The organism is Kitasatospora sp. NPDC050543 (assembly GCF_044457565.1).
Lineage (GTDB): Bacteria > Actinomycetota > Actinomycetes > Streptomycetales > Streptomycetaceae > Kitasatospora.
On the sequence record NZ_JBITGZ010000006.1, the window covers coordinates 226801 to 331024 of the forward strand.

Here is a 104224-nt window from a genome sequence, read left to right on the forward strand (position 1 = left end):
GTCCTTCGAGTTGACCAGCCGTGACATCACCGAGGGCGCCGGACTGGCCGAGGAGTTCGCGCACGGCGGTGGGAACCTCTCCCCCCAGCTGGCCTGGTCGGGCTTCCCGGCGCAGACCCGCGGCTTCGCCGTCACCTGCTTCGACCCGGACGCGCCGACCGGCAGCGGCTGGTGGCACTGGCTGGCGCTCAACCTGCCGGGCGACACCACCGAGCTGCCGCGCGGCGCCGGTTCCTCCGACCAGGCGCTGCCCGGCGCGGCGTCCTTCCACGGGCGTAACGACTTCCCCGGGCACAAGTACGACGGCGCCGCCCCGCCGCCCGGGCCGGCCCACCGGTACGCCTTCGCGGTGCACGCCCTGGACCTCGCGGAGCTGGGCGTCACCCGGGACACCCCGGCCGCGCAGATCGGCTTCCACATCACCTTCCACACCCTCGCCCGCGCGGTGATCACGGCCGAGTACAGCGCCTGAGGCCGCGTTCGGGCTCCTGACCGGCCGGCTCAGGCGGTGTCCGCGGTGTCCCCGGTGGCCCGGCCGATCCGGGCGCCGAGGGCGCGCAGGTAGGCGACTAGCTCCGGCGGGTCGTGCACCTCGAAGTCGCAGCCGAGCATGGCCAGCCGGGTCGCCAGCCACTCCAGTGAGTCGGCCCGGCTGTGCAGCCGGCAGCTGTGCTCGTCGATCGGCTCCACCCGGTTCGCCCCACCGATCCGGCGGGCGACGGCCTCGGCCGGCGCGTGCAGGGTCACCACCGCACGGTGGGTGGGCGCGAGCCGGGCCAGTTTGGCGGCGACGTACGCCGCGGCGTCGTTGCCGGGCAGGTCGCGCGGGGTGGCCCGGGCGCCGGTCGGCCAGGGCTCGGTGACCCGGTCGACGCGGAAGATCCGCCAGTCCTCCCGGTCGATGTCGTACGCGACCAGGTACCAGCGCCGGCCCGCCGCGACCAGCCGGTGCGGCTCCACCAGCCGCCGGCTCTCGGCGCCCTCGCCGCTGCGGTAGCCGAAGCGCAGCCGCTCCCGGTTGGTGATCGCCGCCGCGAGGGTGGTCAGGTCCTCGGGGTCCACCGTCGGCCCGTCCCCCATCAGCAGCGGGACGGTGGCCGCGTTCAGCGCGCCGACCCGGTGCCGCAGCCGGGCGGGCAGCACCTGCACCAGCTTGGCCAGCGCCCGGACCGAGGCCTCCTCGATGCCGCCGACGGCGTGCCCGGCCGCCGCGCGCAGGCCGACCGCGATGGCCACCGCCTCCTCGTCGTCCAGCAGCAGCGGCGGCATCGCGGTGCCCGCGATCAGGCGGTAGCCGCCCACCGCGCCCATCGTCGCCTGGACGGGATAGCCGAGCTCGCGCAGCCGTTCGATGTCCCGGCGGATCGTGCGCGCGCTGACCTGGAGGCGCTCGGCGAGTTCGCTGCCCGGCCACTCTCGCGGCGTCTGCAGCAGGGAGAGCAGGTTCAGCAGTCGTGCCGGGGTGTCGGTCATGGAATCCAGAATGCCGTGCATCTGGGACAAGAGCTGTCCTAGATGCCCTCTACCGTTCCCGTTGTGCCGAGGACGAACGAGGAGAGGACGAGCAGGATGACCGTCGAGACAACCGCCGGGACGACGGAGGCCGCCGTCGACCGCCGACGCTGGCTGGCGCTGGCGGTGGTGATGACGGCCTCCTTCATGGACCTGGTCGACGTCACCATCGTCAACATCGCCATCCCCGCCATCCAGCAGGACACCGGCGCTTCGTTCAGCGCCATCCAGTGGGTCACCGGCGGCTACGCGCTCGCCTTCGCGATCGGCCTGATCACCGGAGGCCGCCTCGGTGACATCTACGGCCGCAAGCGGCTCTTCCTGATCGGCATCGGCGGCTTCACCGTCGCCTCCGCCCTCTGCGGCCTGGCCGCCGGCTCCGAGATGCTGGTCGCCACCCGGGTGTTGCAGGGCGCCACGGCGGCGCTGATGGTGCCGCAGGTGCTGTCGATCATCCACTCCACCTTCCCGGCGCACGAGCGCGGCAAGGTGTTCGGGATGTTCGGCGCGATCGTCGGCCTCGGCGCGGTCTCCGGTCCGATGATCGGCGCGCTGCTGACCGAGTGGGACCTCTTCGGGCTGGGCTGGCGCCCGATCTTCCTGATCAACCTGCCCGTCGGTATCGCCGGTGTACTGCTCGGCCGTCGCTTCATCAGCGAGTCGCGGGCGGAGAAGGCGCTGCGCCTGGACCTGATCGGGATGGCGCTGGCCAGCGTCGCCCTGCTGATGCTGCTCTACCCGCTCACCCACGGCCGCGAGGCCGGCTGGCCGCTCTGGGGCTACCTCTCGATGGGCGCCAGCCTGCCGGTCTTCGCGCTGTTCGTCCGCTACGAGCAGATCAAGACCCGGCGGGACGGCTCGCCGCTGGTCGAGCTCTCGCTGTTCCGGATCAAGAGCTTCGCGGCCGGCATCGGCGTGCAGCTGACCTTCGGCGTCGTCACCGGGATCTTCTTCCTGGTCTGGACGCTCTACATGCAGATCGGCCTGGGCTGGAGCGCGCTGCGGGCGGGCACCACGGGCATCCCGTTCTCGATCGCGGTCTCGGCGGCGGCCGGGATGTCGGTGCAGAAGCTGGTGCCCCGCTTCGGGCGCAAGGTGCTCCAGGCGGGCGCCCTGGTGATGGCCTGCGGCGTGCTGCTCTACATCTGGGAGGCCGACCGGTACGCGGGCGGCATCGAGTCCTGGCAGATGGCGCTGCCGCTGGTGGTGATGGGCGCGGGCATGGGCCTGATCGTGGCGCCGATCACCGAGGCGATCCTCTCCGAGGTGCCGCGTGACCACGCGGGCTCGGCCTCCGGGCTGATCAACACCACCGGCCAGCTGGGGATGGCGCTCGGGCTCGGCCTGGTCTCGGTCGCCTTCTTCGGGCAGGTGGACGACGTGGTGGCGCCCGAGCAGGTCGGGCCGGCCTTCACCGCGGCGTTCATCCACGCGATGTGGTGGGTGGCCTCGGTGCTGCTGGTGGTCTTCGCGCTGATGTTCGCGCTGCCCAGGAAGTCTGCGGCGCACGGCGGGCAGGAGCACGGCGAGCAGGCGCAGGACGGCCAGGGCGCGGCCGGGCAGCAGCCGGGCGACGAGGTGCCGGGCAACGAGGTGCCGGTGCTCGTGCACTGACCACCCGTGCGCCGGCCGTACCGCCGCGCAGCAGGGCCCCGGCCACCGGCCGGGGCCCTTCGCACGCCCTGCGCCCGGCAGCCCCGCGTCGCACACTGGGACGGTCATGCAGCGCACTCAGCTGGGGTCCACCGCGATCCGGTCGACCGGGTACGACGCCGCGACGCTGCTGCTGGAGATCGAGTTCACCGGCGGCGGGGTCTACGAGTACGCGGCGGTGCCGGCGAGCGTCCACCGGGCGCTGCTGGACGCGCCCAGCCACGGGCGGTACTTCAACCGGGCGATCCGGGACCACTTCGACTACCGCCGGCTCGGTTGACCGGTTGACCCGCTCACCGGCTCACCGGTTGACCCGCCGGGACGCGTGTGCGGGCGCGGGCGTGGGCGGGATGTCAGGCCTTCTTGGCGGCGGCGGCCTGCTTGGCGGCCTGCTTCGCCGCCTGCTTGGTGGCACGGACCTTGTCCAGCGAGTCGGGCCCGGTGATGTCGGCCACCGAGCGGTAGCAGCCCTGCTCGCCGTACGGGCCGGCCGCCTCCCGCCAGCCCTCCGGCGCCACCTTGAGCTGCTTGCCCAGCAGTGCCAGGAAGATCTGGGCCTTCTGCTTGCCGAAGCCGGGCAGCTCGTTCAGCCGGCGGAGCAGCTCCTTGCCGGTCGCGGCGTCCCGCCAGATGGCCTCCGCGTCGCCGTCGTAGTGCTCGACCAGGTACTGGCACAACTGCTGCACCCGCTTGGCCATCGAGCCCGGGTAGCGGTGCACGGCGGGTTTGGCGGACAGCAGCGCGGCGAAGTCCTCCGGGTCGTGGGCGGCGATCTCGTGCGCGTCCAGGTCGTCCCGGCCCAGCCGCTGCGCGATGGTGTACGGGCCCGAGAATGCCCACTCCATGGGGACCTGCTGATCGAGCAGCATCCCGACCAGGGCGGCGAGCGGGCTGCGGCCGAGCAGCTCGTCCGCCTCCGGGCTCTGGGCCAGCCGAAGCGTGATGTCCATGGGGCTCCTCTCGGTCCTGCTGTCAGTCTCCCGGACGCGGCCGTGGCCTGCCCGCAGGGCGGCCGCGACACGGCCGCGCCGGCCGGGACGCCGGCCGGGCCGGCGCCACGGGCGCCGTGTCCCGCCGAACCCGTTCGGCCGTGTGTTGGTCCGCGGTCGAGGTTCGGCCCGCTACCTATCGTCAGCCCTAGGACAAGCAGATCAGCACACCGCGCTGACCGACGGTCACACCCCCGGGGAGAACGCATGCCATCGCCGACAGAGGGCACCGCCGCCGAAACGCCGGTGGTCGTCAAGCGGGGGCAGTTGCTCAGGCTGGGCGAGTGGTGTGCCCGGCACTGCGTCACCGTCCTGGTGATCTGGCTGCTCGGCCTGGCCGGTCTGCACGTTCTGCAGAACGAGTTCGGCGGTGTCTACGTCGACAACTTCACCCTGCCGGGCACCCAGTCCAACACCGGCCAGCAGGTGCTCCAGGAGAACGCCCCCAGCTCCTCGGGCACCGGCGCGCAGGTCGTCATGCACGACTCGCAGGCGCCGCTGACGGGGGTTCAGAGCCAGATCGATCAGGTCGTCGGCAACCTCCAGCAACTGCCGCACGTGATCTCCGTGGTGAACCCACTGCCGCCGCCCGGCTCCCCGCCCACCGGCGCGATCTCCTCGGACGGCACGATCGGCTACATCACCGTGCGCTTCCAGGCCAACCCCAGCGCCTACGGCGACTCGTACATCGATCTGGTGAACGACGCGGTCGAGCCCCTGCGCGCGGCCGGTATCGACGTCGAGTACGGCGGGCCGCTCGGCGAGGCCGCCCGGCCCGAGACCAAGGACTTCACCAGTGAGGCGATCGGCTTCGCGGTGGCGGTGGTGGTGCTGCTGGTCGGCTTCGGCAGCCTGATCGCCGCGGGTATGCCGCTGGTCACCGCGCTGATCGCGGTGATCGTCGGGTTGAGCTGTCTGAGCCTGCTGGCCGCCCTCACCACCTTCGCCAGCGTGTCGCCGACCCTGGCCACGATGATCGGCCTCGGCGTCGGCATCGACTACGCGCTGTTCCTGATCACCCGTCACCGGCAGCAGGTCATGGACGGCGCCGCCCCGCCGGTGGCGGCGGGCCGGGCGGTGGCCACCAGTGGGCGGGCCGTGCTGGTCTCCGGCTGTACGGTCGTCATCGCGCTGGCCGGCCTGTACGTGTCCAGGGTCAGCTTCATCGGCAAGCTGGGTGCGGCCGCCGCCGTCACCGTGATCACGGCGGTGCTCGGTGCGCTCACCCTGGTGCCCGCGCTGCTCGGCCTGGTCGGCCGCAACATCGACCGCTTCAAGGTCCGCACCCCCGTCGCCGAGGGCACGGTCGGCCTGGACCAGGAGGCGCACGGTGGGTGGCACCGGTACGCCAAGCGGGTGGAGCGGCGCCCGTGGTGGTTCCTGGCCGGTGGTCTCGTGGTGATCGGGATCCTGACGATCCCGTTGTTCTCGATGCGGCTCGGGCACATCGACGACGGCGCCGACCCGATCACCTTCACCGACCGGCGGGCGTTCGACCTGATCAGCGAGGGCTTCGGGCCCGGTGCCAACGGCCCGCTGACCCTCGTGATCGACCAGAGCCAGGTCCCGTCCGGCGACCGGGCCGCGCTGGCCGCCAACGTGCAGCAGGCGCTGACCGGGGTGCCCGGCGCGGCGAGCATCAGCCCGCCGCAGCCCACCGGCAACGGCCAGGCGCTGATCTCCACCGCACTGTCCACGGTGGTGCCGCAGGATGCGGGCACCACCGACCTGTTCAACCACCTCAAGGACGACGTGCTGCCGCAGGCGGTCGCCGGCACCGCCGCGGCCACGTACATCACGGGGACGACGGCCGCCCAGGTCGACTTCCTGGAGCTCATCTCCGAGCGGCTGCCGCTGATCATCGCGGTGGTGGTCGGGCTGGCCTTCCTCATCATCCTGACCGTCTTCCGCGGCCTGCTGGTGGCCGTCAAGGCCGCGGTGCTGAACCTGCTGTCGATCGGCGCCTCGTACGGGGTGGTGGTCGCGGTCTTCCAGTGGGGCTGGGGCGGGCCCGCGCTCGGGGTGAACGGCACGGTGCCGATCGAGAGCTATGTGCCGATGATGATGTTCGCCATCGTCTTCGGGCTGAGCATGGACTACGAGGTCTTCCTGCTCTCCCGGGTGCACGAGGCCTGGATGCGCACGCAGAACGCCGAGGACAGCGTCGCCCACGGGCTGGAGATCACCGCCCGGGTGATCACCTGCGCCGCGCTGATCATGGTCAGCGTCTTCGCGGCCTTCATCCTCAGTGACAACATCGTGGTCAAGATGCTGGGGCTGGGCCTGGCGGTGAGCGTGCTGGTGGACGCCACGGTGGTGCGGCTGCTGCTGGTGCCGGCGGTGATGACGCTGCTCGGCGCGCGTGCCTGGTGGCTGCCGCGCTGGCTGGACCGGATCCTGCCGCACGTGGACACCGAGGGCGAGGCGGTCTGAGCCGCCGCGTCCGGCCCGGCCACCCCCGGCCCCCGGCCCCCGGCCACCCCCGGCCCGGCCGTCTCGCGGGGCAGACCCGACTTGATCACACCGCCCGCCGGGCAGGAAGATCTCCCGCCGGTGCACGACGACCTCGGGGGAGACCATGCCAGCATCAGAGACCGCCCTGTCCACGGGCCTGAGACAGCGTCATCTGGCGATGATCGCCCTCGGCGGCGCGATCGGCGCGGGCCTGTTCGTCGGGTCCGGGCAGGGCATCGCCCAGGCGGGCCCCGGCATCGTCCTCTCGTACGCGCTGGCCGGGCTGCTCACCATGCTGGTGATGCGGATGCTGGGGGAGATGTCCGCGGCCCGGCCGGCCACCGGCTCGTTCGCCGAGCACGCGGCCCGGGCGCTAGGTCCGTGGGCCGGGCTGCTGGCCGGGTGGATGTACTGGGCCCTGCTGGTGGTGAGCGTCGCGGCGGAGGCGATCGGGGCCGCGCGGATCATGACCGGCTGGATACCCGCGATACCGGCCTGGCTCTGGGTGGCGGCGTTCGTGACCGCCTTCACCGCGAGCAACCTGGTGGGGGTGCGGTACTTCGGTGAGCTGGAGTTCTGGTTCGCGGGGGTGAAGATCGCCGCGATCTGCGCCTTCCTCGCGCTCGGTGCGGCCGCCGTGGCCGGCCTGCTCCCGGGCCACCCCGCGCCGGGCCTGGCGCACCTCACCGGGGACGGCGGCTTCCTGCCGCGCGGCTGGCACGGCGTGGCGCTGGGCACGGTGGCGGCGGTGTTCGCGTTCGGCGGGCTGGAGACCGTCACCATCGCGGCCGCCGAGTGCCCCGACCCCGTCCTCGCGGTGCGCCGGGCGGTGCGCTCGGTGGTCTGGCGGGTCAGCCTCTTCTACCTCGGGTCGATGGCCGTGATCGTCACCCTGGCGCCGTGGGACGACCCGGCGCTGGCGCTCAGCCCGTACGCGGCGACCATCGGCCGGATCGGTGTGCCCGGTGCGGCGGACGTGATGAACGCGGTGGTGCTGATCGCCCTGCTCTCGGCGATGAACGCCAACATCTACGGCTCCTCGCGGATGCTGTTCTCGCTGGTGGAGCGCGGTTTCGCGCCTCGTGTGCTGGGCCGGGCCCCCGGCGGGGTGCCGCGGGCGGCGGTGCTCGCCTCGGCGGCCTTCGGGTTCGTCTCGGTGGTGCTCAGCCTGATCTGGCCGCGCACCGTGTTCCCGTTCCTGCTGAACTCGATCGGGGCGGCGATCCTGGTGCTCTGGGCCCTGATCGCCGCCTCCCAGTTGCGGCTTCGGCGCATCCACTCACGGGAAGCCCCCGCACCGCTGGTGGTGCGGATGTGGGGCTTCCCGTATCTGATCTGGGCCGCGCTGGCGGCGATCGGGGGCGTGCTGGTCTTCATGCTCGCCGACGACGAGAGCCGGGTCCAGGTGCTCTGCACCGGCGCCTGGACGGCCGTGCTGTTGCTCTGCGGCTGGTGGCGGCGGGTGCGCGGCAGCGCCGCCACCGCTGTCGCCACCTCTGACTCCGCCGCCTCCGCCGCCGACTCCGCGGTGGCCGGCTATGCCGCGTAGCGGGCCAGGAAGAGGTCCACGCCGGAGGTGATCTGCCGGGTCAGCTCGGCGTCGTCCAGTTCGGCCTCGGGCCGGAAGGTCCGTACCAGCTGGGGGACGCCGACGGTCGTGGCGACCAGCTGCTGCACGGCCAGCGCCGGGTCGGGCGCGTCGAGCACGCCGCGCTCGCTCAGCTCGGTGAAGGCCTCGATCAGCGGCCCGTTGTTCATGTCGTAGCTGACGCGGTACCAGAGCTGTCCGAGCTGCGGGAAGCGGTCGATCTCGCCGATCACCAGGCGCCGCAGCGACATGATGTCCGGGCGCAGCAGGATCCGGGTCCAGTCCAGGGTCAGCGTGATCAGCGCGGCCCGCAGGTCGGGGGCGGTGGCGATGGTGGAGTTGAAGGGCTTCAGGTCGTTGTAGGTCGTCGGCAGTATGCCGCCGACGACGGCGAGGAAGAGCCGCTCCTTGTTGCCGAAGTGCTTGTAGATGGTGGCCTTGGAGACCCCGGAACGGCTGGTGATCGCGTCCATCGAGGCCGCCGAGTACCCCTCGCGCAGGAACTCCGCCAGGGCGGCGTCGATGATCGCCTGCCGCTTGCGCTGGGCCGCGTCGGAGGGGTCCGGGATGATCGGGATGCCGTACTCGTCCACCGGGCCGGAGGGGTCGTCTGCCATCGGTCTTCCTCTGTTCGCGGGCTGTTCGCGGCTGTCCACGGGCTGTCGACGGGCTGTCCGCGGGCGGGGCTGCTCAGTATATGAACTGAACCGTTTGGTATGCCAGTGAGGCGAGTGCCGGCCCCGCCGCGACCCCGAGCAGGAAAGCCAGATTGAACAGGCCGATCGCCGGACCGTGCCGCTCGGGCGGCAGGCCCTCGGCGGCGGCGCCGTTGAGGACGGCCTGCCCGGCGGAGGTCACCAGCGCGCTGAGCGAGGAGCCCAGCACCACCACCGCGGCCCACGGCCCGAACGCGGCCAGCGCCGTCGCCACGAGGGAGCCGGCGGCGATCAGCGTGTCGGTCCGTCGCCGGCCCAGCGCGGGTGCCGACCTGATCAGCGTCCAGGAGAGCAGTGCGCCGGCCAGCGCCGTCACCGCGGCCACCGCGCCGGTGTGCACCTGGCTCCAGCCGGTGAGCGCGGCGATCCGCCTGGGTGCCGCGTAGACCAGCGCGAAGTTGACGGTGGAGACCGCCAGCATCAGCGCGGCCGCGCGGCGGAAGGGCCGCTCGCGCAGTACGTCCCGGGGCAGCAGGCCGGAGCGCTGGGCGGGGGTGGCGGCGGGCGGGCCGGCCAGGCGCAGGACGGCCGGGATGGCGAGCAGGCCGAGCAGTGGGAGCACCAGCGTCAGCTGCCAGTGCACCGCCTGGGCGATCACCGCCCCGGCGAACAGCCCGGTGGTGCCGCCCGCCGCGCTGCCGATCGAGACCAGTCCGGCGATCCGGCCGGCGCGGCGCGGGTCCGGTCCGCCGTCACCACGGGTGGGGCGTCCGGCCAGCTGGAAGGCGGCGATGTTGAGGCCGGCGGCGCCGGCCGCCTCCACCGTCCGGCCGATCACCAGGACCGGCAGCGAGCGGGTGGCCAGCACGATCAGCACGCCCAGGACGATCAGGGCGGCCCCGGCCAGCAGCAGCCGTCGTGGGCCGCGGCGGCCGGCGGTGGCCGAGAGCAGCGGGGTGCCGGCCGCCATGCCCAGGCCGTACGCCGTCATCAGCCAGGCCGCCGAGGAGGGGGTGGCGTGCAGGGCCTCGGCAACGGCGGGCAGGGCGAGGCTCGGGCCGGAGACACCCATCGCGGTGGGGGCGGCGACGGCGGCGAGCAGGGCGCCCTCGGTGGCCCAGGAGCGCCGGGCCCGGGCGGCGCCGGGGTTGCCGGGCAGGGTGGTGGCGTGGTGCGGGGTGGTGGGGTGCTCGGCGGACGGGCTGTGCGGGAGTGGCTCCGGCCGGGCGGTGATGTGCTTCGCGGTGAGGGTGGAGGACCTGGTCACGGTGTCAGATCCCCCATCAGGCCGAGGGCGTGATCGCGCTGCGCCTGGAGGAGCTCGTCGGTGGTGTTCATCACGAAGGGCCCGCTGCGGGCGACGCTTTCGCCGATCGGCTCGCCGGTCAGCACCAGCACCTCGGCCGGCCCGCGCGGGGCCGTGACGACGATCCGCTCGCCGTCACCGGCGAGCACGGCCAGCCGGCCGTCCGGGAGGTGGGCGTCCGGCAGCGCCGCCTCGCCCGCCAGCACGTAGACGGCGGCGTTGTGCCCGGCGGGGGCGGGGAACTCGGCCCGGCCGCCGGCTGCCAGCCGGGCGTGCACCACCAGGACTGGGACATGGGTGTCGAACGGCCCGCTCACCCCGTGGGTGCGGCCGGCGATCACCTTCAGCTCGCTGCCGTCGGCCGTCCGCACCGCCGGGATCTCCTCGGCGGAGCGGGTGCGGGTGCGCGGCGGGAGGGACTTGAGGGCGGCCGGGAGGTTCACCCAGATCTGGAGGTTGTGCTGGCGGCCGCCGCGGGCGAGGAACTCCCGGGTGGGCATCGCCGAGTGGACGATTCCCGATCCTGCGGTGAGCCACTGGACGGCGCCGGGCGGGACGACGCCCCGGTGGCCCTGTGAGTCGGCGTACTCGATGTCGCCGTCCAGGACGTAGGCGATGGTCTCGAAGCCGCGGTGCGGGTGCGGGGGAGCGCCCTTGGCCTCGCCCGGGGCGAGGTCGATCGGACCGACCTGATCAACCATCAGGAATGGGTCCAGTAAGGGCTGTTCGGGGATGGGGAAGGGGCGGCGGACGGGGAATCCCGCGCCCTCCAGCGTGTGGACGGGCAGGGAGACGTGGGCGGTCGAGCGGACCTGGGGGGTCGAGGTGTCCATGTCGCGAGTGAACTATACGATTCAGTTCATAGTCAAGACTGAACTGTCTGGTTGACATGCCTGAACCGATCGGTTTAGGTTCTGCGATGTCGAGACCGACCGACCCGCCGGGGCCGGCCGGCACCACGCACACCGAAGGAGCATCACCGTGACCACATCCAAGATCATCGCCATCTCCGGCTCGCTGCGCGCCGACTCGCACAACACCCTGCTGCTGCGCGCCGCCCAGAAGTTCGACCCCGGCAGCGCCGAGATCGAGATCTACGACGGCCTGCGCGAGATCCCCCCGTACGACCAGGACCTCGACAACCCCGAGCAGCGCCCCGCCGTCGTCAACGACCTGCGCCGCCGGGTGCTGGAGGCCGACGGCCTGCTGATCGCCACGCCGGAGTTCAACTACTCCATCCCCGGCGCGCTCAAGAACGCCATCGACTGGCTGAGCACCGACTTCACCGGGACGGAGGGCCAGCCGCTGAGCCGCAAGCCCACCGCCGTCATGGGCGCCGCTCCCACCAACTTCGGCTCCGTCCGCGCCCAGCTCGCCCTGCGCCAGGTCTTCGTCTGGACCGAGAGCGACATCGTGGTGAAGCCCGAGGTGGTCGTCTTCCGCTCGCACGAGCGCTTCGACGCCGAGGGCAACCTCACCGACGAGACGACGATCGCGCTGCTCCAGGACCTGCTCACGGCCCTGCACCGGAAGATCGCCGTCGCCCGGGCCGCCCGCGTGGGCTGACCGGCGGACGCGATCCGGGAACTCTCCCGGCCCTGCCGCCCCGTACCGCGTGAGCGTCCGCGATCATTGCAAGCCGAAGAGCCCACCGCGGGAACGAGGATGCATCATGAGCACCACGCACTACGACGTCGTTGTCCTGGGCGCCGGCCCCGGCGGCTACACCGCAGCCGTGCGCTCGGCCCAGCTGGGGCTGCGCACCGCCGTCATCGAGCAGAAGTACTGGGGCGGCGTCTGCCTGAACGTCGGCTGTATCCCGTCGAAGGCGCTGCTGCGCAACGCGGAGCTGGCGCACATCTTCACCAAGGAGGCGAAGACCTTCGGCATCAAGGTCGAGGGGCAGGTCAGCTTCGACTACGCCGAGGCGTACCGCCGCAGCCGCAAGGTCGCCGACGGCCGGGTCAGCGGCGTGCACTACCTGATGAAGAAGAACGGCATCACCGAGTACGACGGCCGCGGCACCTTCGTGGACGACCGCACCCTTCAGGTCGCGCTGACGGCCGGCGGCTTCGAGACCGTCACCTTCGACCACTGCGTCATCGCCGCCGGCGCCACCACCCGGCTGCTGCCGGGCACCGCGCTGAGCGAGCGCGTGGTCACGTACGAGGAGCAGATCCTCACCGAGGCGCTGCCGGAGAGCATCATCATCGCCGGCGCCGGCGCGATCGGCGTCGAGTTCGCGTACGTGCTGCACAACTACGGCGTGAAGGTCACCATCGTCGAGTTCCTGGACCGGGTGGTGCCGCTGGAGGACGCCGACGTCTCCGCCGAGCTGGCCAAGCAGTACCGCAAGCTCGGGATCGAGATCCTCACCTCGACCCGGGTGGAGTCGATCGACGACAGCGACCCGGCCGCGAAGGTCCGGGTGACGGTCACGCGCGGCGGCGAGCAGCAGGTCCTGGAGGCGGACAAGGTCCTCCAGGCGATCGGCTTCGCACCCCGGGTGAACGGCTACGGCCTGGAGAACACCGGCGTCAAGCTCACCGAGCGCGGCGCGATCGACGTGGACGGGCGCGGGCGCACCAACGTGCCGCACATCTTCGCCATCGGCGATGTGACGGCCAAGCTGATGCTCGCGCACGCCGCGGAGGCGATGGCCGTGATCGCCGCCGAGACGATCGCCGACGCGGAGACCATGGAGGTGGACTTCCCCATGATCCCGCGCGCCACCTACTGCCAGCCGCAGATCGCCAGCTTCGGCTGGACCGAGGCGCAGGCCCGGGAGCAGGGCTACGACGTCAAGGTCGCCAAGTTCCCGTTCACGGCGAACGGCAAGGCCCACGGGCTCGGCCACCCGGTCGGCTTCGTGAAGGTGATCAGCGACGCCAAGTACGGCGAGCTGCTCGGTGCGCACCTGATCGGCCCCGAGGTGACGGAGCTGCTGCCGGAGCTCACGCTGGCGCAGCAGTGGGACCTGACGGTGCACGAGGTGGCGCGCAACGTGCACGCCCACCCGACCCTGGGTGAGGCGGTCAAGGAGGCGATCCACGGGCTGGCCGGACACATGATCAACATGTGACGTCCCGGGCGCGTCCCGCCGTTCCACCGTCCCGCCGTCGGTTCGTCCTGCCGGTCCGGGCGTGGGGCGGTCCCGACCGTCCCCGCCGCGCCGGGTGCTGCTCCCCGGCGCGGCGGGGCACTCCCTGCCCCGCTGCCCGCCGTCCGCCGCGGCCCGCGGCGTCGTCACCCGGGCGGCCCGGCGGCGCGGGCGGTGGCCGGCCGGACCGGGGTGTCTTCCCGCGCGCATCCGCAGGTGACTGGCTAGCGTGACAAATCGGACCAGTCACCGCGCAGCAGGGAGATCAGAGTCGTGAATGTGCAAGCAGAGGGCATGCCGTGCTGGGTCGACGCGATGTTCACCGACGTGGAGGGCGCGAAGAGCTTCTACGGTGACGTGCTCGGCTGGACGTTCGCCGAGGCCTCGTCCGAGTACGGCGGCTACACGCAGGCGTACCGCGGCGGCAAGGCGGTGGCCGCCGTCGTCCCGCCGATGCCCGGGCAGGAAGGCCAGTCGGCCTGGTGCCTGTATCTGGCCTCCCCGAACGCCGCAGCCGCCGCGGAGCGGATCAGCGCCAACGGCGGCGAGGTGATGATGGGGCCGATGCAGGTCGGCGACTTCGGCACGATGGTGATCGCGAAGGACCCGGGCGGTGTCGTCTTCGGGGTCTGGCAGGGCGGCGTCCACAAGGGCTTCGAGAAGATCGGCGAGACCGGCGCCTTCGCCTGGGCCGAGGTCTACACCCGCGCACCCGAGAAGTCGGACGCCTTCTTCCCCGCCGTCTTCCCGTACAAGGTGAAGCGGATGGAGGACGAGAAGATCGACTTCAAGATCCTCAACCTCGGTGACGACGCCGTGCTGGGGCGGATGAAGATGACGGACGACTTCCCGGCCGAGGTTCCGCCGTACATCAACGTGTACTTCGCGGTCGACGACTGCGACGCGGCCATCGCCAAGGCGACCGCGCGCGGCGCGACCGTGCACTTCGGGCCGATGGACAGCCCGTTCGGCCGGTTCGCGGCACTGAGTGATCCGCAGGGCGCCGCCTTCTCCGTGATCGACATGGGGACGGCCAAGGGCGACATGCCCAAGCTGACCGACGAGAGCTGACCGACACGTCCTGAGCGAGGCCCGCCGATCCTGCCGCGGTGGACGGGCGAGCGGCCGCTCGCCCGTCCGGCCGCGCCGCCGGCGGCTCAGTTGCCGCAGAAGATCAGGAAGCAGGTGGGCTTGGGCGTCGCCGTCCCGGTCGGCTTCGGGGTGCCGGTCGGGGGCGCGGAGGTGGGGCGGCCCGGCTGCGAGGTGGGCGCCGTGGTCACCGGCCCGCCGGTGGGCGCCGGCTCGGGCGCCCGGTCCGACGGGCCGCCCGGGGCGGCGCTCTCGGCCGAGGGCCGCGCGGAGGGCGAGGCGGACGAGGGCCGCGGGCTGGGGCGGGCGCTGCCCGACTGCTGCGGCGCGGGCGCCGCCGAGCCGCCGGTCGCGGCGGTCGCGGACGAGGTCGCCGCAGTGCTCCCGGCCGTCGCCACGGGCTGTCCGGTGCCGGCCGGAGCCGCCGGAGCCGTCGTGCCGTCCGCGCTGTTGGAGGACAGCAGCGCCGCACCCACGCCCGCCGCCAGCAGCAGCGCCGCCGAGGCGGCCAGCACCCGCCGCCCGGACGCCGGCCCGCGCCGGCTCCGGCCCCGGCGGGGCGCGAGCGGCACGGCCGTACCCGGAGGCGGGGCGAACTGCCCGCGGGCCTCCGGCCGGGCGGGCAACGGCTCGGCGGGGGATCCCGGTGCCGAACCCGAGGGGACACCACACCCGGGACAGGACAGGGCACCGTTGAGATGACGGCGGCAGGACGCGCAGTAGTCCATGTGATCTTTCCGTACCTTGCCCGCCGCCGGGTCCCGCCGGCGGTAGCGCGCGGGTCGCACACGACGTTGTGTGCAACGCGACGATGTGTGCCGCGAGCGTAGGCAGCCCGGCGGCCCGGGAACCAGACGTTCCCTGTGAGGCTTCCGAGGAGATCGGGAGCCCGCGGTGGATGAACCGTGCGCTCACCGAAGCAGGCTCCGGCGCCTGCCCGGGACCCGGGCGCCGAACCGCCGGAAGCGGGCGTTGACCTGCCGGAATCTGCGCGCCGATCCGGCGGGAGGCGGGCGCCGATCCGCGCGAGTGGCGCGCGGGCGGGCCCGCGCCCGGGGGGTTTCCGGTGCCCGCGCGGTGTGTCCGCCCCCGGCCGGGCGCGAGGCGGTGTCTGCTGTTCCCTGTCACCCCGGTTCGTGCAGAGAGAGACGCGATGACCAGCTGGGAGCCGGCGCCCCCTGCCACCGCCGGGTACCCCGGCCGCCTCCCGTGGCCGGCGGCGCTGCGCCATCCGGTGCTGGCCGCGGCCCTGCTCGCCCTTGTCCTGCACGGGGTGTGGGCGCTGTTCCTCGCGTCCGACGCGGGGGATCTGGCGGCCCAGTACGCGTGGACGGAATTCACCAGGCGCAACCCCGACTCCGCCTACAACCTGTCCTGGTACGGCGGGATGCACACCGCCTCCTACAGCCTGCTCTCGCCGTACCTGATGAGCTGGCTCGGCGTCCGCACCACCGCCGTACTCGCCGGCACGCTCGCCGCCGCGCTGGCCGCCGGGCTGCTGATACGGGCACCGGTCGCCCGTCCGCTGCCCCCGGCGCTGTGGACCGCGCTCGCCCTGTGGTGCAACATCGGCTCCGGCCGGGTGACCTTCGCCGTCGGGGTGACCTTCGCGCTGGCGGCGGTCGCGCTGCTCTACCCGCGGCCCGGGCCCCGGCCGGTCGCGCGCCTGGCGGCCGTCCTGCTGCTCGCGGTGCTCGCCACCACGGCCAGCCCGGTCGCCGGGGTGTTCCTGGAGGTGGCCGCCGCCGCGCTGTGCCTCACCCGACGCCGCCGGGACGCCCTGGTGCTGGCGACCGGCCCGGCGCTCGTCATGGCCGGCACCGCGGTGGTCTTCCCCTTCCACGGCGTCCAGCCCTTCGAGTGGTACCTCGCCGTGCCACTGGTCGCCACAGCCTGCTACCTCGCCCTGCTGGTGCCGGCGCCCTGGCGCACCCTGCGGATCGGCGCCGCCGTCTACGCGGGCGGCATCGTCCTGACCTGGGCGGTGCCCTCGCCGATCGGCAGCAACGTGGAGCGCCTGTCGCTGCTGTTCGCCGCCACCGTGGTGCTCATCGTGTTGCTGGAACACACGCCGAACCCGTTCGCGCCGGGGGCCCGCCCGGCGCCGCGGCTGCGGGCGTTCGCCGCCGGCGCGGCGTTCCTGGCGCTCGCGAGCTGGCAGGTCGCCAAGCCCGTCGGCGACCTGCTGGTCACCGCGCCGCTGTCCCGGACGGCGCCCGTCACCGGGCCGCTGATCGACGAGCTGCGCCGCCTGGGCGCCGACCGGAGCAGGGTCGAGGTCGTCCCGCTGCGCTCGCACCGGGAGGCCTCCGGCATCGCGCCGTACGTCAACCTCGCGCGGGGCTGGAACCGGCAGGTCGACGTCGTCCGCAACCCGCTCTTCTACGACGGCACGCTCACCTCGGACTCGTACCACGCCTGGCTGCGGCACTGGGGCGTCGGCTACGTCGTCCTGCCGGTGGACCGGCCGGACGACGCCGCGGTGGCCGAGGCCGAGATCGTCGCGGCGGGCCACGGCTGGCTCAGCCCGGTCTGGCAGGACGAACGCTGGCGGCTCTACCAGGTCGCCGACTCAGCGCCGCTGGCCGACCCGCCCGCGACCGTGCGGGAGGCCGGCCCCGCCGCGATGACGGTCGACGTCCCCCGGGCCGGGGCGGTGCTGCTGCGGATCCCGTGGTCGCCCTGGCTGGGTGTCGAGGGCGACGGCGAGCGCACCCGCGGCTGCCTCGCCGAAGCCGGCGAGTGGACGGTGCTCCACGCCAGCGAGCCCGGCACCTACCGGATCGGCGGCCGCTACGGCCTGACCCGCGGCAGCCCCTGCCTCCATCTGCCCCCCGCCGCCGGCCCCGCCCCGCCCGCCGGCTGACCCGCCCGCCGGCTGACCCGCCCGTCGGTTTACCCGCCCGGGGCGGCGCGGCGGGCGCGGTGCGCCGAGGGATCGGGCGAACCGCGAGGCGCATGTCCTGCTGGGAGCCAGGCCGGCCGGTCGGCGCGGGCCGGGGGCCGCCGTCAGGGGGAGACGGCGGTGCCGAGGGAGTCGGCGCCGAGCGGTTTGGGGGCGCCCTTCTCGTAGAAGACCTCGACGTCCTCGACGGTGAAGCCCGCCGCCGTCAGCAGCTCGACGATCGGCCGGGTGAGGTGGCACCCGCCGAAGACCCGTTGCTCCAGCGGGTCGAGGCGCCGCTGCCAGCGTCGGACGTCCTCGTCCGGGGCCAGGCCGTGCTCGATGAAGTGCAGCTTCGCACCGGGCTTGAGGACGCGCCGCACCTCACGCAGGGCGGCGGCGGCGTCCGGGATGGTGCAGAGCGTCCAGGTGGACAGCGCGGCGTCGTAGCTGTCGTCCGCGAACGGCAGCACCTGCCCGTCCAGCGCCGCCCGGTGCACCGGGACGCCGGCCCTGGCCAGACGCTTGCCGGCCAGCCGCCACCCGAGGTCGGACGGCTCGACCGCGTCCACCCGGGAGACCTCGGGTGGGTAGAAGGGGACGTTGAGCCCCGACCCGAACCCGATCTCGATCACGTCGCCCGCCAGACCCGCGCACACCCGCCGGCGCAGCCGGTCGGCCTCGCCCATCCCGCAGGCGACGTTGATGATCCGCGGGAGGACCTGCTCGGTGTAGAGCCCCATCGCAACCTCCGTGCTCCGTCACCAGTCTGGCACCGGGCGCCGCCCGCCGCCCGGCCTCAGGAGAAGGAGTCGATCCAGTCCTCCAGGCGCCTGATCTGGCCTGCCATCAGCTCGGGGTCCCGGAAGGTGTTGGTGAGCAGCGAGATCCCTTGGTACGAGGCGATCAGGGCGACCGCGAGGTCGCGGGCGTCGCTCCGGCCCATCGTGCGGAACTGTTGCTCGGCCCAGTCGATCAGGAGCTGCATGACCGTCGCGGCGGTGCGGTCCAGTCCGTCCTCGCGCTTGCCGAGCTCGGAGGAGAGCGACCCGAACGGGCAGCCGTAGCGGGCAGCCGTCTCGCGCTGCTCCGCCCACCCTCCCAGCAGTGCCTTCAGCCGCTCCTGCGGGGTCGGGAGCTGGTCGAGCTCCTCGGTCACCGAGCGCAGGCCCTCCGCGTGCGCCTCGATCGCCGCCTCGACGAGCTGGTCCTTGGTCTTGAAGTAGTAGTAGACGTTGCCCACGGGCACGTAGGCCGCGCGCGCGATGTCGGCGAGCGTCGTCTTCTCGACTCCCTGTTCGTGCAACACCCGGGATGCGGCCAGTGCCAGCCGCTCCCGCTTGCCCGGTTGTGCTCCGGCCATGCCGCCACGCCCCCTGGGGATAGTCAGTCGTCTGACTCAGAAGTGTAGACAGCGCCGGAGTCGCTTGCTAGCCTCGCCGTCAAGCGAGTGAGTCAGTCAGCTGACTAACTCGGATCGGATGGCGCGGCCGGTCTGGCCGGCGCCGCCGGTGTACTCGGCGTGCGCAATGACGACAAGGGGAGTAGTCATGATCGTGGTAACCGGAGCAACCGGGAACGTGGGCCGGCCGCTGGTGCAGGCCCTGGCCGAGGCCGGCGAGCAGGTGACGGCCGTTTCCCGCCGGGCTGCCGGGCTGCCCGAGGGCGTGACGCACCGGCAGGTGGATCTGGCCGCTTCAGGGAGCCTCGCGCCGCTGCTCGAAGGCGCCGACGCGCTGTTCCTCCTGGTCCAGGGCGAGGACCCGCAGGGCGTCGTCGATGCCGCCGCGGCCGCCGGGGTGCGGCGGATCGTCCTGCTCTCCTCCCAGGGGGCCGGGACGCGGCCGGAGGTCTACCGGCACCCGCGGGCGTTCGAGGACGCGCTGCGGCAGTCCGGGCTGGAGTGGACCGTCCTGCGGCCCGGCGGCTTCCACTCCAACGCCTTCGGGTGGGCGCAGACGGTGCGCTCGCAGCGGACGGTCGCCGCGCCGTTCGGCGATGTCGCGCTGCCCTCCGTCGACCCGGCCGACATCGCCGAGGTCGCGTCCGTGGTGCTGCGTCAGGGCGGGCACGCCGGCCGTACGTACGAGCTGACCGGCCCGGCGGCGATCACTCCGCGCGGACGGGCCCGGGCGATCGGCGACGCCCTCGGCGAGCAGGTGCGGTTCGTCGAGCAGAGTCGCGAGCAGGCCCGGGCCGAGCTGCTCCAGGTCATGCCGGAGCCGGTGGTGGAGGGCACCCTCGCCATCCTGGGCGAGCCCGTGCCGGCCGAGCAGCAGGTCAGCCCCGACGTCGAGCACCTCCTCGGCCGCCCGGCGCGCACCTTCGCCGACTGGGTGGCGGGCAACCTCGCGGCCTTCCGGTGACCGGCCCGGGGTGGTGGTGACGCCAGGCGCCGCCCCGCGCCCCGCGCGCCGCGCGCCGCGCCCCGCGAACCGCGGGCGCGGGGCGGGGGCCCGGCCGGCGGGCTCGGGTGTGCGGCCGGTGGCCGAAGCGGTGATGCGCGCAAAGGGGGTGATCGCCGGGTCGATCGATGATGGAGTTGGCGTCCATGACCATCTCCTTAGTCCTCGCCCTGGTGGCGGGCGTGTCGATCAACACCTTCCTGCTCGCCTTCGGAGCGCGCCGGCTGCTCGACGCCCACTTCTCGCTGACCCGCACGGTCATCGCCGGAGCCTGCGGTCAGGCCGCCGCCAACCCCGTCATCACCGGTCTCGTGGGGAAGACCGACCCCGACGACAAGCCCGGCGTCATCGTTCTCTTCGTGGGTCTGGGATGGGCCTGCGCCCTGCTGATCGCGATGATCATCCTGGTTCTCTGGGAGGCGTTCGTGCCGGCCGGCACGGCGACCACCCCGCTGACCTGGCTGCGCGGGCTGCGCGCGCGAGCCAAGCGGACCCGCCGCTACTGGCAGATCACCCGCATCCTGGCCCGGAACGGCTTCGGCCCCTACCTGCGCGGCCGGGCCCGCCCCGGCCAGGCGTCCGCCCAGGACCAGGCCCACCTCGCCCGGGCGCTGAGTTCCGCACTGGAGCAGGGCGGCGTCACCTTCGTGAAGCTGGGGCAGGTGCTCTCGACCCGGCGGGACATGCTGCCACCGGCCTTCGTGACCGAGTTGGCCCGCCTCCAGGACCGCGCCGCACCCGTCCCGTGGGAGGAGCTGGAGCCGGCGCTGCGGGCGGAGCTCGGAGCGCCGGTCGAGGAGGTGTTCGCCGCCTTCGACCGGAGCCCGCTCGCCTCCGCCTCGATCGCCCAGGTGCACGTCGCCCGGCTGCGCACCGGTGAGGAGGTGGTGGTGAAGGTCCAGCGACCGGGCGTGCGCGCGACCGTCGAGCGGGATCTGGAGATCGTCGGACGACTGGCCCGGAGCATCCACCGGCGCGGCGGCTGGGGCCGTTCGATCGGGGTGCTCGAACTCGCCGAGGGCTTCGCGACGGCGCTGCGGGAGGAACTCGACTTCCTGGTCGAGACGCGCAACATGACGGCGGTCGCGGCGGCGGCCCACGCGCGCGGGGACGGCTCCCGGGTCCGGATACCCGAGCCGTACCCGGACCTCTGCACGGTCCGGGTGCTGGTGATGGAACGACTGGCCGGCACGCCGCTGGCCAAGGCCGGGCCGCTGATCGGCGAACTCGGCCTCGACCGCCGCGACCTGGCCGGCGACCTGCTGGCGACGCTGCTGCGGCAGGTCACCCTCGACGGCGTCTTCCACGCGGACCCGCACCCCGGGAACATCCTGCTGCTCACCGACGGCCGACTCGGCCTGCTCGACTTCGGGTCCGTCGGACGTCTGGACAGCGAGCTCCAGGCCGCGTTGCAGCGGCTGATGATCGCGATGAACCGGGCCGACCCGGTGGCGCTGACCGACGCGCTGCTGGAGGTCGTGTCCCGCCCGGACGGCCTGGACGAGCAGGGACTGGAACGGGCACTCGGCGCCTTCATGGCCCGCCATCTGGGACCTGGCTCCGCGCCGGACGTCCAGCTCTTCACCGCCCTGTTCCGTATCGTGGCCCGCTACGACCTGTCCGTACCACCGGAGTTGGCCGCCGTGTTCCGGGCCCTGGCGACCCTGGAGGGCGGGCTCACCCACCTCGCGCCGGGCTTCGACCTGGTCGCCGAGGCGCGCCGGTTCGGGGAGAAGCACCTCGCGGAGCGGCTGCGGCCCGCCTCGCTCAAGGAAGCCGCCGGTGACGAGCTGCTCGCCCTCCTGCCGATGCTGCGCCGGCTGCCGCGACGGCTCGACCGGATCGCGGCCGCCGTGGAGGGCGGACGGTTCGGCATGAACGTCCGGCTGCTCGCGGACGAACGTGACCGGCGTACCGTGAACGGCCTGCTCCAGCAGGTGCTGCTCACCGTGCTGGCGGCCACGGCGGGAATCATGGCGGTGCTGCTGCTCGGACTGAAGGACGGGCCGACGCTCGACGGGCGGATGACGGTCCACCAGTTCCTGGGCTACTGCCTGCTGGTGATCTGCTCGGTGCTCGCCCTGCGGGTGCTGATCCTGATCTTCCGCCCGGCGCGCCGGTAGGCGGTGGGGGAGGCCGGGGAGGTGGGCAGCCGGGCGGGTCCCGGGCGTGCCGTGCCTGCCCGGCGGATCGCGGGATCCGTCCGGCACAAGGGCTTGAAGCTCCCGCTGGGGGAGTTCCTACCGTGCTGCCGTGCGCGGACGGCCTGCGAGCCCGGTCGCGCGTACGTACCGAGATGTGCGAGGAGGCGGTCATGACGGCGTTCGTGTTGGTGTCGGAGTGCTACACCGGTGGCTGGGTCTGGCGTGAGGTGACTGACCGGCTGCGGGGGGCGGGTGCCGAGGTGTACCCCGCGACGCTCACGGGTCTGGGGGACCGCCGCCATCTCGCGGCGCCCGGCACGGACCTGGAGACGCACATCGAGGACCTGGTGCAGCTGATCGACCACGTGGACGCGCCGGAGGTGGTGATCGTGGGCCACGGCTACGGCATCCACCCCGTGCTGGGCGCCGCCGACCGGCGGCCGGAACGGATCGGCCGGATCGTCTACCTGGACGCGGGCATGCCCCAGGACGGTGACGCGGCCATCCAGCTGGTGAGCGACCAGAGCGTCCACGAGCGGATCCGGGACCTGGCCGGCCGGGCGTCCGGCCAGGCGTCCGACCAGGGAAGTCGGGCTGATCGGGGCGATCAGGGTGATCAGGGTGAGGACGGCTGGCGGATTCCCCCGCCGGAGCTCGGCGAGTGGCAGCGCATGGGCAGCACCGCGGGTCTCGGCGAGGAGGCGCTGGCGACGCTGGACCGCTTCGCCGCTCCGCAGCCGGCGGGCACGCTGACCCAGCCGCTCCGGCTGTCGGGGGCGTTCTCCGCCCTGCCCACGACCGGGGTCCTGTGCACCGCGGGAGGCATGAACATCGCCGCGATCGAGACGCTGGTGGCCTCGGGCCCACCGCAGTTCCGGGCGCTCGCCGACCCCCGGGTGACCTTCTTCGAGCTCGGGACCGGGCACTGGCCGATGCTCTCGGCCCCCGCCGAGCTGGCCGGGGTACTCCTCAAGGCCGCCGCGGGCGAGGGGCGCCGGCTGACCGCGCCGGAGGGCGAGCGGCCGAGCTGGCTCGGGCCCTTCCTCCTGGACGTACCGGAGCGGCCCCGCGAGCGGGTCGGGCGCGCCGACCTCTACCTGCCGGACGCCGACGAGCCCCGCCCCGCCGTGGTGTTCGTCCACGGCGGCCCGATCCCCGTCGACATGCAGCCCACACCGCGGGACACCCCGCTCTTCGTCGGCTACAGCCGGTACGCGGCCGATCTGGGAGTCGTCGGCGTGACGGTGGATCACGGCCTGCACGCGCTCACCGACTACGCGCGCGCGGCCGAGGACATCGCCGAGGCGGTCGAGCTCGTCCGGGCCGATCCGCGCGTGGACGGGCAGCGCGTGGCGCTGTGGTTCTTCTCCGGCGGCGGGCTGCTGACCGCCGACTGGTTCGCCGCGCCGCCGCCGTGGCTGCGCTGTGTGGCCGCGAACTACCCCATCCTCGCGCCGCTGCCGGGCTGGGGCATGGTGGCGCCGCGGTTCCGCCCGGTGGAGACGGTCCGCGCGGCCGGGCAGCTGCCGATCGTGCTGACCAGGGCCGGCCTGGAGAGCGCGGTGATCGCCGCGACGGTCGAGGAGTTCCTCACCGCAGCCGAGGACTGCGAGGCCCAGGTCGAGGTCGTCGACGTCCCGCTCGGCCACCACGGCTTCGAGATCATCGACCACACCGACCGGTCACGCACCGCCGTGGCTCACGCGATGCGCTCCGTCCTCAGCCGCCTGCGGAGCTGAGACCGTGAACGCCGAAGTCCCCGACCGGTTTCCCGGCCGGGGACTTCGGGCGGCCCTGCCGGGCAGCGGTGGAGGCCACGAGCGTCGAACGGGTGAGGGATCGACCCGGGATCCGCTCCGGCTGTCCTTCGGGTAGGGACGGGTCCACCCGAGGGGGCGAGGTCAGGCGATGGCCTCGGCGGTCGCCGCGCGGTGGCGTGTGGTCACCGGTGGCCGGCCTTCGTCTGGACGGCGGCGATGTAGCGGACCGTGAACACCATGGGGAGGGCGAACCCGGCGACCTGGACGATCGTGGCGGGCGTCGAGTGGGCGTGGCCGCCATGGGCGATCACCGCGAGCGCGGCGGCCGTGGCGGCGAAGGCCACGGTCCAGACGGTGGTGATGACGACGTTGGTCCGGATGAACGGCTTGAGCCCCCATACCTCCCGGGGCGTGCTGCGCTTGGCGATGCCCAGGGTGAACGGCTTGCCGATGAGCAGGGAGACTCCGGCGATGACCGCGAGGGTGGCCGAGGACAGGGCCGCCGAGTACTCGTGCACGCCCGAGTCCGGGTTGGCGAAGGCGATGGCCGCCAGTGCTGCGAAGAAGGCCGCCGAGCCCAGTTCGATGATCAAGGCGTCGAAGCCGGCCCCGGCCGTGCGCTGCTGGGCGATGAGCGCCACCGCCACCACCAGTGCGGCCAGCGCGGCCCACTGCCACTGCCCGGACGGAAGCACCGCGAAGACGATCCACGGAAGGAAGGTGCGCACGTAAGACATCAGGAAGTCCCCCTCAACGTTCCAGTTCTGACAGGTCAAGACTGTACATTGCATGGGTGACATGTCAACAGTGGAATGTATGGTGGTCCACATGAGCCTTCGATATGCCCTCCTCGGACTGCTGTCCGAGCGCCCGGCCAGCGGGTACGACCTGCTCAAGAGGTTCGACACGGCGCTGGCCGACGTCTGGCCCGCCACTCAGAGCCAGATCTACACAGAACTGTCCAGGCTCGCCGACGCCGGAATGATCGGCGTCACGGCAGAGGGTCCGCGCGGGCGGAAGGAGTACACCCTCACCGGCGAGGGGCTGGCCGAGTTGCAGCACTGGCTGACCGGGACCACCCCGCAGCGCAACACGCGCAGCGACATCCTGCTGAGGGTGTTCTTCCTCGGTGTGCTCACACCCGAGCAGGCGCGCGGCTATCTCGCCGGGCTGGCCGAACTGTCCGAGCAGGGGGGCGAGGACCTGCGCGTCCTGGCCGAGGGCATCGACTGGGGCGGCGACAGCCTGTCCGTCTACGGCAGGATCGCCCTGGAGTACGGCCTGCGGTTCAATGCCATGCGCCGCGAGTGGGCCGAGTGGGCGGTCGGCCAGATCCCGTAGTGCTGGTCCGGCCTCGCCCCGTCCCCGCCCGTCCTCGTAGGTGTTCGGGCGGGCGCCTCCCGGCCGACGGGCGGTCACCGGAACCGCATCCGTGGACGACGAAGGCCCGGACCGTCGAACCGGTCCGGGCCTTCCGCCGGGAGGATGCGAGCTCCGAACGCGTGCGGGGTGCTCCCGAAGCACCTTCCAGCGGTTGGTCCGACCGTCCGGGCGGGCTGTTCCCCCCGATGCGGTCCGGTGCCTGTGGTGAGGTCACGAGGTCGCGGCGGTGGGGTGGTTGCCGAGGGCGGCGCCGAGGAGGGCGCGGAGGTGATCGGCTTCCGGGATCAGCGTCGCCTCGATCTGGTCGTCGGTGCGGCCTGCCAGGGTGAGTTCCTGGATGCGCCGGAACAGCAGGCGGTCCGCCGCGGCGATCAGAGCGGCGTGGGCCCGGGGCGCGATGGCCGGGGCGGCATCCGGGGTGGCGGCGGTCAGTGCTGCGGCGAGTGCCTCCTCCCGCTGGTCGTGCAGTTCGCGTACCCGGGTGGTGAGGGTGGGGCTGTCGGCGACCATGCGGGCGAACGCGAGGCCGGTGAAGCCGACGACGGGGCTGTGCTCCAGCAGGGCTGCGCGGAAGGTCCGCCCCAGCGCGGTGAGCGGCTCCTCGCCCGGCCCGCGCTCGGCGACCGCCCGGGCCAGGCCCTCGGTGAACGCCTCGTGGTGGTCGAGGGCCAGGTCCTCCTTGCGGGGGAAGTAGTTGGTCACCGTCTTCTTGGCCACGCGAGCCGCGGCGGCGATCTCGGCGATGGTGGTCTGCTCGAAGCCCTGCTCGATGAAGAGCCTGGTCGCGCAGTCGGAGATCAGCTGCCTGGTCTCCTGCTTCTTGGACTCGCGGAGTCCCATCTCGGTAACCATGGAGCAATTTTACATCCGTCGCAAAATTATGCTTGACCGATCTCCATGGTCTTGGCTAAAGTTGCATTCGTTGCAAAGTTCGCCCGAATGAATGGACTCTACGCGAAGGCCGCTGCGACAGGGCGGCCGGTCGTTCTGCTGACGTCGGACATCGACGACACGGCCAAGCTCTGCGGTGATCGCGTGCGTCTCGTAGCTGTCCGATGAGCCCCTCGTGGTACCCGCCGGCGAATGCGCATCATGCGGCGGCGGCTCTGGATCGGGAGGCCTCGATCTCGGTGTAGGCGCCAGCCTTGTTCTCCCAGTGGGAGCCCTCGACGGATTTACCGGGTTCGAGGTCCTTGTAGACCTCGAAGAAGTGGGTGATCTCCAGCAGATCGAATGGTCGCACGTCTTCGATATCCTGCAGCCGTGCGAAGCGAGGGTCGTGAGCGGGTACGCAGAGCACTTTCTCGTCGGGCCCTTTCTCGTCGGTCATGACGAACATACCGATGGCGCGGCATGTGATGCTGCATCCCGGAAAGGTGGGGTCGCCGACCAGGATGAGAGCGTCGAGAGGGTCGCCGTCGCCGCCGAGAGTGTGTTCGATGAACCCGTAGTCGGCTGGGTAGCGGGTGGCGGTGAACAGCATCCGGTCCAGGCGGATCCGCCCGATGGCATGGTCCATCTCGTACTTGTTGCGCGAGCCTTGGGGGATCTCGACGATCACCTCGAAGTCCATGTCGGTCTCCTGGGGCTTTCTCTGGCGTCCTACGGCGCCACCGGCTCCCCGTCCTCATTCTCGGGCGGATCCGCCGCATCCGCATGGCGGGCACCCGGTTGCACTAATGCTCTGGAGACCCTCGGCGGCACGGGCTAGCCTCTCTCTGAACAGGGATTCGCCCTGGGCGCGACATGTGAATGAGCGCAAGGCGATGACCTTCGCGGCGCATGATTTCGCATTCCATCCGAAGGCCCTGGGTGGCGCACTGGGCACAGTCACTCTGCGGGAGTCGAAGCACAGAGGTTCTCAGGCGATCCAGTCGAACGAGTCGAACCAGGCCCAGTAATTCGTATGTCGCGCCGACTCGCCCGCACAGCCGAGCAGTACAGCGCGCCCGGCGCGCCGGCGCGACGTCAAGGAGGACGGAATGGCTGTGCTCGTCCACGCCAGCGCATCGGCCATACAGCAGACCGCCGCGCTTGTCCCCAGGCCGAGCCTGCTCGGTGCTCGGGCCGCGGTCGCGCCCGCGCTGACCGGGTCAGACCGGACCCTCGTGGTGGTCGTCGCGCTGGTTGCGGCCGGAGCGCTGGTGGTGGCCTGGGTGTTGGCGCGGCAGGTGCTGGCCGCGGATGAGGGCACCGAAACGATGCGGCGGATTGCTGCGGCCATCCAGGAGGGGGCCAACGCGTATCTGGCGCGTCAGTTCCGCACCTTGGCGGTCTTCGCCGGGGTGGTGCCGTTCGTGCTACTGCTCCTGCCGGCGGACAGCTGGGGGCAGCGGATCGGGCGTTCGGTCTTCTTCCTGGTCGGGGCGGTGTTCTCGGCGACGACCGGCTATGTGGGGATGCAGTTGGCGGTGCGTAGCAACGTGCGGGTGGCGGCGGCGGCGCGGGCGGCGACCGCACCGGCGGCGGCGGGGGCGCTCCCGGAGGCACCGGGGGCACCGGAGGTGCGTGCGGTCTCGCACCGGGCGATGCGGATCGCGTTCCGCACCGGTGGGGTGGTGGGCATGTTCACCGTGGGGCTGGGACTGCTCGGGGCGGCAGTGGTGGTGTTGATCTACCAGGCGAACGCGCCGAAGGTACTGGAGGGGTTCGGCTTCGGCGCGGCGTTGCTGGCGATGTTCATGCGGGTGGGTGGGGGGATCTTCACCAAGGCCGCTGACGTGGGCGCGGACCTGGTGGGCAAGGTGGAGCAGGGGATCCCGGAGGACGATCCGCGCAACGCGGCGACGATCGCCGACAACGTGGGCGACAACGTCGGGGACTGCGCGGGGATGGCGGCCGACCTGTTCGAGTCCTACGCGGTGACTCTGGTCGCCGCGCTGATCCTGGGCAGGGCCGCCTTCGGCGACGACGGCCTGTCCTTCCCGCTGGTGGTGCCCGCAATCGGGGTGCTCACCGCGGTGCTGGGCATCGCCGCAGTCTCCCCGCGGCCTGGGGACCGCAGCGGGATGACCGCCATCAACCGCGGGTTCTTCGCCTCCGCCGTGGTCTCGCTGGTTCTGGTGGCCGGCGCGGTCTTCGCGTTCTTGCCGGCCCGATTCTCCGATCTGCACGCGGTGCCGGTCGAGATCAGCCGGCACGCGGGCAGCCCGCGGCTGTTCGCCCTGGCCGCGGTGGCCATCGGGATCGTGCTGGCCGCCGTCATCCAGCAACTGACCGGCTACTTCACCGAGACCACCCGGCGACCGGTACGGGACGTGGGCAAGACCTCGTTGACCGGCCCGGCCACCGTGGTGCTCTCCGGTGTCGCGCTCGGCCTGGAAGCGGCCGTGTACTCCGCCGTGGCCATCGGCGCCGCTGTCTACGGCGCCTACCTGCTCGGCGGCGGCTCGCTGATCCTGGCCCTGTTCGCGGTCGCGCTGGCCGGCACCGGGCTGCTGACCACCGTCGGCGTGATCGTGGCGATGGACACGTTCGGCCCTGTCTCCGACAACGCTCAGGGAATCGCCGAGATGTCCGGCGAGGTCACCGGCGCGGGAGCGCAGGTGCTCACCGAGCTTGACGCGGTCGGCAACACCACCAAGGCGATCACCAAGGGCATCGCCATCGCCACCGCGGTGCTCGCCGCCACCGCGCTGTTCGGCTCGTTCACCGACGCCATCGCCACAGCCGAGGCTCAGATCGGACCGGCCGCTCACGGCGCGAGCCTGAGCCTGGCCATCGACCAGCCCAACAACCTGGTCGGCCTGCTGCTCGGCGCCGCCGTCGTCTTCCTCTTCTCGGGACTGGCCATCAACGCGGTCTCGCGTTCCGCCGGCGCGGTGGTCTTCGAGGTCCGCCGCCAATTCAGGACCCGACCCGGCATCATGGACGGCACCGAACTGCCCGAATACGGCCGGGTGGTGGACATTTGCACACGCGACGCGCTGCGCGAACTGGCAACCCCCGGCCTGCTCGCCGTGCTGGCGCCGATCGCTGTCGGTTTCCTGTTCGGTGTCGGCCCGCTGGGTTCCTACCTGGCCGGCGCCATTGGCGCCGGCGCCCTGATGGCCGTCTTCCTGGCCACCTCCGGCGGTGCCTGGGACAACGCCAAGAAGCTGGTCGAGGACGGCCACTACGGCGGCAAGGGCAGCCCCGCCCACGCTGCCACCGTCATCGGCGACACCGTAGGGGACCCCTTCAAGGACACCGCCGGACCCGCCATCAACCCCCTGTTGAAGGTGATGAACCTGGTCTCCCTCCTGGTCGCCCCGGCCATCGTCAACCTGAGCTTCGGCTCGCGCGCCCACCTCGGCCTCCGGCTGACCATCGCCCTGGTGGCCTTGGCCGTCGTCATCACCGCAGTGTGGATCTCCAAACGCCGCAGCATCACCGTCGGCACGGACGAAACGCCCACCGACGCCCAAGCACCGGAGGAGCCCACCCCCGTCCGATAGTCCCGACCTGAGCGCTCTGGCCAGCCGCCTGCGGTGCCCCCGATTAGGTGCGGCGTGCTACACCTGAAGTAATCAAAGGGGCGCTTTGCACCAACTCAATCTCGGAATCATGGCGCAGTCACGCAAGGAAAACGAGCACCGACTGCCGATCCATCCCGCGCACTTTGAGCGGATCGACCCCGACCTCCGTGAACGCATCCACCTCGAGCAGGGCTACGGAGAGAGTTTCGGTGTCTCGGACGAGCAACTGGCCCCGCTCGTCGCCGGATTGCTCCCACGGGCGGAGCTCATCGCACAGTGCGATGTCGTTCTGCTGGCCAAGCCGATGCCGGAGGACGTCGCCGAGTTGCGCGAGGGGCAGGTCCTGTGGGGCTGGCCGCACTGCGTCCAGGACGTGAGGATCACCCAGACGGCCATCGACCGTCGGCTGACGCTCATCGCCTTTGAGGCGATGAACCACTGGACCAGGGACGGCTCGTTCAACCTGCACGTCTTCCACAAGAACAACGAGCTGGCCGGGTACTCCTCGGTACTGCACGCCATGCAGTTGCGGGGTGCGACCGGTGACTACGGCCGGCGGTTGCGCGCGGTCGTGATCGGCTTCGGCGCGACAGCCCGAGGGGCCGTAACGGCACTGAACCGCCTGGGCGTGCACAACGTCGACGTTCTCACCGCTCGTGGCGTGACTGCAGTCAGCTCACCGATCCACTCCGCTCGAATCGTTCAGTTCGATCACGACGAGGCGGACGACACCTCCGATCCCCGCCGCAGCCACGCCCTCACCGAGGAAGGCCGGATCCCGCTGGCGGAGTTCCTCTCCGAACACGACATCATCGTCAACTGCGTCCTTCAGGACACCGGGGCACCGCTGACCTTCCTGATCGACGAGGACCTCGACACGCTGGCGCCGGGCACCCTCGTCATCGACGTCTCCTGCGACGAGGGCATGGGATTCAGCTGGGCACGGCCGACCACCTTCGCCGAGCCCATGTTCACCGTCGGCGACAACGTGCACTACTACGGCGTGGACCACAGCCCGTCCTACCTGTGGAACTCCGCCACATGGGAGAACAGTGAGGCGCTGATCCCGTACTTGCGCCCGGTCCTCGACGGTCCCAGCGGCTGGGAGGCCGACGAGACCATCCGCCGCGCCATCGAGATCCGCGAAGGTGCCATCCAGAACCCGGCCGTGCTGGCCTTTCAGCACCGGTCTCCGACCTACCCTCACCCCAAGGGGCCTGCCGGCCGACCTTCGAACGTGGTTGGACGGGGGTGAACGGGACCAGAACCGAGATGATGCGGTTCGCTGGGATCTGGGGCGGGGAGCGTGGGCGGACACGGGCGAGCGGGTTGCCCCGGTGCGTCGCGGCGGTCGCGTACCCCGGGCACGGATCCGATGCTCAGCCGCCGCCGTAGGTGGCCTGGGTGACCGCGAAGACGTTGCGTCCGCCCGTGGTCTCCTGCAGCGACCACAGCAGGTCGGGGTTGGTGGTGTCCTCCCAGTAGGAGAGGCTCTCGCCGCCGCCCACCCAGGCGAAGGTGGAGGGGCCTGCGGTCGGGGTCCAGTAGTAGAGCTTCTTCTGTCCCGAGGAGTTGAACCACCATCGGCCGTTGTGGGAAGCCACGCCGTTGAGGTTGTACCAGGGCAATTGGAGGGCCTGACCGGCGGTCGTCGTTGCGGCGAACGTCGTCGCCCCGGACGCGAACGGGAAGCGGACGGCCCTGGGCGGGCGATTGGGGTAGTCGGTACAACCCGACTGGCAGGTGTACTCCGTCATCACGATCGACTTACTGACCCGGTCGAGGGAGATCGACGACCACACCAGGCTGTTGTCGGAGGTCGTCTGCGACGTGATCGTGCCGATCTGAGGCAGTACGTAGGCGTAGTTGTGGGCGTAGTAGACGGTCCCGGACTGGCGGCCTATCTGGTCGGAGGTGCCGCCGGAGTCGGTATTGAGGATCTTGCGCATGTCGAAGACGCGCATGCCGTGCCCGGTGTCGGCGACGTAGAGGTAGTTGCCGTACCACGAGACGCCGCCGGCGTGGATCGGGATGTCCTTGAAGTCCGGTGACGCCGCGGTGCCGGTCGGCTCCACCAGGAGGATCTTGCGGTAGGTGTTGGGGTAGGTGGCGTCCCAGTCGACCAGGGTGATCCGACTACGCTGCTGGGCGCCGCCGCAGCCGTCCTTGGTGTACCAGCTCACCAGCACGAGCTGATGGCCGTCGTAGTTGCCGCTGTCCGCGGTCCCCACGGCGTCCCGGCTCGTCGTGATGCCCTGCGGGAAGCTCTGGCAGTCGGAGTTGTCGCCGTCGTCGAACCGGAAGCCGGTGGACAGGCCGCCGACGGAGAAGGACGCGGGGAGCGCCTGCCGGTCGTGGTTCGCGTTCTCCATCACCGTGTGCACGGCAGAGGTCCCCAGCGCCGTGACGAGGGCCGAGTTGAGCGTGTCGAACCGGTGGTAGTTCGCGGTGAGGGTGTACTCGGACGCGTTCAGGGGCGTCGGTGCCGCAGCGGCCGCCGCCGGCGACGCGCCGACGAGCGTGCCGGTGATGAGCAGGCCGGCTGCGACTATCGCCCCCGCCGCAGTTCTGATGTGACGGATCATCAAGGCGAGCCTCTCCATGTGAATGGATCAACGGTCACTCACGTTATGGCCGCGTTGAGCATGTCCGCAACACCCCGAGGAGGGCCGGAGCGGGTTCCGAAGCCGCCACCGCCGCGGGGTCGAATTCGGAGGTGTCGGACTGCGTGCAGCCGTGGCTCGCCACCGGGCAGACCTCGCAGCGGCGGGTGACGCCGGCCCCGGTGAGGGTCCGTTCCAAGCGCTCCTGTTGCTCGGGCGACATCGACTGGTCCCGGTCGGCGTGGCCGAAGTGCGCCTCCGTAGTCACCGTGGCAGCCGCCAGGTTCGGGCTGTCGAACTGATCGGTGGCGGGTCGACCCGGCGGAAGCCGCCGATGGCGGCCGCATGGACCGGATCCGCAAGGCCACCGTGTAGGGAGCCGACATCCGCGTGCGGGATCGACCCGCTCCGCCCAGTGGTGGGATGACGCCTAACGGCGGCAGGTGGACGGTTGAGACCCGAATGGCTTCGGGCCCACTGTGCCCAGGAGACGCCGAAGGTCCGGGCCGCAGTGCGGTCGGGGCCTTCGAGCTGCCCTGGCGGGCAGAGGCGGAGGACACGAGATTCGAACTCGTGAGGGGTTGCCCCCAACAACGCTTTCCAAATGTTCGTCCGGCCGTTCGGTGGCGGTCGCAGGTGTCCTGACCTGCGGCGGAGCGGTTCGCTTGCTGAGCTCCGGACGGTGCCGGACGGGCGTGAATGCAACCAGAACTGCAACCATGCTGCCGCCGGGGAGGTCCGGCTCAGACCTTGCTGACGACGATGGTGTCCGGGAGTAGCTTCTCCAGGTCGTCGACGTCGGAGGTGAAGACCGTGACCTGTCCTTTCTGGCGCAGTGCGACAACTGCGAGCATCGCGTCGATGGCGTACTTGTGACCGTGCAGGTTCGTTGCGGCCAGCAGTCGGCGGGCTTGTCGGGCCTCGTCCTTGCCAAGGTCGGCCACGCTGACGCGAGAGAGGACCCAGTCCCAGCGCTGCTCGGTGGTCCTGCCGTCGTATGCCTCGACGAGAGTCATGGGAGAGGTGACCACGTCGGCCTCGCCACGCGCCGCGAGTTCGAGGCGGGCGATCATCATCCGGTCACCGCGAACGGCGAGGGAGAGGGCTTCGCAGTCCAGTACGAAGACACGCACCGGCTTGGTCTCGCTGCCGTGCTTCCTCGTCATGCGGCCTCTCCGGTGCGCTTGCTCCGGGCAGCGCGGCGGCGGTCGTGCTCGGTATCGAGGTCGTCCAACTCGGCGTAGGCCGTTGAGCGCTCGGTCTCGGTGACGTGTCCGTGCTCCTCTTCGAGCCAGTGGACGAGCTCTCGGAGCTTGTCCCGGTCGCGCTTGGAACGCAGCGCTTCGGTGACGTAGGCGGAGATGCCCCGTTCGTCGGCTTCCGCGCGGATCTCTTCAAGGAGATCCTCCGGGATCGTCACGGTCACTTTCTTCGATGCCATATAAATGACCATACTCGCCATATATATCACCCGCAATGTCTGACTGCCTCCACAGATGAGACCAAGAATGCAGAGGGCCCGCACCGGCGAACGGTGCGGGCCCTCTGACCTGCGGAGGATACGAGATTCGGTTGTCAAGAGCGGGCCCGGCCTGCCCCTGCTCGCGAAAGCCCGCAGCTAGGCTGCCGGGCCTGGATGCTGCGCAGCGGTGAGGGTGCACACACCGTCCGCGCACTCGCGCTTCAGACGGCCACGGGAGATCGTCTGCGCCAGGCCGATCGTCCAGCAGACCGGGCAGCCGCGCAGCGCGATCAGGCCGAACGGCGCCGCCAGCAGGGAGGCCGGGCCGACGAGGGGAGTCAGCGCGATCGAGCCGATGATCAGCCCGAAGCCGATGAGGCCGCGCGTCAGGTGACGCGGAATGGACTTGCCGGCGAAACCCGAATCGGGCGCGGTTGGAACCTTCGTGGGCGTCACGATCATCGTTCTCCTGCGTCTGGTGGATCGACGACTTCATCGGTCACGGCCAAGGAGTGGCGCAGTGCCGCGCGGGCTCTGTGCAGCCGCGATTTCATCGCCGGTGTGCTCAGACCGAGCGAACGGGCCACGACCTTGCCGGGCAGGCCCTGCACGTCCCGCATGATCAGGACCTGCCGCTGGTCACGCGGCAGCGCACTGACCGCGGCCGCGATCCGCTCCGCCTCCAGCCTGCGCAGCACCGCCTCCTCGGCGGACGGTTCCGCGTCGGCCTCCGGTTCGGCGGATGCCTCGTCGGCGCGGGAGACGAGCAGCCGCACCTGCCGAAGACATTCGTTGCGGACGATCCGGAACACCCATGAGGCGAGCGCACCGGTCGCCCGCAGGGTGCCGATCTTCCGGTAAAGGATGATCAGCGCCTCCTGCGCCGCGTCCTCGGCGTCCTGGGGTGAGGCGCACAGGGACAGGGCGAACCTGCGTACGTGGGGCTGCGACTCCATGACGACGGCGGTGAGCGACATGACGTCGCCGGCCCGGGCGGCTTCGATCAGCCGCTCGTCCGGCCAGGGGAGACGTTGGTTCATGTTGTCCTCCTCGGATCCGGAATGCACTCGTCAGGTCCGGCTCCTCCTGCGCCTCATCAGGTGCCGGATGCACGCACCTACGAGCAGCGTGCCGATCACCGCGATGCCGAAGACCACCATCGTGCTTCTCCTCCTGGTATCCACCGGCCCGTGCGGCCGGTCACGTGGATGAGAGGCAAGGAGGCCCGGAAAGGATTCACCTCCACGACGGGCTGTCGTGCCGATTCTCGTCGGTTGTGTCGGGAACGGCTGAGAGGAGGCTCGGGATCACTTCCCGTGCCGGAGCCGCGGACCCACAACTGCAACCAAGTGAAGCGCGAATCGAGACCGGGGTCAGAATTCCTACTTCTTTGATCATGTGGCTCCATGACTGAGATGCCCTACAGCATCGGCGAGGGGCCGGCCACCAGGGTCAGCCTCTCCCTGCCTGAAGGTACGGCCGAGGCCATCCGCCAGCGGGTGGGCAAGCGCGAGTTCTCGGCGTTCATCACAGCGGCCGTCGAGCGGGAGCTGCGCGGTCAGATCCTGGACGAGTACCTGGCTGACTATGAGCGTAGGCAGGGACCGATCTCGCCGGCGGAGCAGGACCGGGCTCGTCAGGTCTTCGACGAGGTGTTCGCCGAGGAGGGCGGATGGCCCGTCGCAAGCTGAGTCACGAGGGCACCCTGGTGCTCGACTCCGAAGGCCTGTCCAAGCTGCTCGGTGACCACGAGCCTGCCGTCGCGCTGGTCGCGGAGGCCCGGAAGCGGGGCATGGAGGTGGTGATCAGTACTCTCACCATCATCGAGGCCGTGCACAGTCGCACTGACCAGGCTCGCCTCCGGTGGATTCTGTCCGGGCTGCGGATCGTGCAGGTGGGAGATGAGGAGGCCCGAGCGGCTTCCGCGATACTGGTCGCCGCAGGTCTCCATGGCCACAAGTACGCGATCGATGCGGCGGTGGCCGAGATGGCGCTGAGGCAGCAGCGGCCGGTCGTCCTGCTGACGTCGGACGTCGACGACATGGCCAAGCTCTGCGGTGATCGCGTGCGTCTCGTGGCTGTCTGACGGTGGCCGTTCGACGGCGGGCCGGATAGGAGACGGGGCCACCGAGAAGATCCGTTGAGACTGCAGGATGAGACGGTGAACGCCGAAGGCCCCGACCGCAGTGCGGTCGGGGCCTTCGAGCTGCCCTGGCGGGCAGAGGCGGAGGATTCGAGGTTCGAACTCGTGAGGGGTTGCCCCCAACACGCTTTCCAACTGTCCGTCCGGGCGTTCGGCGGCAGTCGTGAGCGTCCTCACCTGCGGCGGAGCGGCTCGCTAGATGGGCTCCGAACGGTGCTGGACGGGGGTGAACGCAACCAAAACTGCAACCAAGACGTAGCTGGGATCGCGTTGTAGCTGTCTCGGTCGGGTGCCGTTCGGAATGGTCAGCCGGCGAAGCCCGGGACCACCAGGCCGGACTCGTACGCGATCACCACGGCATGGGTCCGGTTCTGCGCGCTGAGCTTGGTCAGCACGTTTCCGACGTGGGTCTTGACCGTCTCCAGGCTCACCGTGAGGGACTCCGCGATCTCCGGATTGGAGAGCCCGGTGGCCATCAGGCGCAGCACCTCCTCCTCCCGGCCGGTCAGGGCGGCCTGCGGCAGGGCCTCGGCGGAGCCCAGCGGGCGGGCGGCGACCATGCGGCCCAGTGCGGCCGGAAAGAGGACCGCTTCGCCCGCCGCCACCACCCGGACCGCCTCGGCGATCTGGCGGACCGGGAGGCGCTTGAGGACGAAGCCGCTGGCGCCCGCGCTGAGGGCGGCGGTGACGTAGCCGTCATTCTCGAAGGTGGTGATCACCACGACCTTCGGCGGGTCGGCCGCTTCGGCCAGCAGTTGGCGGGTGGCCTCGATCCCGTTGCGACGCGGCATCCGGACGTCCATCAGGACCACGTCCGGCCGCAGGCTCTGCGCCCGTTCGACCGCCTCGACGCCGTCGGCGGCCTCGCCGACCACCATGATCCCCGGCTGTGCGGCGAGCAGCACGCGCAGGCCGCTGCGGGTCACCTCGTCGTCGTCCGCGATCAGGAGGGTGATGGCGGGGCTGGTGACGGCGGGGAGGGCCATGCCTTCGCCCGCGTCGGATCCACTCACGCCGAGACCCGTACCGGCAGCCGGACGGCCAGCCGCCAGTGCTGCGTCCCGTCCGGGCCGGCCTGGAACTCACCGTGCAGCAGCCGGACGCGCTCGGCCAGTCCGGGCAGACCGTGGCCGGAGGTCGGGAAGGCACCCGGGCCCGGGCCCGTCCGTGCCCCGGTCCGGTTGACCACCGCGAGATCCAGTCCGTCCGGCCCGGCCGCCACCCGGACTTCGATCGGGCCGCCCGCCCCGTGGCGCAGCGCGTTCGTCAGCCCCTCCTGGAGGATCCGGTACGCCGCCCGGGAGAGCGTCCCCTGCACCTGCGCCAGCTCGCCCGACAGGGCCGGTTCCACCACCGCCCCCGCGTGCCGCAGACGGTCCAGCAGCTCGGGGAGGTCGGCCAGGGTCCGGGTCGGCGCTGTTCCTGACTGTTCCTCGCGCAGCACTCCGAGCACGTAGTCCAGGTCCTCCAGCGCGGCCCGGGCCGACTCCTCGATGCTGCGCATGGCGGCCCGCGCCGCCGCCGGGTCGGCGGAGAGCACCTCGCCCGCCACCGCCGCCTGGATGGTGGTCGCCGTCAGCGTGTGCCCGATCGAGTCGTGCAACTCGTGAGCGATCCGGTTGCGTTCGGCCAGCAGCAGCTCCCGCTCGGCAGCCAGCGCGAGCCGTTCGGCCGCCGACGGGCCCAACAGCCGTGGCGCCGACCACCGCAAAGCCTTCGTCACCAGTACGCAGACGGCCACCGCCAGCAGGATGCACACGGCCGCCATCACCCAGCTCCACCCGCCCGACACCCGGACCGACGTGCCGAACAGACTCGCCCGCGCCTCGCCGCCGAGCCAGTTCCCGGGCAGGGAGAGGCCCATGATGAACAGCACCCCGCTCGCCAGCGCCCCCGTCCACCCGACGGCCACGTGCAGCACCAGCCAGATCGGGGTCCGCCAGCGGTCGAGGCCGAGTGAACCGGAGGTCCGGCGACCGGCCACCGGATTCGGCAGCGGCACCCGCAGCAGCCGGCGGGCGGACACGACCAGCGCCCGCCGTACGGGGCGCGCCAGTCCGACCACGCCGACCAGTACCGCCCAGACCAGCAGGACCAGGACGATCTGCACGCTTTCGGGAGCGGATCGCCACGACAGCGCCGGCAACAGGGCAAGAGGCAGCAGCGGAAGGCTTGCCAGCGCGCCGCAATAGGCGAACAGCACACCCGAATACGTGGAGCCGCGCAGCAGCGGCCGAATTCCCCTGAACATGGTCGCCAGTATCGCCGGGCAGCCCACCGGCAGCCTCCCCCGATCGGGGGAGCGATTTCTCCCGCCTTCCCGCGATGCGGTCAGAGGGCCCTGGAAACCAGGATCGTGCCCCGACCAAACGATTCCCCAGGAGTTGACTGATGCGTGCTCAGATCCGGCAGGGCCTTCGTTCCTCGACCCGGCAGCAGGGCGGCAGGCGGCGACGAGCCGTGTCGGCCGCCGCCGCGGTGGCCATCGGCGTCATGACGCTGGGCGCCCTCGCCCCGCCCGCCGCCTCCGCCTCCGATTCCGCAGCCGCCTCCGCTGCTGCAGCCGCCAGGCCGGATGCCGTCCAGCAGGCCCTGAACACGCTGGTTCGCGATGACGGGATGCCCGCCGCCCTGGCGAGCGTCCAGGACCGGAACGGCCGCACCAGCACCTACACCGCAGGAGTCGGCGACCTGACCACCGGCTCGAAGGTGCCCAGGGACGGCCAGGTACGGATCGGCAGCAACACCAAGGCGTTCACGGCGGTCGTGGTTCTGCAACTGGTCGGCGAAGGGAAGATCGGCCTCGACGCCACCGTCGACACCTACCTGCCCGGCCTCGTCCGCGGAGAGGGGATCGACGGGCGCCGCATCACCGTCCGCCAGCTCCTCCAGCACACCAGCGGACTCCCCGAGTACGGCATCCACGTCGACGACGACGAGATCAGGAACCGGTACTTCGAGCCCCGCGAGCTGCTCGACATCGCCCTCCGGTACAAGGCCGACGCGGCTCCGGGGACGACGTGGGGGTACAGCAACACCAACTACGTCCTGGCCGGCCTGATCGTCCAGAAGGTCACCGGCCGCCCCCTCGCCGAGGAGATGGACCGGCGCATCATTAAGCGCATCGGGCTGCGCCACACCTACTTCCCCGCCCCCGGCGAGATGACCATCCGAGAGCCGCACCCCCAGGGCTACCACCGCAACCCGGCGGACGGACCGCTGCGCGACTTCACGGAGATGGACCCCTCCGCAGGCTGGGCCGCAGGCCAGTTGATCTCCACCAACTCCGACCTCAACCGCTTCTTCACCGCGCTCCTCGCCGGCCACCTCCTCCCGGCGGACCAGCTCGCCGAGATGCGCACGACCGTCCCCGCCGGGACCTCAGGCCTCCGCTACGGGCTGGGGCTCACCAGCAGGCCGCTGTCGTGCGGCGGCGTCTACTGGGGCCACGGCGGCGACATCGCGGGGTACGAGACCCGGGGCGGTGTCACCGACGACGGCCGCGCCGCCAACGTCGCGGTCACCACCATCCCGACGGACGAGGCGGCCACGCAGCACGTAAAGGACGCCGTGGACAGGGCCCTGTGCGGCTGAGGCACGCCACCCGCCCGGGCCCGGCTCGCCGGGCCCGGGCGACCCGAACGAAGATCCAGCAATTCCCCGGGAGTTGACTCATGCGTGGACAGACACGGCGAGGACTACGGCGGCGACGGGCCCTGTCGGCCGCAGCCGTGCTGACCATCGGCGTTATGACGCCGGGCGTCCTGTCGGCGCCCCAGGCCTCCGCCGCCAGGCAGGATTCCGTCCAGCGGAGCCTGAACGCGCTGGTGCGCGACGACGGGATGCCCGCCGCGCTGGCGAGCGTCCAGGACCGGAACGGCCGCACCCGGACCTACGCCGCAGGAGTCGGAGACCTGGCCACCGGCGCACCGGTACCCGTCGACGGGCAGGTGCGGATCGGCAGCAACACCAAGACCTTCGTCGCGGTCGTCGTCCTCCAGCTCGTCGCGGAGCGGAGGGTGGACCTGGACGCCTCCGTCGACACCTACCTGCCCGGCCTCGTCCGCGGGGAGGGGATCGACGGGCGCCGCATCACCGTCCGCCAGCTCCTCCAGCAGACCAGCGGACTCCCCAACTACAGCGACTACCTCGGGGACGACGTCCGGTACTACGCCCCCCGCGAACTGCTCGCCACAGCCCTCCGGCACCCGGCCGACTTCGCCCCCGGGACGAGTTGGAAGTACAGCAACACCAACTACGTGCTCGCCGGCCTGCTCATCCAGAAGGTCACCGGCCGTCCCCTGGGCGAGGAGATCGACCGGCGCGTCGTCCGACCCGCCGGGCTGCGCCACACCTACTTCCCCGCTCCCGGTGACGCGAGCATCCGGGAGCCCCACCCCCACGGCTACTACCGGGAAGCGGCGGACGCGCCGCTGCGCGACATCACGGAGATCGACCCCTCCTGGGGCTGGGCGGCAGGCCAGATGGTCTCCACCGGCTCCGACCTCAACCGCTTCTTCAGTGCACTCCTGGCCGGCCGCCTCCTGCCCTCGGCCCAGCTCGCCCAGATGCGCTCCACCGTCCCCGCCGAAGCGACCTTCGGCCCCGGCGCCCGCTACGGACTTGGACTCGTCAGCCGGCCGCTGCCGTGCGGCGGCCTCTCCTGGGGCCACGGCGGAAGCTTCCCTGGGTACGAGACCCGGGGCGGCGCCACCGACGACGGCCGCGCCGTCGACGTCGCGGTCACCATGCAGCTCACCGACGAGGCGGGCCGGAGGAATCTCGAACGCGCCGTGGACACCGCCCTGTGCCGCTGAACCCCGCCGAGGGCGTTCCGTGAAGCAGAACGACCGATGGGCCCGACGTGACGTCGGGCCCATCGGCCTCATGTGTGCGCACAGCCGCGACATCGTCACCGTCCACGACGTCGGCCGGGCTGATCTGGAGGGCCGCCCGGTCGCTTACCTCGTGATGGAACTCCTTGATGGCCGGAGCCCGGATCGCCTGATCAGCGACGGCGTACCGGACCTCGGTGACTACTCGCCTGGGCCGCGCAGATCTGCGACGCCCTCGCTGTGGCCCACCTCGCCGGCCTCGTGCATCGCGACATCAAGCCCGCCATGTGATGCTCATCGCCGACGGCACGGTCAACGGTACCGGCTGGCCGCCGTCAAGCGGGCGACGCCGGCACGACGCGATCTGCCCGGCCCGCCCGAGCCGTGGGGCCGGCACGATGCTGACCGGCGCCGGCGCCGCCTCGGTCGGGGTCTTCGCCCTGGTCGGCACGCTGAGCGGACTGTCGATGCCGTGGCCGCTCGCGCTGACCGCGGCTCTCTTCGTCGTCCTGGCCCAGTCGTGCTCACTCTCTTCACGCGCCCGCGCGCGGGCCGCGACGGGTCCGAGAAGTCAGACGAATCGGTGGTCGGCCCCGTCGTGATCCTGCCCATCGGGATGCTCGCCTGCAAAACTGCAACCACACAACGACGAGGGCCCCGACCGCTGAGCGGTCGGGGCCCTCGTTTGCCCTGGCGGGCGGAGGCGGAGGATACGAGATTCGAACTCGTGAGGGGTTGCCCCCAACACGCTTTCCAAGCGTGCGCCCTAGGCCACTAGGCGAATCCTCCGTGGGAGAGCTTAGTACATGTTTAGGGGTGCTCGCGACCAGCTATCCGCAGGTGGTGGCGAACGGTCGCCTGCGGATCGTCGAGGCGGGGTGGCGGTAGGAGGCACGGCCGGGATCCGCTACTCTGGGGTCAGCCCCTCGTGTGGCGTTATCTCTCTGAACCCCCCCAGGGCCGGAAGGCAGCAAGGGTAGGAGGGCTCTGGCGGGTGCACGAGGGGTCTTCGCGTTCCCGGAGCGTTCCCGGGCCGCGCCGCGAGGTGTGCCCGGGTTTGTGGCCGAGCTTGTGCCCGGGGGCGTGCCTGCGGCGGAGGCGGGGTCTGCGGGGCGCCGCGTTTGTCCGTGCGTCCCGATATCGTCGGGGGTGTGTCCCTAGCCCTGTACCGCCGCTATCGCCCCGAGACTTTCGCAGAGGTCATCGGGCAGGAGCACGTGACCGCTCCGCTCCAGCAGGCCCTGCGCAACAACAGGGTCAACCACGCCTACCTCTTCAGCGGCCCGCGCGGCTGCGGCAAGACGACGAGTGCGCGGATCCTGGCCCGCTGTCTCAACTGTGAGCAGGGCCCGACGCCCACGCCCTGCGGGGAGTGCCAGTCCTGCCGGGACCTGGCGACCGGCGGTCCCGGTTCGATCGACGTGATCGAGATCGACGCCGCCTCGCACGGTGGTGTGGACGACGCGCGTGAGCTGCGCGAGCGGGCGTTCTTCGCGCCGGTGCACAGCCGGTACAAGATCTTCATCCTGGACGAGGCGCACATGGTGACCTCGGCCGGCTTCAACGCGCTGCTGAAGGTGGTGGAGGAGCCGCCGGAGCACCTCAAGTTCATCTTCGCGACCACGGAGCCGGAGAAGGTGATCGGGACGATCCGCTCCCGTACCCACCACTACCCGTTCCGGCTGGTGCCGCCCGGCACGCTGCGGGACTACCTCGCCGAGGTGTGCGGGCGGGAGGGGATCCGGGTCGAGGACTCGGTGTTCCCGCTGGTCGTCCGGGCCGGCGCGGGCTCGGTGCGTGACTCGATGTCCGTGATGGACCAGCTGCTCGCCGGGGCGGACGAGGCCGGCGTCACGTACGGGATGGCCACGGCGCTGCTCGGTTACACCGACTCGGCGCTGCTCGACGAGGTGGTGGACGCCTTCGCCGCACAGGACGGGGCGACGGTGTTCCAGGTCATCGACCGGGTGGTCGAGGGTGGGCACGACCCGCGCCGCTTCGTGACGGACCTGCTGGAGCGCCTGCGGGACCTGGTGATCCTGGCGACGGTGCCGGACGCCGGGGAGAAGGGTCTGATCGACGCCCCGGCCGACCGGGTCGCCATCATGCAGGCCCAGGCGGACGCCTTCGGAGCGGCCGAGCTGAGCCGGGCCGCCGACATCGTCAACACCGGGTTGACCGAGATGCGAGGGAACGCGGCACCGCGTCTGCAGCTGGAGCTGATCTGCGCACGGGTGATGCTGCCCGGCGCGTACAGCGACGAGCTGTCGCTTCAGGCGCGGCTGGACAAGCTGGAGCGCCGGGCGGCGGCCGGTGGCTTCGCGGCCCCGGCGGGCCCGCCGGCCGGGCAGGCGCCGATGGGGGTGGCACCCGGGCCGGCGCCGGTGGCCGCGCCCGCGATGCCCGTGCCCGTGCCCGCGCCGGTGCAGGCACCGGTTCAAGCACCCGTGCCGGCGCCGGTTCAGGCGGCGCCTGCCGGGCCCGCGCCCGGGGCCTGGCCGATCCCGCGCAGCTTCCCGGCGGCGCCCGCCGCCGAGCAGGCGCCCGCGTCCGTGGCCGCGCCCGCGCCGGTGCAGGCACCGGTTCAGGCGCCCGCGCCGGTCCAGGCCCCGCCGGTGGCGCAACCGCCGGCCGGCAACCAGCCGTCCGCCGCCGCGCAGCAGGGCGCGGGCCAGGTCAGGCAGATGTGGCCGCAGATTCTGGAGGCGGTGAAGAACCGCCGCCGGTTCACCTGGATCCTGCTCAGCCAGAACGGACAGGTCGCCGGCTTCGACGGCAGTGTGTTGCAGGTCTCGTTCATCAACGCGGGCGCCCGGGACAGCTTCGTCAGCAGCAACAGCGACGACGTGCTGAAGCAGGCGCTGGCCGACGCGCTGGGGGTGGACTGGCGGATCGAGTGCATCGTCGATCCGTCGGGTGGTGGTGGCGCGCCGCCGCCCCCAAGTGGCGGTGGTGGCGGCTGGGGTGGGGCTCCGCAGGCCTCCCGTCCCTCGCCGATGGCGCAGCCCCAGGTGCAGGCGGCCCCGTCGGGCGGCTTCACCCCGCAGGCGGCCTCGGCGCCCACGCAGTCCGCGCCCGTCCAGGCGGCGCCGTCGATGGCCCCGCCGCACGCCGCGCGGCCGCCGCAGCCGTCCGGGCCGTCGGCACCGTCGCCGTCGGCACCGGCGGTGGCACCGGAGGACGACGTTCCGGAGGACGACGACCCCGAGCTCAAGGAGGACGCCTTCTCGGGCCAGGAGCTGATCATCCGCGAGCTGGGCGCGACGGTGCTGGAGGAGATCCACCACACCGGCGGTTAGCGGGCACCGGTCGAGCTGCGGCCGGCGGTGCGGCCACCCGGTCTCGTGGCAAGTGCCCCTCCGGGGGTGCTGTGCAGCACGTAGGCTCAAGGTGACGTACGTCGCCGTACGGGTTCCGTGCCGGTGGCGTGTTCCAAGTCCGTACCCAGGCAGGAGTGAGCCGTGTTCCCCGGTGGTGGCCAGCCCAATATGCAGCAGCTGCTCAAGCAGGCGCAGAAGATGCAGGAGGAACTCGCCCGGGCCCAGCAGGAGCTGGCCGAGGCGAAGGTGAGTGGTTCGGCGGGCGGCGGCCTGGTCGAGGCGACGGTGACCGGCGCCGGCGAGCTGGTGGCGCTGACCATCGCGCCCGCCGCTGTGGACCCGGAGGACACCGAGACGCTGGCCGACCTGATCCTGGCGGCCGTCCGGGACGCCAACCAGGCGGCCCAGAAGATCCAGGCCGAGCGGATGGGCCCGCTGACCCAGGGCCTGGGCGGTGGCGGCATCCCCGGTCTGCCGTTCTGACCGGTTGAGCGGTCGCGGCCGGCTCGGTCAGCCGCGCGCCGCCCGTTCCGGTCGGCGGTCCGGCCGCCGGCCGGTCCGGTGGTGGTGCATTGTCCCGCGACGGCGGGGACGATGTGTGATTTGTGAGTGAGTCGGGCGTCGGACGGTGTGTCCGGCGCCCGATTCGTTGGATGATGGCACCGGAGTACCAAGCACGGCACCCACGAGGGAAGGCGCGACGTTGTACGAGGGCGTGGTTCAGGACCTGATCGACGAACTGGGCAGGCTGCCCGGCGTCGGGCCCAAGAGCGCGCAGCGGATCGCCTTCCACGTCCTGCAGGCCGACCCGACCGACGTCCGCCGCCTGGCGCACGCGTTGCTGGAGGTCAAGGACAAGGTCCGCTTCTGCGCGGTCTGCGGCAATGTCGCGGAGTCCGAGCAGTGCCGGGTCTGTCTGGACCCGCGGCGCGACCTCGCGGTGATCTGCGTGGTCGAGGAGCCCAAGGACGTCGTGGCGATCGAGCGCACCCGGGAGTTCCGCGGCCGCTACCACGTCCTGGGCGGCGCGATCAGCCCGATCGAGGGTGTCGGACCGGACGACCTGCGGATCCGCGAGCTGCTGGCGCGGCTCGCCGACGGTACGGTCACCGAGCTGATCCTGGCCACCGACCCCAACCTGGAGGGGGAGGCGACCGCCACCTACCTGGCCCGGCTCTGCAAGCCGATGGGTCTGAGGGTGACCCGGCTGGCGAGCGGACTGCCCGTCGGCGGGGACCTGGAGTACGCGGACGAGGTCACCCTCGGCCGGGCCTTCGAAGGGAGACGACTGCTCGATGTCTGACCGGACGCACCAGACGCACCCGCCACACCAGGCGCACCCGCCGCAAACCCACGCGCACGGCTCGGAGCCGGACGACTTCGCGGTGCAGATCGCGGACTCGGTGGAGAGCTTCGTCCTCGCCGTCACCGAGGTCGCCAAGGGCGACGAACCGGGCAGTGCCGTCTCGCTGCTGCTCCTGGAGGTCTCGCAGCTGCTGCTGGCCGGCGGCAGGCTCGGCGCGATCGAGGACGTCCTCCCCGACGACCGGTTCGAGCCCGACACCGGGCCGGAGCCGGACGGGGTGGAGCTGCGCGAGCGGCTCGCCGAGCTGCTGGCGCCGATCGACGTCTACCACGAGGTCTTCGACCCGTACGGGCCGCCGGAGAAGCCGAACGCCTTCCGGATCTCGGACGACCTGGCCGGCGTGGTCAGTGAACTCCAGCACGGGCTGACCCACTACCGCGAGGGCCGGATCAGCGAGGCGCTGTGGTGGTGGCAGTTCTCCTACCTGTCGAACTGGGGCTCGACCTGCTCGGCGGTGCTGCGCGCGCTGCAGTCGCTGATCGCGCACGTCCGCCTGGACAGCCCGATCGGCGCGGTGCCGGACGGCGCGGACACGGACGACGACGGGCTGACGGACGAGCAGCTGGAGAAGCAGGCGGGCGACCTGATGGCCGCCGAACTGGGCCTCTAGCCGGATCGGACGAGCCGGACGAGCAGGACGGGTCCGATGGGTACGATGGGTCCCCACGGGCCGGACGGCACGCCGGACCGGGCCCCGCGGCCGACGGGGCCGCGCGGAGTGTGACGAACGCCTCGGCGGGAGGGTCCGGCGCTGCTGCGGCAAAGAATTCCGGATTCCGCCGCCGGCTCCCCGGCGATTCTGCGAGCCCGCCCCGGATCCTCCGTAGACCTGCCGGTCCGGCCCGTCCTGCATGGCCCACCTGCTGAAACAGGTGTCTCACCATACGGAATGCGGCGGGTGGGCCGCCCCTGCTCGGTAGACTGACGCCGACCGCAGAACCCCCGTTCCCCGGGGGTCTGGGGGCCGTGAGGCGCCACCCGCGTCCTCCGAGGGCCCCCGAAACCGACACAAGTCGAGGAGCGCACGTGGGCCTTGTCGTGCAGAAGTACGGCGGCTCATCCGTTGCGGATGCCGAGGGCATCAAGCGCGTGGCCCGTCGCATCGTGGACACCAAGAAGGCCGGCCATGAGGTCGTCGTCGTGGTCTCCGCGATGGGCGACACGACGGACGAGCTCATCGAACTCGCGGAGCAGGTGTCCCCGATCCCTGCCGGCCGCGAGTTCGACATGCTGCTGACCGCTGGAGAGCGGATCTCCATGGCACTGCTGGCCATGGCGATCAAATCCCTGGGCCACGAGGCGCAGTCGTTCACCGGCAGCCAGGCCGGAGTCATCACCGACTCGGTTCACAACAAGGCCCGCATCATCGACGTGACGCCGGGCCGGATCCGCACCGCCCTCGACGAGGGCAACATCGCGATCGTGGCCGGCTTCCAGGGCGTCTCGCTGACCAGCAAGGACATCACCACGCTGGGCCGCGGCGGCTCCGACACCACGGCCGTGGCGCTCGCCGCCGCGCTGAAGGCCGAGGTCTGCGAGATCTACACCGACGTGGACGGCGTGTTCACCGCCGACCCGCGCGTGGTGAAGAAGGCCCGCAAGATCGACTGGATCGCGTACGAGGACATGCTGGAGCTGGCCTCGTCCGGTTCCAAGGTGCTGCTCGACCGGTGTGTCGAGTACGCGCGGCGTTACAACATCCCGATCCACGTACGCTCGTCCTTCTCGGGTCTCCCGGGGACACTGGTGAGCAACGACAATCCGCACATGCCCGAAGGGGGCGAGATGGAGCAGGCCATCATCTCCGGAGTCGCCCACGACACGTCCGAGGCCAAGGTGACGGTCGTCGGCGTGCCGGACAAGCCGGGCGAGGCGGCCCGCATCTTCCGCGCCATCGCGGACGCCGAGGTCAACATCGACATGGTGGTGCAGAACGTCTCCGCCGCGTCCACCGGTCTGACCGACATCTCCTTCACCCTGCCGAAGACCGAAGGCCAGAAGGCCATCGACGCGCTCGGCCGGGTCAAGGACGGCATCGGCTACGAGTCGCTGCGCTACGACGACGCGATCGGCAAGATCTCCCTGGTCGGAGCCGGTATGCGCTCCAACCCGGGGGTCACCGCGACCTTCTTCGAGGCGCTCTCCGAGGCCGGCGTCAACATCGAGCTGATCTCCACCTCGGAGATCCGCATCTCGGTGGTCACCCGCGCCGACGACGTCAACGAGGCCGTTCGCGCCGTCCACACCGCCTTCGGGCTGGACAGTGAGACGGACGAGGCGGTCGTCTACGGAGGGACCGGCAGGTGAGCCGGAGGCCGAACCTCGCCGTCGTCGGCGCCACCGGCGCCGTCGGCGGCGTGCTGCTCGGCATCCTGTCCGCCCGCGCGGACATCTGGGGCGAGATCCGCCTCATCGCCTCCCCCCGCTCGGCCGGCCGCCGGCTGACCGTGCGCGGGGAGGAGGTCGAGGTCGTCGCGCTCCGCGAGGAGGCGTTCGACGGGATCGACATCGCCCTGTTCGACGTCCCGGACGAGGTCTCCGCCCAGTGGGCGCCGATCGCGGCGGCCAAGAGCGTCGTCGTGGTCGACAACTCCGGCGCGTTCCGGATGGACGAGGACGTCCCGCTGGTCGTCCCCGAGGTGAACGCGGCGGCGGCCCGGCTGCGTCCGCGCGGCATCATCGCCGGCCCGAACTGCACCACCCTCTCGATGATCGCGGTGGTCGGCGCGCTGCACGCCGAGTACGGGCTCACCGAGCTGGTGGTGGCCTCCTACCAGGCGGCCTCCGGAGCCGGCCAGGCCGGTATCGACAGCCTGCGCGAGCAGGTCAAGCTGGTCGCGGGCGGCGAGGTCGGCGAGCAGACCGGCGACCTGCGCGCGGTGATCGCGGACAACGGGCCGTTCCCGGCGCCGCTGGCGCTGAACGCGGTGCCGTGGGCCGGCTCGCTCGGGGAGGGCGGCTGGTCCTCCGAGGAGCTGAAGGTGCGCAACGAGTCGCGCAAGATCCTCGGTCTGCCGAGCCTGAAGGTGTCCGCCACCTGCGTACGGATCCCGGTGATCCGTACGCACTCGCTGGCCGTGCACGCGGTCTTCGAGCGTGAGGTCACCCAGCTGCACGCCCAGGAGATCCTGCGTGAGGCCCCCGGCGTCGTCCTGTACGACGACCCGGCGGCGGGCGAGTTCCCGACCCCGAACGACGCGGTCGGCACCGACCCGACCTGGGTCGGGCGGATCCGGCGGTCGCTGGACGACCCGACGGCACTGGACCTCTTCCTCTGCGGGGACAACCTGCGCAAGGGCGCGGCACTCAACACCGCCCAGGTCGCCGAGGTCGTGGCGGCCGAACTGGCGTACGAGTAGGAGACGTGTAACAAGGAGAGGTTTTGGACCTCTTTTGAGACGGACTGTCAGAATCCCCCTCCAGCCCCTGGAGGGGGATTCGGCGTATGCAGGAGAATGTCCCGCGGGCTTGGGGCAACCATGACAGGGGATCGAGTGTCCAACGGGCGTGGCGAACGTGGTGGGGGCAGGGGCGGGCATCGGGGCTACGGCCGTGGTGACGCTGTCCCCGCACGCCCTGTGGCCGGCGGATAGGCCGGTAGAGAGCACGATGACGGCGGCCCCAGCGAGTGTCGCGGGTACCAGCGAGGACCTGCTCACCGAGACCTACCAGGCGCACTACCGCTCCCTGCTGCGGCTGGCCGCGCTGCTCCTGGACGACCTCTCCACCTGTGAGGACGTCGTCCAGGAGGCGTTCATCCGGGTGCACGCGGCCAGGCGCCGGGTACGGGAGCCGGAGAAGACCCTCGCCTACCTGCGCCAGACCGTCGTCAACCTCTCCCGCTCCACGCTGCGGCGGCGGATCCTGGGCCTGCGGCTGCTGCCGAAGCCGATGCCTGACATGGCCAGTGCAGAAGAGGGCGCCTACGATGCGCTGGAGCGCGACCAGTTGAAGGCCGCGCTCAAGGGGCTGCAACGCCGTCAGCGGGAGGTGTTGGTGCTGCGCTACTACGTGGACATGACGGAGGTACAGGTCGCCGAGACCCTGGGGATCTCCCTCGGCTCGGTGAAGGCCTACGGTTCACGCGGTCTCGCCGCGCTGCGGGTGCAGATGGAGGCCGGGGGATGACCGAGGATCAGGGGGCCCGGAGCCGGCCCGGGGAAGGGACGCCGGGGAGGTCCGGCGCACCGGGGGAGCCGGGGGAGCCAGGGGACGAGCTGCTCTCGTCCGAGGAGTGGGTGGTGCGGGAGCTGATGCGGCGGGCCGTCGCGGACGTCCAGCCCGATCCGGCGGCGCTCGCCCACATCCGCCGGTCGGTGCCGCGCCGGCGGGCCGTACGCCGGGGTGCCTGGACGGGCGCCGCCGCGGCGGCGCTGGCCACGGTCGGGCTGCTCCCGGCCGTGCTTCCCGTCCTGCACGACGGCGACCACCTCGGGCTCTCCGGCCGGCCGGGGTCCGTCGGCACGGCGGGCGGGGCGCCCGGCGAGCAGTCCGCCGTCTCGGCGGTGACCGGCGGCACGAGCCAGGGCCGGCCCGCCTCACCCCGGCCGAGCGGTACCGGCGCCGACGCCTCGGGCACGGCCGCGAGCCCGGGCCCGGAGACCGCCCCGACCCCGCGGACCCCGAGCGCCGCCAGCGGCAGCGCCTCCACCGCCGGCGGCGGCGTCACCGCGGGCAGCACCGCACCCGACTCCGTGACCGGTACGGCGGCCGGACCCGTACCGCGCTGCGACAGCAACGACCTGGGCCAGGGCTCGGCGTACGTGGGCGCGGCGGACGGGCAGGGCGCGGTGTACGGGTACTTCAGTGTGATCAACGTCTCCGGGCGCAGCTGCGCCCTGGGCGGGCCCGGGGCGGTGCTGGTCAGCGCGACCACCGGGACGGCGGCCCGCGACCGGGTCAGGATCGTCGACCACACGGCGGGTGACCCGGCGGTCGGGCTGCCCGACCCGGCCAGGGCCACCGCCGCGGGGACGGCCTCGGGCCTGGGGACGGCCGAGAGTGTGCTGGTACTGCCGCCGCAGGGCGGGTACCGGGTGCAGTTCGGCTGGCTGCCGGACGGCGGCTCGTGCCAGAGCCCCCCGGTGACCTCCCCGGCCTCGGCCTCGCCGTCGGCGTCGACGGGGCCGTCCGGGTCCGGGACGGCCGGGCCGGGCCCGTCGACCCGCGCCTCGGCCGCGCCGAGGGCGGGGGAGGCCGCCCCCGAGGCTCCGCCGAGCGCGGCGACGGGCAGTGGCGGCGAGGGTGCCACCGGCTCGCCGGGACCGGCCGCGTTGACCTCGCCGAGCCCCAGCGCCGGTACGCCTGGTCCGAGCAGCCAGTCGCAGCCGTCCGTCACCCTCACCCACACCGCGGCCCCCGGCGGGCCCACCGCCACGGCCGTCCTCACCGGCGCCTGCTCGGGCACCGTCTACCGCACCGCCCCGCAGCCGGACCCGACCCACCCGGCCGCCCCACCGGCCACGGGCTGACCGGCTGCGCATCGCGCGACCACCGAGAGCCCCCCGGAGCGCCCCCGCGTGGGCGGCACGGGAGCGGGCCGGAGCGGGCCCAAGTGGGAAGCCGTCCCGGCCGACTTCCGGTGCCGGCGGAGTCGGCACCGGGCGGTGGCAGGGCGGACCCCTGTGGTCGGGCCGCGCCGGGTGGGTGGTTACCGTGGGGGGTGTGTACCGGTTCCTCCTGACTCCGCGCTGGCTGAGCGGCACCGTGCTGGCCCTGGTGGCCGTCGCGGTGTGCCTCTGGCTGGGCTCCTGGCAGCTCGGACGCTTCGAGGACCGGGTCTCCTCCCATCGTGCGGTCAGCGCCTCGGCCGGTGACCCCGGCCCGGCCGCGCCGCTGGGTGAGGTGCTCACCGGCGCAGCGCCCGCGGTCGGCACCACCACCGTCGGCAAGGCGGTCTCCGTGACCGGCAGCTTCGACGCGGCCCACCAGCTGATCGTCCCCGACCGGGTGCTGGAAGGCCGGCGCGGCTTCTACGTGCTGACCCCGCTGCGGACCGCCGACGGCCGTACCGTCGCCGTCGTCCGGGGCTGGGCCCCGGGGGCGCCGGCCGAGGTGCCCGCGCCGCCGACGGGTGAGGTGGCCGTCACCGGACGGCTCCAGGCCGGCGAGAGCAGTGGCAGCGGCGGTGCGGTGGCGGGCGGGCTGCCGGCCGGTCAGCTGGGCACGATCAGCCGCGCGACGCTCGTCAACATGCTGCCGTACGACGGCTGGTACGACGGGTGGGTGGCGGCCGACGGCGTGCCGACTGGTCTGACGGCCGTGCCGACCGTGCAGCCGCAGGGCGGGGACGGGCTCAGCCTGCGGGCGTTCCAGAACCTCGGTTACACCCTGGAGTGGTTCGTCTTCGGGGGCTTCGTGGTCTTCATGTGGTTCCGCCTGGTGCGCCGGGAGGCGGAGGCGGAGCAGGACCGGGCCCTGGGACTGGACCCGGTCCTGGAGTAGCCGCTCCCGTGAGCGTCCGCCCGGTCAGCGCTTCGGCGTGGCCGGCTTGGGCGGGGCGGGCTGCGTCGCAGCCGGCGGAGTGACGGCCGGCGGTGTGACGGCCGGCGGTGTGACGGTCGGCGGGGCCGACGCGGGGGTGGTGGCCGGCCGGCCGCAGCTGCGGGTCGACGTACCGGTGCCGGGGCTGTGGTGGTGATTGTTGCTGTTGCTGCCCCCCGAGGAACTGCCCCCGGAGGAGCCGCCGTCCGAGGACCCCTTGGATCCCTTGCCGCCCTTGGCGCTCTTGGAGCTCTTGGAGCTCTTGGCCAGCAGCGCGGCGTCCACCAGCCCGGTGCCACCGCCGGTGCGCGTCATCGCCCGGGTGGCGGTCCCGGCAGTCCCGGCGGGAGCGGTAGTGGCGGTGCCGGCACCGGCGGCCCTGGTGGTGGTCGTGGCGGGTGTGGGCGGGGCGGACGTCGGGGCCGGGTCGTAGCAGTCGTCGCTGTCCTGCCCCGAGCAGCTCGCGAGCGCGAGCAGCACCGTCGCCACCGCGGCGGCCGTCAGTGTGGTGCGTCTGATCATCGGGCGCCCCGCTGACCCGGCAGGTGCCGCAGCGCGAAGTCGATCTCCAGCCGCAGCTGCTTGATCCGCTCCTCCATCACCAGCGAGCCGTGGCCCGCGTCGTACCGGTAGACCTCGTGCGGCTTGTCCAGCTGCTCCAGCCGCTCGACGTAGTTCTCGATCTGCCGGATCGGGCAGCGCGGGTCGTTGACCCCGGCACTGATGTAGACCGGTGCCTGCACCCGTTCGACGTACGTCAGCGGGGAGGAGGCGGCCCAGCGCTCCGGCACCTCCTCCGGGGTGCCGCCGAAGAACGTGCGGTCCAGCGACTTCAGCGCCTCCATCTCGTCGGCGTACGCCGTGAGGTAGTCGGCGACGGGGACGGCGGCCACGCCGAGCGTCCAGTCGTCCGGCTGCACGCCGAGGCCGAGCAGCGTCAGGTAGCCGCCCCAGGAGCCGCCGGACAGCACCAGCCGGGCCGGGTCGGCGAGGCCGCTCTCCACCGCCCAGGCCCGCACCGCGCCGATGTCCTCCAGCTCGATCAGGCCGACCCGCTCGCTCAGCGCGTCCGTCCAGGCCTGGCCGTAGCCGGTCGAGCCGCGGTAGTTGACCCGGACGACGGCGAAGCCGTGGTCCAGCCAGGCGGCCGGGCCGGCGGCGAAGGAGTCGCTGTCGTGGTGTGTCGGGCCGCCGTGGATCTCGAAGACCGTCGGGTACGGGCCGGGGCCCGCCGGGCGCTGGACCAGGGCGTGCACGCGCCCGCCGGGCCCCTCCACCCAGACGTCCTCGACCGGCACCGAGCCGGGCGGCACCGGTCCGGGCGCCCGCAGCACCACGGCGCCGGAGGTGGAGCGGACGGCGGACGGCTCGGCGGCGGAGGACCAGAGGAACTCCACCGTGCCGTCCGGACGGGCGGTGGCGCCGCCGACCGTGCCGCGCGGGGTCTCCAGGCGGACCAGCAGCCCCTTCTCCAGGTCGTACGAGAACAGCTCGCTGCGCGCCTCGAACTCGTGCTCCACCAGCAGGGCGGTCGCGCCCGGCCGCCACTGCGCGGAGACGTCGCCGGGCAGGGCGTGCCCGTCCTCGTCGCGCAGCAGCAGTTCGGTCTCGGCGCCGGTGACGACGTCCCAGAGCATCGGCTCCCAGCGGCCCCGGCGCTGATGGGCCACCAGCATCCGGGTGTCACCGTCGACGGGGGCGAAGCCGAGGCAGGCCACACCGCGCGGTTCGCTGCGGCCGGTCACCTCGTCCAGCTCGGCGACGGTCGCGCCGTCGGCGAGGCGTACGACCCGGATCGCCGCGTGCATCGCGTCACCGTGCTCGGTGTGGTCGATGCCGAGCAGCGTGCTGTCGCAGGAGAGGTCGCCGACGCCGCCGTACTCCTCGTGCCGGTAGATCTCCTGCGGACCGGCCGCGCCGGGGCGGCGCAGGTGCAGGGTGGTGCCGTCCTCGTCGGTGGAGCGGCCGACCACCACGGTGCCGTCGCGGCCGAGCGCCAGGCCGGCCGAGTAGGAGGCGGCCAGGCCGGGCACGGCCTCCTCGTCCGGCCCGCCCGCGAAGGGCTGGCGGCGCCAGATCCCGAACTCGTCGCCGTCGTTGTCGTCGAACCACCAGATCCACTCGCCGTCGGGGGACAACTCGGCGTCGGTGGTGCCGTTCGGCCGGTCCGTCACCCGGCGGTGGGCGTCGGTGGCGCGGTCCCAGGCGTACACCTCGTACGTCCCGGTGGCGTTCGACACGTACAGGGCCCGGTCGGGGGCGTCCTCGGCCCAGTCCGGCAGCGATACCCGTGCCGCCCTGAACCGCTGCTCCCACGCCGGGACGGCGCTCTTCTCGTCGCTCATCCGGACACCCTGCCCGCCCGGTCGCCGCTGAGGCAAGCGGGCCGCCCGTGGTGGGACGGGGGCGGCCGGGCGGCGGCCGGCGGTGGACGGCGGTGGGCCCGGCAGCCGCCGCCGCCGAGCCCGCCGATCGAGGGTGGGTGGGGGCGCGGGCCCGGACGGTCAGGTGACCGGGTGTCCGTCCCGGCGGGGGAGGAGCTGGACGAGGGCGACCATGACGAGCTCCAGGACGGCCAGCGCCGCCACGCTCACCTCGAACGCCTGCGGGTAGTCGGCGGCGCCGTAGAAGACGATGCCGATCAGCGCGATCCCCAGCGCCCCGCCGACCTGCTGGACCGTCGCCAGGACCCCGGCCGCCGAGCCCACCAGCTGCGGGCTGACCCCGGCCAGCACGATGGTCGTCGACGGGGCGATCACCAGACCCATCCCGAGACCGTCCACGAACAGCCCGGGCGCCAGCCACCAGACGCTGCCCGTGCCGCCCAGCCCGTACGCGGTCAGGCCGAGCAGGCCCAGGCCGGCCGCCATCAGCAGCCCGCCGACCGCGACCACCTGGCGGCCGAGCCTGGCGGCGAACCGGTGCGCGCTGGTGGAGGTGAGCAGGTAGCCGGCGCCGATGCTGACGAAGACCAGCCCGGCACCGAGCGCGTCCAGGCCGCGCCCCTGCTGGAGGTAGAGCGCGAGGACCAGGAAGAACGAGGCCTGGCCGAGCCAGAAGGCCAGCTGCGCGAGGATCCCGGCACTGAACGCGCGCTCGCGGAACAGCCGGGTGTCCACCAGCGGGTGGGCGCTGTGCCGGTGCTGGTGCACCCCGAACCCGGCGAGCAGCGCCGCGGAGCCCGCCAGGCAGAGCCAGGTCCAGAGCGGCCAGCCCTGGTCGCGGCCCTGGATCAGCGGAAGGACCAGGGCGACCAGCGCGGCGGTGACCAGCAGGACGCCGGTGAGGTCGAGGCCCGGGCGCTGCGGGGCCCTGGACTCGGGGACCGAGCGGCGCAGCACCGCCAGCGCGCCGAGGCCGACCGGAAGGTTGATCAGGAAGCAGCTGCGCCAGTCGAGTCCGAAGAGGTCCGCCCGGATCAGCAGGCCGCCGATCAGCTGGCCGAACACCGCCCCGACGCCCATCGTCAGCCCGTACAGCGAGAACGCCCTCGCCTGGGCCGCACCGGAGAAGGAGGTGCGCAGCATGGCCAGCACCTGCGGGCCCATCAGCGCCGCGGACAGGCCCTGGAGGGCCCGGGCGCCGATCAGCGCGGCGGCGGTCGGGGCGAGGCCGCAGCCGGCCGAGGCGAGCGTGAACAGAGCGAGGCCGAGGCCGAAGACCCGGCGCCGCCCGTACCGGTCGCCGAGCCGGCCGGCGGTGATCAGGCCGCCGGCGAGGGCGAGTCCGAAGCCGGCGATCACCCATTGGACGGCGGTGGGGCCCGCTCTCAGGTCCAGTTGGACGGAGGGTATGGCGACGTTGACGATGAAGAAGTCGAGCGCGGTCATGAAGGTGGCGGCCAGGACCACCAGCAGCAGGCCCAGGGCGGAGGGTTCCCCGGTGGCGGGCGCGGCGGGGGCGGTCGTGGCGGTGGTGGTGCTGGCCGGCAGGGTGGTGGCCATCGTGGTTGCTCCTCGGGTCAGTGGTGGGCGGGGGGCGGGCCGGTCGGGCCCGCCCCCGCCGATGGTGTGGTCGGGCGACGGGCTCGTTCAGGCCGCGGGGACCTTGTCCAGGAAGCCGAGCACCGAGCCGATCCGGCCGTCCGCGTCGGCGACCAGCACGTCGAACCCCACGATCAGGGCCTCGGCCCCGGCCGGTCCGAGATCCCAGGTGAACCGGGCCAGGTTGTGGTGCGAGTCCACCGCGCCGAGGGTGAAGACCAGCCCCGGGAACTGCGCCTGCGCGGCGCCGATCGCGGCGTCGATGGCGGCCGGGCCGGTGACCTCCATCAGCGGGTCGGTGTAGCTGCCGCCCTCGCTCCACAGCTCGTCGATCAGCTTGCGCCGGGCGGCCGGCTCGGTCTCGTTCCAGGTGGCGATGTAGCGCTCGGCGAGCTGCTGGAGGTCAGCCATGATGTGCTCCTTCATCCGGTTCTGCGGGCCGTTCCCGCTGGTCAAAAAGGTACGGAGGAAGCGTGCCGGGCGAATCGGTCACGCATGGGTAATGCCGGTGGGGCGTACCGGTATTGGGGTCGGTAGGGTCGGGCCATGCTGTACGGGCGGGAACACGAGCAGGACGTCATCGGCCGGTTGCTGGACGAGGTGCGCGGGGGTGGCAGCGGGGTCCTGGTGCTGCGCGGCGAGCCCGGGATCGGCAAGACCGCGCTGCTGGAGCACGCCGCCACCGCGGGGGCCGGGGCCGGCTTCCGGGTGATCCGGGCCACGGGCGTGGAGTACGAGGCCGAGCTGCCCTTCGCCGGACTCAACCTGCTGCTGGCGCCCGGTCTGGACCGGCTGTCGGCCCTTCCGGGGCCGCAACGGCGGGCCCTGGAGGGCGCGTTCGGCCTCGCGGACGGCGCGGACGGCGCGGACGGTGTGGACGGCGCGGACGGTGTGGGCGCGGCCGCGGGCGCGGCCCGGCCCGGGGATCGGCTGCTCACCGGCCTGGCCACCCTCGGGCTGCTCGCCGAACTCGCCTCCGATCAGCCCCTGTTGTGCCTGGTCGACGACGCCCAGTGGCTCGACCGTTCGTCCGCCGAGGCGCTGCTGCTGGCCGCCCGCCGGCTCCGCGTGGAGGGCATCGCGCTGCTGCTGGCCGCCCGGGACGGCGAGGGATCCCTCCCGTCGGCCGGGCTGCCGGAGCTGCGGCTGACCGGGCTGGCGGACGAGGCCGCCGCGGCCCTGCTGGCCGCGCGGCAGCATCCCGCGCTGGGCGCCGCGCCGACCACCGCCCCGGACGAGGGGGCGGCAGGCGCCGAAGCGCCCGGGCCGGTGCCGGCCCTGTCGGCCGTCGGGCGGCGCGTCCTCGCCGAGGCGGGCGGCAACCCGCTCGCCCTGACCGAACTCCCTGCCGCACTGGCCGCCGAGGCCGCCCCGCCCGCCTCGGCCACCCCCGCCGCCTCGCGAGCCGGATCAGCCGGGCCGGTGGCCATGGCGGCGGGGGCCGGCAGCCAGGGACACCAGGACGTCGCCGCCCCCGGTGGACTCCCACTCACCAGCCGGCTGCAACTCGCCTTCCACGGCCAGGTGACCCGGCTGCCCGCCGCCACCCAGACGCTGCTGCTGATCGCCGCCGCCGAGGAGACCGGCGACCTGGCGGTCGTCCTGCGCGCCGCCGCCGCCCTCGGCGCGCTGCCCGAACACCTGGCCCCGGCCGAGGAGCTCGGCCTGGTCCACATCTCCGCCGACCGGACGCTGACCTTCCGGCACCCCCTGCTGCGTGCCGCGATCCTCCAGCGCGCCCCGCTCCAGCAGCGCCTGACGGCCCATCGGACCATCGGCGAGGCGCTCGACGACGACGACCGCCGCACCTGGCACCTCGCTCTCGCCGCCACCACCCCCGACGCCGAGCTCGCCGACGCGCTGGAACGCGCCGCCGTACGGGCCGAGGCCCGCGGCGGTCACGGCGGCGCGGCGGCCGCGTACGAGCGTGCCGCCCGGCTCACCCCCGACCGGGACGGCGGCACCCGGCGCCTGGTGCTCGCCGCCGAAGCCGCCACCGAGGAAGGCAAGTTGGAGCAGGCGGAGGCGCTCGCGGACCGTGCCGCCGCCCGTACCGACGACCCCTTCGCGCGCGCCCTGCTCGACCATGTCCGGGCCACCGCGCACTTCTGGCGCGGCGCCTACCCCGCCGCGTACCGGCTGCTGCTCGACGCCGCGGCCACCCCCGGCATCGAGAGCCGGCACGCCGCCCGGATGCTCTTCCAGGCCTTCCACGCCGCCTGGTACGTCGGCGAGGAGCCGGTCGCGGCCGTCCTCGACCGGCTGGCGGCGCTGCCGCTGCCGGACGGCGACCCCACCGCGCCGCTCGCCCGCCACCTGCTGGCCGGCACCCTCCCGCTGCTGGGCCGCCCGGCCCCGCCGCTGCCCGCCGCCCGGGACACCGAGGCCGCCGCCCGCCGGGCCGGCGCCGCCGTCCCGAGCGACCTCGTCCAGGTCTGCGGCGCCACGCTGATCCTCGGCCGGGACGACGAGACGTACGAACTCGCCACCGACCTGGTCGCCGAGGCGCGTGCCAAGGGCACCGTCGGCGTGCTGCCCACCCTCCAGTTCTTCCTGGCGGAGGCCGAGCTGTTCCACGGCCGGCACCGCGACGCCGAGGTCACCGCCAGCGAGGCGCTGGCCCTCGCCGAGGACACCGGGCAGCGCCAGTGGGTGAGCCAGCTCAGGGCGCTGCTGGCCTACCTGGCGGCGCTCTCCGGCTCCGCCGAGGAGTGCACCGCCCTGGCCGGTGCCGCACTGGCGGGCGGCGGCAGCGCCGCCGCCCCGGGCGAGCCGTGGGCGCAGTGGGCGCTCGGCATGCTCGATCTCGGTCAGGGCCGGGCGGCCGGCGCCGCCGACCGCCTCCAGCAGCTCACCACCGGCCGCTACCGCCACCACGTCTCCGCCACCCGGGCCGTCCCCGACCTGGTGGAGGCCGCCGTCCGGCTGGGTGCGCCGGAGCGCGCCGCCGAGCCGTACGAACGCTTCGCCCGCTGGTCGGCCGCCACCGCGCTGCCCTGGGCGGAGGCCCTGCGCCTGCGCTGCCAAGCCCTGCTGAGCCCGGACGAACTCGCCGAGCCCACCTACCTGGCCGCCCTGAAGCTCCACCAGGCGGCCAACCGGCCCTTCGAGCAGGCCAGAACCGCCCTGCTCTACGGCGAGTGGCTGCGCCGCGAGCGCCGACGTACCGACGCCCGCCCCCGGCTGCGGGCCGCCCTGGAGGCCTTCGACCTGGTCGGCGCGCACCCGTGGTCGGACCGGGCCCGCACGGAACTCACCGCCACCGGCACCGTCGCCCCCGCCGAGCCCGTGGCCGGTCCGCTGGCCGGCCTGACCCCGCAGGAGCTGCAGATCGTCCGGCTCGCCGCCCAGGGCCTGTCCAACCGGGACATCGCCGCGCAGCTCTTCCTCAGCCCGCGCACGGTCGGCCACCACCTCTACAAGGCGTACCCGAAGCTCGGCGTCGCGGCTCGCGGCGAACTCGCCGCCCTGGTGGGCTGATCCGGCCGCCGCAGAGGCGGTGCGAGCCCGCCCGCACCACCCCGCCCGCACCATCCCACCTACCGCCCGTCAGGGCCGGTGTCCGCCGGGACACCGGCCCTGACGGCTGCTCAGTACTGCCGGTGTGTGCCACCCGAGGCCGGATCGCACCGTAGCCTGCTGATCCGGGCCCGTCGCCCGGTTCGGGGACGGTGCTGCCGCCCGACCCGGATGGGGCGCCGTCGAGGGAACGCGCCGTGCACCGGTCGGACGGGGTCGAACGCGCAGACGAGAGGCAGTCGATGGAGTTCGAGGATCGGGTTCCGTTCGTGGTCCGGTTGGAGGCCGAGGACCGGCAGGCGCTGCTCGCGTCCGGATCCCGGCTCGTCTTTCCGGTACGGCAGGTGCTGTTGCGCGAACACGAGCCGTCGGCGCACGTCCTGATCCTGCTCTCCGGCTGGACGAAGGTGACCTCGGCCGCGGCCAACGGCTACGAGGCGCTGCTCGCCCTGCGCGGGCCCGGTGACATCGTCGGGGAGGGGGCGGCGCTCAGCGGCCGGCACCGGTCGGCGACCGTCACGGCGCTGGGCCAGGTGGAGGCGCTGGCCGTCGAGGCGGAGCGGTTCGGCGCGCTTCTCGATCAACGCCCGGCGATCTCCAAGAAGTTGCTCGCGCTGATCGCGGACAGGATGCGCGACAGCGATCGCCGACGCCTCCAGTACGCCGCCCTGAACGTGCAGGAGCGGCTCGCCCTGTTGCTGCTGGAGCTGATCCGCAGTCACGGGCAGGAGACGCAGGAGGGCGTGCACCTGACGCCGGGCCTCACCCAGAGTGAGCTGGCGGGCTCGGTCGGCGCGTCCAGGGAGGCGGTCGCACGGCTGCTGAAGGGGCTGCGGGAGCGGGGGATCGTCCGCACCGAGCGCCGGGGTCTCGTGGTGATCAGGCCCGACGTGCTGCGGAGGATGGCGAGCCAAGGGGGCCGGTGATCGGCACTCCGCCGCGCTCGAAGGCTTGTTCTGTGTACACGGTCACATTCCGAGTGTGCTAGTTTCCGTCGCCTCAAACGCCCTCTCCCTGAGATCTTTTGACTGTCAGTCGGGCCATGCGTCGGCCCAACGTCTCCAGCGGAAGGCAGCCATGGGCGAGCCCGTCAACCGGACCATCCTGCTCCTCGACATCGAGCAGTTCAGCCGCCGTGACGATGTCGTGCAGGCCGTGCTTCGGCGGACCCTGAACACCGTCGTCGACCAGACCCTGGTGGCGGCCGGGGTGGAGGCCACCCAGCAGTACCGCGAGGACCGCGGGGACGGCCTGATCGTGCTGCTCGGTGGCGACGTCGCCAAGACGGCGGTCCTGCGTTCGCTCCTCACGCTCACACCCGAGCTGCTGCACGACCACAACCGGCTCGCCTCGCGCAGCGCGCAGATGAGGCTGCGCATGGTCCTGGCCGCGGGCGAGATCGCCCACGATCCTCAGGCCGGCACCACCGGCGGGCTCGTCGGGCACGATCTCAACCAGGCCTGCCGCCTGCTCGACTCCGACGCGCTGCGCGCCGCCCTGACCGAGCAGGCGGACGAGCAGTGCGCGCTGATGGTGAGCACGGTGGTCTACGAAGGTGTGGTGCGGCACGGCCACCGAGGGGTGCGGCCGGAGCTCTTCCGGCCCACCGAGGTGAAGGTCAAGGACGGCGTGCTCTCCGCATGGCTCCATCGCGCGAACGAACCCTCGGGCAGTACCGAGCCGAACGGGCCCAGGGAGCCCAGGGAACTCGGAGAGCCGGAAGGGCCCATGGGGCCGGGAGAGTCCAAGGAGCAGGCGGACGGCGCGCGGCAGGCCCCGGCTGCGCCCCGTGCCCAGGTGGACGAGCGGCCCGCCGGAGCGGTGTTCCACTTCCAGGGGGCGCCCGTGGTGCGCGGCTCCCTCGTCGGCGGCGACCAGCACGGGGTCAGCGGCGGCCAGGTCACCGGCGACGTCGTCCTGGGCGGATCCGTCGCCAAGGGCGGGCCGCAGACCGGTACCGAGAACGGCGGGAGCGCGTCGTGAACGTCCCCCACGGACAGCAGGGCCCCGCCGCCGACGAGGCGGCAGCGGGCCCGGTGCAGCAGCCCGAGGGATCGGCGGAGCCCGCGCCGGCGTCCCCCGGCGTGCCGGGCCCCGCGGGCGCCGAGACTTCCGGCCACGACGCCGAGGCCGACACCCCCGCGGAACATGCCTGGGACTCCCGGCGTGACCTGTACCGGCACAGCCCGGCCATCATGCTCGGCCGTTCCGCGCACCTGGGCGGCTCGCTCGTGGGCGGTGACCAGCACGGGGTCAGCGGCGGCCAGGTGACCGGCGACGTCATCCTCGGTGGCAGCAAGGTCGAGTACCACCTCGGTGGTGACAGTGAGGAGAGGTCCGGCGAGATCCCCGCCGCAGAGATCGAGGCCCTCGCGCTGCACTTCGTCCACCCCGTCTCCGCGCAGGGCGAGCAGTCGGGGCCGGGCTCAGCCACCGACGAGGGCGAGGCGGGTGGCGCGTGGCAGTCCGACAGCCCGTTCGGCATCGCCCTCGGCCGCCTCAGGAAGCAGCGCGTCGCCGTCATCTCAGGCCCGGCGACGACCGGCCGCCGGGCCGCCGCTCTCATGTTGCTGCGCGCCGTGGGGTCGACCGCCTACCGGGCGCTCGATCCCGGGCTCTCCCCGGGGCGCCTGGCCGGCGAACTGCGGGGACGGTGCGGGCACCTGCTCGCGGACTTCGCCACCAGCGCCGAACGGCCGCTGCGCGAACACCACCTGCGGGCCCTGAGCGAGAGGCTGCACGCCACCGACGGCCACCTCGTCATCGTGGTCGGACCGCATCCCGTCGTGCCCGGCGGCATCGGCCACGTGACGTGGCAGCCGCCCGAACCCGGTCAACTCCTGCGCGGTCACCTGCTCCACAAGGATCTGGGCGGACGCGAGATCGACGAACTGCTCGCCCTGCCGGTGATCCAGTCGGTGCTCGGGCACCGTCGCCCGGTGGCCGAGCTGGCCCGCTTCGCCGACCGGATCGCCGCGCACGCCCGCGGTGAACTTCCGCTGGACGCTCTTGCCGCGTTCGGCGACTACGCCGCCGAACGGCAGGTGCGCGCGTGGTTCGACGGTATGGAACAGTCCCTGCACGACAAGGCGTTCCTGATCGCGCTCGCCGCCCTGGACGAGGCTCCGTACCCGCTCACCACCGAGCTGGGTGACGTCCTGTTCGGGCTTCTGCAACGCATCGAGAACCCCGATGAACCCGTTCGTATCCCCGTCTTCGGCACTTCCAGCGCCCAGCGCGTCGAGCACGCCCAGGCAGACCGGTACCAGGAGGCCGAGGAGACCGAGTGGGGCCCCGTACTCCAGACCAAGATCCAGTTCCGTGACCGCCTCACCGCGATCACCCTGCTCCGCGAGGTCTGGACCGGACATCCGTCGGCGCGCCCCGCACTCGTGGCATGGCTGCGACGGATGGCGAAGGACCCTCGTCCGCTCGTCCGGACCCGGGCGGCCTCCACAGCCGCCGTCCTCGCCCGGACGGACCTCCCCTCGACGATGGCCTTCCTCATCCAGCCCTGGGCCGCAGACCGGCTGTTCCGCGCCCGGCTGGCCGCCGCCAACGCGCTCGCGCTCGCCCACCACCTGAACACGCCACACGTTCCCGGGATCCTCCGGGGGTGGTGCACCTCGGACGATCACCGTCTGCGCTGGACCGCCGTCCGCACCTACGCGCTGGTGGGGGACACCTTCCCGGGTCAGGCCGTCACCGCGCTGGTCACGGCGGTGCGTGCGCTGGAGTCACGCGGCGGCCCGGCCGGTGCGTGGCCCCAGGAGCTCGACGAACTCGCCCAGTCCGCGGCGACGTTGCTGCTCGCCACCGGCCAGAACACGGTCGGAGCCACCAGCCGCGGGCGGGGCGTCGTGCCGGGCCAGGGCGGGCCCGAAGCGGGGGAGCAGACCGTCGCGGACAGCGCGACGGACCTGTGGCCCACTCTGGTGCCGCTGGCACGCGGGGGCGTGATGCGGGAGTTCGTCCTGCGCGCGGTGATCCACGCGTGCGGCCCCACGGACGGCGCGCCCGGCACCGGACGCCCGCTCCTGCTCGATCTCTTCGCCCGTGCGCAGAGCACGGCCGGAACTCCCGGCGCCCACCTGCGGCAGTCGCTGGCCGCGCTCTGGCGCACCGTCCTCAACGACGCCACCTACTCGGCGTCCGGACTCGAAGCCATGCGCGGCTGGGTCCGGGCCGCAGACCTCGACCCGGACGCCGAGCACGCCCTCGCCGAGCTGCTCCTCATGCTGGCCGTCTCGGTCGAGGACACCAAACGGCTCGTCTACCTGCTGGAGAACCTGCGCGCGGGTGCGGGCGAGGAGTCCGCGCCCGCCGCGGCCCTCCGGCTGCGGGCGGCGCTGCTGCGCCCGGATGCACCGGTGCAGTCGTCTCCCGTCCCGGTGACGTAGTCGTCCCGGCAACCCCCTTCGCCCGCCGGAACCGAGGCAAGTCAGGGCCTCGGCCCGGCGGCACACCCCCTGTGACGCGGTGGGCCTGCCCGGCCGGCCACGTCAGGACCGTCCCAAGGAGAGCAACGCCATGATCAGCCGGCCACCGCAGTGGCAGCAGAACGTGAACCGCCACTCGCAGCTCGTCGACCCGGTCGTCACGATCCAGGAGCTGTCGCGCTTCAAGCCGCTGCGTGTCACCCGCATCGACTACGCCCTGGTCCTCACCACCGCCCAGGGCGGCCTCGACACCTACCTGCCGCCCAGCCGCCCGAGCCGCACCGAACTCGCCACCCGCGGCTGGACCAGCGTCTACGAGCTGGACATGGGCCTGCACGAGGTGGCCGCCGTCCTCAGCCTGCCGAGCAGCAACGACGCCTTCCTCTTCGAGGTCTCGCTGACCTGTGACTGGCAGGTGGTGGCCCCGGCCGCCTTCGTCGCCAGCGGTGAGCGCGACGTGGCCGCCATGGTGCAGCGGCACGTGGACGGTCTCGTACGGCCGGTGCTGCGCCGGTACGCGATGGAGGACAGCGCGGTTGCCGAGAAGGAGTCGCAGGAGGTGCTCCGGGCGGCCGCCCCGCCGGGCGCGGCGGCCGGACTGCACGTTCGGTGCGGCATCCAGATCCGCCGGGACGAGGAGGCGCTGAATCACGCGCGGGAGCTGCGCGAGATCGAGTTCACCCGGCAGAAGCTCGACCCGCAGCACTCGCTGCTCCTGAAGGAGGCCGAGCTGGCGGCGGAGCGCCAGCTCGCCCAGGGCAGGTACCAGCACTTGATGGACCTGCAGAGCCAGAACCTCGACCACGAGCGGCAGCTGGTCCGCGGTCAGCAGGAGCTGGAGCTGCAGGAGATCGAAGCGAAGAAGATCCAGTACTACGCGTACTACCTGGAGCGGGGCGGGCCGAGCGCGATGGCCTTCCAGCTCGCCCGGCGCCCGGAGGACGCGCGTCTGGTCATGGAGAACCTCCGCGAGGATCAGCTCCGCGCCATGCAGAACCAGTTGCAGGTCGCGATGCAGGCGCTCGGCGGCGGTCCCGGCGGCTTGGAGGAGCATCAGCTGGACGAGCCGCGCCGGCTGGCGGCGAACGTGATCAGGGAGGTCCTGAGCGCCAAGCTCGCGCCGATGGGGCCGACGAGCAGGCCCGCGGTGGAGGGTCCGCCGCCCACAGAGGCCGGCGACGGCCGGGCGGAGGCCGGCGAGGGTGCCGCGGGTTCCCCGGTGGAGCAGGCGAAGGCCGCCGCCCCGGACACCGCTGCCCCCGGGGCGGCCCCGACCGCCGGTCCCGATGTCCTCCTCGGCGCTCGCGGCGTGGCGGTGCAGGACGCAGGCCCCGTCTTCGGGTACCGCGTCCCGACTGCGCCGCCCGCCCCGTGACGGCTGTGGAGCCGGAGCCGGTCGCTCCGGCGCAGAGCTTCGAGTTCGCCACCGCCGAGCGGCTCCTCGCGGACCTTCGACAGGAGGTGGCGAGGGCGGACACCAAGGGCTCGGTACTGGTGGGCGCACAGGGAATGGCCGCCGCGGTGCTGGTCGGCGTACTCACCTCGGGTGGGTGGCGCCCCGATTCGCTGACCTCGCCCGGACAGGTCCTCTGGTGGACGGGCGCGGTCGGCTTCCTCGCCTCGCTCGGTGCGCTGCTGATGGCGGTGATGCCGCGGTACCGCTCGCGAGCCTGGCGGCCCGGCATGCCCCTCACGCACTTCGCCGACATCCGCAGCGCGGCCGGTCACGGGCCTTCGGCGCTGGAAGAGGCACTGCGGGAGACCGAGCGGGCCCCGCAGGCCGCGATCCTCACCTCGCTCACGGAGAACAGCCGGATCGTCGCCGGAAAGTACTGGTGGCTGCGGGTCGGGATGGCCAGCTTCACGGCCGCGCTGGTCCTGCTGCCGGGCTCCCTGCTCGCCGGCTGATCCGCACGCTACCTTGACGCCACCCAGGAGACGCACAGCCATGCCCGCCCATGAGCCCGACCTCGACCTCGACCTCGACCTCGACCTCGACCAGGACCGGGGCCGGAGCGCCCAGGCCCCGCCGCCCTACCCCTGGGACGGCCCTCCGCCCTACCCCGGCGAAGCCGTCGCTCCTGATCGGGGAAGCACCGCACCCGCGTACCCCGATGACCTGCCGCCCGCCTACCCCGGCGACCTGCCGCCGGCCCATCCCAGCGAGCCGTCGTCGCAGGTTGGGGCGATGGACCTGACGCCGCCGGTATACCCCGGCTCGGAGGCCGTGGCGTCGGCGCCACCCGAGTATCCGGGCGCGGAGGCCCTCATGCGGCCCGAGGACCCACCGGTGTACCCCGGCACACCAGCCGCCGCCCTCCTGGCGACGCCGCCTGCACCGCCTCCGCCTGAACCACCTCCGCCCGTAGCGCCGCCGCCCGTAGCGCCGCCACCCGTAGCGCCGCCACCCACGGCGGCCCCGGCAGGGCCGGGCCATCCGCCCATGGCACCCGTCGGCATGCCGACCGGCGAACCCGCCGTCGCGGCGCCGCCGCAGCCCTCCCACCGCCCTGACGTCGCCCCGGAGCATGACGACCTGGCGCTGCAATCGGGACGCACCCATCTGAGGGCTCGTCAGCGAGGTGTGGACGGCGCCGCCCTCTCGCAACTCGCGGTGACCTTGCCCACGGCGCTGATCAGCCTCTTCGTGGTGGCACTCGTGTTCTCGATGATCAATCCCGTGGTCGGGCTGGTCATGACGCTGCTGTGGCTGCTCTCCGGCTTCCTGGTCTTCCACCGACCCGCCGAGGCCGCCATCGCCCGGCATCTGCTGGGCATGCGACGCCCCGACCCGGCGGACGCACAGCGCCTGGACGTGGTGTGGGAGCAGGTGACCCGCCGGGCGGGGGTTCGGCACGGGACGTACGAGCTCTGGATCCAGGATCGTACGGAACTCAACGCGACCGCGGCGGCCGGCCACATCGTCGCCGTGACCCGGCATGCGCTGGACCGGCTGACCAACTCCCAGCTGGCCGCCGTCCTCGCCCACGAGCTGGGCCACCACGTGGGTGGTCACACCTGGGCGGGTCTGCTGGCCGACTGGTACGCGCTGCCGGCCCGGATGATCTGGCGGTGGACCCTCGTGGGACTGTCCAGGCTGCTCCGCTCGAAGAACAAGTCGAGCATGGCCTGCGGCGGCTGCCTCTCGCTGATCCTCGTGCAGTTCCTCTTCGCGCTGACGTTCATCGAGGGAATGTGGTGGCTGGTGCTGCCCGCCGCAGTCGGCCCGCTGGTCGTCGCCTGGCTCCGCCGCCGCGCCGAGGTCCGGGCGGACGACTATGCGACCGGCCTGGGCTTCGGGGACGAGTTGGTGGTGGTGCTCGAACAGGAACAGCGGAGCCGCTCCACGCCGCAGGGTGCGGGGCCGGGCCCATGGCCCTACCCGGCACAGTGGATCCCGCCACAGCCCGGTGCTCCGACATACCCGCCCTCGTACCCGTACGCATACCCGCCCCCGTCCCCTGACGGTGCCGGTCGCGCCCACGTCATGTCCAAGGCGGCGCACACGAACTTCGAGGAGCGCCTGCGGCAGCTGCGCCGCAACGACCGGGTGACGCGGCGGTAGGCCCCGACCGCGGAGGGGAGGCGCCCCCCGGGCCGGCGGGGCGGCCCCCGGGGGGGGTGTCAGCCCGTGGACGTTCGCGGTGGTCCGCAGCCTGGGGTGCTGTGCGGTACCGGCTCGGCGGTGGCTGGCGTGATGGCTCACTCGCAGCTGGGCCACGCCACGCGCGGCCCCGGAGGCGGGCAGCTGAGGCGCCGTCATCGGCGCCACGCGTCGGGCGGGGCGCGCCGACGCGTTCTCCCGCGGGGTGACCGGAGAAGCAGTCAGGGCCGGTGTCCTGTGAAGGACACCGGCCCTGAGCTGGTGTTACTGGGTCGGGGTGGCGGGATTCGAACCCACGGCCTCTTCGTCCCGAATCACGGGCGGGGTGGTTGGTGAGGTCATCTGTGCTGGTCAGAGGTGGTGTCAGATGCGCTGACGGTCGTCTGTGGGCGGCGCGGTTGCTGTACTTCGCTGCTGTACCTCGCTGCTCTGCCGGTGAATGGCTGACGGACTTGAAGCCCGGGCTCCGCCGTGTTGCAAGTGCGGAGAGTAACGGAAAGGGTAGCTTATGGTTACCCGCTGTTGTGATCGTCGGGCCGCTCCATGCTGCTTGCGGCCACGGGCGAGCCGCCAGGGCCGAAAGGGTCTGCCCATGCACGTCGTCTTCAGCCGAACTCGTCTCAGCAGGGCCGTTCTGGCGGCCTGCGGAGTGTCGCTCCTGCTTGCTCCGCACGCGATGGTCGGTTCCAGGGCCGCTGCCGCCGAATCGCTCTCACCCGACCATGGCACCCACGGCAGGGGTGCGGTCATCACCGTGACGACCGCCAAAGTCGGTGCGCCCGGTAACCCCGCGGTAGGCGTCGTCCCGTTCACGGACGCCGTCTACCGCACGTGCGCCGACGCCCCTCCCACGTCGAGCGACTGCCTGATGGTCGGCGCCGTCCGAGATCCCTACGAAATCGGGCAGTTGGAGGTCACAGTCGCCGAGTGGGTGGCTTTCCTGAACACGGTCGATCCTGAGGGCCGGGACCCCCATCGCCTCTACGACAGGACCGAGAGCTCGTCTGCGTGGCCGAAGTACGGCCCGATCGACTTCTCCGCCGGTGCCGGCGCCGGCCGCCACTACTCCGTGGCGTATCCGGAATGGGCGGACAAGCCGTACGGCTTCGCGAACTTCCTGAAGGCCGCGCGCTTCGTCAACTCGCTCTACAACGGCCGACTGATCTCCAGGCAGGACAGCAGTAGCAACGGCTTCAACTACGTCACGTACCAGGTCGAACTGTCGCGACAGACCGAGCGTGGGATGTACGACCTCGCCCGGCCGGACGCGACCCGAGCCCATGACTCCGGCTTCGTCGTACCGAGCCAGGACGAGTGGATCAAGGCGGCCTACTACGACCCGAACGGCGGCGGCACCCACTCCTACTGGAAGTACCCGACCAATCCGGGAGTCTTCGGCGACGGCGATGCGACCGCCCCCACCCCCACGGTCCTCAACCCCACCAACGGGGATGTCGTCAACGCGGCGACCCAGCCACTCGCCTCGTACCACGCCACCGGCCAGCCGGCGCCGACCTGGTGCCCCGGCGAGGTGCAGCCCGATGTCTGCGCCACCGTCAACCCGTTCGGACTGGATCCCGTCAGTTACGCCGGCCTCTACCAGGGCAGCCTCAGCACGGTCGGCCAGGCGAGGAGCACCTCACCGTGGGGCACCCTCGACCAGGGCGGCAACGCGGTCGAATGGACTGACACGATCACACCCCCACCGACCGGAGGCGACTCCGCACGGATCTGGCGTCGTGCGCACGGCGGTGTATCCAACGCGGGCGCGTTCCAGATGTGGCCTTCCGCGGTCGGACTTCAGCCTCAGGACAACGTGTTCTTCAGCCTCACCTATCCGTGGCTCGGCATCCGGGTCGGAGTGATCGGCGACCTGGAGCCCCGGGGCGGCGACAGCTGAACCACGGTTCACTTCGCCGTCGTCTGCGGGCACCGACAGCCTGCCCCGGACATTCTCACGGCTCCCCGCCCTGAAGCCCGGTCAGAAGCGCCCGCCGGTCGGCTCGTGGGGGACCCTCGCCACCATCGACCAGGAACGTGCCGGACGCTGCTGGTCCATGGGCGGGCACGACGTCGGTATCGCGGCGGGACCCTCCCGGTCGCGGCTCGTCGGGCACTCCAGCACGGCGGTCACCGAGGAGGTCTACCGGAAGCAGATCCGGCCCGTGATCCAGACTGGCGCGGTAGTCATGGATGAACCTGTTCGGGACGGACCCTGAGCCTTAGTCACGCAGTTGGTCACGCACAACGAATCAGGGCCCTACCGGATCTCTCCGATAGGGCCCTGATCTCGTACTACTGGGTCGGGGTGGCGGGATTTGAACCCACGGCCTCTTCGTCCCGAACGAAGCGCGCTACCAAGCTGCGCCACACCCCGGTCCTGCTTGCGTTGCCTCCGTCCCCGGTGCAACGAGTAGAACTCTACCGGACGCTCGCCGGGAGACGAAATCCGATACCCGGCGAGCCTTCGGGGGAGGTCAGCGGAAGGTCAGCAGCAGGTCAAGGCTGTGGTCAGGCGACCGGGAGCAGGGTAAGGAGGGTGGCCTCGGGGGGGCAGGCGAAGCGGACGGGGGTGTAGCGGTTGGTGCCGCAGCCGGCCGAGACGTGCAGGTGGGAGCGGCGGCCGCCGGCCTGGTGGGTGGAGAGGCCCTTGACCCGCTTGGCGTCGAGGTCGCAGTTGGTGACCAGGGCGCCGTAGAAGGGGACGCAGAGCTGGCCGCCGTGGGTGTGCCCGGCGAGGATCAGCGGGTAGCGGTCGGCGGTGAAGGCGTCCAGGACACGCAGGTACGGCGCGTGGACTATGGCGAGCGAGAGGTCGGCGTCGGCGGACGGGCCGCCGGCCACCTCGGCGTACCGGTCGCGGCGGATGTGCGGGTCGTCCAGGCCGGTGAACTCGATGTCGAGGCCGCCGATCGGCAGTCGGCCGCGCGCGTTGGTGAGATCCAGCCAACCGGCCGCGTCGAAGCCGTCGCGCAGCTTCTCCCACGGGTTGTGGACGGCGCCGGTGATGCCCCGCCGTCCGGTGCCGTCGGGGTTGTTCAGGCCGTGGACGCCGCTGCGCAGAGCCGAGAGGTAGCGCGCGGGGTTCTTGCGGGCGGGGCCGTAGTAGTCGTTCGAGCCGAAGACGTAGACGCCGGGGAACTCCATCAGCGGCCCGAGCGCGTCGAGGGTGGCGGGGACACCGAGCGGGTCGGAGAGGTTGTCGCCGGTGTTGACCACGAGGTCGGGGCGCAGCCCGGCGAGGCTCTGCAGCCAGCGCTGCTTCTTGCCCTGCCCGGTGACCATGTGGATGTCGGAGACCTGGAGCACCCGGATCGGGCGGGCGCCCTTGGGCAGGACGGGCACCTCGACCCGGCGCAGCCGGAAGGAGCGGACCTCGTATCCGGCGGAGTAGGCGAGGCAGGCGGCGCCGGTGGCGGCGATTCCGAGGGGGACGGAGTACAGCGGTCGCATCGGTCCATGCTCTCAGACGGTGGATCAGCGGGTGAACGGCCGGTGCACCCGGGGGGACACGGACGGCGCTCCGATCGGGCCGGATGGCCCACAGCGGCGCAGTGCGACGGGCGCCGACCGCCGCGACCGCCGCCACCCGCGACCGCCGCCACCCGCGCCAGCCGCCGCTGCCCGGCGTCCGCGCGGGACGCCGGGCAGCGGCGGTGGGGGGATCAGGTGGTACGGGTCATGCGGGATCAGGCGGAGCGACGGCGACGGACCTGCCACAGGGCGCCGAGGCCGGAGGCGAGCAGGGCGAACGCGGTGGCCGCGGCCGCCGTGATGCCGCCGGAGCCGGTCTGGGCGAGCTGGCCGGTGGAGGCCAGGGCGGTGGTGGTGCCAGTGGTGCGGACGGTGGCGCCGACGGCCGTGGCGGTGGTCGCGGTGGCCGTGGTGGTGGTGTCGGAGGCCGGGACGACGACGGTGCTCGCGGAGACGATCTTGATGGCGGTGCCCTGCGGGCCCATCGGGGTGCCGTAGGCGTCGGTGCCCTCGTTCACCAGGATGCGGGGGATGACGTAGGAGTCGCCGAGGGGCGTGTCGGCGGCGTAGGTGAGTCGGACGTGCTTGGTGATGGTGGCGCCGGCGGCGAGGGTGGAGTCGTGGCCGTCGAGGTAGTAGTGGACGCGGCCGCCGGGCTGGGTGCTGGGGACGCCGGTCAGCTTGGTCCAGCTGCCGTCGGCCTGCTGGACCTGGAGGGTGGTCTGGGGCTCGGCGTAGATGAGGTTGCTGAGGTTGGTGTAGTTGGAGGGGCTCGGGTTGGTGACGACGACGTCGAAGTCGATGGGGGCGCCGCCGGCGACGGCGGTCCTGGGCAGGCCCTTGAGCTCGGTGGTGAGGGACTTCACGGTGATGCTCTTGTCGTCCTCGGCGACGACGGTGGCGCTCTTGTCGGCGGTGACGGTGGTTTCAAACTTTCTTCGGCGAATCTCGTGGCGGGGGTTAATCCGAGGCGGCATGGCCCCTGAAGTGGGAGACTCGGCCGCATGACAACGCTCAAGGAGCAGCTGCAGGAGGACCTGACGGCTGCCATCAGGACTCGTGACGAGCTCCGCTCGTCCACCATTCGGCTCACGCTGTCCGCGGTCACCGGTGAGGAGGTGGCGGCGGGCAAGGAGAGGCGCGAGCTGTCGGACGCCGAGGTGCTGAAGGTGCTCGCCCGGGAGGCCAAGAAGCGCCGCGAGGCGGCCGAGGCGTTCGACGCGGCCGGCCGTACCGACTCTGCCGCGCGGGAGCGGGCCGAGGGCGAGGTGCTGGCGGGCTACCTGCCCGAGCAGCTGTCCGACGAGGAGCTGGCGGCCATCGTGGCCGAGGCCGTGGCCGCGAGTGGTGCGACCGGACCGCAGGGCATGGGCGCGGTGATGAAGCTGGTGAAGCCCAAGGTGGAGGGGCTGGCCGAGGGCGGCCGGGTCGCCGCCGTGGTGAAGGCCGCGCTGACCTCGGGCTGATCCTCGGCCCACCGCCTGCTGACATGAGTCCCGCCCGGACCTGAGCGGCGCACCTGAGCGGCACACCTGAGGCGGGACACGTGAGCGGCACACCCGAACGGGACATGAGTGAGGGGCGCCCCCCAACCGGGGGCGCCCCTCACTCATGTCCGCACCGGGTCAGCGGCCGCCGCCACCGGGGTTGCCGTTGCCGTTCCCGTTGCCGTTCCCGTTGCCGTTCCCGTTGCCGCCGCCGGGGTTGCCGCCGATGATGCCCGGCGGGAGGGTGAACCCGCCGCCGATCATGCCGCCACCCGGGTTGCCCCCGGGGTTCCCGCCGGCCGCAGCCGCGTCCCCGGCCGGCGGCGGGGTGGCCGTGGCGTTGGGGTCGGGCTTGGGCTGCGGGTCGGGGATGTCCATCATCGGCAGCGTCTGCATCGGCGCGCCGCGCAGGGCCTGGTTCATCGCCAGCTGCCAGATGGGGCCGGGGCCGGTCGCGCCGAAGACCTCCTTGTAGGAGGCACCGCCGATCTTGATGTTCTTCATCTCGACACCGCCGGCCGGACCGCCGAGCCAGACCGAGGTGGCGAGCTGGGGGGTGTAGCCGGTGAACCAGGCGGCCTTCTTGCCGTCCGAGGTACCGGTCTTGCCGGCGATCTCCCGGCCGCCCTCCAGGCCGAGCGAGGAGCCGGTGCCCTTCTCGGTCACGCCCTTGAGGATGGTGTTGATGGCGTCCGCGGTGTTGTCGGAGAAGGCCTGGCTGCAGGTGCTGGCCGGGACCTTCATGTCCTTGCCGTCCACCGTCGTGATCTTGTTGATCGCGACCGTGGTGCAGTACTTACCGTGCGCGGCGAAGGTCGCGTAGACGTTCGCCATGGTCAGCGGGCTCATCTCCTCCACACCGAGGCCCATGGCGGGGACCTCCTCCAGCGGCTTGCCGCTGGCCTTGGTGGTGATGCCGAGCTTGTTGGCCATCTGCTTGACGGGGCAGAGGCCGATCTCCTTCTCCATCTCGACGAAGTAGGTGTTGACCGACTTGGCCATGGCCAGCTTGAGCTGGAAGGCGCCGACCTCGTCCTTGCTCTCGTTCGGCACCATGACCTTGGGCTTCGAGGTGTTCTTCCAGACGCCGTCGCAGGTCTTCATCGTCGGGTACTCGATCTTGTTCTCGGTCGTGTACTCCTGCGTGGGCGAGAGCCCGGCCTCCAGGGCGGCGGCCGCCACGATCGGCTTGAAGGTCGAGCCCGGCTGGAAGCCGTTGCCGCCGCCCATCGCCGCGTCGACGTTGAGGTTGACGACGGTCTGGTTCTTGTTGGGGTCCAGACCGTACGGCCGGGTCTGCGCCATGGCGAGGATCTTGCCGGTGCCCGGCTCCACCATGGTGGCGGCGGCCGAGACGGGGTCGGTGACGAAGACCTTGGTGGTCACCGCGTTCTGGGCGGCGGCCTGCTTGTCCGGGTCGAGGGTGGTGTAGATGTTCAGGCCGCCCTGGTCCCAGAGCTTCTTGCGGTCGGCCGCGTTCTTGCCGAAGACCGGGTCCTGCTTGACCACGTGCCGGACGTAGTCGCAGAAGAAGCCCATGCCCGCGTTGGCCGTGATGCAGCCGTTCTGCGGGTCCTTGTACTTCAGGCCGAGCGGAGCCTCCTTGGCCGCCTTGGCCTCGTCCGCGCTGATGTGCTTGTTCTCCAGCAGCTTGTCGATCACCACGTTGCGGCGCTTCTGCGCGGCCTCCGGGTGGAGCACGGGGTCGTACGCCGTGGGGTTCTGCACCAGCCCGGCCAGCATCGCGGCCTCGGGGATGGTCAGGTCCTTGTTGCTCTTGCTGAAGTACCGCTGCGAGGCGGCCTCGACGCCGTACGCCTGGTGCCCGTAGAACGTGATGTTCAGGTAGTTGGTGAGGATCTGGTCCTTGGTCAGATCCTCCTCCAGCTTGATGGCGTACTTCAGCTCCTGGATCTTGCGACCCAGGGTCTTGCGCTGCGCCTCCTGGACGGCGGCGACGTCGTCACCGGCCTTCTCGACGTTCACGTTCTTGACGTACTGCTGGGTCAGCGTCGACGCGCCCTGGGCGGCGGTGCCGCTCTCCGCGTTCTTGCTGGCCGCGCGCAGCACGCCCTTGAGGTCGACGGCGCCGTGCTCGTAGAAGCGGGCGTCCTCGATGTCGACCTGCGCCTTGCGCATGATCGGCGCCATCTGCTCGGCGGTCAGCACGGTGCGGTCGCGCTCGTAGACCTTGGCGATCACGCCGCCCTTGGCGTCGTAGATCACGGACGCCTGGGAGAGCGGCGGGGTCTTGAAGTCGTCCGGGATGTTCTCGAAGCTCTCTGCGGTGCTCTTGGCGGTCAGCCCGAGCGCCCCCACGGCTGGCAGCGCCATACCGGCCAGCAGTACTCCGGAGAGCACGCTGACGGCCAGGAACTTCACACCGTTGCTCGCGTGGTCGAACGGTGAGCCGCTGCGCTGGCCGCGCGGAGCTCCGGGGTTTCCTGGGGGCTGGGATGCCATAGGGCGCTTCGGTGCCATGGGGAGAACCCTACGTCTCCGAATACCGCACATGGGGGCAGGTGTTCGCCTAGGCTTGTCACAAGCTTGCGACAGGTTCGCTGCGTCAATCCTCATCACTCTTGTGAGTGATGAGGATTGCCTGAATCGTCCGAATTTTGGGTGATTGGTGCCACAGGTATGCCCGCCGTCCGTCGCGCTCTGTTACGACCGGCATGGCGAGGGTGGCCCCCGAGGCCTTGACAAGGCCTGCGACCTGCGATCACTCCAACGAGTGAGCTGACCGGTACCCATAGTCCAATCGGGTCATTCGAGATTGAGCCCGAAGGGGCTGTTGCAACCTGTCGTTCTTCCGTAACGTCCTCAACTGGCAACGGTGAATATGCCGTTGCCGCCGTGGGGGAGCCTCGATTCGGGAGAGGACGGCGCCGGCATGGGCTGGGTTGACGACTGGAGTGCGCAGGCCGCCTGCCGCACTAGTGATCCGGACGAACTGTTCGTCCAGGGGGCGGCGCAGAACCGCGCCAAGGCGGTGTGCAGCGGGTGTCCGGTACGCACCGAATGCCTGGCGGACGCGCTCGACAATCGGGTGGAGTTCGGAGTGTGGGGCGGTATGACGGAGCGCGAGCGTCGGGCGCTGCTGCGCCGCCGGCCGACCGTGATGTCGTGGCGCAGACTGCTGGAGACGGCGCGCACGGAGTACGAGGAGTCCCTCGCCACCGGCGTGATCCTCACCGACTACGCGCAGGCGGGCTGACCGCGCGCTCCCCGGCCGCCGGCGCCCGCGCCCCGCGCAGGCCGGCAGCGGCCGGCCGCCGCCCGGCGGGTCAGCCTGCGGTGGTTGCGCTGAGCCGGTCGCCGATGGCGCGCAGCCCGTCGAGGTCGTGGACGTCCCCGGGCAGCGCGGCGACCTCGACGATCGGCACGTCCGGGTACACCGAGACGAAGCGGTCGCGGGTCCGCCGTTCCCTGGCCATGATCTGCATCCGCTCGGCGTGCAGCCGCAGCAGTCCGGCCGCGAGCAGTTCGGCCTCGGGGGAGGCGGTTTCCGAGCCGTTCTCCTCCAGTGCCTCGGCCGCGGCCAGTGCCCGCGCCGCCGTCAGCTGCGGGGCGCCGGAGCCGTGCACCCGGTTGAGCACCAGTCCGGCCAGTGGCATCCGGTCGGCCTCCAGCCGGTCGACGAAGTACGCGGCCTCGCGCAGCGCGTCCCGCTCGGGGGCCGCCACCACCAGGAACGCCGTGCCGGGTGCCTTCAGCAGCTGGTAGGTGCGGTCGGCGCGCTCACGGAAGCCGCCGAACATCGAGTCCATGGCGCTGACGAAGGTCTGTACGTCGGTCAGCAGCTGGGCGCCGAAGATCTTGCCCAGGGTGCCGGTGAGCAGCCCCATTCCGACGTTCAGGAACTTCATCGCGCTGCGCCCGCCGACCTTGGCCGGCGCGGTCAGCACCCGGATCAGCCTGCCGTCCAGGAAGGAGCCCAGCCGGTTCGGCGCGTCCAGGAAGTCCAGCGCCGAGCGGGAGGGCGGGGTGTCGACGACGATCAGGTCCCACTCGTCGGCCGCGCGCAGCTGGCCGAGCTTCTCCATCGCCATGTACTCCTGCGTGCCCGCGAAGCCGGCCGAAAGGGACTGGTAGAACGGGTTCTCCATGATCGCCCTGGCCCGTTCGGGCTCGGCGTGGGCGAGCACGACCTCGTCGAAGGTCCGCTTCATGTCGAGCATCATGGCCTGGAGTTCGCCGTCGCCGTTGACCCCCTTGACCACCCGGGGGGTGTTGTCCAGCTCGGTCAGGCCCATCGACTGGGCGAGCCTGCGGGCCGGGTCGATGGTCAGCACGACCACCTTCCGGCCGCGCTCCGCCGCCCGTAGGCCGATCGCCGCCGCGGTGGTCGTCTTGCCGACGCCGCCGGAGCCGCAGCAGACCACGATCCGGGTCGCCGGGTCGTCGATCAGCAGGTCGACCGCCAGCGAGGTGCCCTTGAGCCCGCCGGTCCGCTGTGCCGCCGCGCCCTTGCCGCCGTGCGCGCTGCCACCCGTGCCGCCGCTCATGCCGCCCCCTGCCGCTTCAGCTCGCCCGCCAACCGGTACAGCCCGCCCAGATCCACGCCCTCGCCCAGCAGCGGCAGCTCGTACGTCGGCTGCTTGAGCTGCTGGAGGTCCGCCCGCTGCGCCCGCTCCAGCTCGACCCGCTCGGCGTGCTCGCGGGCCTGCTCCAGCAGCGGGTCGATCAGCGGCTCCACCGCGGTGCGCACCGCCTGGGCGCTGCGCGAACGTCCGCCCAGGCCCGCCTCGCCGAGCGCGAGCGCGACCTCCTCGCGGTGGTCGCCGCTCACCGCCGCCACCGCGGCGGCGTCCAGCAACGGCGGCCGAACCATGTTCACCAGCACCCCGCCCACCGGCAGCTGCGCCTCCCGCAGGTCGGTGAAGCCGTCGACGGTCTCCTGCACCGGCATCTCCTCCAGCAGGGTCACCAGGTGCACCGCCGTCTCGGGGGACTTCAGCACCCGCATCACGGCCTGCGCCTGTCCGTGGATCGGCCCGAACCTGGCCAGCCCGGCCACCTCGGAGTTGACGTTCAGAAACCTGGTGATCCGTCCGGTCGGCGGCGCGTCCATCACGACCGCGTCGTACGCGCGGCGGCCGTCCGGACCCTTGCGGCGGGCCGCCTCGCAGGCCTTGCCGGTGAGCAGGACGTCCCGCACGCCCGGGGCGATGGTGGTCGCGAAGTCGACGAAGCCGACCTTCTGCAGGGCCTTGCCGGCCCGGCCGAGCTTGTAGAACATGTCGAGGTACTCGAGCAGCGCCTGCTCGGTGTCGATCGCCAGTGCGAAGACCTCCCCGCCGCCCTCCCCGGGCAGTCCGAGCTGAGCGGGCGACACGGAGGCGATCCGGCGTTCCTCGTACGGCAGTGCGGCGATGCCGAACAGCTCGGCGATGCCCTGCCGGCCCTCGACCTCGATCAGCAGGGTCCGTCCGCCCTCGGCCGCGAGAGCCAGCGCCAGGGCGGCGGCGACCGTCGTCTTCCCGGTGCCGCCCTTGCCGCTGACGACGTGCAGCCGCACGCCTTCCCAGTCGCCTGCCGCCGCGCTGTCGGGGTCGCGCCGGGCCGCCTGGCCGGGGGTGCGTGCCACGCTCCGTCTCCGTCCGTTCCGAGGGCCGGCACCGCGAGGTGCCCTCCCGCGAGGGTAACCAGGGACCGCGCCCGATGCCGGGAGCATCAGGGTGGCCGGGCCTGATTCATGCCCGGTTTGTGTCCCACCTCACACGCCGGCCCCGGCCCGGCCCGCCCGGCGGGTCGTCACGTCCGCCGACGCGCCCGGCGCGACGGCGCCCCGCCTCCCGGCTCGTCTAGAGTCAGCGCATGACCAAGTGGGAATACGTAACCGTGCCGCTGCTGGTGCACGCCACCAAGCAGATCCTCGACTCCTGGGGCCAGGACGGCTGGGAGCTCGTCCAGGTCGTCCCCGGCCCGAACCCGGAGCAGCTGGTGGCCTACCTCAAGCGGGAGAAGACGGCATGAGCCAGGTCGAGAGCAAGCTGGCCGAGCTGGGCCTGACGCTGCCCGAGGTGGCCGCGCCGGTCGCCGCGTACGTGCCGGCCGTCCACTCCGGCGAGTACGTCTTCACCTCCGGTCAGCTGCCGATGGTGGCGGGCAAGCTGCAGAGCACCGGCAAGGTCGGCGCCGAGGTCACCCCGGAGGAGGCCAAGGCCCTCGCCCAGATCTGCGCGCTCAACGCGCTGGCGGCCGTGAAGTCGCTGATCGGTGACCTGGACCGGGTCGAGAAGGTCGTGAAGGTGGTGGGCTTCGTCGCCTCCGCCTCCGACTTCACCGGCCAGCCCGGTGTGATCAACGGTGCGAGCGAGCTGCTCGGTCAGGTCTTCGGTGCCGCCGGGGTGCACGCCCGCAGCGCGGTGGGTGTCGCGGTGCTGCCGCTGGACGCCCCGGTCGAGATCGAGATCCAGGTCCGGGTCAAGGCCTGACCCGTCCGCGAGGCCCGCTCGCCCGTCCGCGAGGCCCCGCTCACCGGGTGCTCACCCTGGGGACGCAGCGAATCGGCGGGGTTGGGCTCTGTCCAACCCCGCCTCCGGCTGCGTAGCATCCGGGCATGGATCACCAGGCGAAGACGCTCCCGATGCCGCCCTCCTGGCCTGCCCGGATCCGGGCGCTGGAGGCCGGCGAGCTGACCCCGCCGGTGCCCAGGCCCGCCGCCACCGTGGTGCTGCTGCGCGACGGCGCGGACGGCCCGCAGGCGTACCTGCTGCGCCGCCGTACCTCGATGGCCTTCGCCGGCGGGATGTACGCGTACCCGGGCGGCGGGGTGGATCCGCGGGACGCCGAGGCCGAGATCGGCTGGGCCGGTCCGAGCCCCGAGGAGTGGGCGAAGCGGCTCGGGGTGGACCGGCGCACGGCGCAGGCGGTGGTCTGCGCGGCCGTCCGTGAGACCTTCGAGGAGGCCGGCGTCCTGCTGGCGGGCCCGGACGCCCACGCCATCGCCGACGCGGGGGACTGGAGCGCCGAGCGGGCCGCCCTTGAGGCGCACGAGCTCTCCTTCGCCGACTTCCTGCGCACCCACGGCCTGGTACTGCGCAGCGACCTGTTGGCCGCCTGGGCCCGCTGGGTGACGCCGGTCTTCGAGGAGCGGCGCTTCGACGCCTGGTTCTTCGTCGCGGCCCTGCCGCCGGGCCAGCTGGCGGCCAGCGAGGTCGGCGAGGCCGACCGGGTCGCCTGGCTCTCGCCGGCCGAGGCCGTGCGCGGGTACGAGCAGGGCACGTACGGCATGCTGCCGCCCACCGTGACGGTGCTGCGCGAGCTGCTGCCGGTGCGCACGGCCGCGCACGCCCTGGACGCGGCCGAGGGCCGCCCCCTGGACCCCGTACTCGGCCGGGCCGAGGTGGCGGGTGATCGAATGACAGTGCGATGGTCGGGGTATGAGGAGCTGACCATCGACGGACACTTTCCCGAGGAAGGACCATCGCCCGATGAACCACAATGACGTGGCTCGCCAGACGGCGCCGCAGCTGCCCGCCCGTGCCCTCACCTCTTACACCCTGACGCCGCGGGTCCTCGGCCTCCACGGCGCCGAGCGCGTGGGCGAGGAGCCGTGGCTGCGCCCGCTGGCCCGCCCGCTCCCGGCCCGCCGCCTGTTCCGCCTCTGCGAGGGCGGCCGGTGAGCGGTCTCCTCCCGGGTGACCCCGCCGCCGGCATCGGCGGCGAGGCCACCTCGCGGGCGCTCTGCGTGCTGGCGCCGAACCCGTCACCGATGACGCTGGACGGCACCAACACCTGGCTGCTCTCCGAGCCCGGCTCGGACCTGGCCGTGGTCGTCGACCCCGGCCCGCTGCACGAGGGTCACCTGCGCCGGGTGATCGACACCGCGGAGCAGCAGGGCAAGCGCGTGGCGCTGACCCTGCTCACCCACGGCCACGCCGACCACGCCGAGGGCGCCGTCCGCTTCGCCGAGCTCACCGGCACGAAGGTCCGCGCACTCGACCCGGCGCACCGCCTGGGCGACGAGGGCCTGCACCACGGCGAGCGGCTGGAGATCGGCGGCCTGGACCTGCGGGTGATCGGCACCCCCGGCCACACCTCCGACTCGCTGACCTTCCACCTGCCCGCCGACGGCGCGATCCTCACCGGCGACACCGTGCTCGGCCGCGGCACCACGATGGTCGCCCACCCGGACGGGCAGCTCGGCGACTACCTGGACTCGCTGCGGCGCCTGCACACCATGGCCACCGTGCAGGGCGTGCGGACGGTGCTGCCCGGCCACGGCCCGGTGCTCGCGGACGCGCTCGGCGCGGTCGACTACTACCTGGCGCACCGCGCGAACCGGCTCGCGCAGGTGGAGACGGCCGTCGAGGCCGGCTGCCGGACGGCGGCCGACGTGGTGGCCCGGGTCTACGCGGACGTCGACCGGGCCCTGTGGCCGGCCGCGGAGCTCTCCGTCCGCGCGCAACTGCAGTACCTGGAGGACCACGGCCTGATCTGAGGCCGGCCCGCCCTCCGCGGCGAACACGAGGGCCCGTACGCCGCCGGCGTACGGGCCCCGCTCACTGCCGGGGTGCGCGCGAGGTCAGCGCGAGCGCCGGGACAGCCGCTCGACGTCCATCAGGACCACCGCGCGGGCCTCCAGCTTCAGCCAGCCACGGCCGGCGAAGTCGGCGAGCGCCTTGTTGACCGTCTCGCGGGAGGCGCCGACCAGCTGGGCCAGCTCCTCCTGGGTGAGGTCGTGGGCGACGTGGATGCCCTCCTCGGACTGCACGCCGAAGCGGCGCGACAGGTCCAGCAGGGCCTTGGCGACGCGGCCGGGGACGTCCGAGAACACCAGGTCCGACATGGTGTCGTTGGTCCGGCGAAGACGGCGGGCGATGGCCCGCAGCAGCGCGATGGAGACCTCGGGGCGGGCGTGCAGCCAGGGCTGGAGGTCGCCGTGGCCCAGGCCCAGCAGCTTGACCTCGGTCAGCGCGCTGGCGGTGGCGGTACGCGGGCCCGGGTCGAACAGCGACAGCTCGCCGATCATCTCGCTGGGGCCGAGCACCGCGAGCATGTTCTCGCGGCCGTCGGGCGAGGCCCGGTGCAGCTTGACCTTGCCCTCGGCGACGACGTACAGCCGGTCGCCCGGGTCGCCCTCGTGGAACAGCGACTCACCGCGGGCGAGGGTCACCTCGGTCATGGAAGCGCGCAGCTCGCCGGCCTGCTCGTCGTCGAGTGCCGCAAAGAGTGCGGCGCGCCGCAGAACGTCGTCCACGTGCTTCCTCCTTCTCGGCCGTCCGGCGATCAAGCCGGTCGGCGCAAGTCCGTACAGTGCTCTGCATCACCAAGCATGGCGCATGTCGCTCCGATCATATGAGGAGGGGGTGCGTCGAAGAGCGCGGTACGGGGCCATTCGTACTCATCGGTTACTTTCGTTCCGCCCTCCGGACATCCGGATCGGCGCCGGTGGCACGGCGAGGAGCCCGGTTCCCCGGCGGATCACACCGGCGTCCGATCGGCCCGCGGGGGCCGGAAGACCAGGGCGCGGGTGCCCCAGAAGCGCAGAGCCGTCGCGAGGGACATCCCGACGACACTGCCGGAGACCAGGTCCGCGCCGGGGCTGGTCAGGCCCAGCGGGTAGTGCGAGATCCAGACGCAGGCCAGCTGGAGCAGTGCACCGGCCAGGTTCACCATGAGGAACATCGCCGTCTCCCGGCCCACCTGTGCGGCCGGCCCGCCCGCCCGGCGCTCCCGGAACGTCCAGGACCTGTTCCCGAGGAAGGCGACCGCGGTGGAGAGCGTCAAGGAGACCGCCTTGGCGGTGATCGGGCCGCAGGGTCCGCGCAGCAGCAGGAAGAGCAGGACATCGCTCGCGTAGCCGAGCCCGCCGATCACGCCGAACCTGAGCAGCTCGGGAAGCACGGCGCGGAACCGGCCGCTCGGGTGCTGCCCGGCCATCACAGACCCACGACGGCGAGCCCGTACAGCGCCACCCACGACACGCCCAGCACGAGCAGCGGGCGGTCCTTCAGCAGGACGTCCTCCGGCGCGCCGGAGGTGCCGCGGTCCGCGAAGACCGCGTAGCGCAGGATCGCGAAGACGAAGGGCGCGATGGTGATCTGGCGCAGCGCCGGGTGCCCGTCGCCGGAGGGCTCCAGGGCCCACAGGCAGTAGCTGAGGACGGCCACGGCCGCGGAGGCCTGCCAGACGAACCGCAGGTAGCTGAGGCTGTAGGAGGCCAGCAGCCGGCGGGACTCCGCGGCCTGGTCGCCCATCATGACGAGCTCGGAGTAGCGCTTCGCGCCGACCATGAACAGCGAGCCGAAGCCCGCGGTGATCAGGAACCACTGGGACAGCCGGATGTCGCAGGCCAGCCCGCCGATCATGGCGCGGAGCAGGAACCCGGACGTCACGAAGGCGAGATCGACGACCAGGACGTGCTTCAGGCCGGTGCAGTAGAGGATCTGCATGGCCAGATAGCAGCCCAGCGCCGTCGCGGTGGCGGTGTTGCACAGCAGTACCGCGCCGGTGAGGGCGCCGCAGGCGAGGACGGCGGCGGCCAGGTACGCCACCGGGATCGGCACGATGCCGGCCGCGATCGGGCGGTCGCGCTTCTGCGGGTGGGCACGGTCGGCCGCGACGTCCATCGCGTCGTTGAGGAAGTAGATGGCGGAGGCGGCCGCGCAGAACAGGGCGAAGACGATCGCGGTCTGCCGGAGCACGGCGGCGTGGGTGAGCATTCCGGCGGCACCCGGCGCCGCGACCACCAGGACGTTCTTGACCCACTGCCGCGGGCGGGCGTTGCGGATCAGGCCACCGGGCAGGGCGGGCAGGCTGAAGGGGCGGATCGACCAGGGGGCCTCGGCGGCGGGTGCGGGTGCGGGCGCGGGCGGCGCGGTCGTGTCAGCCATCGGAGCGGCATCCCTTCGAGATCCAGGAACGGCCGGCCGCGGCGATGCCGGCTCCCAGTGCGGCGCCCCCGGCCACGTCCGACAGGTAGTGGACGCCCACGACCAGGCGGGAGAGGCAGACCGCGCCGGCGGCCGGCGCGAGCGCCGAGACCGGCAGCAGCGGGGCGAAGGCCAGCGCGGCCGCCGCCGAGGACGTCGCGTGCGAGCTCGGGAAGCTGTGCCGGCCGGCGGTGGAGACGAGGGGCTCCAGGCCCGGCCCACCCGGGCGTGGACGGCGTACCACGCGCTTGATCGCCATGCTCGCGAGATGGGCCGCGGCGACCGTGCCGGTCGCCCGCAGCCAGTTGCCGCGCCGCTCGGTGTCGACCGCCGCGCCGGCGAGGCCGAGCACGATCCAGCCGCCGGCGTGCTCCCCGCACCAGGACAGCGTCTTGCTGACGGTGACCGTCGCGGTAACGGTGGCGGAAGCCGGGTCGCCGAAGTGCCCGCGGACCGCCCGGTGCACCCGGTCATCGAGCCGATGCAATTCCGGAAGTACGGATCGTGTACGGCTGGTACTGGTATTGGACATGCTTATCCCCCTGAAGGTGATGCGCTAGATTCATGCGGGCATCCGATGCCTCGCAGATTCCCCGGCGGATGTTCGACTCCCGCCCCCACTGACATGGACGTCTGGGCGGCCCGGAGGTTGCAGGCGGGTTCCGAGAATTTTGTGCAGCCCCCGCCCGCCCGGCCGTGAAGACTGCCCGGCGAGCCGGGGGCGCCCCCGCCCTGTGCCGTTGAACTGCTGGTATGCCTGCCTTCGGGGGTCGGCTGTGGTGCGCCGGCCGCCGTCCGGCCGCCCGTGGCCGGAGCCGCCAGGGGGTGGAGCTTGTCGGCTCAAGGTGTGACTTCCCGGCTCAAGGTGTGAATTCGGGCAATCCGTCCAGTAGCGGGAGATTGCTCGCCAACGCCTTGCGGGCAGGCTCTTCAGACCCCAATTCGGGTACGGCCATCCGATTCCCCGATCCGACTCTGATACCGTCACGCGGATCGCGGCCTCAGTCGCGACGGAATGCATCTGAGACGGGTCGGGGAAAGCACATGGGCATATTCGGGCTGGTATTAGCTCTGGTGGCGACGGCCGCGGGCACCGCACATGTGGTCGGCGCCCTCGGCCCGTGGCGCGCGGCCGAGGCGCTCTCCGGCTGGATCCTGGCCTTCGCGGCGCAACTGATCGCGTCGGCGCTGCTGGTCGGCGCGGGCCTCGGCCAGTTCCGCCCGCTGCCGCTGCTGGCCGCCGCCGTGCTGCCGGCCGCGGCCGAGATCGCCGTGGTCCGTACGGTCCCTTCGGCGGCAGCCCGGTACCGGGAGAGCCGGGCGGCCTTCACCGGTGCGGTCCGCCGGGCCCTGCACACCCTGCGCCACCCCGTGACCGGCCTGTTCGCCCTGCTGATGGCGGCTCAGTACGCCTGGCGCTTCGCCCTCGGCGCGTTCGTCCTGCCGGTCGAGTGGGACGGCATGTGGTACCACCTGGTCGGCCCGGGCCTGTGGATCCAGCAGGGGTACATCGGCCACACCCCGGCGGCGTTCTGGTCGGACGTCTACCCCCAGGGCCAGGAGGTCATCGGGGCCTGGCCCGGGGTCTTCCTGCACACCCTGCACTGGTCCTGGGCGGCGGGCATCCCCTTCGTCCTGCTGGGCTTCTCGGCCACGGTGTCCCTCGCGCTGCGGTGCGGTGCGCGGCGCCACCACGCGTTGATCGGCGGGTTCGGCTTCCTCGGCATCCCGGCGGTGCTCGCCCAGAGCGCCACCTCCTACGTGGACGTCGCGGCGGCCACCACGGCTGCCGCGGCGTTCCAGTTCGTCCTCGCGGTACGGGCACCGGGGACCGGCGCGCCGCCCACGCTACGCCCGCTGTGGCTGGCGGGCCTCGCCCTCGCGGTCGCGACCAGCGTCAAGCCGTCCAACCTGCTGACCGTCGGCTGCGTCGCGGTGGTCGCCGCCGTCCAGGCGGTCGCCGCCGCGCTCAGGCAGCACGGCGGAGCCGGCCCGCAGGAGCCAGGACGGGGGGTGGCCGTACGGGCGGCGCTCGTCCGGCTGCCCGTACTCGGCTGCGCCCTGCTGCTGCCCTCGCTGCTGCTCTCGTCGTACTGGTACCTGCGGACCTGGCTGGCCCACGGGAACCCGTTCTTCCCGTTCACGATGCTGGGGTTCTCGGGTCGGGGCACCGTCCAGGAGCTCATCATGGACGGCAACACGCCACAGCCGATCCTGGGCCACGCCACGCTCGTGGGGCGGGTGTGGGAGTCCTGGACGACGCCCGCCGGCGCCGGATTCTCCTACGACGAGCGGCTGGGCGGCCTGGGCGGTGCCTGGCTCTGGGTCCTGTTCCCGGCCGTCCTCGCGGCGCTGGTCCTCTTCGTCCGCCGCCGCCGGTGGGCACCGGTGTTCGCTCTGATGCTGCCGATGGCCGTGATGGCGGCGGCCAGTCCGGGGCCGTGGTGGGCGCGGTACACGCTCTACCTGCCCATCCTCGGTGGCGCCTGTCTGGCCGCGCTGCTGACCGCGCTCGGCCGGAGCGGGGCGGGGGTGGCCCGTCCGGCGGGGTCGAGGCGGCACGAGCTGTCCATCGCCCTCGCAGCCGGCTTCCTGGTGGCCACCGCGACCTCGATGTGGCCGGTGACCTTCTCGACCTACCTGCGGACCCCGGCGGGCCACGCCACCGCCTCCGACGCCGTCGACCTGATGCGCGACCCCGTCGCCCAGCAGTCGCGGCTGTGGCCGTGGATCGGCTACGGCGGCGTGCGGGCACTGCCCGACGGCTCCACCATCGCGATCACCGACCGGGGCACGCCGATCCGGCTGCCACTGATGGGCCTGGGCCTCGAACGGCGGCTGGTCCAGGTCACCTGCCAGGACGACCTGACGGCGCTCACCGCGGACCTCGGCCGCTCGGGAGCGCAGTACCTCGCGCTGGACCCGGACAGCGACGCGGACCGAGCGCTGCTCGCCAAGGTGTCCGCGGACCCGCGGCACTTCCGCCCGGTCGGGCACAGTGACGCCGTCCCGCTGTTCGCCGTCGGCGACTTCGGCTGACGGAGCCCACCGGCGGACGGGGGGCGGCGACCTCACACCCGGGCCCCGCCCGCGGGCGCCGCCGGGCGCGGTGCCGGCCCGTGGCCTGCGGCGGCCAGGTAGCGGCGCAGGATCAGCTCGGCCACGGCGGTGTGGGTGCCCAGTGGGGAGGAGACGAGGTCGGCGCCGGCCTCGGCGGCGCGGCGGGCGAAGAAGCCGGGGGCCAGCAGGTACCCGGCGACGGCGATCCGGTCGTGGCCCTCGGCCCGCAGGGCCGCGACGGCCTCGGCCGGTGTGGGCGAGCCCGCGCACAGGTAGGAGGGGATGACCGGGGCGCCGAGGTGGCCGCGCAGCAGGCGGGCCATCCGCGCGGTGTCGGCGTTGGCCGCGGGGTCGCGGGAGCCGGCGGCGGCCAGCACCACCGGGCCGGCGGCGCGCGGCCGGCCCGCCTCGGCGAGGCGGTCGCCGAGCGCGGTCGCCAGCAGCGGATCCGGACCGAGCGCGGGCGCCACGGTGGCCCTGACCCATGGGGCGGCGGCCACGGCAGCCGGGATGTCGGCGTGCACGTGGTACCCGGCCCCGAGCAGCAGCGGGACGAGCACGACCTCGCCCGCCAGCCCGGCCAGCGCCTCGTCCAGTGACGGCCGGACCAGATCGAGGTACCCCACCTCCACCCGGAGGTCCGGGCGCAGCGCCCGGACCTGCTCCAGCAGCGCCTCGGTGGTCGCCACCCCGGCCCGGTCACGGGTGCCGTGCGCCACCGCGAGCAGTGTCGGTGCGGGCCCGCCGCGCCTGCTCACCCGCCCACCGCCAGCCGGTACCCGCGCTTGGGGACGGTACGGACCAGGCCCGCGTGCGGACCGAGCGCGCCGCGCAGCCGGGCGACGGCGGCCTCCACCGCGTGCTCGTCCGGTCCGGAGCCGGCCCAGACCCGGCGCAGCAGGTCGGCCCGGCTGAGCACCCAGCCCGGGCGTTCGGCGAGTGCGCGCAGCACCGCCGCGGGGACGGGCGCCAGCCAGAAGGCCTCGTCGTCGACCAGGACCGCGTTGCCCTGGAGCACCAGGCGCTGGGTGCCGGTGTGCAGCTCCCGCCGGTTGCGGGCGGGCAGGGTCTCGGCGATGGTGCGCACCAGCGACCCGAGCCGCCCGCGCTCGGGCTGGACCACCGGGATGCCGTACTCCTCCAGCGGGCGGGCGCAGACCGGCCCGACGCAGACCGACATGACGTCGGTGCGCAGTGCGGCCAGCACCTCGGCGCGCAGGCCCAGCGCCTCGGCGGTGTCCAGGAAGGCGGTGATCGCCGGCGCGCTGGTGAAGGTCAGCGCGTGCACCTCGCGGCGTACCGTCTGCTCGACCAGCCGCCGTACGGCGTCCGGGTCCTCGGGCGGTGCCCAGCGGTACACCGGGACCTCGATCACCTCGGCGCCCCGCTCGCGCAGGGCGGCGGCGAAGCCGTCCAGCGGCGCGCCGTGCTCCTGGACGGCGATCCGGCGTCCGCGCAGATCCCGGGCGAGCAGCCAGCACAGCAGCTCGTCGCAGGCCTCGGAGTCGGGGGAGTAGGCCTCGTGCAGGCCGCTGGCGCGGACCGCGCCGGTGGCCTTCGGGCCGCGGGTGAGGACGACGGCCTCCCGGCAGGCCAGCGCGAGCCGGGCGCCCTGGCCCCAGCCCTCGGCGGTGCTCATCCAGCCGCGCCAGCCGACGCCGGTGGTGGCCACCACGTAGTCCAGCGGGGCGGCCAGGCAGAGCTCGGTGGCCCGGTGCAGTGCCCGGTCGTCCTCCAGCGGGAGGATCCGCAGGGTGGGTGCCTCGATCACCTTGGCGCCCCGGCGCCGGAGCAGCGTGACGAGTTCGTCGCGGCGGCGCGCGGCGGTGACGCCGACGGTGAAGCCGGTCAGCGGGCCGGTCGACGCTCTGGCCGGCGGCTCGCCGGAGACCGTGCTTGGAGTTCCCATGCTCAGCAGGGTCGGCCCGGGGGGTTTCGTCCGCGTTGCACGGCCGTCACGTGGGCGTTAGGTCAGGGCCAGGCCGTGTTACGGCAGATGTCGTTTGCCCCACCCTGCCCGGGGTGGGCCGTGAGCGAGGCGTACCGCAGGCGCAACGCGCGGGACCCGGTGGCGTAACCGGCCGGGGCGAGGCTCCTCGGCATGACGACGACCGACACCCACTGCCCGTACTGCGCACTGCAGTGCGGCATGCGGCTGCGTACACCGGACGCCGGCCGGGCGGGGGCGGTCGAGGTCCTGGAGCGGCCCGACTTCCCGGTCAACCGGGGCGCGTTGTGCGGCAAGGGCCGTACCGCCGCCGACCTGCTCGGCCCGGCCACCCGGCTGACCGCGCCGCTGGTGCGCGAGCGCAGGGGCGGCGAGCTGCGCGAGGCGTCCTGGGACCAGGCGCTGGACCGGGTCGCGGCGGGCCTGGCCCGCACCCGCGAGCGCCACGGCGCCGACGCGGTCGGGGTCTTCGGCGGCGGCGGGCTGACCAACGAGAAGGCCTATCTGCTGGGCAAGTTCGCCCGGGTGGTGCTGCGCACCGCGAACATCGACTACAACGGCCGGTTCTGCATGTCCTCGGCGGCGGCCGCGCACCGGCGGGCCTTCGGGATCGACCGCGGACTTCCGTTCCCGATGGCGGACATCGCCGCCACCGGCTGCGTGATCCTGGTCGGCGCCAACCCGGCCGAGACGATGCCGCCCGCGCTGCGCTACTTCCGCGAACTCAAGGAGAACGGCGGCCGGTTGATCGTGGTCGACCCGCGCCGGACCAGGACCGCGGAGCTGGCCGACCTGCACCTTCAGCCGGTGCCCGGCACGGACCTGGCCCTCGCGCTGGGCCTGCTGCACCTGGTGATCGCGGACGGCCACCTGGACGAGGAGTTCATCGCCGGGCGCACCTCGGGCTTCGAGCAGGCCCGCGCGGCGGCGATGGTGCACTGGCCCGAGCGGGTGGAGCGGCTGACCGGCGTCGCGGCGCCGCAACTGCGAGCCGCCGTCGAGATGTTCGCGGGCGCGTCGACCGGCATGGTGCTCACCGCGCGCGGCCCCGAGCAGCAGAGCAAGGGCACCGACACCGTCAGCGCCTGGATCAACCTCTGCCTGGCGACCGGCAAGGCGGGCCGGCCCGGCTCCGGGTACGGCTGCCTCACCGGTCAGGGCAACGGCCAGGGCGGGCGCGAGCACGGTCAGAAGGCCGACCAACTGCCCGGCTACCGCTCGATCGAGGACCCGGCCGCCCGGGCACACGTCGCCCGGGTCTGGGGCGTGCACCCGGACGAACTCCCGCGCAGCGGCCGCTCGGCGTACGAGCTGCTGGACTCGCTCGGGCAGCCGGACGGCGTGCGGGCGCTGCTGCTGATGGGGTCCAACCCGGTGGTCTCCGCACCGCGTGCCGCCCATGTGACGGACCGGCTGGGCGGGCTGGACCTCCTCGTGGTGAGCGACCTGGTGCTCTCCGAGACGGCGCGCCTGGCCGATGTGGTGCTGCCGGCCGCGCAGTGGGCGGAGGAGAGCGGCACCACCACCAACCTGGAGGGCCGGGTGATCCTGCGGAGGCAGGCCCTGCGGCCGCCACCGGGCGTGCGCAGCGACCTGTGGGTGCTGCGCGAGCTGGCCGCCCGGCTGGGCGTGCCGAACGGGTTCCCCGCCGACCCCGAGCAGGCCTTCGAGGAGCTCCGGCTGGCCTCGGCGGGCGGGCAGGCCGACTACGCGGGCATCAGCTACGACCGGATCCGCGCGGCGGACGGCGTCTTCTGGCCGTGCCCGGACGAGGACCACCCCGGCACGCCCCGGCTGTTCCTGGACCGATTCGCGACACCGGACGGCCGGGCCAGGTTCGCCGCCGTCTCGCACCGCCCGGCGGCCGAGGAGCCGGACGCCGAGTACCCCTGGTACCTGACCACCGGCCGGGTGGTGTCCCAGTACCAGAGCGGGGCGCAGACCCGCCGGGTGCCGGAGCTCAACCGGGCCGCGCCCGGGCCCTTCGTGGAGCTGCACCCGCAGCTCGCGCAGCGGCTGCGGGTGCGCGAGGGCGAGCTGCTCGCGGTGAGCAGCCGACGCGGGCGGGCGGTGGCCCCGGCGCGGGTGACGGACACCATCCGGCCCGACACCGTGTTCATGCCCTTCCACTGGGGCGGCGCAGGGCGGGCCAACTCGCTGACCAACCCGGCGCTGGACCCGGTGTCGCGGATGCCCGAGTTCAAGGTCTGCGCGGTGCGGGTCGAGCGGGTGGCGGCCCGCCCGGCGGACGGCGGGGTGGAGGGCGCCGGGGTTGCCGAGGTCGGCGGGGTTGCCGGGGTCGGCGGCTTCGCGGTCGCCGGGGCCGAGCCGGCCGCTGTGGCCGCTGTGGCCGCTGTGGCCGCTGTGGTCTCGGTTGTCTCGGTGGTCGAGCGGGCCGGAGCCGGGCGGTGAGCCGCCGGATCGCCGTGGTCGGCGCGGGCATGGCCGCCGCCCGGTTCGCCCATCAGTTCCTGGCCCTGGGCGGGGAGGCCGAGCTGACCCTGTACGGCGCGGAGCCGCGCGGCCCGTACAACCGGGTGCTGCTGGCCGACGTGCTGACCGGGCGCTACGACGCCGAGGCCATCGCGCTGCCGGCCGGCGCCGCCGAGCTGCGGGTGGGTGCCGAGGTGCTCGCTCTGGACACCGCCGCCCGGGTGCTGCGCCTGGCCGGCGGCGGCCCCACCTCGTCCGACACCAACGACGCCAACGACACCAACGACACCAACGATGCCAACGACGCTGACGACCACGCCGACCCTGGCGACCACACCGCTTCCGAGCCGGTGCCGTACGACCAGGTGGTGCTGGCCACCGGCGCCAACCCGGTGCTGCCCCCGATCCGGGGCCTGCGCCTGGCCCACGGCGGCCTGAAGGCCGGCGTGCACTCCTTCCGGACCGTCGCCGACTGCGACCGGCTGGCCGCGGACGCGGCGCGCGCCGAGCGCGCGGTCGTGATCGGGGGTGGAGTGCTCGGCGTGAGCGCCGCCCGCGCGCTGGCCGCGCTCGGCCTGCCGGTGGAGATCGTGCACCAGGCCCCGCAGCTGATCGAGCGCCAGCTCGACGAGCGGGCCGGCCGGGCGCTGGAGCGCGGGCTCGCCGAACTCGGCGTCGCGACGTACTGCGGCAACCGCGCCCGTGCGCTGCACGGCACCGACCGGGTGACCGGCGTGGAACTCGCCAACGGCTACCTGCTGGACGCCGATCTGGTGGTGCTCGCCTGCGGGGTGCGCCCGCGCACCGGCCTGGCCCATTCGGCCGGCCTGCGGGTGGGCTCCGGCGTCCTGGTGGACGACCGGCTCGCGGCCTCCGCCCCCGACACCTACGCGATCGGGGACTGCGCGGAGCACCGAGGGACGGTCCACGGCCTCTCCGCTCCCGCCTGGGAGCAGGCCGACGTCCTGGCCGCCCGGCTCTCCGGCGCCGACCCGGACGCCCTGTACACCGGCTCCCGTCCGCTCGCCAGGCTGACCGCCGGGCCGCTGGAGTACGCGGCCTTCGGCGAGGTCGGCGACGACGGGCCCGGCCTGGACGTGCTCCGGCTGGCCGACGCCACCCGGGGCTCGTACAAGAAGCTCGTGCTGCGCGGCGACCGGCTCGTCGGCGGCATCCTGCTGGGCGACCTGGCCACGGTCGGCGCCCTCACCCGGGCCTACGAGCGGAACGACCCGCTGCCCGCGGATCCCCTGCACCTGCTCACCACCCGAGGAGCCTCCTGATGCCCAGCCCGTCAACCTCCCGCCCGTCCGCCGGCGACCCCTCGTCCGCTCGCCGGAACCTGGTCGTCGTCGGCCACGGCATGGTCGGCCAGCGCTTGCTGGAAGCCCTGTTCGACCGGCCCCAGGGGCAGGCCTGGCAGGTCACGGTCCTCGCCGAGGAGCCCCGGCCGGCCTACGACCGGGTGCAGCTGACCTCCTGGTTCTCCGGTACCTCCGCGCAGGAGCTCTCGCTCTGCCCGCCCGGCTTCCTCGCCGAGCACGACGTGGACCTGCGGCTCGGCGACCCCGCCGTGGCGATCGACCGCGCCGCCCGCACCGTCACCACCGCCGCCGGCCACGTGCTGCCGTACGACGCCCTGGTGCTGGCCACCGGCTCGTACCCGTTCGTGCCGCCCGTCCCCGGGCACGACGCGCCGGGCTGCCACGTCTACCGCACCATCGAGGACCTGGAGGCGATCAGGGACGGCGCCGCAGGCGCCCGCGCGGGTGGCGTGGTCGGCGGCGGTCTGCTCGGCCTGGAGGCCGCCGGAGCGCTGCGGGCCATGGGCCTGCCGACCCATGTGGTCGAGTTCGCACCGCGCCTGATGGCCCTCCAGGTCGACGAGGGCGGCGGCGAGGTGCTGCGCCGCAAGATCGAGGACCTCGGCGTCCAGGTGCACACCGGCGCCGGCACCGAGCGGATCATCACCGGTGACGACGGCCGGGTGCGCGGGATGAAGCTCTCCGACGGCAGCGAACTCGCCCTCGACCTGGTGATCTTCTCCGCCGGGGTGCGCCCCCGCGACCAGCTCGCCCGCGACTGCGGACTGCCGGTCGGCGAGCGCGGCGGCATCACCGTCGACGAGCACTGCCGTACCGCCGACCCGCACATCTGGGCGGTCGGCGAGTGCGCCCAGACCGTGGACGGCCGGGTCTACGGCCTGGTCGCGCCCGGCTACGCGATGGCCGAGGCGGTCGCCGCCGAACTCACCGGCGGCAGCGGCTCCTTCACCGGCGCCGACACCTCCACCAAGCTCAAGCTGCTGGGCGTGGACGTGGCCAGCTTCGGCGACGCGCACGGCGCCACCGAGGGCGCCCTGGAGGTGCTGTACGCCAACAGCCGGGAGGGCGTGTACAAGAAGCTGGTCATCGGCCGCGAGGGCGAGCTGCTCGGTGGCGTCCTGGTCGGCGACGCGGACGCCTACGGCCTGCTGCGCCCGCTCGCCGCCGGCGGTGCGCCGCTGCAGACCCCGCCCGAGCAGCTGGTGCTGCCCGCCTCCCTGGGCGCGGCCGCGGGGCCGGTGGCGCTGCCGGACGAGGCGGTGGTCTGCTCCTGCCACAACGTCAGCAAGGGCGTGATCCGGGCGGCCGTGCGCGATCACGGCTGCGGGAGCGTCCCCGAGGTCAAGAAGTGCACGAAGGCCGGCAGCGGCTGCGGCAGCTGCGTCAAGCTGCTGGGCACCATCGTGGCGGAGGAGCTGGCCGCCGGCGGCATCGAGCAGGCCCGCGGACTGTGCGAGCACTTCGCGCACACCCGGGCGGAGCTGTACGAGATCATCCGGGTCAAGGGCATCAGCTCCTTCGGCCGGCTGATCGAGGAGCACGGCACCGGCCTGGGCTGCGACATCTGCAAGCCCACCGTCGCCTCGATCCTGGCCGCCCTGGGCAACGGGCACATCCTGGACGGCGAGCAGGCCGCGCTCCAGGACACCAACGACCACTTCCTGGCCAACCTCCAGCGCAACGGTTCCTACTCGGTGGTGCCCCGGGTCCCCGGCGGCGAGATCACCCCCGAGGGCCTGATCGTGATCGGTGAGATCGCCCGGGACTTCGGGCTGTACACCAAGATCACCGGCGGCCAGCGGATCGACCTCTTCGGCGCCAGCGTCGACCAGCTCCCGCCGATCTGGCGGCGCCTGGTCGACGCGGGCTTCGAGTCGGGACACGCGTACGGCAAGGCGCTGCGCACGGTGAAGTCCTGCGTCGGGCAGACCTGGTGCCGCTACGGCGTCCAGGACTCGGTCGGCCTCGCCATCGAACTGGAGCTGCGCTACCGCGGGCTGCGCGCCCCGCACAAGCTGAAGTCGGCGGTCTCCGGCTGCGCGCGGGAGTGCGCCGAGGCGCAGAGCAAGGACTTCGGGGTCATCGCGACGGCCGAGGGCTGGAACCTCTACCTCGGCGGCAACGGCGGCATGACGCCTCGTCACGCCGACCTGTTCGCGGCCGACCTGGACCGCGAGACGCTGATCCGCACCATCGACCGCTTCCTGATGTTCTACATCCGCACCGCCGACCGGCTGGAGCGTACCGCCCCCTGGCTGGAGCGCCTGGAGGGCGGCATCGACCACCTGCGCGAGGTGATCCTCGACGACTCGCTGGGCATCTGCGCCGACCTCGACGAGCTGATGGCCCGCCACGTGGACACCTACGAGGACGAGTGGGCGGCCACCCTGGCCGAGCCCGACCGCCTGCGGCGCTTCGTCTCCTTCGCCAACGCACCCGGCGTCCCGGACCCGACCGTGCGCTTCGTACCCGAGCGGGACCAGATCCGCCCGGCCCTGCCCGGCGAGGCCGGGCAGCCCTTGCAACCGGCCCTGATCGCCGGGCCCGACCTGGAGGTTCGTACCCGATGACCACGCAGACGCTGCAGGAGATGCCCGAGGCGCCGACCATGTCGCAGCTGCCGGTGGCGCAGTCCGCGCAGTCCGCGCGCCCCCTCACGGGTGCGACGGTCGAGATCCACGACGGCGAGCGGTGGACGCCCGTCTGCGACCGGGCCGACCTGATCCCCGGCCGGGGCGTGGCGCTGCTGCTCGGCGGCGCGCAGGTCGCGGTCTACCTTGGTGCGCGCGGCGAGCTGTACGCGGTCGACAACCGCGACCCGTTCAGCGGCGCGTACGTCCTCTCCCGCGGGCTCCTCGGCAGCCGGGGGGACGTGCCGGTGCTGGTCTCGCCGATGTACAAGCAGGCCTTCGACCTGCGCACCGGCAGCTGCCTGGACGAGGACCTGGCTCCGGACGGCTCGCCGGCGGTGCTGCGGCTGTGGCCGGTGCGCCTGGCGGGCTCCGCCTCCGGAGCCGCCTCCGGAGCCGGTGATGGTGCCGGAGCCGCGTAGATCCCGACCCCGCGCCCGTACGGCCGTCCGTGCCGGGCGCGGGCTTCGCGCAGTCCTCACACGGGTCGGCGGGCGGCGTGCTGGAGATGTTCCACGACCGAGTCGGCGCGGGCGGTCACGCGAAACCTGCGCTTCCTAGCGTGAAACCGGGTTCGCAAGCCCCCGGTACCCGTAGCGCCCCTCAGTGCCCCCGGGACTCCCCAGGCCCCGGGGGCAGCGCAAGACCCGTAAGCCCCCTAAGCCCCGCAAGCCCCGCAAGCCCCGCAAGCCCCGCAAGCCCCAGGTCTTCCCTCCCCTCCCCCCACACCCCAGGGCAGGTCACGATGAGCACAGCGGTCCGTGAACCCGAGAACCCCGCAGCCCCCGCACCGGACGTGGCGCGCCGACGGCGCGGCATCGACGACTGGCGGCCCGAGGACACCACCTTCTGGGAGCAGGGCGGCGCCCGGATCGCCCGGCGCAACCTCGTCTACTCGGTGCTCTCCGAGCACATCGGCTTCTCGGTGTGGAGCCTGTGGTCGGTGCTGGTGCTCTTCCTCGGGCCGGAGTACCACATCGACCCCGCGGGCAGGTTCACCCTGACCGCGCTGCCGACCGCGCTGGGCGCGGTGCTGCGGCTGCCGTACACCTTCGCGGTGGCCAGGTTCGGCGGCCGGAACTGGACGGTCTTCAGCGCGCTGCTCCTGCTGGTGCCCACCGTGCTGGCCGGAATCGTGCTCGAGCCCGGTGTCTCGTACGGCACCCTGCTCGCCGTCGCCTGCGTCGCCGGCGTCGGCGGCGGCAACTTCGCCTCCTCGATGGCCAACATCAACGCCTTCTACCCGCAGCGGCTCAAGGGCTGGGCACTGGGCATCAACGCGGGCGGCGGCAACCTCGGCGTGCCCGCCGTCCAACTGCTCGGCCTGCTGATCCTGGCCACCGCGGGCGCCGCGCACCCCCGGCTGCTGCCGCTGGTCTACCTCCCGCTGATCATCCTGGCGGCGCTGGCCTCCGCCCTGCGGATGGACAACCTGACCGCCCTTCGCGGCGACGGGATGGCCATGCGTGAGGTCACCCGCAACCCGCACACCTGGGTGATGGCGGTGCTGTACATCGGCACCTTCGGCTCCTTCATCGGCTTCGGCTTCGCCTTCGGGCAGGTGCTCCAGGTTCAGTTCCACGAGCAGTTCGACACCCCGGTGAAGGCCGCCTACCTGACCTTCCTCGGCCCGCTGCTGGGCTCGCTGGTCCGGCCGGTGGGCGGCCTGCTGGCGGACCGCTGGGGCGGTGCCCGGGTGACCCTGTGGAACTTCGCCGCCATGGCCGCCGGTGCGCTGGTGGTGCTGACCGCCTCCCGGGAGAAGTCGCTGCCGCTGTTCATCGCGGGCTTCGTCGCCCTGTTCGTCCTCAGCGGCATCGGCAACGGCTCGACCTACCGGATGATCCCGGCGATCTTCCGGGCCCAGGCCCGCAAGGCCGTCGACGCCGGCGCCGACCCGGACGCGGCCGAGCGCGACTCCCGGCGGCACGCCTCGGCGGTGATCGGCATCGCGGGCGCGATCGGTGCCTTCGGCGGGGTCCTGGTCAACATCGCCTTCCGGCAGTCGTTCCTCACCACGCACAACGGCAACGCCGCGTACCTCGCCTTCCTGGCCTGCTACGCCGGCTGCCTCGCCCTGACCTGGGCGGTGTACGTGCGTCCCGCCGCCTCCCGCCTGAGCGGCGTGTGACAGCGGGCCCCGGCGGCGCGCGGGCCGGTCTCCTGGCGGAGGCCGGCTCTCGCGCTGCCCCGGTCGTGGCCGAAACCAGGGGTCAGTGGCGGGGGCAGGGGTCGGGGCGGGCCCGTGCAGTCCTGATGAACGGCCCCCGTTCGGCAGCCCTCCCGGCGTAGCCTTCGTGCATGGCAGAGAGCAAGGTCCGGAAGACGGCTGCGCCGGTGGTGAAGGCGGTTGCGAAGCCGAGGAAGCCGGAGTCCCGCCTGGCGATGGTCCGGCGGGCACGAAAGATCAACCGTGAGCTGACGGAGCTGTACCCGTACGCGCACCCCGAGCTGGACTTCGACAACCCCTTCCAGCTGCTGGTGGCCACCGTGCTGTCGGCGCAGACCACCGACCTGCGGGTGAACCAGACGACGCCCGGACTGTTCGCGAAGTACCCGACGCCGCAGGACATGGCCGCGGCGAATCCCGAGGAGCTGGAGGAGATACTCCGGCCGACCGGCTTCTTCCGGGCGAAGGCCAAGTCGCTGCTGGGGCTCTCCGCGGCCCTGCGGGACCGCTTCGACGGCGAGGTCCCGGGCCGCCTGGAGGACCTGGTGACGCTGCCGGGGGTGGGCCGCAAGACCGCCAACGTGGTGCTCGGCAACGCCTTCGGCGTGCCGGGGATCACGGTGGACACCCACTTCGGGCGGCTGGCCCGGCGGTTCGGGTGGACGCCGGAGCTGGAGCCGGAGAAGGTCGAGGCCGCGGTGGCCGAGATCTTCCCGAAGTCGGAGTGGACGATGCTCTCGCACCGGGTGGTCTTCCACGGCCGCCGGGTCTGCCACTCCCGCAAGCCGGCCTGCGGGGCCTGCGCGATCGCGCCGCTCTGCCCCTCGTACGGGGAGGGCGAGACCGACCCGGAGAAGGCGAAGAAGCTGCTGAAGTACGAGCTGGGCGGGCAGCCCGGCCAGCGGCTGCGGCCGCCGGCGCACTACCCGGGGCAGGCCGCTGCCGCTGCCGCTGCCGCGGCGACGGCTACGGCGACGGGCACTGCGGTGTCGGACGCCCGGTCCACGTCCGGAGCCACGTCCGGGCAGGAGGCGGGCGCGTGAGCCCGCGGGTCGAGCGTGAGGGGCTGCCGGCCTGGTTGGAGCCGGTGCGCGACGCAGCCGAGACCGTCCGGCCGGAGCAGCTGAGCCGCTTCCTGCCACCCGCCGAGGGCGGCCGGCCATCCGCGGTACTGATGCTGTTCGGTGAGGGGCCGGCCGGCCCCGACCTGCTGCTGATCGAGCGGGCCCGCTCGCTGCGCTCGCACGCGGGGCAGTCCTCGTTCCCCGGCGGTGCGCTGGACCCCGAGGACGGTGACCCGCACGGCGCCGGCCCGGTGGCGGCGGCGCTGCGCGAGGCCTGGGAGGAGACCGGCCTGGATCCGTCCGGTGTCCAGGTGTTCGCGGCGCTGCCGGCGCTGTACATCCCGGTCAGCTCGTTCGTGGTCACGCCGGTGCTGGGCTGGTGGCGTCGGGAGAGCCCGGTGGCGCCGGTGGACCAGGCCGAGACGGGCGCGGTGTTCCGGGTCCCGATCGCGGATCTGGTCGATCCGGCGAACCGGGCGCGGCTCAAGCACCCCTCCGGCCACACCGGCCCGGCGTTCGCCGTGGCCGGGCGGCTGGTCTGGGGGTTCACGGCGGGCGTGATCGACCGGGTGCTGCACCACAGCGGGCTGGAGCGCCCGTGGGACACCAGCCGGACGCTCTCCCTCTCCGACGAGGCCATCGATCTCGTCCAGGGCAGCCGTGCCCGCTCCAGCGCGCTGCTGCGCGATGCCGCGGCGGGGACGTAGCCCGTGCCCGTTCCCCGGCGCGTGCCGCCCGAGCCATGGCCGCCCGTCCGTCCCCCGAGGAGTGGGGGACGGACGGGCGGGGCGTATTGTCCTGCTTTATGTTGGCCTGCTTTACGGCCTGGGGTCGGATGAGCAGAGCTACCCCTGATATGCACGCCTGAGCTGCGCGTCGCGCGCGTCGCGTACGTCGGGGCCTCGAACGAAGGATCTCAGTGAACGTCCTGGATCTGCTGTTGATCGCTGCCGCGATCGGTTTCGCCGTCTCGGGTTACCGTCAGGGCTTCGTGGTGGGCGTGTTGTCGGTCCTGGGCTTCCTCGGCGGCGGGCTGATCGCCGTCCAACTGCTCCCATTGCTGCTCAGCCATCTCAGCCCCGGTACCACGGCCTCCGTGGTCGCCGTCGTCGTGGTGATCGTCCTCGCGGCGGTCGGGCAGGCGGTCACCACCCACTTCGGCTGGAAGCTGCGCGGCCATATCGACCGCCGCCCGACCAAGGCACTGGACGCGGCCGGCGGCGCGGTGGTCAACGTGATCTCGATGCTGCTGGTCGCCTGGCTGATCGGCTCCGCGCTGGCCGGCACCTCGCTGCCGACCGTCTCCAAGCAGGTACGTTCCTCCATGCTGCTCGGCGGCGTCCAGGACACGTTGCCGGCCGATGCGCCCAACTGGTTCTCCGACGTCTCCAAGGCGCTGGCGCGCAACGGGTTCCCCCAGGTCTTCAACCCCTTCGAGCACGAGCCGATCACCGTGGTCGAGGCCCCGGACCCGCTGCTGGCCGGCAGCCCGGCGGTGGCCAAGGCCAAGCAGAGCCTGGTCAAGGTGGTCGGCACGGCCACCGCCTGCGGGAAGACCCTGGAGGGCAGCGGCTTCGTCTACGCACCGCACCGGGTGATGACCAACGCCCACGTGGTCGGGGGTGTCGACGAGCCCACCGTCCAGATCGGCGGCACCGGGCAGCTCTACGACGCGACCGTGGTCCGCTACGACTGGCAGCGCGACATCGCCATCCTGGACGTTCCCAAGCTCACCGCGCCGCCGCTGGCCTTCGCGGGCGATGCCAAGACCAACGACAGTGCGATCGTCGCGGGCTTCCCGGAGAACGGTGCCTTCAACATCCAGCCGGCCCGCATCCGCGGCCGGATCCAGGCCAACGGCCCGGACATCTACCACCGCGGCCAGGTCGTGCGTGACGTGTACTCGGTGCGCTCGCTGGTTCGCCAGGGCAACAGCGGCGGACCGCTGCTCACCCCGGACGGCCAGGTGTACGGCGTGGTCTTCGCGAAGTCGCTGGACAGTGCCGACACCGGCTATGTGCTGACCGCCGCGGAGGTCCGTGAGGACGCCGACCGGGGCGCGAGCGCCACCGCTCGGGCGGACACCGAGGGCTGCGCGCTCTGAGGTGCCCGGTGCACTCCGGGGTGCTCTGACGCCGGGGTGCCCCGGAGCCCTGGTGGCGCCGGCGCTCCGGCCTCAGGACTCCCGCCGCAGCCGGGCGCCCACCCAGCGGGCCCGGCGGCCGAGGATGTGTGGGATGCCGAGCTGCCGCTGCGCCGATCGCTGCCGACGGTCCGGTCCGTCGAAGGACAGCTCATCCGCCCAGTCGGAGCGGCGGGTCAACCTCTGCGGGCTGCTGTGGCGTCGGCCGCGAGGCGCCGCGCCGCGATCGGGCATCCAGGTCATACCGGTATGGATGCCCGTGGGCCGCTGGGAGTAACCGCTCTTCGGGGGGCGAATTGGCCTATGCGATTGTCATATGAGCGCAATGTAAAGGAAGTTGGTCCACCGCTCGCCCGTCAGTCCTTGTGCCGGCCCACCCAGCCGATCAGCTCCGCCGAGAACTGCTCGGGCGCCTCCTCGTGCGGGAAGTGCCCGATCCCCGGCAGCAGCCGCCACCGGTACGGCGCCGCCACGTACTCGCCCCCGCCGAGCGCGGTGCGCGACAGCAGTACCGGGTCTGCCGCGCCCTGGATGTGCAGCGTGGGAGCGGTGATCGGCTTCTTCATCCGGCGGGCGAACTGGATGCCGTCCGGACGGGCCATCGAGCGCAACAGCCAGCGGTACGGCTCGATCGAGCAGTGCGCGGTGCTGGGGATCTGGATCGCCTGCCGGTACGCCTCCACGGCGGCGCGCTCCAGCTGGTTGGGCCCGGTCCAGGCATCGAGGTAACGGCCGACCAGCGCGGCATCCTCGGCGACCAGCCGGCGTTCCGGTATCCACGGGCGCTGGAAGCCCAGCACGTGGTCGAACGCGGCGATCTGGCGGCGGTCGGTCAGCAGCGCCCGGCGCAGGTCACGCGGGTGGGCCGCCGAGACCACGGTCAGGCTCTGGATCACCGAGGGGCGCATCACGGCCGCCACCCAGGACAGCGTGCCGCCGGCGGCGTGTCCCACCAGGTGCGCCCGCCGCTCGCCGAGTGAGCGGATCACCCCGGTGATGTCCAAGGCGAGGTTCCCGGGGTCGTACCCGCGTGGCGTCCGGTCGCTGCCGCCGATGCCCCGCAGGTCCAGGGCGACGGCCCGGTAGCCGGCCTCGGCGAGCGCGGTCAGCTGGTGCCGCCATGCCCACCAGTACTGCGGCCAGCCGTGCACCAGCAGCACCAGCGGTCCCTCGCCGACTTCGGCGATGTGGAACCGGGCGCCGTTGGCCGCCAGGTCGCGGTGCGTCCAGGGACCGGGCTGCCGGATGCTCCAACCCGCGGCGGCGGTGCCCGGGCCGGCCTCGGAGCCGGGCGTGATGCCGGCGGAGGTGCCGGTGGTGGTCCCGGCGCCGGTGCTGGCGGCGCTGGCGGCGGTGCCGGTGGACGGCTGCGGTGGTACGGGCTTCTGGTCGAGCGGCATACCGAGAGCGTTTCACATCCGCGCGGGGAACATGTCCCCGGCACTCGCAGGGGCTACGCCCGATGCCGTACGCCCTGGCCGAGGCCTCGCGCCGGCACCTTCACGGCACCGCGTCGGCGCTCTCACCGCCCGGCCGGTCCGCCCGGCGGGCTGCTTGGCCGGTCCGCCCGGCGCAAGATCAGGGCCGGCGGCCCAGTGCCCGGTCGATCTCCTCCTTGGTGGCAGGCCGTGGCCGGGCGTTCTTGAGCACGTCGGCGGTCGCCTGGGCGCCCTCGATGGTGCGGTGCGGCTTCTCGATCCGCTTGAACGAGCGCAGCGCCAGCAGCCCGAGCAGCGCCGCCAGCACCAGATACGCGCCGGCCACGACCAGGAACGACCAGCCGAGCGACAGGCCCAGCGCGTGCAGGCCGAAGGCGGCTGCCGCGCTCAGCATCGGGACGGCGGCCAACGCCACCACGCCGGCCACCGTGAGCGAGACACCGCCGGAGACACCGCGCTTGACGTCCTGCCTGATCTCCGCCTTGGCCAGCGCGATCTCGTCGTGGACGAGTGCGGAAAGGTCGGCGGTGGCCGCGGCGAACAGCTCCCCCACCGAACGCTCGCCCTCGTAGGGCGCCCGGCCGTTGCTGGACGGGTCTGCGGCTCCTGCGGGCATCAGCGGTTCTCCTCTGCGGCTTCTGCGGACTGTCGACAGTTCAGAATCATGCCCTTACCGGTCAGTCGGGCACCACTCCGGGGCCCCGGCGGGGGGATGTGTCACCCCGACGCGCCTTCCTGCCTGCCGTCGGAGGCATCGTTTGCCGTGCCGTTTGCCGTGCCGCCCGCCGTGCCGCCCGCCGTGTCATCCGGCGCGCCGGTCGACGCACCGGGTGCGGTGTCGCCCGACGCATGGTCGGTCGCGCGCTCGACTCTGCCCGCGCCCGCGCCGCCGACCGCTGCGCCTGCGTCCGCGTCCGCGCCCGACGTGCCGTCGGGCTGCCGTATCCGGGCCTGCCAGGCCGCGTCGTCCAGCTCGTAGATGTCGGGGATGCCGTCGCCGTCCGAGTCGCGGTCCTCCTCCTCGCACAGCTGCCGGTAGTGCAGGTTGCGCAGCTTGAGCAGCACGGTGGCGACCAGCGCGCAGAGCAGCGAGCCGACCAGCACGGCGGCCTTCGCGGTCTCGGCCAGCCCCGGGTCGCCGGGGAAGGCCAGCTCGCTGATCAGCAGGGAGACCGTGAAGCCGATCCCGGCCAGGGTGGAGACCGCGAACAGGTCGGCCCACTTGAGCCGCGGGTTCAGCTCGGCGCGGGTGAAGCGGGCGGCCAGCCAGGTGCCGCCGAAGATGCCGACGGTCTTGCCGACCAGCAGGCCGAGGATGATCCCCAGGGGTGTCGCCTCGGTGAAGACGTCGACCAGGGCCGGGCCGGAGATCGTCACCCCGGCCGCGAACAGGGCGAAGACGGGCACGGCGAAGCCGGCCGAGAGCGGGCGGACCTGGTGCTCGATGTGCTCGCCCGGCGACTGCTTCTCGTCACCGATGCGGTGGCAACGGAGCATCAGGCCCATCGCCACACCCGCGACCGTGGCGTGCACACCGCTCTCGTGCATCAGCGCCCAGGTCACGAAGGCCAGTGGCACATAGAGGTACCAGCCGTGGACCGCGCGGCGCTGGAGCAGCCAGAACAGTGCCAGGCCCGTGAAAGAGAGCCCGAGCGCCCAGAACTTGATGTTCGAGGTGTAGAAGACCGCGATGATCAGGATGGCGATCAGGTCGTCGACCACCGCGAGAGTGAGCAGGAACGCCCGTAGCGCGGAGGGCAGGTGGGTGCCCACCACGGCCAGCACGCCGAGCGCGAAGGCGATGTCGGTGGCGGTCGGGATCGCCCAGCCGGCCGGATGCCCACCGCTGCCGAGGTTCCCGAGGGTGTAGACGAGCGCGGGCAGCGCCACGCCGCAGACGGCCGCGATCACCGGCAGCAGCGCGGCGCTCGGGCTGCGCAGCTCACCGGCCACGAACTCGCGCTTGAGCTCGATGCCGGCCACGAAGAAGAAGATCGCCAGCAGCCCGTCGTTGGCCCAGGCCTCCAGGGTGAGATCCAGGTGGAGGGGTCCGGACGGGCCCACGGTGTAGTTCAGGACACTCTCGTACGCGTGCGGCCAGACGTTGGCCCAGATCAGCGCCACCACGGCGGCGATCAGCAGTAGGACGCCCCCGACGGTCTCGGTGCGCAGCGCATCGGTGAGGTAGGTGCGCTCGGGGAGTGAGAGCTGGCCGAGGAACTGGCGGCGGGTCGTCGGTTCGGTGGGTGGCTGGGTGGCCACGCGGGGACCTCCTGGAGCGGGAACGGCATGCGGATGCACCTGTGGTGCAGTGCCGACCAGACTTCCCGGCTCACCCAATGACCCATCAAGAATCTTGTTGCGTCTTTGACAGTCTAATGGGAACAGCAGTGGGATATCCGCTTTGTCATACTTTAGGGCCTCGGGCTCTCCGGCTCGGGGCGCGGGCCGCCGAATGGCGTCGGGCCGGTGCGGATGGGTGAACCCAGGCCGGTCGCCGGTCGCAGGCACTCCCCGTCGCGGGGTGGCGCACTTCCGGTGCGGAGGCGGCGGATGCCCGTCGAGGAGATGGACGGGTTGAGTGCCGCGTCACTCATCACCGTCGGAGGCGAGGGTGCGCAGGCCCCCCTGCCTCTGCTGCCCGAACCGTTGCAATTCCCAGTGAAGCTGAACCAGCCCGGGCTGACGCCGGCACCGCGAGCGGCCACCCCGAGGCCATCCCGCGAGGGACTCCGCGAGGCCGCCTCCCGGCCGTCCGGCTCGCGGCCGGCGCGTCGTCCACCTCATGTGCGAGACGTTGCGCAGGCCGGTGGCGGAACGCAGTGAGGAGGAGCCCCGTGGCGCTCCTCGCTGCGCTGCGAGGCCGGGCTCCCCGACCGGTGGTGGTCGGGCGGGGAGCCGTCGGCCGGACTCGTCAGCCCTTGCCGTCCTTCTGGGGGAGTTGGGCCTGGATGGTGTTCATGACGGTGGTGTCGGCGAGGGTGGTGGTGTCGCCGATTTCGCGGCCTTCGGCGATGTCGCGCAGGAGGCG

The 104224-nt window shown here is 72.7% G+C and carries 90 protein-coding genes, 2 tRNA genes, 1 other RNA gene and 1 pseudogene (1 of these 94 cut by a window edge); 55 read left to right on the forward strand and 39 right to left on the reverse strand.

Annotation, left to right across the window (positions count from 1 at the left end; genetic code table 11):
• A protein-coding gene (locus ACIBH3_RS10350) for a YbhB/YbcL family Raf kinase inhibitor-like protein (RefSeq protein WP_396311502.1) crosses the window boundary here: on the forward strand, positions 1-472 show its 3' portion. It extends 47 nt beyond the left edge of the window; the window shows 472 of its 519 coding nt (coding positions 48-519); its start codon lies off the left edge, out of view; its stop codon occupies positions 470-472.
• Between the two features lie 29 nt (positions 473-501).
• On the opposite strand, the gene ACIBH3_RS10355 is transcribed toward ACIBH3_RS10350, so the two are convergent.
• Positions 502-1473 (reverse strand): helix-turn-helix transcriptional regulator, encoded by a 972-nt coding sequence (locus ACIBH3_RS10355; protein WP_396311503.1) that lies wholly within the window; start codon positions 1471-1473, stop codon positions 502-504.
• A 96-nt stretch (positions 1474-1569) separates the two neighbouring features.
• Between ACIBH3_RS10355 and ACIBH3_RS10360 the strand changes: the two genes are divergently transcribed.
• Together ACIBH3_RS10360 and ACIBH3_RS10365 are read left to right on the forward strand one after the other, a co-directional pair.
• A complete protein-coding gene (locus tag ACIBH3_RS10360; RefSeq protein ID WP_396311504.1) occupies positions 1570-3126 on the forward strand; it encodes an MFS transporter in 1557 nt (518 codons plus the stop codon).
• 106 nt (positions 3127-3232) lie between these two features.
• Positions 3233-3445 carry a KTSC domain-containing protein gene (locus tag ACIBH3_RS10365; RefSeq protein WP_396311505.1) on the forward strand — a complete coding sequence of 71 codons (213 nt, stop codon included), beginning with the start codon at positions 3233-3235 and terminating at the stop codon, positions 3443-3445.
• Positions 3446-3518: 73 nt separating this feature from the next.
• On the opposite strand, the gene ACIBH3_RS10370 is transcribed toward ACIBH3_RS10365, so the two are convergent.
• Positions 3519-4115 (reverse strand): HhH-GPD-type base excision DNA repair protein, encoded by a 597-nt coding sequence (locus ACIBH3_RS10370; RefSeq protein WP_396311506.1) that lies wholly within the window; start codon positions 4113-4115, stop codon positions 3519-3521.
• Positions 4116-4361: 246 nt separating this feature from the next.
• On the opposite strand from ACIBH3_RS10370, the gene ACIBH3_RS10375 reads away from it, so the two are divergent.
• Positions 4362-6587 (forward strand): MMPL family transporter, encoded by a 2226-nt coding sequence (locus tag ACIBH3_RS10375; protein ID WP_396311507.1) that lies wholly within the window; start codon positions 4362-4364, stop codon positions 6585-6587.
• 145 nt (positions 6588-6732) lie between these two features.
• Positions 6733-8157 carry an amino acid permease gene (locus ACIBH3_RS10380; RefSeq protein WP_396311508.1) on the forward strand — a complete coding sequence of 475 codons (1425 nt, stop codon included), beginning with the start codon at positions 6733-6735 and terminating at the stop codon, positions 8155-8157.
• Here ACIBH3_RS10380 and ACIBH3_RS10385 read toward each other — a convergent pair.
• The 3 genes from ACIBH3_RS10385 to ACIBH3_RS10395 form a co-directional block, all read right to left on the reverse strand.
• Entirely contained in the window at positions 8145-8813 is a 669-nt protein-coding gene (locus tag ACIBH3_RS10385) for a TetR/AcrR family transcriptional regulator (RefSeq protein ID WP_396311509.1), read from the reverse strand. The genes ACIBH3_RS10380 and ACIBH3_RS10385 overlap by 13 nt on opposite strands.
• 73 nt (positions 8814-8886) lie before the next feature.
• On the reverse strand, positions 8887-10119 hold the full coding sequence (locus tag ACIBH3_RS10390) for an MFS transporter (protein WP_396311510.1): 1233 nt from the start codon (positions 10117-10119) through the stop codon (positions 8887-8889).
• Positions 10116-10991 carry a pirin family protein gene (locus ACIBH3_RS10395; protein WP_396311511.1) on the reverse strand — a complete coding sequence of 292 codons (876 nt, stop codon included), beginning with the start codon at positions 10989-10991 and terminating at the stop codon, positions 10116-10118. The genes ACIBH3_RS10390 and ACIBH3_RS10395 overlap by 4 nt, the downstream gene beginning before the upstream one ends.
• 148 nt (positions 10992-11139) lie before the next feature.
• Between ACIBH3_RS10395 and ACIBH3_RS10400 the strand changes: the two genes are divergently transcribed.
• The 3 genes from ACIBH3_RS10400 to ACIBH3_RS10410 all read left to right on the forward strand — a co-directional run bounded on the left by ACIBH3_RS10400 (position 11140) and on the right by ACIBH3_RS10410 (position 14329).
• Positions 11140-11724: an NADPH-dependent FMN reductase gene (locus ACIBH3_RS10400; protein ID WP_396311512.1), complete on the forward strand. Its 585-nt coding sequence runs from the start codon at positions 11140-11142 to the stop codon at positions 11722-11724.
• A 106-nt stretch (positions 11725-11830) separates the two neighbouring features.
• A complete protein-coding gene (gene lpdA, locus ACIBH3_RS10405) occupies positions 11831-13240 on the forward strand; it encodes a dihydrolipoyl dehydrogenase (RefSeq protein ID WP_396311513.1) in 1410 nt (469 codons plus the stop codon).
• Positions 13241-13531: 291 nt separating this feature from the next.
• The gene (locus tag ACIBH3_RS10410) at positions 13532-14329 is read left to right on the forward strand and encodes a VOC family protein (RefSeq protein WP_396311514.1); all 798 of its coding nucleotides are present in this window, start codon (positions 13532-13534) and stop codon (positions 14327-14329) included.
• Positions 14330-14415: 86 nt separating this feature from the next.
• On the opposite strand, the gene ACIBH3_RS10415 is transcribed toward ACIBH3_RS10410, so the two are convergent.
• Complete coding sequence (locus ACIBH3_RS10415; RefSeq protein ID WP_396311515.1) at positions 14416-14919, reverse strand: hypothetical protein; 504 nt, start codon at positions 14917-14919, stop codon at positions 14416-14418.
• A 581-nt stretch (positions 14920-15500) separates the two neighbouring features.
• On the opposite strand from ACIBH3_RS10415, the gene ACIBH3_RS10420 reads away from it, so the two are divergent.
• Positions 15501-17213 carry an MFS transporter gene (locus ACIBH3_RS10420; protein WP_396311516.1) on the forward strand — a complete coding sequence of 571 codons (1713 nt, stop codon included), beginning with the start codon at positions 15501-15503 and terminating at the stop codon, positions 17211-17213.
• Positions 17214-17356: 143 nt separating this feature from the next.
• Here ACIBH3_RS10420 and ACIBH3_RS10425 read toward each other — a convergent pair whose 3' ends face one another.
• Positions 17357-17974, reverse strand: coding sequence for a class I SAM-dependent methyltransferase (locus tag ACIBH3_RS10425; protein ID WP_396311517.1), 618 nt, complete (start codon positions 17972-17974; stop codon positions 17357-17359).
• Positions 17975-18030: 56 nt separating this feature from the next.
• Positions 18031-18594, reverse strand: coding sequence for a TetR/AcrR family transcriptional regulator (locus tag ACIBH3_RS10430; protein ID WP_396311518.1), 564 nt, complete (start codon positions 18592-18594; stop codon positions 18031-18033).
• 187 nt (positions 18595-18781) lie between these two features.
• On the opposite strand from ACIBH3_RS10430, the gene ACIBH3_RS10435 reads away from it, so the two are divergent.
• From ACIBH3_RS10435 to ACIBH3_RS10445, 3 genes are all read left to right on the forward strand, one after another.
• A complete protein-coding gene (locus tag ACIBH3_RS10435; RefSeq protein WP_396311519.1) occupies positions 18782-19597 on the forward strand; it encodes an NAD(P)H-binding protein in 816 nt (271 codons plus the stop codon).
• A gap of 185 nt (positions 19598-19782) precedes the next feature.
• Positions 19783-21759 carry an ABC1 kinase family protein gene (locus tag ACIBH3_RS10440; RefSeq protein WP_396311520.1) on the forward strand — a complete coding sequence of 659 codons (1977 nt, stop codon included), beginning with the start codon at positions 19783-19785 and terminating at the stop codon, positions 21757-21759.
• Between the two features lie 191 nt (positions 21760-21950).
• Positions 21951-23519 (forward strand): alpha/beta hydrolase, encoded by a 1569-nt coding sequence (locus tag ACIBH3_RS10445; protein ID WP_396311521.1) that lies wholly within the window; start codon positions 21951-21953, stop codon positions 23517-23519.
• A gap of 203 nt (positions 23520-23722) precedes the next feature.
• On the opposite strand, the gene ACIBH3_RS10450 is transcribed toward ACIBH3_RS10445, so the two are convergent.
• Positions 23723-24277, reverse strand: coding sequence for a hypothetical protein (locus ACIBH3_RS10450; RefSeq protein ID WP_396311522.1), 555 nt, complete (start codon positions 24275-24277; stop codon positions 23723-23725).
• A gap of 91 nt (positions 24278-24368) precedes the next feature.
• Here ACIBH3_RS10450 and ACIBH3_RS10455 point away from each other — a divergent pair, with 91 nt between their 5' ends.
• Positions 24369-24881, forward strand: coding sequence for a PadR family transcriptional regulator (locus tag ACIBH3_RS10455; protein WP_396311523.1), 513 nt, complete (start codon positions 24369-24371; stop codon positions 24879-24881).
• A 252-nt stretch (positions 24882-25133) separates the two neighbouring features.
• On the opposite strand, the gene ACIBH3_RS10460 is transcribed toward ACIBH3_RS10455, so the two are convergent.
• Positions 25134-25763, reverse strand: coding sequence for a TetR/AcrR family transcriptional regulator (locus tag ACIBH3_RS10460; RefSeq protein ID WP_396311592.1), 630 nt, complete (start codon positions 25761-25763; stop codon positions 25134-25136).
• A 135-nt stretch (positions 25764-25898) separates the two neighbouring features.
• Between ACIBH3_RS10460 and ACIBH3_RS10465 the strand changes: the two are divergent.
• Positions 25899-25982: pseudogene (locus tag ACIBH3_RS10465) on the forward strand (DNA-binding protein); the annotation flags it as partial.
• 31 nt (positions 25983-26013) lie between these two features.
• Here the strand turns inward: ACIBH3_RS10465 and ACIBH3_RS10470 are convergent.
• Positions 26014-26496 (reverse strand): inorganic diphosphatase, encoded by a 483-nt coding sequence (locus ACIBH3_RS10470; protein WP_396311524.1) that lies wholly within the window; start codon positions 26494-26496, stop codon positions 26014-26016.
• Between the two features lie 409 nt (positions 26497-26905).
• On the opposite strand from ACIBH3_RS10470, the gene ACIBH3_RS10475 reads away from it, so the two are divergent.
• Together ACIBH3_RS10475 and ACIBH3_RS10480 are read left to right on the forward strand one after the other, a co-directional pair.
• On the forward strand, positions 26906-29359 hold the full coding sequence (locus tag ACIBH3_RS10475; protein ID WP_396311525.1) for a sodium-translocating pyrophosphatase: 2454 nt from the start codon (positions 26906-26908) through the stop codon (positions 29357-29359).
• 109 nt (positions 29360-29468) lie between these two features.
• Positions 29469-30635: a N(5)-(carboxyethyl)ornithine synthase gene (locus tag ACIBH3_RS10480; protein ID WP_396311526.1), complete on the forward strand. Its 1167-nt coding sequence runs from the start codon at positions 29469-29471 to the stop codon at positions 30633-30635.
• 124 nt (positions 30636-30759) lie between these two features.
• Here the strand turns inward: ACIBH3_RS10480 and ACIBH3_RS10485 are convergent, their stop codons facing one another.
• From ACIBH3_RS10485 to ACIBH3_RS10505, 5 genes are all read right to left on the reverse strand, one after another.
• A complete protein-coding gene (locus ACIBH3_RS10485; protein WP_396311527.1) occupies positions 30760-31965 on the reverse strand; it encodes a hypothetical protein in 1206 nt (401 codons plus the stop codon).
• A 761-nt stretch (positions 31966-32726) separates the two neighbouring features.
• Positions 32727-33149, reverse strand: coding sequence for a PIN domain-containing protein (locus ACIBH3_RS10490; protein ID WP_396311528.1), 423 nt, complete (start codon positions 33147-33149; stop codon positions 32727-32729).
• A complete protein-coding gene (locus ACIBH3_RS10495; protein WP_396311529.1) occupies positions 33146-33424 on the reverse strand; it encodes a CopG family transcriptional regulator in 279 nt (92 codons plus the stop codon). Before ACIBH3_RS10495 ends, ACIBH3_RS10490 begins: the two co-directional genes overlap by 4 nt.
• Positions 33425-33601: 177 nt before the next feature.
• Positions 33602-33907, reverse strand: coding sequence for a hypothetical protein (locus ACIBH3_RS10500; RefSeq protein WP_396311530.1), 306 nt, complete (start codon positions 33905-33907; stop codon positions 33602-33604).
• The gene (locus ACIBH3_RS10505; protein ID WP_396311531.1) at positions 33904-34485 is read right to left on the reverse strand and encodes an RNA polymerase sigma factor; all 582 of its coding nucleotides are present in this window, start codon (positions 34483-34485) and stop codon (positions 33904-33906) included. Before ACIBH3_RS10505 ends, ACIBH3_RS10500 begins: the two co-directional genes overlap by 4 nt.
• 366 nt (positions 34486-34851) lie before the next feature.
• Between ACIBH3_RS10505 and ACIBH3_RS10510 the strand changes: the two genes are divergently transcribed.
• Both ACIBH3_RS10510 and ACIBH3_RS10515 read left to right on the forward strand, forming a co-directional pair.
• Positions 34852-35136, forward strand: a complete 285-nt coding sequence (locus ACIBH3_RS10510) for a hypothetical protein (protein ID WP_363643360.1) — start codon at positions 34852-34854, stop codon at positions 35134-35136.
• Positions 35118-35531: a PIN domain-containing protein gene (locus ACIBH3_RS10515; protein ID WP_396311532.1), complete on the forward strand. Its 414-nt coding sequence runs from the start codon at positions 35118-35120 to the stop codon at positions 35529-35531. Before ACIBH3_RS10510 ends, ACIBH3_RS10515 begins: the two co-directional genes overlap by 19 nt.
• Positions 35532-35893: 362 nt before the next feature.
• Here the strand turns inward: ACIBH3_RS10515 and ACIBH3_RS10520 are convergent, their stop codons facing one another.
• Both ACIBH3_RS10520 and ACIBH3_RS10525 read right to left on the reverse strand, forming a co-directional pair.
• The gene (locus ACIBH3_RS10520; protein WP_396311593.1) at positions 35894-36574 is read right to left on the reverse strand and encodes a response regulator; all 681 of its coding nucleotides are present in this window, start codon (positions 36572-36574) and stop codon (positions 35894-35896) included.
• 23 nt (positions 36575-36597) lie between these two features.
• A complete protein-coding gene (locus tag ACIBH3_RS10525; RefSeq protein WP_396311533.1) occupies positions 36598-37839 on the reverse strand; it encodes a sensor histidine kinase in 1242 nt (413 codons plus the stop codon).
• A 140-nt stretch (positions 37840-37979) separates the two neighbouring features.
• On the opposite strand from ACIBH3_RS10525, the gene ACIBH3_RS10530 reads away from it, so the two are divergent.
• From ACIBH3_RS10530 to ACIBH3_RS10540, 3 genes are all read left to right on the forward strand, one after another.
• Positions 37980-39182 carry a serine hydrolase domain-containing protein gene (locus ACIBH3_RS10530; RefSeq protein ID WP_396311534.1) on the forward strand — a complete coding sequence of 401 codons (1203 nt, stop codon included), beginning with the start codon at positions 37980-37982 and terminating at the stop codon, positions 39180-39182.
• Between the two features lie 80 nt (positions 39183-39262).
• Complete coding sequence (locus tag ACIBH3_RS10535) at positions 39263-40405, forward strand: serine hydrolase domain-containing protein (protein ID WP_396311535.1); 1143 nt, start codon at positions 39263-39265, stop codon at positions 40403-40405.
• Positions 40406-40713: 308 nt separating this feature from the next.
• Positions 40714-41025: a hypothetical protein gene (locus tag ACIBH3_RS10540; protein WP_396311536.1), complete on the forward strand. Its 312-nt coding sequence runs from the start codon at positions 40714-40716 to the stop codon at positions 41023-41025.
• Between the two features lie 102 nt (positions 41026-41127).
• Here the strand turns inward: ACIBH3_RS10540 and ACIBH3_RS10545 are convergent.
• Positions 41128-41212, reverse strand: a tRNA-Ser gene (locus ACIBH3_RS10545).
• Between the two features lie 128 nt (positions 41213-41340).
• On the opposite strand from ACIBH3_RS10545, the gene ffs reads away from it, so the two are divergent.
• From ffs to ACIBH3_RS10595, 10 genes are all read left to right on the forward strand, one after another.
• Positions 41341-41437, forward strand: an RNA gene (gene ffs, locus ACIBH3_RS10550) — signal recognition particle sRNA small type.
• A gap of 137 nt (positions 41438-41574) precedes the next feature.
• On the forward strand, positions 41575-43722 hold the full coding sequence (locus ACIBH3_RS10555; RefSeq protein WP_396311537.1) for a DNA polymerase III subunit gamma and tau: 2148 nt from the start codon (positions 41575-41577) through the stop codon (positions 43720-43722).
• A gap of 162 nt (positions 43723-43884) precedes the next feature.
• Complete coding sequence (locus tag ACIBH3_RS10560; RefSeq protein ID WP_191288969.1) at positions 43885-44226, forward strand: YbaB/EbfC family nucleoid-associated protein; 342 nt, start codon at positions 43885-43887, stop codon at positions 44224-44226.
• Between the two features lie 220 nt (positions 44227-44446).
• On the forward strand, positions 44447-45046 hold the full coding sequence (gene recR / locus ACIBH3_RS10565; RefSeq protein ID WP_396311538.1) for a recombination mediator RecR: 600 nt from the start codon (positions 44447-44449) through the stop codon (positions 45044-45046).
• Positions 45039-45719: a DUF5063 domain-containing protein gene (locus tag ACIBH3_RS10570; protein ID WP_396311539.1), complete on the forward strand. Its 681-nt coding sequence runs from the start codon at positions 45039-45041 to the stop codon at positions 45717-45719. Before recR ends, ACIBH3_RS10570 begins: the two co-directional genes overlap by 8 nt.
• Positions 45720-46135: 416 nt before the next feature.
• Positions 46136-47416, forward strand: a complete 1281-nt coding sequence (locus tag ACIBH3_RS10575) for an aspartate kinase (RefSeq protein ID WP_396311540.1) — start codon at positions 46136-46138, stop codon at positions 47414-47416.
• The gene (locus tag ACIBH3_RS10580) at positions 47413-48468 is read left to right on the forward strand and encodes an aspartate-semialdehyde dehydrogenase (protein ID WP_396311541.1); all 1056 of its coding nucleotides are present in this window, start codon (positions 47413-47415) and stop codon (positions 48466-48468) included. The genes ACIBH3_RS10575 and ACIBH3_RS10580 overlap by 4 nt, the downstream gene beginning before the upstream one ends.
• Positions 48469-48718: 250 nt before the next feature.
• The gene (locus ACIBH3_RS10585; protein WP_396311542.1) at positions 48719-49237 is read left to right on the forward strand and encodes a SigE family RNA polymerase sigma factor; all 519 of its coding nucleotides are present in this window, start codon (positions 48719-48721) and stop codon (positions 49235-49237) included.
• Positions 49234-50580 (forward strand): hypothetical protein, encoded by a 1347-nt coding sequence (locus ACIBH3_RS10590; protein ID WP_396311543.1) that lies wholly within the window; start codon positions 49234-49236, stop codon positions 50578-50580. The genes ACIBH3_RS10585 and ACIBH3_RS10590 overlap by 4 nt, the downstream gene beginning before the upstream one ends.
• Positions 50581-50773: 193 nt before the next feature.
• The gene (locus ACIBH3_RS10595) at positions 50774-51553 is read left to right on the forward strand and encodes an SURF1 family protein (RefSeq protein WP_396311544.1); all 780 of its coding nucleotides are present in this window, start codon (positions 50774-50776) and stop codon (positions 51551-51553) included.
• Between the two features lie 24 nt (positions 51554-51577).
• Here the strand turns inward: ACIBH3_RS10595 and ACIBH3_RS10600 are convergent, their stop codons facing one another.
• The 4 genes from ACIBH3_RS10600 to ACIBH3_RS10615 all read right to left on the reverse strand — a co-directional run bounded on the left by ACIBH3_RS10600 (position 51578) and on the right by ACIBH3_RS10615 (position 55986).
• Positions 51578-52114 carry a hypothetical protein gene (locus ACIBH3_RS10600; protein WP_396311545.1) on the reverse strand — a complete coding sequence of 179 codons (537 nt, stop codon included), beginning with the start codon at positions 52112-52114 and terminating at the stop codon, positions 51578-51580.
• Positions 52111-53937 carry a S9 family peptidase gene (locus ACIBH3_RS10605; protein ID WP_396311546.1) on the reverse strand — a complete coding sequence of 609 codons (1827 nt, stop codon included), beginning with the start codon at positions 53935-53937 and terminating at the stop codon, positions 52111-52113. Before ACIBH3_RS10605 ends, ACIBH3_RS10600 begins: the two co-directional genes overlap by 4 nt.
• Before the next feature lie 159 nt (positions 53938-54096).
• Positions 54097-55536: an MFS transporter gene (locus ACIBH3_RS10610; RefSeq protein WP_396311547.1), complete on the reverse strand. Its 1440-nt coding sequence runs from the start codon at positions 55534-55536 to the stop codon at positions 54097-54099.
• Between the two features lie 87 nt (positions 55537-55623).
• On the reverse strand, positions 55624-55986 hold the full coding sequence (locus tag ACIBH3_RS10615; RefSeq protein ID WP_396311548.1) for a nuclear transport factor 2 family protein: 363 nt from the start codon (positions 55984-55986) through the stop codon (positions 55624-55626).
• Between the two features lie 135 nt (positions 55987-56121).
• On the opposite strand from ACIBH3_RS10615, the gene ACIBH3_RS10620 reads away from it, so the two are divergent.
• From ACIBH3_RS10620 to ACIBH3_RS10655, 8 genes are all read left to right on the forward strand, one after another.
• A complete protein-coding gene (locus tag ACIBH3_RS10620; protein ID WP_396311549.1) occupies positions 56122-59055 on the forward strand; it encodes an AAA family ATPase in 2934 nt (977 codons plus the stop codon).
• A gap of 281 nt (positions 59056-59336) precedes the next feature.
• Positions 59337-60020 (forward strand): Crp/Fnr family transcriptional regulator, encoded by a 684-nt coding sequence (locus ACIBH3_RS10625; protein ID WP_396311550.1) that lies wholly within the window; start codon positions 59337-59339, stop codon positions 60018-60020.
• Positions 60021-60171: 151 nt separating this feature from the next.
• Complete coding sequence (locus ACIBH3_RS10630; protein ID WP_396311551.1) at positions 60172-61077, forward strand: hypothetical protein; 906 nt, start codon at positions 60172-60174, stop codon at positions 61075-61077.
• Positions 61074-63494, forward strand: a complete 2421-nt coding sequence (locus ACIBH3_RS10635; protein ID WP_396311552.1) for a hypothetical protein — start codon at positions 61074-61076, stop codon at positions 63492-63494. The genes ACIBH3_RS10630 and ACIBH3_RS10635 overlap by 4 nt, the downstream gene beginning before the upstream one ends.
• Positions 63495-63624: 130 nt before the next feature.
• Positions 63625-64908: a PE-PGRS family protein gene (locus ACIBH3_RS10640; RefSeq protein WP_396311553.1), complete on the forward strand. Its 1284-nt coding sequence runs from the start codon at positions 63625-63627 to the stop codon at positions 64906-64908.
• Positions 64905-65441, forward strand: a complete 537-nt coding sequence (locus ACIBH3_RS10645) for a Pycsar system effector family protein (protein ID WP_396311554.1) — start codon at positions 64905-64907, stop codon at positions 65439-65441. The genes ACIBH3_RS10640 and ACIBH3_RS10645 overlap by 4 nt, the downstream gene beginning before the upstream one ends.
• A gap of 535 nt (positions 65442-65976) precedes the next feature.
• The gene (locus tag ACIBH3_RS10650) at positions 65977-67098 is read left to right on the forward strand and encodes a M48 family metalloprotease (RefSeq protein ID WP_396311555.1); all 1122 of its coding nucleotides are present in this window, start codon (positions 65977-65979) and stop codon (positions 67096-67098) included.
• A gap of 793 nt (positions 67099-67891) precedes the next feature.
• Entirely contained in the window at positions 67892-69037 is a 1146-nt protein-coding gene (locus ACIBH3_RS10655) for a hypothetical protein (protein WP_396311556.1), read from the forward strand.
• A 403-nt stretch (positions 69038-69440) separates the two neighbouring features.
• Here the strand turns inward: ACIBH3_RS10655 and ACIBH3_RS10660 are convergent.
• From ACIBH3_RS10660 to ACIBH3_RS10670, 3 genes are all read right to left on the reverse strand, one after another.
• A tRNA-Pro gene (locus tag ACIBH3_RS10660) sits at positions 69441-69514 on the reverse strand.
• Positions 69515-69648: 134 nt separating this feature from the next.
• Positions 69649-70590, reverse strand: coding sequence for a metallophosphoesterase (locus ACIBH3_RS10665; RefSeq protein WP_396311557.1), 942 nt, complete (start codon positions 70588-70590; stop codon positions 69649-69651).
• 236 nt (positions 70591-70826) lie between these two features.
• Positions 70827-71588, reverse strand: a complete 762-nt coding sequence (locus ACIBH3_RS10670) for a hypothetical protein (protein ID WP_396311558.1) — start codon at positions 71586-71588, stop codon at positions 70827-70829.
• A 27-nt stretch (positions 71589-71615) separates the two neighbouring features.
• Between ACIBH3_RS10670 and ACIBH3_RS10675 the strand changes: the two genes are divergently transcribed.
• Positions 71616-72077 carry a GatB/YqeY domain-containing protein gene (locus ACIBH3_RS10675; protein WP_396311559.1) on the forward strand — a complete coding sequence of 154 codons (462 nt, stop codon included), beginning with the start codon at positions 71616-71618 and terminating at the stop codon, positions 72075-72077.
• A 159-nt stretch (positions 72078-72236) separates the two neighbouring features.
• On the opposite strand, the gene ACIBH3_RS10680 is transcribed toward ACIBH3_RS10675, so the two are convergent.
• Positions 72237-74561: a transglycosylase domain-containing protein gene (locus ACIBH3_RS10680; RefSeq protein WP_396311560.1), complete on the reverse strand. Its 2325-nt coding sequence runs from the start codon at positions 74559-74561 to the stop codon at positions 72237-72239.
• Positions 74562-74991: 430 nt separating this feature from the next.
• On the opposite strand from ACIBH3_RS10680, the gene ACIBH3_RS10685 reads away from it, so the two are divergent.
• A complete protein-coding gene (locus ACIBH3_RS10685) occupies positions 74992-75315 on the forward strand; it encodes a WhiB family transcriptional regulator (protein WP_033333275.1) in 324 nt (107 codons plus the stop codon).
• Between the two features lie 70 nt (positions 75316-75385).
• Here the strand turns inward: ACIBH3_RS10685 and ACIBH3_RS10690 are convergent, their stop codons facing one another.
• Together ACIBH3_RS10690 and ACIBH3_RS10695 are read right to left on the reverse strand one after the other, a co-directional pair.
• A complete protein-coding gene (locus ACIBH3_RS10690; RefSeq protein WP_396311561.1) occupies positions 75386-76606 on the reverse strand; it encodes an ArsA family ATPase in 1221 nt (406 codons plus the stop codon).
• Positions 76603-77688 carry an ArsA-related P-loop ATPase gene (locus tag ACIBH3_RS10695; protein WP_396311562.1) on the reverse strand — a complete coding sequence of 362 codons (1086 nt, stop codon included), beginning with the start codon at positions 77686-77688 and terminating at the stop codon, positions 76603-76605. Before ACIBH3_RS10695 ends, ACIBH3_RS10690 begins: the two co-directional genes overlap by 4 nt.
• Positions 77689-77918: 230 nt before the next feature.
• Between ACIBH3_RS10695 and ACIBH3_RS10700 the strand changes: the two genes are divergently transcribed.
• The 5 genes from ACIBH3_RS10700 (at position 77919) to ACIBH3_RS10720 (ending at position 80547) form a co-directional block, all read left to right on the forward strand.
• A complete protein-coding gene (locus ACIBH3_RS10700; protein WP_396311563.1) occupies positions 77919-78077 on the forward strand; it encodes a DUF4177 domain-containing protein in 159 nt (52 codons plus the stop codon).
• Positions 78074-78538, forward strand: a complete 465-nt coding sequence (locus tag ACIBH3_RS10705) for a RidA family protein (protein WP_396311564.1) — start codon at positions 78074-78076, stop codon at positions 78536-78538. The genes ACIBH3_RS10700 and ACIBH3_RS10705 overlap by 4 nt, the downstream gene beginning before the upstream one ends.
• Positions 78539-78663: 125 nt before the next feature.
• A complete protein-coding gene (locus tag ACIBH3_RS10710; RefSeq protein ID WP_396311565.1) occupies positions 78664-79551 on the forward strand; it encodes an NUDIX hydrolase in 888 nt (295 codons plus the stop codon).
• Positions 79538-79729: a hypothetical protein gene (locus ACIBH3_RS10715; RefSeq protein WP_396311566.1), complete on the forward strand. Its 192-nt coding sequence runs from the start codon at positions 79538-79540 to the stop codon at positions 79727-79729. The genes ACIBH3_RS10710 and ACIBH3_RS10715 overlap by 14 nt, the downstream gene beginning before the upstream one ends.
• Entirely contained in the window at positions 79726-80547 is an 822-nt protein-coding gene (locus tag ACIBH3_RS10720) for an MBL fold metallo-hydrolase (RefSeq protein WP_396311567.1), read from the forward strand. The genes ACIBH3_RS10715 and ACIBH3_RS10720 overlap by 4 nt, the downstream gene beginning before the upstream one ends.
• An 84-nt stretch (positions 80548-80631) precedes the next feature.
• On the opposite strand, the gene ACIBH3_RS10725 is transcribed toward ACIBH3_RS10720, so the two are convergent.
• The 4 genes from ACIBH3_RS10725 to ACIBH3_RS10740 all read right to left on the reverse strand — a co-directional run bounded on the left by ACIBH3_RS10725 (position 80632) and on the right by ACIBH3_RS10740 (position 83513).
• Positions 80632-81306, reverse strand: coding sequence for a Crp/Fnr family transcriptional regulator (locus ACIBH3_RS10725; protein WP_396311568.1), 675 nt, complete (start codon positions 81304-81306; stop codon positions 80632-80634).
• A gap of 224 nt (positions 81307-81530) precedes the next feature.
• Entirely contained in the window at positions 81531-81989 is a 459-nt protein-coding gene (locus ACIBH3_RS10730; RefSeq protein ID WP_396311569.1) for a GtrA family protein, read from the reverse strand.
• Positions 81989-82942 carry a decaprenyl-phosphate phosphoribosyltransferase gene (locus ACIBH3_RS10735; protein WP_396311570.1) on the reverse strand — a complete coding sequence of 318 codons (954 nt, stop codon included), beginning with the start codon at positions 82940-82942 and terminating at the stop codon, positions 81989-81991. Before ACIBH3_RS10735 ends, ACIBH3_RS10730 begins: the two co-directional genes overlap by 1 nt.
• Positions 82935-83513: a phosphatase PAP2 family protein gene (locus tag ACIBH3_RS10740; RefSeq protein WP_396311571.1), complete on the reverse strand. Its 579-nt coding sequence runs from the start codon at positions 83511-83513 to the stop codon at positions 82935-82937. The genes ACIBH3_RS10735 and ACIBH3_RS10740 overlap by 8 nt, the downstream gene beginning before the upstream one ends.
• A 512-nt stretch (positions 83514-84025) precedes the next feature.
• Between ACIBH3_RS10740 and ACIBH3_RS10745 the strand changes: the two genes are divergently transcribed.
• Positions 84026-86020, forward strand: a complete 1995-nt coding sequence (locus ACIBH3_RS10745; protein ID WP_396311572.1) for a hypothetical protein — start codon at positions 84026-84028, stop codon at positions 86018-86020.
• A gap of 32 nt (positions 86021-86052) precedes the next feature.
• Here ACIBH3_RS10745 and ACIBH3_RS10750 read toward each other — a convergent pair whose 3' ends face one another.
• Positions 86053-86760, reverse strand: coding sequence for a sirohydrochlorin chelatase (locus ACIBH3_RS10750; RefSeq protein WP_396311573.1), 708 nt, complete (start codon positions 86758-86760; stop codon positions 86053-86055).
• Positions 86761-86795: 35 nt separating this feature from the next.
• Positions 86796-87950, reverse strand: coding sequence for a uroporphyrinogen-III synthase (locus ACIBH3_RS10755; protein ID WP_396311574.1), 1155 nt, complete (start codon positions 87948-87950; stop codon positions 86796-86798).
• A gap of 192 nt (positions 87951-88142) precedes the next feature.
• Here ACIBH3_RS10755 and ACIBH3_RS10760 point away from each other — a divergent pair, with 192 nt between their 5' ends.
• The 8 genes from ACIBH3_RS10760 (at position 88143) to ACIBH3_RS10795 (ending at position 99715) form a co-directional block, all read left to right on the forward strand.
• On the forward strand, positions 88143-90401 hold the full coding sequence (locus tag ACIBH3_RS10760) for a molybdopterin oxidoreductase family protein (protein WP_396311575.1): 2259 nt from the start codon (positions 88143-88145) through the stop codon (positions 90399-90401).
• On the forward strand, positions 90398-91705 hold the full coding sequence (locus tag ACIBH3_RS10765) for an NAD(P)/FAD-dependent oxidoreductase (RefSeq protein WP_396311576.1): 1308 nt from the start codon (positions 90398-90400) through the stop codon (positions 91703-91705). Before ACIBH3_RS10760 ends, ACIBH3_RS10765 begins: the two co-directional genes overlap by 4 nt.
• Positions 91705-94317, forward strand: coding sequence for a nitrite reductase large subunit NirB (nirB, locus tag ACIBH3_RS10770; RefSeq protein ID WP_396311577.1), 2613 nt, complete (start codon positions 91705-91707; stop codon positions 94315-94317). The genes ACIBH3_RS10765 and nirB overlap by 1 nt, the downstream gene beginning before the upstream one ends.
• Positions 94314-94799 (forward strand): nitrite reductase (NAD(P)H) small subunit, encoded by a 486-nt coding sequence (locus ACIBH3_RS10775; RefSeq protein WP_396311578.1) that lies wholly within the window; start codon positions 94314-94316, stop codon positions 94797-94799. Before nirB ends, ACIBH3_RS10775 begins: the two co-directional genes overlap by 4 nt.
• Before the next feature lie 323 nt (positions 94800-95122).
• Positions 95123-96508: a nitrate/nitrite transporter gene (locus ACIBH3_RS10780; protein ID WP_396311579.1), complete on the forward strand. Its 1386-nt coding sequence runs from the start codon at positions 95123-95125 to the stop codon at positions 96506-96508.
• Positions 96509-96678: 170 nt separating this feature from the next.
• Positions 96679-97590 carry an endonuclease III gene (gene nth, locus ACIBH3_RS10785; RefSeq protein ID WP_396311580.1) on the forward strand — a complete coding sequence of 304 codons (912 nt, stop codon included), beginning with the start codon at positions 96679-96681 and terminating at the stop codon, positions 97588-97590.
• Entirely contained in the window at positions 97587-98318 is a 732-nt protein-coding gene (locus ACIBH3_RS10790; protein ID WP_396311581.1) for an NUDIX hydrolase, read from the forward strand. Before nth ends, ACIBH3_RS10790 begins: the two co-directional genes overlap by 4 nt.
• Before the next feature lie 212 nt (positions 98319-98530).
• Positions 98531-99715, forward strand: a complete 1185-nt coding sequence (locus ACIBH3_RS10795) for a MarP family serine protease (RefSeq protein ID WP_396311582.1) — start codon at positions 98531-98533, stop codon at positions 99713-99715.
• A gap of 72 nt (positions 99716-99787) precedes the next feature.
• Here ACIBH3_RS10795 and ACIBH3_RS10800 read toward each other — a convergent pair whose 3' ends face one another.
• The 4 genes from ACIBH3_RS10800 to nhaA form a co-directional block, all read right to left on the reverse strand.
• The gene (locus tag ACIBH3_RS10800) at positions 99788-99934 is read right to left on the reverse strand and encodes a hypothetical protein (protein ID WP_396311583.1); all 147 of its coding nucleotides are present in this window, start codon (positions 99932-99934) and stop codon (positions 99788-99790) included.
• Positions 99935-100110: 176 nt separating this feature from the next.
• The gene (locus ACIBH3_RS10805; RefSeq protein WP_396311584.1) at positions 100111-101154 is read right to left on the reverse strand and encodes an alpha/beta fold hydrolase; all 1044 of its coding nucleotides are present in this window, start codon (positions 101152-101154) and stop codon (positions 100111-100113) included.
• Positions 101155-101332: 178 nt separating this feature from the next.
• Positions 101333-101809: a phage holin family protein gene (locus tag ACIBH3_RS10810; protein ID WP_396311585.1), complete on the reverse strand. Its 477-nt coding sequence runs from the start codon at positions 101807-101809 to the stop codon at positions 101333-101335.
• 101 nt (positions 101810-101910) lie between these two features.
• Complete coding sequence (nhaA, locus tag ACIBH3_RS10815; protein WP_396311586.1) at positions 101911-103455, reverse strand: Na+/H+ antiporter NhaA; 1545 nt, start codon at positions 103453-103455, stop codon at positions 101911-101913.
• Between the last annotated feature and the right edge of the window lie 769 nt (positions 103456-104224).

Excerpts from the sequence above, each read along its gene's own strand:
- ACIBH3_RS10355 (WP_396311503.1), bottom strand. The coding sequence starts at position 1,473 with ATGACCGACACCCCGGCACGACTGCTGAACCTGCTCTCCCTGCTGCAG.
- ACIBH3_RS10360 (WP_396311504.1), top strand. The coding sequence starts at position 1,570 with ATGACCGTCGAGACAACCGCCGGGACGACGGAGGCCGCCGTCGACCGC.
- ACIBH3_RS10365 (WP_396311505.1), top strand. The coding sequence starts at position 3,233 with ATGCAGCGCACTCAGCTGGGGTCCACCGCGATCCGGTCGACCGGGTAC.
- ACIBH3_RS10370 (WP_396311506.1), bottom strand. The coding sequence starts at position 4,115 with ATGGACATCACGCTTCGGCTGGCCCAGAGCCCGGAGGCGGACGAGCTG.
- ACIBH3_RS10375 (WP_396311507.1), top strand. The coding sequence starts at position 4,362 with ATGCCATCGCCGACAGAGGGCACCGCCGCCGAAACGCCGGTGGTCGTC.
- ACIBH3_RS10380 (WP_396311508.1), top strand. The coding sequence starts at position 6,733 with ATGCCAGCATCAGAGACCGCCCTGTCCACGGGCCTGAGACAGCGTCAT.
- ACIBH3_RS10385 (WP_396311509.1), bottom strand. The coding sequence starts at position 8,813 with ATGGCAGACGACCCCTCCGGCCCGGTGGACGAGTACGGCATCCCGATC.
- ACIBH3_RS10395 (WP_396311511.1), bottom strand. The coding sequence starts at position 10,991 with ATGGACACCTCGACCCCCCAGGTCCGCTCGACCGCCCACGTCTCCCTG.
- lpdA (WP_396311513.1), top strand. The coding sequence starts at position 11,831 with ATGAGCACCACGCACTACGACGTCGTTGTCCTGGGCGCCGGCCCCGGC.
- ACIBH3_RS10420 (WP_396311516.1), top strand. The coding sequence starts at position 15,501 with ATGACCAGCTGGGAGCCGGCGCCCCCTGCCACCGCCGGGTACCCCGGC.
- ACIBH3_RS10425 (WP_396311517.1), bottom strand. The coding sequence starts at position 17,974 with ATGGGGCTCTACACCGAGCAGGTCCTCCCGCGGATCATCAACGTCGCC.
- ACIBH3_RS10430 (WP_396311518.1), bottom strand. The coding sequence starts at position 18,594 with ATGGCCGGAGCACAACCGGGCAAGCGGGAGCGGCTGGCACTGGCCGCA.
- ACIBH3_RS10435 (WP_396311519.1), top strand. The coding sequence starts at position 18,782 with ATGATCGTGGTAACCGGAGCAACCGGGAACGTGGGCCGGCCGCTGGTG.
- ACIBH3_RS10440 (WP_396311520.1), top strand. The coding sequence starts at position 19,783 with ATGACCATCTCCTTAGTCCTCGCCCTGGTGGCGGGCGTGTCGATCAAC.
- ACIBH3_RS10445 (WP_396311521.1), top strand. The coding sequence starts at position 21,951 with ATGACGGCGTTCGTGTTGGTGTCGGAGTGCTACACCGGTGGCTGGGTC.
- ACIBH3_RS10450 (WP_396311522.1), bottom strand. The coding sequence starts at position 24,277 with ATGTCTTACGTGCGCACCTTCCTTCCGTGGATCGTCTTCGCGGTGCTT.
- ACIBH3_RS10455 (WP_396311523.1), top strand. The coding sequence starts at position 24,369 with ATGAGCCTTCGATATGCCCTCCTCGGACTGCTGTCCGAGCGCCCGGCC.
- ACIBH3_RS10460 (WP_396311592.1), bottom strand. The coding sequence starts at position 25,763 with ATGGGACTCCGCGAGTCCAAGAAGCAGGAGACCAGGCAGCTGATCTCC.
- ACIBH3_RS10470 (WP_396311524.1), bottom strand. The coding sequence starts at position 26,496 with ATGGACTTCGAGGTGATCGTCGAGATCCCCCAAGGCTCGCGCAACAAG.
- ACIBH3_RS10475 (WP_396311525.1), top strand. The coding sequence starts at position 26,906 with ATGGCTGTGCTCGTCCACGCCAGCGCATCGGCCATACAGCAGACCGCC.
- ACIBH3_RS10480 (WP_396311526.1), top strand. The coding sequence starts at position 29,469 with ATGGCGCAGTCACGCAAGGAAAACGAGCACCGACTGCCGATCCATCCC.
- ACIBH3_RS10485 (WP_396311527.1), bottom strand. The coding sequence starts at position 31,965 with ATGATCCGTCACATCAGAACTGCGGCGGGGGCGATAGTCGCAGCCGGC.
- ACIBH3_RS10490 (WP_396311528.1), bottom strand. The coding sequence starts at position 33,149 with ATGACGAGGAAGCACGGCAGCGAGACCAAGCCGGTGCGTGTCTTCGTA.
- ACIBH3_RS10495 (WP_396311529.1), bottom strand. The coding sequence starts at position 33,424 with ATGGCATCGAAGAAAGTGACCGTGACGATCCCGGAGGATCTCCTTGAA.
- ACIBH3_RS10500 (WP_396311530.1), bottom strand. The coding sequence starts at position 33,907 with ATGATCGTGACGCCCACGAAGGTTCCAACCGCGCCCGATTCGGGTTTC.
- ACIBH3_RS10505 (WP_396311531.1), bottom strand. The coding sequence starts at position 34,485 with ATGAACCAACGTCTCCCCTGGCCGGACGAGCGGCTGATCGAAGCCGCC.
- ACIBH3_RS10510 (WP_363643360.1), top strand. The coding sequence starts at position 34,852 with ATGACTGAGATGCCCTACAGCATCGGCGAGGGGCCGGCCACCAGGGTC.
- ACIBH3_RS10515 (WP_396311532.1), top strand. The coding sequence starts at position 35,118 with ATGGCCCGTCGCAAGCTGAGTCACGAGGGCACCCTGGTGCTCGACTCC.
- ACIBH3_RS10520 (WP_396311593.1), bottom strand. The coding sequence starts at position 36,574 with ATGGCCCTCCCCGCCGTCACCAGCCCCGCCATCACCCTCCTGATCGCG.
- ACIBH3_RS10525 (WP_396311533.1), bottom strand. The coding sequence starts at position 37,839 with ATGTTCAGGGGAATTCGGCCGCTGCTGCGCGGCTCCACGTATTCGGGT.
- ACIBH3_RS10530 (WP_396311534.1), top strand. The coding sequence starts at position 37,980 with ATGCGTGCTCAGATCCGGCAGGGCCTTCGTTCCTCGACCCGGCAGCAG.
- ACIBH3_RS10535 (WP_396311535.1), top strand. The coding sequence starts at position 39,263 with ATGCGTGGACAGACACGGCGAGGACTACGGCGGCGACGGGCCCTGTCG.
- ACIBH3_RS10540 (WP_396311536.1), top strand. The coding sequence starts at position 40,714 with ATGCTCATCGCCGACGGCACGGTCAACGGTACCGGCTGGCCGCCGTCA.
- ACIBH3_RS10570 (WP_396311539.1), top strand. The coding sequence starts at position 45,039 with ATGTCTGACCGGACGCACCAGACGCACCCGCCACACCAGGCGCACCCG.
- ACIBH3_RS10585 (WP_396311542.1), top strand. The coding sequence starts at position 48,719 with ATGACGGCGGCCCCAGCGAGTGTCGCGGGTACCAGCGAGGACCTGCTC.
- ACIBH3_RS10590 (WP_396311543.1), top strand. The coding sequence starts at position 49,234 with ATGACCGAGGATCAGGGGGCCCGGAGCCGGCCCGGGGAAGGGACGCCG.
- ACIBH3_RS10600 (WP_396311545.1), bottom strand. The coding sequence starts at position 52,114 with ATGATCAGACGCACCACACTGACGGCCGCCGCGGTGGCGACGGTGCTG.
- ACIBH3_RS10605 (WP_396311546.1), bottom strand. The coding sequence starts at position 53,937 with ATGAGCGACGAGAAGAGCGCCGTCCCGGCGTGGGAGCAGCGGTTCAGG.
- ACIBH3_RS10610 (WP_396311547.1), bottom strand. The coding sequence starts at position 55,536 with ATGGCCACCACCCTGCCGGCCAGCACCACCACCGCCACGACCGCCCCC.
- ACIBH3_RS10615 (WP_396311548.1), bottom strand. The coding sequence starts at position 55,986 with ATGGCTGACCTCCAGCAGCTCGCCGAGCGCTACATCGCCACCTGGAAC.
- ACIBH3_RS10620 (WP_396311549.1), top strand. The coding sequence starts at position 56,122 with ATGCTGTACGGGCGGGAACACGAGCAGGACGTCATCGGCCGGTTGCTG.
- ACIBH3_RS10625 (WP_396311550.1), top strand. The coding sequence starts at position 59,337 with ATGGAGTTCGAGGATCGGGTTCCGTTCGTGGTCCGGTTGGAGGCCGAG.
- ACIBH3_RS10630 (WP_396311551.1), top strand. The coding sequence starts at position 60,172 with ATGGGCGAGCCCGTCAACCGGACCATCCTGCTCCTCGACATCGAGCAG.
- ACIBH3_RS10640 (WP_396311553.1), top strand. The coding sequence starts at position 63,625 with ATGATCAGCCGGCCACCGCAGTGGCAGCAGAACGTGAACCGCCACTCG.
- ACIBH3_RS10650 (WP_396311555.1), top strand. The coding sequence starts at position 65,977 with ATGGCACCCGTCGGCATGCCGACCGGCGAACCCGCCGTCGCGGCGCCG.
- ACIBH3_RS10665 (WP_396311557.1), bottom strand. The coding sequence starts at position 70,590 with ATGCGACCGCTGTACTCCGTCCCCCTCGGAATCGCCGCCACCGGCGCC.
- ACIBH3_RS10670 (WP_396311558.1), bottom strand. The coding sequence starts at position 71,588 with ATGCCGCCTCGGATTAACCCCCGCCACGAGATTCGCCGAAGAAAGTTT.
- ACIBH3_RS10675 (WP_396311559.1), top strand. The coding sequence starts at position 71,616 with ATGACAACGCTCAAGGAGCAGCTGCAGGAGGACCTGACGGCTGCCATC.
- ACIBH3_RS10680 (WP_396311560.1), bottom strand. The coding sequence starts at position 74,561 with ATGGCATCCCAGCCCCCAGGAAACCCCGGAGCTCCGCGCGGCCAGCGC.
- ACIBH3_RS10685 (WP_033333275.1), top strand. The coding sequence starts at position 74,992 with ATGGGCTGGGTTGACGACTGGAGTGCGCAGGCCGCCTGCCGCACTAGT.
- ACIBH3_RS10690 (WP_396311561.1), bottom strand. The coding sequence starts at position 76,606 with ATGAGCGGCGGCACGGGTGGCAGCGCGCACGGCGGCAAGGGCGCGGCG.
- ACIBH3_RS10700 (WP_396311563.1), top strand. The coding sequence starts at position 77,919 with ATGACCAAGTGGGAATACGTAACCGTGCCGCTGCTGGTGCACGCCACC.
- ACIBH3_RS10705 (WP_396311564.1), top strand. The coding sequence starts at position 78,074 with ATGAGCCAGGTCGAGAGCAAGCTGGCCGAGCTGGGCCTGACGCTGCCC.
- ACIBH3_RS10710 (WP_396311565.1), top strand. The coding sequence starts at position 78,664 with ATGGATCACCAGGCGAAGACGCTCCCGATGCCGCCCTCCTGGCCTGCC.
- ACIBH3_RS10715 (WP_396311566.1), top strand. The coding sequence starts at position 79,538 with ATGAACCACAATGACGTGGCTCGCCAGACGGCGCCGCAGCTGCCCGCC.
- ACIBH3_RS10730 (WP_396311569.1), bottom strand. The coding sequence starts at position 81,989 with ATGGCCGGGCAGCACCCGAGCGGCCGGTTCCGCGCCGTGCTTCCCGAG.
- ACIBH3_RS10735 (WP_396311570.1), bottom strand. The coding sequence starts at position 82,942 with ATGGCTGACACGACCGCGCCGCCCGCGCCCGCACCCGCACCCGCCGCC.
- ACIBH3_RS10740 (WP_396311571.1), bottom strand. The coding sequence starts at position 83,513 with ATGTCCAATACCAGTACCAGCCGTACACGATCCGTACTTCCGGAATTG.
- ACIBH3_RS10745 (WP_396311572.1), top strand. The coding sequence starts at position 84,026 with ATGGGCATATTCGGGCTGGTATTAGCTCTGGTGGCGACGGCCGCGGGC.
- ACIBH3_RS10755 (WP_396311574.1), bottom strand. The coding sequence starts at position 87,950 with ATGGGAACTCCAAGCACGGTCTCCGGCGAGCCGCCGGCCAGAGCGTCG.
- ACIBH3_RS10760 (WP_396311575.1), top strand. The coding sequence starts at position 88,143 with ATGACGACGACCGACACCCACTGCCCGTACTGCGCACTGCAGTGCGGC.
- nirB (WP_396311577.1), top strand. The coding sequence starts at position 91,705 with ATGCCCAGCCCGTCAACCTCCCGCCCGTCCGCCGGCGACCCCTCGTCC.
- ACIBH3_RS10775 (WP_396311578.1), top strand. The coding sequence starts at position 94,314 with ATGACCACGCAGACGCTGCAGGAGATGCCCGAGGCGCCGACCATGTCG.
- ACIBH3_RS10780 (WP_396311579.1), top strand. The coding sequence starts at position 95,123 with ATGAGCACAGCGGTCCGTGAACCCGAGAACCCCGCAGCCCCCGCACCG.
- nth (WP_396311580.1), top strand. The coding sequence starts at position 96,679 with ATGGCAGAGAGCAAGGTCCGGAAGACGGCTGCGCCGGTGGTGAAGGCG.
- ACIBH3_RS10805 (WP_396311584.1), bottom strand. The coding sequence starts at position 101,154 with ATGCCGCTCGACCAGAAGCCCGTACCACCGCAGCCGTCCACCGGCACC.
- ACIBH3_RS10810 (WP_396311585.1), bottom strand. The coding sequence starts at position 101,809 with ATGCCCGCAGGAGCCGCAGACCCGTCCAGCAACGGCCGGGCGCCCTAC.